This is a genomic window from Variovorax rhizosphaerae (assembly GCF_037889975.1).
Taxonomy (GTDB): Bacteria; Pseudomonadota; Gammaproteobacteria; order Burkholderiales; family Burkholderiaceae_C; genus Variovorax; species Variovorax rhizosphaerae.
Genome location: NZ_JBBKZT010000003.1, coordinates 57,672 through 170,166, shown reverse-complemented (window position 1 = coordinate 170,166; position 112,495 = coordinate 57,672). Strand labels below are relative to the sequence as shown.

General features: G+C 65.1%; 112 protein-coding genes and 1 tRNA gene (1 of these 113 running past the window's edge). 75 read left to right on the top strand and 38 right to left on the bottom strand.

From position 1 onward, the window contains the following. Positions 1-677, top strand: the 3' portion of a protein-coding gene (gene serA, locus WKW82_RS07375) for a phosphoglycerate dehydrogenase (RefSeq protein WP_340341622.1). It extends 553 nt beyond the left edge of the window; only the last 677 of its 1,230 coding nucleotides appear in the window; the start codon falls outside the window, past its left edge; the stop codon is at positions 675-677. A gap of 784 nt (positions 678-1,461) precedes the next feature. After that, positions 1,462-5,445, top strand: a complete 3,984-nt coding sequence (locus tag WKW82_RS07370; RefSeq protein ID WP_340341621.1) for a DUF3683 domain-containing protein — start codon at positions 1,462-1,464, stop codon at positions 5,443-5,445. Between the two features lie 40 nt (positions 5,446-5,485). Here the strand turns inward: WKW82_RS07370 and WKW82_RS07365 are convergent, their stop codons facing one another. After that, a complete protein-coding gene (locus tag WKW82_RS07365; RefSeq protein WP_340341620.1) occupies positions 5,486-6,205 on the bottom strand; it encodes a hypothetical protein in 720 nt (239 codons plus the stop codon). Positions 6,206-6,315: 110 nt separating this feature from the next. On the opposite strand from WKW82_RS07365, the gene WKW82_RS07360 reads away from it, so the two are divergent. The 18 genes from WKW82_RS07360 (at position 6,316) to WKW82_RS07275 (ending at position 20,944) form a co-directional block, all read left to right on the top strand. After that, positions 6,316-6,729, top strand: a complete 414-nt coding sequence (locus tag WKW82_RS07360; RefSeq protein WP_340341619.1) for a gamma-butyrobetaine hydroxylase family protein — start codon at positions 6,316-6,318, stop codon at positions 6,727-6,729. An 87-nt stretch (positions 6,730-6,816) separates the two neighbouring features. Beyond that, on the top strand, positions 6,817-7,548 hold the full coding sequence (ubiE, locus tag WKW82_RS07355) for a bifunctional demethylmenaquinone methyltransferase/2-methoxy-6-polyprenyl-1,4-benzoquinol methylase UbiE (protein WP_340341618.1): 732 nt from the start codon (positions 6,817-6,819) through the stop codon (positions 7,546-7,548). A gap of 38 nt (positions 7,549-7,586) precedes the next feature. Further along, complete coding sequence (locus WKW82_RS07350; protein ID WP_340341617.1) at positions 7,587-8,603, top strand: Tim44 domain-containing protein; 1,017 nt, start codon at positions 7,587-7,589, stop codon at positions 8,601-8,603. Between the two features lie 108 nt (positions 8,604-8,711). Further along, positions 8,712-9,266 (top strand): hypothetical protein, encoded by a 555-nt coding sequence (locus WKW82_RS07345; protein WP_340341616.1) that lies wholly within the window; start codon positions 8,712-8,714, stop codon positions 9,264-9,266. Beyond that, positions 9,263-10,828: a ubiquinone biosynthesis regulatory protein kinase UbiB gene (ubiB, locus tag WKW82_RS07340; protein ID WP_340341615.1), complete on the top strand. Its 1,566-nt coding sequence runs from the start codon at positions 9,263-9,265 to the stop codon at positions 10,826-10,828. Before WKW82_RS07345 ends, ubiB begins: the two co-directional genes overlap by 4 nt. A 36-nt stretch (positions 10,829-10,864) precedes the next feature. Continuing rightward, on the top strand, positions 10,865-12,313 hold the full coding sequence (locus WKW82_RS07335; protein WP_340341614.1) for a high affinity choline transporter 1: 1,449 nt from the start codon (positions 10,865-10,867) through the stop codon (positions 12,311-12,313). Between the two features lie 186 nt (positions 12,314-12,499). Next, positions 12,500-12,862, top strand: a complete 363-nt coding sequence (locus WKW82_RS07330; RefSeq protein WP_340341613.1) for an FmdB family zinc ribbon protein — start codon at positions 12,500-12,502, stop codon at positions 12,860-12,862. A 10-nt stretch (positions 12,863-12,872) separates the two neighbouring features. Continuing rightward, entirely contained in the window at positions 12,873-13,493 is a 621-nt protein-coding gene (locus WKW82_RS07325) for a DUF502 domain-containing protein (protein ID WP_340341612.1), read from the top strand. A gap of 34 nt (positions 13,494-13,527) precedes the next feature. Next, complete coding sequence (gene aspS, locus WKW82_RS07320) at positions 13,528-15,333, top strand: aspartate--tRNA ligase (protein WP_340341611.1); 1,806 nt, start codon at positions 13,528-13,530, stop codon at positions 15,331-15,333. Positions 15,334-15,426: 93 nt separating this feature from the next. Next, positions 15,427-15,600 carry a hypothetical protein gene (locus tag WKW82_RS07315; protein WP_340341610.1) on the top strand — a complete coding sequence of 58 codons (174 nt, stop codon included), beginning with the start codon at positions 15,427-15,429 and terminating at the stop codon, positions 15,598-15,600. Then, positions 15,600-16,061, top strand: coding sequence for a dihydroneopterin triphosphate diphosphatase (gene nudB / locus WKW82_RS07310; protein ID WP_340341609.1), 462 nt, complete (start codon positions 15,600-15,602; stop codon positions 16,059-16,061). Before WKW82_RS07315 ends, nudB begins: the two co-directional genes overlap by 1 nt. Then, complete coding sequence (locus WKW82_RS07305; RefSeq protein ID WP_340341608.1) at positions 16,058-16,810, top strand: endonuclease/exonuclease/phosphatase family protein; 753 nt, start codon at positions 16,058-16,060, stop codon at positions 16,808-16,810. The genes nudB and WKW82_RS07305 overlap by 4 nt, the downstream gene beginning before the upstream one ends. A gap of 40 nt (positions 16,811-16,850) precedes the next feature. Further along, complete coding sequence (gene folE / locus WKW82_RS07300; protein WP_340341607.1) at positions 16,851-17,585, top strand: GTP cyclohydrolase I; 735 nt, start codon at positions 16,851-16,853, stop codon at positions 17,583-17,585. Positions 17,586-17,758: 173 nt separating this feature from the next. Further along, on the top strand, positions 17,759-18,181 hold the full coding sequence (locus tag WKW82_RS07295; protein WP_340341606.1) for a BLUF domain-containing protein: 423 nt from the start codon (positions 17,759-17,761) through the stop codon (positions 18,179-18,181). Between the two features lie 169 nt (positions 18,182-18,350). Next, the gene (locus tag WKW82_RS07290; RefSeq protein WP_340341605.1) at positions 18,351-19,232 is read left to right on the top strand and encodes an EamA family transporter; all 882 of its coding nucleotides are present in this window, start codon (positions 18,351-18,353) and stop codon (positions 19,230-19,232) included. A gap of 6 nt (positions 19,233-19,238) precedes the next feature. Continuing rightward, positions 19,239-20,060 carry a DUF429 domain-containing protein gene (locus tag WKW82_RS07285; RefSeq protein WP_340341604.1) on the top strand — a complete coding sequence of 274 codons (822 nt, stop codon included), beginning with the start codon at positions 19,239-19,241 and terminating at the stop codon, positions 20,058-20,060. A 117-nt stretch (positions 20,061-20,177) separates the two neighbouring features. After that, positions 20,178-20,375, top strand: a complete 198-nt coding sequence (locus tag WKW82_RS07280; protein WP_340341603.1) for a CsbD family protein — start codon at positions 20,178-20,180, stop codon at positions 20,373-20,375. An 80-nt stretch (positions 20,376-20,455) separates the two neighbouring features. Further along, positions 20,456-20,944, top strand: coding sequence for a BON domain-containing protein (locus WKW82_RS07275; RefSeq protein WP_340341602.1), 489 nt, complete (start codon positions 20,456-20,458; stop codon positions 20,942-20,944). A 65-nt stretch (positions 20,945-21,009) separates the two neighbouring features. On the opposite strand, the gene WKW82_RS07270 is transcribed toward WKW82_RS07275, so the two are convergent. From WKW82_RS07270 to WKW82_RS07245, 6 genes are all read right to left on the bottom strand, one after another. After that, positions 21,010-21,558: a ferritin-like domain-containing protein gene (locus WKW82_RS07270; RefSeq protein WP_340341601.1), complete on the bottom strand. Its 549-nt coding sequence runs from the start codon at positions 21,556-21,558 to the stop codon at positions 21,010-21,012. Further along, the gene (locus WKW82_RS07265) at positions 21,555-22,016 is read right to left on the bottom strand and encodes a hypothetical protein (protein WP_340341600.1); all 462 of its coding nucleotides are present in this window, start codon (positions 22,014-22,016) and stop codon (positions 21,555-21,557) included. Before WKW82_RS07265 ends, WKW82_RS07270 begins: the two co-directional genes overlap by 4 nt. Next, positions 22,006-22,389 (bottom strand): hypothetical protein, encoded by a 384-nt coding sequence (locus WKW82_RS07260; RefSeq protein ID WP_340341599.1) that lies wholly within the window; start codon positions 22,387-22,389, stop codon positions 22,006-22,008. The genes WKW82_RS07265 and WKW82_RS07260 overlap by 11 nt, the downstream gene beginning before the upstream one ends. Positions 22,390-22,448: 59 nt before the next feature. Further along, complete coding sequence (locus WKW82_RS07255; RefSeq protein ID WP_340341598.1) at positions 22,449-22,820, bottom strand: hypothetical protein; 372 nt, start codon at positions 22,818-22,820, stop codon at positions 22,449-22,451. Positions 22,821-22,883: 63 nt separating this feature from the next. Next, positions 22,884-23,048, bottom strand: a complete 165-nt coding sequence (locus tag WKW82_RS07250) for a DUF1328 domain-containing protein (protein WP_340341597.1) — start codon at positions 23,046-23,048, stop codon at positions 22,884-22,886. Positions 23,049-23,208: 160 nt separating this feature from the next. Continuing rightward, positions 23,209-24,549, bottom strand: a complete 1,341-nt coding sequence (locus tag WKW82_RS07245; RefSeq protein ID WP_340341596.1) for a CHASE3 domain-containing protein — start codon at positions 24,547-24,549, stop codon at positions 23,209-23,211. A gap of 107 nt (positions 24,550-24,656) precedes the next feature. Here WKW82_RS07245 and WKW82_RS07240 point away from each other — a divergent pair, with 107 nt between their 5' ends. Further along, positions 24,657-25,289: a response regulator gene (locus WKW82_RS07240; protein ID WP_019656595.1), complete on the top strand. Its 633-nt coding sequence runs from the start codon at positions 24,657-24,659 to the stop codon at positions 25,287-25,289. Positions 25,290-25,296: 7 nt separating this feature from the next. Here WKW82_RS07240 and WKW82_RS07235 read toward each other — a convergent pair whose 3' ends face one another. Next, positions 25,297-25,695: a response regulator gene (locus WKW82_RS07235; RefSeq protein ID WP_340341595.1), complete on the bottom strand. Its 399-nt coding sequence runs from the start codon at positions 25,693-25,695 to the stop codon at positions 25,297-25,299. A gap of 163 nt (positions 25,696-25,858) precedes the next feature. Between WKW82_RS07235 and WKW82_RS07230 the strand changes: the two genes are divergently transcribed. Continuing rightward, positions 25,859-27,898 carry an AsmA family protein gene (locus tag WKW82_RS07230; protein ID WP_340341594.1) on the top strand — a complete coding sequence of 680 codons (2,040 nt, stop codon included), beginning with the start codon at positions 25,859-25,861 and terminating at the stop codon, positions 27,896-27,898. Between the two features lie 177 nt (positions 27,899-28,075). On the opposite strand, the gene WKW82_RS07225 is transcribed toward WKW82_RS07230, so the two are convergent. From WKW82_RS07225 to gpmA, 3 genes are all read right to left on the bottom strand, one after another. After that, positions 28,076-28,828 (bottom strand): HesA/MoeB/ThiF family protein, encoded by a 753-nt coding sequence (locus tag WKW82_RS07225; RefSeq protein ID WP_340341593.1) that lies wholly within the window; start codon positions 28,826-28,828, stop codon positions 28,076-28,078. Positions 28,829-28,979: 151 nt separating this feature from the next. Beyond that, positions 28,980-30,422, bottom strand: coding sequence for a S41 family peptidase (locus WKW82_RS07220; RefSeq protein ID WP_340341592.1), 1,443 nt, complete (start codon positions 30,420-30,422; stop codon positions 28,980-28,982). A gap of 110 nt (positions 30,423-30,532) precedes the next feature. Further along, a complete protein-coding gene (gpmA, locus tag WKW82_RS07215; RefSeq protein ID WP_340341591.1) occupies positions 30,533-31,276 on the bottom strand; it encodes a 2,3-diphosphoglycerate-dependent phosphoglycerate mutase in 744 nt (247 codons plus the stop codon). Positions 31,277-31,369: 93 nt separating this feature from the next. Here gpmA and WKW82_RS07210 point away from each other — a divergent pair, with 93 nt between their 5' ends. The 5 genes from WKW82_RS07210 (at position 31,370) to WKW82_RS07190 (ending at position 34,421) form a co-directional block, all read left to right on the top strand. Beyond that, positions 31,370-31,777: a rhodanese-like domain-containing protein gene (locus tag WKW82_RS07210; protein ID WP_340341590.1), complete on the top strand. Its 408-nt coding sequence runs from the start codon at positions 31,370-31,372 to the stop codon at positions 31,775-31,777. A gap of 8 nt (positions 31,778-31,785) precedes the next feature. Then, positions 31,786-32,046, top strand: coding sequence for a glutaredoxin 3 (gene grxC, locus WKW82_RS07205; RefSeq protein ID WP_340341589.1), 261 nt, complete (start codon positions 31,786-31,788; stop codon positions 32,044-32,046). A 113-nt stretch (positions 32,047-32,159) separates the two neighbouring features. Then, entirely contained in the window at positions 32,160-32,615 is a 456-nt protein-coding gene (secB, locus tag WKW82_RS07200; protein ID WP_340341588.1) for a protein-export chaperone SecB, read from the top strand. 39 nt (positions 32,616-32,654) lie between these two features. Next, a complete protein-coding gene (locus tag WKW82_RS07195) occupies positions 32,655-33,656 on the top strand; it encodes an NAD(P)H-dependent glycerol-3-phosphate dehydrogenase (RefSeq protein ID WP_340341587.1) in 1,002 nt (333 codons plus the stop codon). A 99-nt stretch (positions 33,657-33,755) separates the two neighbouring features. Continuing rightward, on the top strand, positions 33,756-34,421 hold the full coding sequence (locus WKW82_RS07190; RefSeq protein WP_340341586.1) for a hypothetical protein: 666 nt from the start codon (positions 33,756-33,758) through the stop codon (positions 34,419-34,421). A 203-nt stretch (positions 34,422-34,624) separates the two neighbouring features. Here WKW82_RS07190 and WKW82_RS07185 read toward each other — a convergent pair whose 3' ends face one another. Beyond that, on the bottom strand, positions 34,625-35,470 hold the full coding sequence (locus tag WKW82_RS07185; protein ID WP_340341585.1) for a segregation and condensation protein A: 846 nt from the start codon (positions 35,468-35,470) through the stop codon (positions 34,625-34,627). A 62-nt stretch (positions 35,471-35,532) separates the two neighbouring features. After that, a complete protein-coding gene (locus WKW82_RS07180) occupies positions 35,533-35,739 on the bottom strand; it encodes a DUF3460 family protein (RefSeq protein WP_340341584.1) in 207 nt (68 codons plus the stop codon). 89 nt (positions 35,740-35,828) lie between these two features. Here WKW82_RS07180 and WKW82_RS07175 point away from each other — a divergent pair, with 89 nt between their 5' ends. After that, positions 35,829-36,302, top strand: coding sequence for an outer membrane protein assembly factor BamE (locus tag WKW82_RS07175; RefSeq protein WP_340341975.1), 474 nt, complete (start codon positions 35,829-35,831; stop codon positions 36,300-36,302). A 313-nt stretch (positions 36,303-36,615) separates the two neighbouring features. Here the strand turns inward: WKW82_RS07175 and WKW82_RS07170 are convergent, their stop codons facing one another. From WKW82_RS07170 to metG, 3 genes are all read right to left on the bottom strand, one after another. Further along, positions 36,616-38,313, bottom strand: coding sequence for a SulP family inorganic anion transporter (locus WKW82_RS07170; RefSeq protein ID WP_340341583.1), 1,698 nt, complete (start codon positions 38,311-38,313; stop codon positions 36,616-36,618). 85 nt (positions 38,314-38,398) lie between these two features. Then, entirely contained in the window at positions 38,399-38,614 is a 216-nt protein-coding gene (locus tag WKW82_RS07165) for a hypothetical protein (protein ID WP_340341582.1), read from the bottom strand. 16 nt (positions 38,615-38,630) lie between these two features. Then, entirely contained in the window at positions 38,631-40,769 is a 2,139-nt protein-coding gene (gene metG / locus WKW82_RS07160) for a methionine--tRNA ligase (RefSeq protein WP_340341581.1), read from the bottom strand. A gap of 170 nt (positions 40,770-40,939) precedes the next feature. On the opposite strand from metG, the gene WKW82_RS07155 reads away from it, so the two are divergent. From WKW82_RS07155 to WKW82_RS07140, 4 genes are read left to right on the top strand one after another with little or no spacing between them, the layout of a single operon-like run. Further along, positions 40,940-41,500: a hypothetical protein gene (locus tag WKW82_RS07155; protein ID WP_340341580.1), complete on the top strand. Its 561-nt coding sequence runs from the start codon at positions 40,940-40,942 to the stop codon at positions 41,498-41,500. Next, the gene (locus tag WKW82_RS07150) at positions 41,497-42,531 is read left to right on the top strand and encodes an isocitrate/isopropylmalate dehydrogenase family protein (RefSeq protein ID WP_340341579.1); all 1,035 of its coding nucleotides are present in this window, start codon (positions 41,497-41,499) and stop codon (positions 42,529-42,531) included. Before WKW82_RS07155 ends, WKW82_RS07150 begins: the two co-directional genes overlap by 4 nt. A gap of 7 nt (positions 42,532-42,538) precedes the next feature. Next, the gene (locus tag WKW82_RS07145; protein WP_340341578.1) at positions 42,539-43,213 is read left to right on the top strand and encodes a YceH family protein; all 675 of its coding nucleotides are present in this window, start codon (positions 42,539-42,541) and stop codon (positions 43,211-43,213) included. After that, entirely contained in the window at positions 43,210-43,629 is a 420-nt protein-coding gene (locus tag WKW82_RS07140; protein ID WP_340341577.1) for a nuclear transport factor 2 family protein, read from the top strand. Before WKW82_RS07145 ends, WKW82_RS07140 begins: the two co-directional genes overlap by 4 nt. A 10-nt stretch (positions 43,630-43,639) precedes the next feature. Here WKW82_RS07140 and WKW82_RS07135 read toward each other — a convergent pair whose 3' ends face one another. Next, positions 43,640-45,130: an extracellular catalytic domain type 2 short-chain-length polyhydroxyalkanoate depolymerase gene (locus tag WKW82_RS07135; RefSeq protein ID WP_340341576.1), complete on the bottom strand. Its 1,491-nt coding sequence runs from the start codon at positions 45,128-45,130 to the stop codon at positions 43,640-43,642. A gap of 146 nt (positions 45,131-45,276) precedes the next feature. Between WKW82_RS07135 and WKW82_RS07130 the strand changes: the two genes are divergently transcribed. Next, positions 45,277-45,705 carry a hypothetical protein gene (locus tag WKW82_RS07130; RefSeq protein ID WP_340341575.1) on the top strand — a complete coding sequence of 143 codons (429 nt, stop codon included), beginning with the start codon at positions 45,277-45,279 and terminating at the stop codon, positions 45,703-45,705. A gap of 12 nt (positions 45,706-45,717) precedes the next feature. Here WKW82_RS07130 and WKW82_RS07125 read toward each other — a convergent pair whose 3' ends face one another. The 3 genes from WKW82_RS07125 to WKW82_RS07115 form a co-directional block, all read right to left on the bottom strand. Beyond that, positions 45,718-46,515 (bottom strand): SDR family NAD(P)-dependent oxidoreductase, encoded by a 798-nt coding sequence (locus tag WKW82_RS07125; RefSeq protein WP_340341574.1) that lies wholly within the window; start codon positions 46,513-46,515, stop codon positions 45,718-45,720. A gap of 19 nt (positions 46,516-46,534) precedes the next feature. After that, positions 46,535-46,954 (bottom strand): VOC family protein, encoded by a 420-nt coding sequence (locus WKW82_RS07120; protein ID WP_340341573.1) that lies wholly within the window; start codon positions 46,952-46,954, stop codon positions 46,535-46,537. A 142-nt stretch (positions 46,955-47,096) separates the two neighbouring features. Then, positions 47,097-47,495: a VOC family protein gene (locus WKW82_RS07115; RefSeq protein ID WP_340341572.1), complete on the bottom strand. Its 399-nt coding sequence runs from the start codon at positions 47,493-47,495 to the stop codon at positions 47,097-47,099. Between the two features lie 89 nt (positions 47,496-47,584). On the opposite strand from WKW82_RS07115, the gene WKW82_RS07110 reads away from it, so the two are divergent. Further along, entirely contained in the window at positions 47,585-48,238 is a 654-nt protein-coding gene (locus tag WKW82_RS07110) for a TetR/AcrR family transcriptional regulator (RefSeq protein ID WP_340341571.1), read from the top strand. A 144-nt stretch (positions 48,239-48,382) separates the two neighbouring features. Here WKW82_RS07110 and WKW82_RS07105 read toward each other — a convergent pair whose 3' ends face one another. Next, the gene (locus tag WKW82_RS07105) at positions 48,383-56,605 is read right to left on the bottom strand and encodes a glycoside hydrolase family 94 protein (RefSeq protein WP_340341570.1); all 8,223 of its coding nucleotides are present in this window, start codon (positions 56,603-56,605) and stop codon (positions 48,383-48,385) included. 415 nt (positions 56,606-57,020) lie between these two features. Next, entirely contained in the window at positions 57,021-59,843 is a 2,823-nt protein-coding gene (ppc, locus tag WKW82_RS07100; protein ID WP_340341569.1) for a phosphoenolpyruvate carboxylase, read from the bottom strand. A 96-nt stretch (positions 59,844-59,939) separates the two neighbouring features. Between ppc and hemC the strand changes: the two genes are divergently transcribed. From hemC to greB, 8 genes are all read left to right on the top strand, one after another. Further along, on the top strand, positions 59,940-60,845 hold the full coding sequence (hemC, locus tag WKW82_RS07095) for a hydroxymethylbilane synthase (protein ID WP_340341568.1): 906 nt from the start codon (positions 59,940-59,942) through the stop codon (positions 60,843-60,845). A gap of 11 nt (positions 60,846-60,856) precedes the next feature. After that, the gene (locus WKW82_RS07090) at positions 60,857-61,633 is read left to right on the top strand and encodes a uroporphyrinogen-III synthase (RefSeq protein ID WP_340341567.1); all 777 of its coding nucleotides are present in this window, start codon (positions 60,857-60,859) and stop codon (positions 61,631-61,633) included. Then, complete coding sequence (locus WKW82_RS07085) at positions 61,630-62,706, top strand: uroporphyrinogen-III C-methyltransferase (protein ID WP_340341566.1); 1,077 nt, start codon at positions 61,630-61,632, stop codon at positions 62,704-62,706. Before WKW82_RS07090 ends, WKW82_RS07085 begins: the two co-directional genes overlap by 4 nt. Before the next feature lie 2 nt (positions 62,707-62,708). Then, complete coding sequence (locus WKW82_RS07080) at positions 62,709-63,992, top strand: heme biosynthesis protein HemY (RefSeq protein WP_340341565.1); 1,284 nt, start codon at positions 62,709-62,711, stop codon at positions 63,990-63,992. 229 nt (positions 63,993-64,221) lie between these two features. Then, a complete protein-coding gene (locus tag WKW82_RS07075) occupies positions 64,222-65,376 on the top strand; it encodes a polysaccharide biosynthesis/export family protein (protein WP_340341564.1) in 1,155 nt (384 codons plus the stop codon). A gap of 12 nt (positions 65,377-65,388) precedes the next feature. Next, complete coding sequence (locus WKW82_RS07070; RefSeq protein WP_340341974.1) at positions 65,389-65,829, top strand: low molecular weight protein-tyrosine-phosphatase; 441 nt, start codon at positions 65,389-65,391, stop codon at positions 65,827-65,829. A 38-nt stretch (positions 65,830-65,867) separates the two neighbouring features. Continuing rightward, positions 65,868-68,090, top strand: coding sequence for a polysaccharide biosynthesis tyrosine autokinase (locus WKW82_RS07065; protein ID WP_340341563.1), 2,223 nt, complete (start codon positions 65,868-65,870; stop codon positions 68,088-68,090). Between the two features lie 373 nt (positions 68,091-68,463). Beyond that, positions 68,464-69,045 (top strand): transcription elongation factor GreB, encoded by a 582-nt coding sequence (greB, locus tag WKW82_RS07060; protein ID WP_340341562.1) that lies wholly within the window; start codon positions 68,464-68,466, stop codon positions 69,043-69,045. Here greB and WKW82_RS07055 read toward each other — a convergent pair. From WKW82_RS07055 to WKW82_RS07040, 4 genes are all read right to left on the bottom strand, one after another. Further along, positions 69,009-71,297 (bottom strand): RelA/SpoT family protein, encoded by a 2,289-nt coding sequence (locus WKW82_RS07055; protein WP_340341561.1) that lies wholly within the window; start codon positions 71,295-71,297, stop codon positions 69,009-69,011. The two genes, greB and WKW82_RS07055, sit on opposite strands and share 37 nt — an antisense overlap. A gap of 94 nt (positions 71,298-71,391) precedes the next feature. Further along, positions 71,392-71,595, bottom strand: coding sequence for a DNA-directed RNA polymerase subunit omega (rpoZ, locus tag WKW82_RS07050; RefSeq protein ID WP_213955086.1), 204 nt, complete (start codon positions 71,593-71,595; stop codon positions 71,392-71,394). Between the two features lie 22 nt (positions 71,596-71,617). Next, on the bottom strand, positions 71,618-72,238 hold the full coding sequence (gene gmk, locus WKW82_RS07045; RefSeq protein ID WP_340341560.1) for a guanylate kinase: 621 nt from the start codon (positions 72,236-72,238) through the stop codon (positions 71,618-71,620). A 5-nt stretch (positions 72,239-72,243) separates the two neighbouring features. Beyond that, positions 72,244-73,158: a YicC/YloC family endoribonuclease gene (locus WKW82_RS07040; protein ID WP_340341559.1), complete on the bottom strand. Its 915-nt coding sequence runs from the start codon at positions 73,156-73,158 to the stop codon at positions 72,244-72,246. A 91-nt stretch (positions 73,159-73,249) separates the two neighbouring features. Between WKW82_RS07040 and WKW82_RS07035 the strand changes: the two genes are divergently transcribed. The 8 genes from WKW82_RS07035 (at position 73,250) to WKW82_RS07000 (ending at position 80,374) form a co-directional block, all read left to right on the top strand. Continuing rightward, the gene (locus WKW82_RS07035) at positions 73,250-74,257 is read left to right on the top strand and encodes a serine/threonine protein kinase (protein WP_340341558.1); all 1,008 of its coding nucleotides are present in this window, start codon (positions 73,250-73,252) and stop codon (positions 74,255-74,257) included. A gap of 73 nt (positions 74,258-74,330) precedes the next feature. Then, the gene (locus tag WKW82_RS07030; RefSeq protein WP_340341557.1) at positions 74,331-75,233 is read left to right on the top strand and encodes a PP2C family protein-serine/threonine phosphatase; all 903 of its coding nucleotides are present in this window, start codon (positions 74,331-74,333) and stop codon (positions 75,231-75,233) included. A gap of 233 nt (positions 75,234-75,466) precedes the next feature. Further along, the gene (rph, locus tag WKW82_RS07025) at positions 75,467-76,195 is read left to right on the top strand and encodes a ribonuclease PH (RefSeq protein ID WP_340341556.1); all 729 of its coding nucleotides are present in this window, start codon (positions 75,467-75,469) and stop codon (positions 76,193-76,195) included. Positions 76,196-76,238: 43 nt separating this feature from the next. Then, complete coding sequence (rdgB, locus tag WKW82_RS07020; RefSeq protein WP_340341555.1) at positions 76,239-76,841, top strand: RdgB/HAM1 family non-canonical purine NTP pyrophosphatase; 603 nt, start codon at positions 76,239-76,241, stop codon at positions 76,839-76,841. Next, on the top strand, positions 76,838-78,088 hold the full coding sequence (gene hemW, locus WKW82_RS07015; RefSeq protein WP_340341554.1) for a radical SAM family heme chaperone HemW: 1,251 nt from the start codon (positions 76,838-76,840) through the stop codon (positions 78,086-78,088). The genes rdgB and hemW overlap by 4 nt, the downstream gene beginning before the upstream one ends. Beyond that, positions 78,085-78,840 carry a TetR/AcrR family transcriptional regulator gene (locus tag WKW82_RS07010; RefSeq protein WP_340341553.1) on the top strand — a complete coding sequence of 252 codons (756 nt, stop codon included), beginning with the start codon at positions 78,085-78,087 and terminating at the stop codon, positions 78,838-78,840. Before hemW ends, WKW82_RS07010 begins: the two co-directional genes overlap by 4 nt. A gap of 53 nt (positions 78,841-78,893) precedes the next feature. Then, a tRNA-Ser gene (locus WKW82_RS07005) sits at positions 78,894-78,981 on the top strand. A gap of 142 nt (positions 78,982-79,123) precedes the next feature. Beyond that, entirely contained in the window at positions 79,124-80,374 is a 1,251-nt protein-coding gene (locus WKW82_RS07000) for a tyrosine-type recombinase/integrase (protein ID WP_340341552.1), read from the top strand. 1 nt (position 80,375) lies between these two features. Here the strand turns inward: WKW82_RS07000 and WKW82_RS06995 are convergent, their stop codons facing one another. Both WKW82_RS06995 and WKW82_RS06990 read right to left on the bottom strand, forming a co-directional pair. Beyond that, on the bottom strand, positions 80,376-80,696 hold the full coding sequence (locus WKW82_RS06995) for a hypothetical protein (protein ID WP_340341551.1): 321 nt from the start codon (positions 80,694-80,696) through the stop codon (positions 80,376-80,378). Next, positions 80,632-81,183 carry an HNH endonuclease signature motif containing protein gene (locus WKW82_RS06990; protein ID WP_340341550.1) on the bottom strand — a complete coding sequence of 184 codons (552 nt, stop codon included), beginning with the start codon at positions 81,181-81,183 and terminating at the stop codon, positions 80,632-80,634. The genes WKW82_RS06995 and WKW82_RS06990 overlap by 65 nt, the downstream gene beginning before the upstream one ends. 281 nt (positions 81,184-81,464) lie before the next feature. On the opposite strand from WKW82_RS06990, the gene WKW82_RS06985 reads away from it, so the two are divergent. The 8 genes from WKW82_RS06985 (at position 81,465) to WKW82_RS06950 (ending at position 86,395) form a co-directional block, all read left to right on the top strand. Then, complete coding sequence (locus tag WKW82_RS06985) at positions 81,465-81,644, top strand: hypothetical protein (protein ID WP_340341549.1); 180 nt, start codon at positions 81,465-81,467, stop codon at positions 81,642-81,644. 290 nt (positions 81,645-81,934) lie between these two features. After that, the gene (locus WKW82_RS06980; protein WP_340341548.1) at positions 81,935-82,252 is read left to right on the top strand and encodes a hypothetical protein; all 318 of its coding nucleotides are present in this window, start codon (positions 81,935-81,937) and stop codon (positions 82,250-82,252) included. Next, complete coding sequence (locus WKW82_RS06975; RefSeq protein ID WP_340341547.1) at positions 82,249-82,863, top strand: hypothetical protein; 615 nt, start codon at positions 82,249-82,251, stop codon at positions 82,861-82,863. The genes WKW82_RS06980 and WKW82_RS06975 overlap by 4 nt, the downstream gene beginning before the upstream one ends. A gap of 287 nt (positions 82,864-83,150) precedes the next feature. Then, positions 83,151-83,555: a hypothetical protein gene (locus WKW82_RS06970; RefSeq protein ID WP_340341546.1), complete on the top strand. Its 405-nt coding sequence runs from the start codon at positions 83,151-83,153 to the stop codon at positions 83,553-83,555. A 125-nt stretch (positions 83,556-83,680) separates the two neighbouring features. Further along, positions 83,681-83,890 carry a helix-turn-helix transcriptional regulator gene (locus tag WKW82_RS06965; protein WP_340341545.1) on the top strand — a complete coding sequence of 70 codons (210 nt, stop codon included), beginning with the start codon at positions 83,681-83,683 and terminating at the stop codon, positions 83,888-83,890. Further along, positions 83,890-84,150, top strand: a complete 261-nt coding sequence (locus tag WKW82_RS06960) for a hypothetical protein (protein WP_340341544.1) — start codon at positions 83,890-83,892, stop codon at positions 84,148-84,150. The genes WKW82_RS06965 and WKW82_RS06960 overlap by 1 nt, the downstream gene beginning before the upstream one ends. A gap of 77 nt (positions 84,151-84,227) precedes the next feature. Continuing rightward, positions 84,228-84,977 (top strand): toprim domain-containing protein, encoded by a 750-nt coding sequence (locus tag WKW82_RS06955; protein ID WP_340341973.1) that lies wholly within the window; start codon positions 84,228-84,230, stop codon positions 84,975-84,977. Beyond that, positions 84,974-86,395, top strand: coding sequence for a YfjI family protein (locus tag WKW82_RS06950; protein WP_340341543.1), 1,422 nt, complete (start codon positions 84,974-84,976; stop codon positions 86,393-86,395). Before WKW82_RS06955 ends, WKW82_RS06950 begins: the two co-directional genes overlap by 4 nt. Before the next feature lie 209 nt (positions 86,396-86,604). On the opposite strand, the gene WKW82_RS06945 is transcribed toward WKW82_RS06950, so the two are convergent. Next, complete coding sequence (locus WKW82_RS06945) at positions 86,605-87,036, bottom strand: hypothetical protein (protein ID WP_340341542.1); 432 nt, start codon at positions 87,034-87,036, stop codon at positions 86,605-86,607. Positions 87,037-87,140: 104 nt separating this feature from the next. Between WKW82_RS06945 and WKW82_RS06940 the strand changes: the two genes are divergently transcribed. The 9 genes from WKW82_RS06940 (at position 87,141) to WKW82_RS06900 (ending at position 94,103) form a co-directional block, all read left to right on the top strand. Continuing rightward, complete coding sequence (locus tag WKW82_RS06940) at positions 87,141-88,196, top strand: phage major capsid protein (protein WP_340341541.1); 1,056 nt, start codon at positions 87,141-87,143, stop codon at positions 88,194-88,196. 12 nt (positions 88,197-88,208) lie between these two features. Next, positions 88,209-88,595, top strand: coding sequence for a hypothetical protein (locus tag WKW82_RS06935; protein ID WP_340341540.1), 387 nt, complete (start codon positions 88,209-88,211; stop codon positions 88,593-88,595). A gap of 4 nt (positions 88,596-88,599) precedes the next feature. Further along, the gene (locus WKW82_RS06930) at positions 88,600-88,980 is read left to right on the top strand and encodes a hypothetical protein (RefSeq protein WP_340341539.1); all 381 of its coding nucleotides are present in this window, start codon (positions 88,600-88,602) and stop codon (positions 88,978-88,980) included. Further along, the gene (locus WKW82_RS06925) at positions 88,977-89,186 is read left to right on the top strand and encodes a hypothetical protein (RefSeq protein WP_340341538.1); all 210 of its coding nucleotides are present in this window, start codon (positions 88,977-88,979) and stop codon (positions 89,184-89,186) included. Before WKW82_RS06930 ends, WKW82_RS06925 begins: the two co-directional genes overlap by 4 nt. Continuing rightward, a complete protein-coding gene (locus WKW82_RS06920) occupies positions 89,186-89,365 on the top strand; it encodes a hypothetical protein (RefSeq protein WP_340341537.1) in 180 nt (59 codons plus the stop codon). Before WKW82_RS06925 ends, WKW82_RS06920 begins: the two co-directional genes overlap by 1 nt. 96 nt (positions 89,366-89,461) lie before the next feature. Then, positions 89,462-89,920, top strand: a complete 459-nt coding sequence (locus WKW82_RS06915) for a hypothetical protein (protein ID WP_340341536.1) — start codon at positions 89,462-89,464, stop codon at positions 89,918-89,920. A 3-nt stretch (positions 89,921-89,923) separates the two neighbouring features. Further along, positions 89,924-92,671 (top strand): phage tail protein, encoded by a 2,748-nt coding sequence (locus WKW82_RS06910; protein WP_340341535.1) that lies wholly within the window; start codon positions 89,924-89,926, stop codon positions 92,669-92,671. A 59-nt stretch (positions 92,672-92,730) separates the two neighbouring features. Next, on the top strand, positions 92,731-93,408 hold the full coding sequence (locus WKW82_RS06905; protein ID WP_340341534.1) for a DUF2793 domain-containing protein: 678 nt from the start codon (positions 92,731-92,733) through the stop codon (positions 93,406-93,408). Further along, a complete protein-coding gene (locus tag WKW82_RS06900; RefSeq protein ID WP_340341533.1) occupies positions 93,405-94,103 on the top strand; it encodes a hypothetical protein in 699 nt (232 codons plus the stop codon). The genes WKW82_RS06905 and WKW82_RS06900 overlap by 4 nt, the downstream gene beginning before the upstream one ends. A 45-nt stretch (positions 94,104-94,148) precedes the next feature. Here WKW82_RS06900 and WKW82_RS06895 read toward each other — a convergent pair whose 3' ends face one another. Then, entirely contained in the window at positions 94,149-94,421 is a 273-nt protein-coding gene (locus WKW82_RS06895) for a hypothetical protein (protein WP_340341532.1), read from the bottom strand. Positions 94,422-94,541: 120 nt separating this feature from the next. After that, positions 94,542-94,721 carry a hypothetical protein gene (locus tag WKW82_RS06890; protein WP_340341531.1) on the bottom strand — a complete coding sequence of 60 codons (180 nt, stop codon included), beginning with the start codon at positions 94,719-94,721 and terminating at the stop codon, positions 94,542-94,544. Between the two features lie 250 nt (positions 94,722-94,971). On the opposite strand from WKW82_RS06890, the gene WKW82_RS06885 reads away from it, so the two are divergent. Further along, positions 94,972-95,478 (top strand): hypothetical protein, encoded by a 507-nt coding sequence (locus WKW82_RS06885; RefSeq protein WP_340341530.1) that lies wholly within the window; start codon positions 94,972-94,974, stop codon positions 95,476-95,478. Between the two features lie 18 nt (positions 95,479-95,496). Here WKW82_RS06885 and WKW82_RS06880 read toward each other — a convergent pair whose 3' ends face one another. After that, positions 95,497-95,907, bottom strand: a complete 411-nt coding sequence (locus WKW82_RS06880; protein ID WP_340341529.1) for a hypothetical protein — start codon at positions 95,905-95,907, stop codon at positions 95,497-95,499. 701 nt (positions 95,908-96,608) lie between these two features. Here WKW82_RS06880 and WKW82_RS06875 point away from each other — a divergent pair. Next, positions 96,609-99,119: a patatin-like phospholipase family protein gene (locus WKW82_RS06875; protein WP_340341528.1), complete on the top strand. Its 2,511-nt coding sequence runs from the start codon at positions 96,609-96,611 to the stop codon at positions 99,117-99,119. Positions 99,120-99,297: 178 nt separating this feature from the next. Here WKW82_RS06875 and WKW82_RS06870 read toward each other — a convergent pair whose 3' ends face one another. The 6 genes from WKW82_RS06870 to WKW82_RS06845 all read right to left on the bottom strand — a co-directional run bounded on the left by WKW82_RS06870 (position 99,298) and on the right by WKW82_RS06845 (position 105,195). Then, positions 99,298-100,845, bottom strand: a complete 1,548-nt coding sequence (locus WKW82_RS06870; RefSeq protein ID WP_340341972.1) for an acetolactate synthase large subunit — start codon at positions 100,843-100,845, stop codon at positions 99,298-99,300. 39 nt (positions 100,846-100,884) lie between these two features. Next, positions 100,885-101,994, bottom strand: a complete 1,110-nt coding sequence (locus WKW82_RS06865; RefSeq protein WP_340341527.1) for an enolase C-terminal domain-like protein — start codon at positions 101,992-101,994, stop codon at positions 100,885-100,887. Between the two features lie 39 nt (positions 101,995-102,033). Then, positions 102,034-102,918 (bottom strand): bile acid:sodium symporter family protein, encoded by an 885-nt coding sequence (locus WKW82_RS06860; protein ID WP_340341526.1) that lies wholly within the window; start codon positions 102,916-102,918, stop codon positions 102,034-102,036. Positions 102,919-103,150: 232 nt separating this feature from the next. Then, on the bottom strand, positions 103,151-103,483 hold the full coding sequence (locus WKW82_RS06855; RefSeq protein WP_340341525.1) for a hypothetical protein: 333 nt from the start codon (positions 103,481-103,483) through the stop codon (positions 103,151-103,153). Positions 103,484-103,652: 169 nt separating this feature from the next. Further along, a complete protein-coding gene (locus WKW82_RS06850; protein ID WP_340341524.1) occupies positions 103,653-104,354 on the bottom strand; it encodes a Crp/Fnr family transcriptional regulator in 702 nt (233 codons plus the stop codon). A 43-nt stretch (positions 104,355-104,397) separates the two neighbouring features. Beyond that, on the bottom strand, positions 104,398-105,195 hold the full coding sequence (locus WKW82_RS06845) for a Crp/Fnr family transcriptional regulator (RefSeq protein WP_340341523.1): 798 nt from the start codon (positions 105,193-105,195) through the stop codon (positions 104,398-104,400). Positions 105,196-105,318: 123 nt separating this feature from the next. Here WKW82_RS06845 and WKW82_RS06840 point away from each other — a divergent pair, with 123 nt between their 5' ends. From WKW82_RS06840 to WKW82_RS06815, 6 genes are all read left to right on the top strand, one after another. Next, positions 105,319-106,656, top strand: a complete 1,338-nt coding sequence (locus tag WKW82_RS06840) for a DUF1254 domain-containing protein (protein WP_340341522.1) — start codon at positions 105,319-105,321, stop codon at positions 106,654-106,656. Between the two features lie 34 nt (positions 106,657-106,690). Next, positions 106,691-107,968 carry an MFS transporter gene (locus tag WKW82_RS06835; RefSeq protein WP_340341521.1) on the top strand — a complete coding sequence of 426 codons (1,278 nt, stop codon included), beginning with the start codon at positions 106,691-106,693 and terminating at the stop codon, positions 107,966-107,968. A gap of 26 nt (positions 107,969-107,994) precedes the next feature. Next, positions 107,995-109,707, top strand: coding sequence for an alkyl sulfatase dimerization domain-containing protein (locus tag WKW82_RS06830; protein ID WP_340341520.1), 1,713 nt, complete (start codon positions 107,995-107,997; stop codon positions 109,705-109,707). 73 nt (positions 109,708-109,780) lie between these two features. Beyond that, a complete protein-coding gene (locus WKW82_RS06825; protein ID WP_340341519.1) occupies positions 109,781-110,767 on the top strand; it encodes a tripartite tricarboxylate transporter substrate binding protein in 987 nt (328 codons plus the stop codon). Between the two features lie 217 nt (positions 110,768-110,984). After that, the gene (locus WKW82_RS06820; RefSeq protein WP_340341518.1) at positions 110,985-111,854 is read left to right on the top strand and encodes a DUF2092 domain-containing protein; all 870 of its coding nucleotides are present in this window, start codon (positions 110,985-110,987) and stop codon (positions 111,852-111,854) included. Positions 111,855-111,899: 45 nt separating this feature from the next. Next, a complete protein-coding gene (locus tag WKW82_RS06815) occupies positions 111,900-112,433 on the top strand; it encodes a hypothetical protein (RefSeq protein ID WP_340341517.1) in 534 nt (177 codons plus the stop codon). Positions 112,434-112,495: the final 62 nt, after the last annotated feature.

The following is a 112,495-nucleotide window of genomic DNA, read 5'->3' as shown; positions in this document are numbered from 1 at the left end:
AGCTGCCGCTGGGCAACGCGCGCCAGGTCGCCGATCTGCATGAGCTGCTGGGCCAGAGCGACGTGGTGACGTTGCATGTGCCGGAGCTGCCGTCGACGAAGTGGATGATCGGCGCGGCGGAGATCGCCGCGATGAAGCCGGCCAGCGTGCTGATCAACGCGGCGCGCGGCTCGGTGGTGGTGATCGAGGCGCTGGCCGAGGCGATCAAGGCGAAGAAGCTGCGCGGCGCGGCGATCGACGTGTTCCCGGTCGAGCCGGGCAGCAACAACGAGGAGTTCCAGTCGCCGTTGCGCGGGCTGGACAACGTGATCCTGACGCCGCACGTCGGCGGCTCGACGGCGGAGGCGCAGGCCAACATCGGGCTGGAAGTGGCCGAGAAGCTGGTGAAGTACAGCGACAACGGGACCTCGACGTCTTCCGTCAACTTCCCCGAAGTCGCGCTGCCGGCGCATCCGGGCAAGCATCGGCTGCTGCACATCCATGCGAACGTGCCGGGCGTGCTGTCGGCGATCAACCAGGTGTTTGCGGACAACCAGATCAACATTTCCTCGCAGTATCTGCAGACGAACGAGAAGGTGGGGTATGTGGTGATCGACATCGATGCGGAGTCGTCGGATCTGGCGTTGGAGAAGCTCGCGCAGGTTCCGGGGACGATTCGGAGTCGCGTGCTGTTCTAAGCGTTTTGGGGTCTGAGGTGCGCCGGCGGTCGGCATGCGGTACGGGCCGGCCGACCCTACTGCGCAGGTCGCTTCGCGACTCCCCTGCAGTGCTCGCGTTCGGCGGGGTCCACATGAACTCGCTTCGCTCAAACAGCATGTGGCCCTGATCCGCCAAACGCTGCGCGCTTCGGCTGCGCAGAAGGGATCGACCAACCCGCACCGCATACCGCCCGCCGCCGTGGACACGCGAGTGGTCGTCGTGCCAACGCCATTCGTCGCCGGAGACGGCTGTGGGTCGTCCTCCAAACATCACCGCGGCAGTCAGGCTGTCGGTCTTCTTCAACCGTCCACCGCAGCAGACGACCTGTTGGACTCCTCCAAACATCCGCTGCAGCAAGCAGGCTCTTGGTCTTCCTCCCTCTCCCTCTGGGAGAGGGCCGGGGTGAGGGCAGCCACCCTCCCACAGGGGGCGAGGGCGACCACCCACCCCCAAGCCCGGTACGCGGTGCGGGTCGGGCGATCCCTTCTGCGCCGCCGAGCAGCGCAGCGTTTCGCGGATCAGGGCTGGCGATTGTCTGAGCGAAGCGAGTTCGAGCCAGACCCCGCGAGACGCGAGCAGCGCAGGGCAGCCCCGCAGGGGCCGGCGCAGTAGGGTCGGTCGGCCCGTACCGCGTACCGGGCGCTCTCCGCAGCGGAGAAAAGCACCTTAAACCACCCCAGCCGCAAAGCCCAAGCCCCCTGACCTAAAATCATCGGCCCCCTGGTTGGTGGGCGCGCTGCGCCCGACCGAGGCACCTCCCCGATGAATGCTCCGACCGCGTTGACCGCGTTGTTGTCGCAGGCCGAAGAGCCCGTGCGACTCCGCGAGATCCCGTACAACTACACCAGTTTTTCCGACCGCGAAATCGTGATCCGCCTGCTCGGCGCGCGCGGCTGGGAATTGCTGCAAGTCCTCCGCAGCGAGCGCCGCACCGGTCGCTCGGCCCGCATGCTCTATGAAGTGCTGGGCGACATCTGGGTCGTGCAGCGCAATCCTTACCTCGTCGACGACCTGCTCGACAATCCGCGCCGGCGCGGTCAGCTGGTCGACGCGCTGAACCATCGGCTCACCGAAGTCGGCAAGCGCCGCACGCCCGATGTCGATGCGCAGCGCGATGCGTTGGTCGGCGAACTGGCCGGCCTTGTCTCGCAGGCCATTGCCACTTTCGACCTCATGTTCCGCGACGTCGCCGCGCTGCGCCGCAAGGCCACGCGCGCCTTCCGCCGGCTCACAGCCAAGGACAACATCAAGTTCGACGGGCTGTCGCGCGTGTCCCACGTCACCGATGCCACCGACTGGCGCGTGGAATACCCCTTCGTCGTGCTGTGCCCCGACACCGAGGCCGAGATGGCCTTGCTGGTCAAGGGCTGCATCGAGCTGGGCCTGACCATCATCCCGCGCGGCGGCGGCACCGGCTACACCGGCGGCGCGATCCCGCTGACCTGGAACAGCGCGGTCATCAACACCGAAAAGCTCGAGGCCATGACCGAGGTCGAGATGGTCTCGCTGCCGGGTCTCGATCAGCCCGTGCCGACGATCTGGTCCGAGGCCGGCGTCGTCACCCAGCGCGTCGCCGATGCAGCCGAGCGTGCAGGCTTCGTCTTCGCGGTCGACCCGACCTCGGCGGAAGCCTCTTGCGTCGGCGGCAATGTCGCCATGAACGCCGGCGGCAAGAAGGCCGTGCTGTGGGGCACTGCGCTCGACAACCTTGCCTCCTGGCGCATGGTCACGCCGCAGGCCGAATGGCTCGAAGTCACGCGCATTGGCCACAACCTCGGCAAGATCCACGACGCCGAAAGCGCTGTCTTCGAACTGCAGTACTTCGCCGCCGACGGCAAGACGAAGCTGCGCACCGAGCGCCTGGAAATCGCCGGCAAGACCTTCCGCAAGGAAGGCCTCGGCAAGGACGTGACGGACAAGTTCCTCTCTGGCCTGCCGGGCATCCAGAAGGAGGGCTGCGACGGCCTCATCACGAGCTGCCGCTGGGTCGTGCACCGCATGCCGGCGCACACGCGCACCGTGTGCCTGGAGTTCTTCGGCAATGCCAAGGACGCGGTGCCGAGCATCGTCGAGATCAAGGACTTCATGTTCGCCGAGCAGAAGCGCTCGGGCGTGCTGCTGGCCGGCCTGGAGCATTTGGACGACCGCTACCTGAAGGCGGTCGGTTACGCCACCAAGTCGAAGAAGCACGGTGGCGGCCTGCCGAAGATGGTGCTGTTCGGCGACATCGCTGGCGACAACGCCGACGACGTGGCGCGCGTCACCTCGGAAGTGGTGCGCATCGCCAATTCGCGCAGCGGCGAAGGCTTCATCGCGATCAGCCCGGAGGCGCGCAAGAAGTTCTGGCTCGACCGCAAGCGCACCGCCGCCATCAGCCGCCACACCAACGCCTTCAAGATCAACGAAGACGTGGTGATCCCGCTGCCGCGCATGGCCGAGTACACCGACGGCATCGAGCGCATCAACATCGAGCTGAGCCTGCAGAACAAGCTGGCCTTTGCGGAGGCGCTGGAAGCCTTCTTCGAGCGAGGCAACCTGCCACTCGGCAAGACCGACGATGCCAACGACATTCCCTCGGCCGAACTGTTGGAGGACCGCGTGGCGCAGGCGACCGCGCTGGTGCAGGAGGTGCGTTCGTTGTGGGCGGAGTGGCTGCGCGATGTCGACACGCTGTTCCCGCAACTGCAGGACCACACGCTGCGCGCCAGCTGGAAGACGCAGATCCGCACGCCGCTGCAGCAGATCTTCGCGGGCGCCGAATTCGCGCCGATCCTGGACGAGGTCAACGCCATTCACCAGCGCGTGCTGAAGGGCCGCGTCTGGGTCGCGCTGCACATGCATGCGGGCGACGGCAACGTGCACACCAACATCCCGGTCAACAGCGACAACTACGAGATGCTGCAAACCGCCCATGCGGCGGTCGTGCGGATCATGGCGCTGGCGAGGTCGTTGGACGGGGTGATTTCGGGCGAGCACGGCATTGGGATCACGAAGCTGGAGTTCCTGAGCGATGAGGAACTGCAGCCGTTCATGGACTACAAGAAGAAGGTCGATCCTGAGGGCCGGTTCAACAAGGGAAAGCTCCAGCGCAGCCCCTCACCCCAACCCTCTCCCGCAGGCGGGAGAGGGAGTGACTTGTCCCCCACCATCAGCGGGAGAGGCAGTGACTCACTCCCTCTCCCGCTCGCGGGAGAGGGCAGGGGTGAGGGCGCCTTGCTACACGCCGACCTCACCAACGCCTATACCCCCAGCTTCGGCCTCATGGGCCATGAGTCGCTGATCATGCAGCAGAGCGACATCGGCGCCATCGCCGACAGCGTCAAGGACTGCCTGCGCTGCGGCAAGTGCAAACCGGTGTGTGCGACGCATGTGCCACGCGCCAACCTGCTCTATTCACCGCGCAACAAGATCCTCGCGACCTCGCTGCTGGTCGAGGCCTTCCTCTACGAAGAGCAGACGCGCCGCGGCATCAGCATCAAGCACTGGGAAGAGTTCGAGGACGTGGCCGACCACTGCACCGTGTGCCACAAGTGCCTCACGCCGTGTCCGGTCAAGATCGACTTCGGCGACGTGTCGATGAACATGCGCAACCTGCTGCGCAAGATGGGCCAGAAGTCCTTCCGCCCCGGCAATGCGGCGGCGATGCTGTTCCTCAACGCGACCAACCCGCAGACCATCAAGGCCATGCGAACCGGCATGGTCGACATCGGCTTCAAGGCGCAGCGCCTGGCCAATGACCTGCTGCGCGGTCTCGCGAAGAAACAGACCGCCGCGCCGCCCGCCACGCTGGGCCCCGCGCCGATCAAGGAACAGGTCATCCACTTCATCAACAAGAAGATGCCGGGTGGTCTGCCGAAGAAGACGGCGCGCGCGCTGCTGGACATCGAGGATGCCGACTACGTGCCGATCATCCGCAACCCGAAGGCGACCACGGCCGAGACCGAGGCCGTCTTCTACTTCCCCGGTTGCGGCTCCGAGCGCCTGTTCTCGCAGGTCGGCCTGGCGACGCAAGCCATGCTCTGGCATGCCGGCGTGCAAACCGTGCTGCCCCCGGGCTACCTCTGCTGCGGCTACCCACAGCGCGGCAGCGGCCAATTCGACAAGGCCGAGAAGATGATCACCGACAACCGCGTGCTCTTCCACCGCGTCGCCAACACGCTGAACTACCTGGACATCAAGACGGTGGTGGTGAGCTGTGGCACCTGCTACGACCAGTTGCAGGGCTACCAGTTCGACAAGATCTTCCCGGGCTGCCGGATCATCGACATCCACGAGTACCTGCTCGAAAAGGGCATCATGCTGGACGCGTCCCAAGGCGCGGGCTACCTGTACCACGACCCCTGCCACAGCCCGATGAAGCTGCAGGACCCGATGAAGACGGTGAAGGCGCTGGTCGGCGACAACGTGCTCAAGAACGACCGCTGCTGCGGCGAATCCGGCACGCTGGGCGTCACGCGGCCCGACATCTCGACCCAGATCCGCTTCCGCAAGGAAGAAGAACTGAAGAAGGGCGAAGCCGCCTTGCGCGACACCGGCAAGGTCGGCGCGAAGGACAACGTGAAGATCCTCACCAGCTGCCCGAGCTGCCTGCAAGGCCTGAGCCGCTACGGCAACGACCTGAACAACGGCCTGCTCGAAGCCGACTACATCGTGGTCGAGATGGCCAACAAGATCCTGGGCGACAACTGGCTGCCGGAGTACGTCGCCGCCGCCAACCACGGCGGCATCGAGCGGGTGCTGGTGTAACGCAGGCAACAGGCCGCGCGCCGCTCCGGCGGGACGCGGCTCAGCGCTGAGCCTGTTGCTGTGACCGTGTCCCGCAGAGCTTTAGGAATTCCGCACTGAACCGGACCTGCGCGGTGATACGGTTTCCGGCCGGCGCGCCTGGCGTGCAGATCGCGTCGAGTTCACGTTGCGCTTCGCGATGTCCGCCGCTGGCTGCGTGCGCCAGCAGACGAACGGCCTCGAAAGGTACTCCGCCGGACGTTGGCACGGCGGTGGCCGCGGTGGCGCCGGCGGGTGCGGGCGTCGATGGCTTCTCGTTCAGGGTCCGGCCGGTGCCCGAGCTGCTCGGCGCGCGTTCAAGGGCTGTGAAATCGCCCGTGCGACCGGCCCGTTCGACCATCCGCTGGTAGTCGCTCATCATCGCCGCCGTGTCTCGCGGGGTCAGGTCCCTGGCGGGCTTGTTCAAGTAGGCCGCGACCTCGGGCGGCAATGCCGCATTCACGGCGCTGTATTCCCCGGCGGTTCGGGCGCCGGTACGCGCCACATCGTCGGCCAGACCCGCCGTGGTGCCCGCGCCGCGCGCCGCAACCTGGGCCGCGCCCTCGGCCCCGACAACGCCGACGGCCGCACCCTTGCCGACGGTGCCCGCGGCCTTGCCGGCACTGCCAAGCTTGGCCAGTGCGCCCCAGAAGGCATGGGCCGGGGCGGGCAAGGCGAGGGCGCCCGCGAGTGCAAGCGCAGCCAGCGGGGCGCGTTGGCGGAAGCGGTGAAGAAGATTCATTGTTCAATGTTAAGAAGGCTTGTTGTGTTCGCGCATGGGCCTGTTCCATGCCGGAATTGACAACCGCGGCATACTGCGCAGGCCCTTCACTTTCGACAAACGACCCATCCATGGCAGGCCTGCAATCCGGCGCACCGACGCCGCAATCGATCACCGTGCATGGCGCGTCGCGCGTGCTGGAAATCGGCTTCTCCGACGGCGCGACCTTCCGCATCCCCTTCGAACTGATGCGCATCAACTCGCCATCCGCCGAGGTGAAAGGTCACGGTCCCGGGCAGGAAGTGCTGCAGACCGGCAAGCGCGACGTGACCCTGGTGGAACTGGAGCCGGTCGGCAACTACGCAGTCAAGCCGGTCTTCAGCGATGGTCACGACACCGGCATCTACTCGTGGGACCTGCTCTATGAACTGGGCTCGAAACAGTCGCAGTTGTGGGCCGACTACGAAGCGCGCTTGAAGGCGGCCGGCGTCGACCGCGACGCCCCGATGGTCGAAAAGGGCGGCCACGGATGCGCTTCACATTGAGACTTCAGGGTCATCGCCAGAGCTAATTCCCGCCGGCTGGGCGGGTCGTTGGCTTGATATGGGCACTTACGCCCTAACATCGGGCGCATGAGTACAACCCATTTCGGCTTTGAATCGGTCGAAGAGAAAGACAAGGCTACGCGCGTTCGCGGCGTGTTCGACTCGGTCGCATCCCGCTATGACGTCATGAACGACCTCATGTCGGCGGGCCTGCATCGCGCCTGGAAGGCCTACACGGTCATGGTCGCCAACGTGGGCGAAGGCTCCAAGGTCCTGGACATCGCTGGCGGCACGGGTGACCTTGCGCTGGCGTTTGCCAAGAAGGTGGGCGCCAGCGGCCAGGTGGTGCACACCGACATCAACGAAGCCATGCTGCGCACCGGCCGTGACCGCCTGCTCGATGCCGGCGTGGCACTGCCGACGATGGTCTGCGATGCCGAGAAGCTCCCCTTCCCCGACAACCACTTCGACGTGGTCACGGTCGCCTTCGGCCTGCGCAACATGACCCACAAGGACGTGGCGCTCAAGGAAATGAACCGCGTGCTCAAGCCCCGCGGCAAGCTGCTGGTGCTGGAATTCTCGAAGGTTGCCAAGCCGCTGGCCAAGGCCTACGACTGGTATTCGTTCAATGTGCTGCCGCGGCTCGGCAAGCTGGTGGCGGGCGACGACGCAAGCTACCGCTACCTGGCCGAATCGATCCGCATGCATCCGGGGCAGGAGCAGTTGAAGTCCCTCATGAAAGAGGGCGGTTTCGGTCATGTGGACTATCACAACATGACGGGCGGCGTGGCCGCCCTGCATGTTGGAATCAAGTGTTGAAGCATCAGCCGTTGATCGGCATTTACAGAGGAGACGTCATGAAAAGATTTGGAGCGGTCTTGCTGGTTTGCGCGATGGCGCTGGTCAGCGTGCAGGCCGAAGCAGCCCGCATGGGTGGTGGCAAGTCGGTGGGTCGCCAGTCCAACAATGTCACGCAACGCGAGGCTGCGGCACCGGCTGCGCCAGCGCAGAACGTGACCAACAACGCCTCCGCGGCGAAGCCGGCAACGCCTGCAGCGACGCCACCCGCCGCGGCGCCCAAGCGTCCCTGGATGGGCATGTTGGGTGGCTTGGCTGCCGGCCTTGGCCTTGCATGGCTGGCAAGTTCATTGGGTCTGGGCGCCGCCTTCGGCAACATCCTGCTGATTGGCCTGCTGATTCTGGCGGCAGTCGTCGTGTGGCGCATCTTCGCGGCACGTTCGCGATCCGGGGCTGCGCGTTCAGGTGGCTTGGCCTTCGAAGGGGCAGGCGGTCCCGGCAATGTCGGCGCGCCGGTGCAGTACAAGCCTGCGAATGTCGGCAACGATGCCTCGGCACGTCCGTGGGAACAGCCGCAGGGCGCGACGTTCGACGCCACGCCGACGCATGGCTCCTCGATGGCCGGCGCGGCGGGTGCGGCGGGCGGCAGCATGATCGGGTCGGCGCTCGCTGGCTCGCAGAACTGGGGCATCCCGGACGGCTTCGACACCGAAGGATTCCTTGTCGCGGCCAAGCGCAATTTCGTGACGCTGCAGGACGCCTGGGATCGGAATGACCTCGGCATGCTGCGCTCGATGATGACGGACACCATGCTCGGCGAAATTCGCATGCAACTGGCCGAGCGCGAAACCCACACGGGCGGCCAGCCGAACAAGACCGAAGTCGTCATGCTCGACGCCAAGCTCCTCGGCATCGAAGAAATGCCGGACGTGTACCTCGCCAGCGTCGAGTTCTCGGGGATGATCCGCGAGGACGCTTCCGCCGGTCCGAGCCCGTTCCGCGAAGTGTGGAACATGAGCAAGCCCACGAGCGGCCAGGGCGGCTGGCTGGTGGCTGGCGTGCAAGCGCTGCAATAAGCGCCCACCTGCCGGCTTCGGCGCCGGCAGAACCAATCAATCGCCGGCTTGAACGCCGGCATCCGACCAATCGCCGGCTAACACGCCGGCTCAACCGATAATGGGGACATGGCCACACCATCGTCCCCATTTGCCTTTCTCGGCGACCTGTTCAACCGCGTTGGCGAGCGTCTGCAGCCGCCGCCGTGGGTGGTTCACGAAATCCAGCACCGGGCAGTGCTCTTCCTCAACCACGTGCTGCAGCAGGAGCCGGAAGCCCAGCAGCGGCTGATCCGCCAGCAGGGCAACGTGGTGCGCTTCCAGTGGCGCTTCATCACCATGCAACTGGTCGCCACGCCGGCCGGCCTGCTCGACCTGGCCCCCGAAGGCGCGACGGCCGACCTCACGCTGACCGTCATGCAGGATTCCCCGCTCGACATCGTGCGCAGCGGCTTGCGCGGCGACAAGCCGGAGGTGCAGATCGTCGGCGACGTGCAGTTGGCGGCGGAGGTCAACTGGCTGGTCGACCACGTGCGCTGGGACGTCGAGGATGACCTGGCTCGCCTGATCGGCGACGTGCCAGCCCATGCCATCGGCAATGGCGCACGTCGCGTGGTGGGCGCATTGCGCCAGTTCGTCGGTGACCGCGCCGGTCGCGCCGCGTCATCGGCGGGCCGCGAATGAGGCGTTTTTATCGCGGCATCTACATCGTCTGGGTCGCGCTTCGCTACGGCCTGGATGAACTGGTACTGACCAGCTTCGACAAGCCCTGGCTCGTCCGCGTCGCGCGCCTGCTGGCGGTGGGCAGGAACCTTGAGGCGCCACGCGGGCAGCGCCTGCGCGAGGCACTGGAGGGCCTGGGCCCCATCTTCGTGAAGTTCGGCCAGGTGCTGTCCACCCGGCGCGACCTGCTGCCACCCGACATCGCCGACGAACTCGCGCGCCTGCAGGACCAGGTGCCGCCGTTCCCCTCCAGCGTGGCTATCGCGACCATCGAGCGCGCCTTCCGCCGACCGGTCGGCGAGGTGTTCGTGCAGTTCGAGGAAGAGCCGGTCGCCAGCGCCTCCATTGCCCAAGTGCACTTCGCCATTCTGCGCACGCGTGCGGGTGAGTTGCGCGACGTGGCGGTGAAGGTGCTGCGGCCCAACATGCGCGGTGTGATCGAGAAGGACCTGGCGCTGATGGCCATGATGGCCGGCTGGGTCGAGAAGCTGTCGCCGGACGGCAAGCGCCTGAAGCCACGCGAGGTCGTCGCGGAGTTCGACAAGTACCTGCACGACGAGCTCGACCTGGTGCGCGAAGCAGCCAATGCCGCCCAACTGCGCCGCAACATGGCCGAGCTGGACCTGGTGCTCATCCCCGAGATCTTCTGGGACTTCTGCCATCCGGACGTGATGGTGATGGAGCGCATGCGGGGCGTGCCGATCGCGCAGATCGAACGCCTGCGCGCCGGCGGCGTGGACGTGCCAAAGCTCGCGCGCGACGGCGTCACGATCTTCTTCACGCAGGTGTTCCGCGACGGCTTCTTCCATGCCGACATGCACCCCGGCAACATCCAGGTGAGCCTGGATGCAGCGACCTTCGGACGCTACATCTCGCTGGACTTCGGCATCATCGGCACGCTCACCGAGGTCGACAAGGAATACCTCGCGCAGAACTTCGCGGCCTTCTTCCGGCGCGACTACAAGCGCGTCGCCGAGTTGCATGTGGAAAGCGGCTGGGTGCCCGTGACGACACGCGTCGACGAACTGGAAGCCGCCATCCGCACGGTGTGCGAGCCCTACTTCGACCGTCCGCTGAAGGAAATCTCGCTGGGTATGGTGTTGCTGCGCCTGTTCCAGACTTCGCGCCGCTTCCAGGTGGAGATCCAGCCGCAACTGGTGCTGCTGCAGAAGACTCTTCTCAATATCGAGGGCCTCGGTCGCCAACTCGACCCAGAGCTGGACCTCTGGGCCACGGCCAAGCCCTTCCTCGAGAAGTGGATGGTCGACCAGATCGGGCCCAAGCGGCTCTTTGCGCAGTTGCGCGCCGAGGCGCCGCGCTACGCCAAGCTGCTGCCGCAACTGCCGCGCCTGCTGCATGATTTCCTGGAGAATCGCCCCGCCGACCACCGGCGGGAACTGCTCGAATTGCTGGCTGCTCAGAAACGCACCAACAAGCTGCTGCAGGCCATCATCTACGGTGGCATAGGTTTTGTATTGGGTCTGCTTGCTTTCCAGTTCATCCTGCGCATTCGCCTTTTCTAGTTTTTCGCAACCCTCATCGCTTTCAGGAGAGCCGCCGTGTTGCTGACCCTGGTCATCGTCTATCTGCTGATCACCATCGCGATCGGGCTGATCGCAGCCCGCCACGTCAAGAACACCACCGACTTCGCCATCGCCGGGCGGCACCTGCCGCTCTACATGATCGTGACCACCACCTTCGCGACCTGGTTCGGGTCGGAAACGGTGCTGGGCATCCCGGCCAAGTTCATCGGGGGCGGGCTCAACGGCGTGGTGGAAGACCCGTTCGGCGCGGGCACTTGCCTGATCCTGGTCGGCCTGTTCTTCGCCGGCAAGCTGTACCGCATGACATTGCTGACCATCAGCGACTACTACCGCGAGCGCTATGGCCGCGCGATCGAAGTGGCGTGCTCGCTGATCATCATGCTGAGCTACCTGGGCTGGGTGTCGGCGCAGGTTACTGCGCTGGGGCTGGTGTTCAACCTGTTGTCGGCTGGTGTCATCAGCATCCCGCTGGGTATGACCATCGGCGTGGTTTCGATCCTGGCCTATACGCTGTTCGGCGGCATGTGGTCGGTGGCGGTGACCGATTTCATCCAGATGATCATCCTCGTGGTGGGGCTCGCGGTGATTGCCGTGTTTGCGGGCAACATGGCTGGTGGCGCCGACAAGGTGATCGAGCTGGCCGTCAGCAAGGACCTGTTCAAGTTCTGGCCCGAGCCGAGCTTCCACGACATCGTCTTCTTCATGGCCGCGGCCATCACGATGATGCTGGGTTCGATCCCGCAGCAGGACGTGTTCCAGCGCGTGATGTCGGCCAACAGCGTCAAGTCGGCCACGCGCGGCCCGGTGATCGGCGGCGTGGCGTACATCCTGTTTGCTTTCGTGCCCATGTTCCTGGTGGCCAGCGCGCTGCTGATCATGCCGGAGCAGACCGCGACGCTGCTGAAGGAAGATCCGCAGAAGGTGCTGCCAACGCTGGTGCTCGAGAAGATGCCCTTCGTGATGCAGGTGCTGTTCTTCGGCGCGCTGCTGTCGGCCATCAAGTCGACCGCCTCGGCGACCCTGCTGGCCCCGAGCGTGACCTTCACCGAGAACATCTGGCGCCAGTTCCGGCCCGCCGGCACCGACCGCGAGAACCTGCTGACCATGCGGATCACGGTGCTGCTCTTCAGCGCCGCCGTGCTGGGCTACGCCATCCGCATGCAGGGCACGTCGATCTACGAAATGGTCTCCGGCGCCTACCAGGTGCCGCTGGTGGGCGCCTTCGTACCGCTGGTGGCGGGCCTGTACTGGAACCGGGCCAGCACGCAGGGCGCGGTGCTGGCCGTGGTGCTGGGCATCGGCGTCTGGCTGCTGTTCATGGTCATGCCCTGGGGCGAGGTGTTCCCGGGGCAACTGGCCGGCGTGCTGTCGTCGGCGTTCGGCATGGTGGCCGGCTCGCTGGCACCGCAGTGGGTGGTCAACCAGCGGACGCCGCACCGGCCGCTGGCCACCGCTTCGGCCTGATACGGCTTTGCCTTCAAGCGCATGACTGCGTTGAAGCGCCTTGCCGTGCTGTAGCACGGTCTGCGGCGCTCCGCCACGTCCTGCGCTCGAAGGCAAAGCCGTATCAGGGTGGCCTCGCAGGGGCGGGCTCTATAATCGAGGGCTTTGCGAGCGGCCAAGCTGGCGCTCGATTCGACCCCCAATTCCATGCCCATCTACGCCTACAAGTGCAGCGCCTGCGGCTTTGCCAAGGACGTGCTGCAGAAAATGTCTGACGCGCCCCTCTCGGTGTGCCCAAGCTGCAGCGCCAGCGCGTTCTCAAAGCAGCTCACCGCGGCCGGCTTCCAGCTCAAGGGCTCTGGCTGGTATGTGACCGATTTCCGCGACGGCGGCAAGAAGCCCGGTGATGGCAAGGCCGCGCCAGCGGCCAATGGCGATGCGGCCACGCCTGCGGGCGACACCGCAGCCGCCGCACCGGCGACGGCTGCACCGGCTGCAACCACCGCGCCCGCCGCTGTACCGGCACCCGCTGCGAGCCCGGCACCCGCTGCCGCCACCAAGAGCGACTGAGGCCCGTCGAATGCACGCCTTGCGCAAATGGCTGCTGTCCGGCTTGCTGGTCATCGTGCCGCTGTTCATCACGCTGGCGGTGCTCAAGTGGATCATCGATACGCTGGACCAGACGCTGGTCGTGCTGCCGGGCACCTGGAACACCTGGCTCAGCAATCACAACATTCGAGGCTTGGGCGTGCTGCTCACGCTGGCCATCCTGCTGGTGGTCGGCGCCGTTGCCAGCAATTTCATCGGCAAGCGCCTGCTGGGCTGGGGCGATGCCGTGGTGCGTCGCATTCCGGTGGTGCGCTCGATCTATTCGAGCGTCAAGCAGGTGTCGGACACCCTGTTCTCCGAGAACGGCAATGCCTTCCGCACGGCGGTTCTCGTGCAATGGCCGCGTGAAAACGTCTGGACCATTGCCTTCGTCACCGGTGCGCCGGGAGGCGAGGTCATGGGGCACCTGGGCGGCGAGGAATACCTCAGCGTCTACGTGCCCACCACGCCGAACCCGACCGGCGGTTACTTCGTGATGCTCAAGCGCAGCGACTGCATCGAACTCAGGATGAGCGTGGACGAAGCGCTCAAGTACATCGTCTCGATGGGCGTGGTCGCTCCCAGCGCTGCCGCCCTCCCGACGACCCGATAACAACATGCGCCACCAGGCGCAACGGAACATTCATATGGCCATGCGTACTCACTATTGCGGTCTCGTGACCGAAGCCCTCATGGGCGAAACCGTCACCTTGTGCGGCTGGGTCAACCGTCGCCGCGATCACGGCGGCGTGATCTTCATCGACGTGCGCGACCGCGAAGGCTATGTGCAGGTGGTGTGCGACCCCGATCGCGCCAGCACCTTCGCCGTTGCCGAGGGCCTGCGCAACGAGTTCTGCGTGCAGGTCAAGGGCCTCGTGCGCGCACGCCCCGAAGGCACAACGAACGAGAACCTCAAGAGCGGCAAGATCGAAGTGCTGTGCCATGAACTCAAGGTGCTGAACCCGTCGGTGACGCCTCCGTTCCTGCTCGACGACGACAGCCTCAGCGAGACCACGCGCCTCACGCACCGCGTGCTCGACCTGCGCCGCCCGGTGATGCAGAAGAACATGATGCTGCGCTACAAGGTCACGATGGAAACGCGCAAGTTCCTCGATGCCAACGGCTTCATCGACATCGAGACGCCGATGCTCGGCAAGTCCACGCCCGAAGGCGCGCGCGACTACCTGGTGCCCAGCCGCGTGCACGACGGCAGCTTCTTCGCGCTGCCGCAATCGCCGCAGTTGTTCAAGCAGTTGCTGATGGTGGCCGGCTACGACCGCTACTACCAGATCGTCAAGTGCTTCCGCGACGAAGACCTGCGCGCCGACCGCCAGCCTGAATTCACGCAGATCGACATCGAGACCTCCTTCCTCGCCGAGGAAGAAATCCGCGAGATGTTCGAAGGCATGATCCGCACCGTGTTCCGCAACGCGGCCGGCATCGACCTGCCCGTGTTCCAGACCATGTCATACGGTGATGCGATGTTCAAGTACGGCTCGGACAAGCCCGACCTGCGCGTCAAGCTCGAACTCACCGAACTCACCGAGATCATGAAGCGCGTCGAGTTCAAGGTGTTCTCGAACGCCGCCACGATGAAAGGCGGCCGTGTGGTTGCGCTGCGCGTGCCGGGCGGCGGTGCCGAAGGCGGCCTCTCGCGCGGCGAGATCGATGCGTACCAGGAGTTCGTGAAGATCTACGGCGCCAAGGGCCTGGCCTACATCAAGGTCAACGACGCGGCCGCCGGCCGCGAAGGCCTGCAAAGCCCGATCGTCAAGAACCTCGACGACGCCGCGCTCGCCGAGATCATCGCCCGCACCGGCGCCCGCAACGGCGACATCCTGTTCTTCGGTGCCGACAAGGAAAAGGTCGTCAACGACGCCATCGGCGCTCTGCGCGTGAAGATCGGCCACAGCGCCTTCGGCAAGAAGGCGGGCCTGTTCGACGACCGTTGGGCACCGCTGTGGGTGGTCGACTTCCCGATGTTCGAGTTCGACGAGGAAGGCCAGCGCTGGTCGGCCGTGCACCATCCGTTCACGGCGCCCAAGGACGGTCATGAGGACCTCATGGACACCGCACCCGAGAAGTGCATCGCCAAGGCCTACGACATGGTGCTCAACGGCATCGAGATGGGCGGCGGTTCGGTGCGTATCCACCGCGAGGAAGTGCAGAGCAAGGTGTTCCGCGCGCTGAAGATCAGCGCGGAAGACGCGCAACTCAAGTTCGGCTTCCTGCTGGACGCGCTGCAATACGGCGCGCCCCCGCATGGCGGCATCGCCATCGGCCTCGACCGCCTGGTCATGCTGATGACCGGCGCCGAGTCGATCCGCGACGTGATCGCCTTCCCCAAGACCCAGCGCGCGCAGGACCTGCTGACGCAGGCGCCGAGCCCGGTCGACGAGAAGCAGCTGCGCGAACTGCACATTCGCTTGCGGAACGTGCAGCAGCCGGCCTGATCGAGCGGAACAGGCAGAATCAAGGGCGCCTTTCATGGCGCCCTTTTTTGTATCGCCGAGCCGTTGTTCCCGGCGTATTGCCAAGGCCAGATGATGCGAATCCTCCACTACCCCCAGGATCGGGCAGCGATCGAAGACAGGTTGGATTTCTGCGACACCGAGCCAGTGAAGGTCGTCGCGCAGGACGGCACGGAGGTCGTCCTGCTGTCTTTCGCCCGGTACCAGCAATTGCTTGCAGTCGAGGCCGACGGGCTGCCTCCTGGGTAATGCTTCGATACAAGATCCCCGAGTCGGTGCTGGTCGTGATCCACACGCCGGCCCTCGACGTGCTGCTCATCCAGCGCGCCGACGCGGACAACTTCTGGCAGTCCGTCACCGGCAGCAAGGACATGGCGGACGAGCCGCTGGCGCTGACAGCCGCGCGCGAGGTGGCCGAGGAAACGGGCATCCAGTGCGGCGAGGGCAGTGCGCTCGCCTCGCAGCTCGTCGACTGGCGCCTGCAAAACATCTATGAGATCTACCCCCGCTGGCGCGCCCGCTATGCCCCGGGTGTGACGCACAACACCGAGCACCTCTTCGGCCTGTGTGTGCCTGACTGCGTCGAGCCGCGGCTCAGTCCGCACGAGCACACCGCCTGGCAATGGCTGCCGTACCGGCAAGCCGCCGACGCCTGCTTTTCGCCGTCGAATGCAGAAGCCATCCTGTTGCTGCCACAATTTGCGGCATGAGCATGAACCTGCGGGTTGCGACCTACAACATCCACAAGGGCGTGCAAGGCATCGGGCCCGCCCGGCGCCTGGAGATTCACAACCTTGGTCATGCCGTCGAGCAACTCGACGCCGACATCATCTGCCTGCAGGAAGTGCGCAAGATGAACCGCCAGGCGGCTGCGCGCTTCACCCGCTGGCCCGCGATGCCGCAGGCCGATTTCCTCGCACCCGAAGGCTACACCGCGGTCTACGAAACCAATGCGATCACGCGGCATGGCGAGCACGGCAATGCCTTGCTCACGCGCTGGCCGGTGCTGAGCCAGGGGCATCAGGACATTTCTGACCACCGCTTCGAGCAGCGCGGCCTGCTGCACGTGGTCATCGACGTGGAGGGCAAGCCGGTGCACGCCATCGTGGTGCACCTGGGCCTGATCAAGGGGAGCCGGGTGCGGCAGGTGGCGCAGCTCAATGAGTTCATCGCGCGCGAGGTGCCGCAGGGTGAACCGGTGATCGTCGCGGGCGACTTCAACGATTGGGGCGCGCGCATGCGCTCGGCCATGAACGCGATGGGCATGCGGGATTCGCACGACCTGCCCGGCCCCCGCATCCTGACGTATCCGTCGCGACTGCCGGTGACGCAGCTCGACTTCATCTATGGTCGCCACTTGTCGCCGGTGGCTTGTCACGTGCCGCGCGGGCCGATCTGGGCGCGCATGTCGGACCACCTGCCGCTGGTCACCGACTTTTCGCTAGCGCTATCGAATTGATGGCATTCGGCGCCACATGTGGCGCGGTTAGGATGGGCAGATGCTGAAGAAAATCGACGCTCTAGAGCGCCCCGCAGGCGGGGAAGACGAGGACGAAGGGACACCGGTCTCCGTCAAGATCCGCGAGCGGATCCTGGCGGCGCGCAAGCGCTTCCACGCCAACGACAACATCGCCGAGTTCATCGAGCCGGGGGAGCTCGAGACGCTGCTCGACGAGGTCGAGGTCAAGATGAAGGCCGTGCTCGAGAGCCTGGTCATCGACATCGAGAACGACCACAACACCGACAACACGGCGCGTCGCGTGGCCAAGATGTACCTCAACGAGGTGTTCAGGGGCCGCTACGTGCACCCGCCGTCGCTGACCGAATTCCCCAATGCCGAGCACCTGAACGAGCTGATGATCGTCGGCCCGATCACCGTGCGCAGTGCGTGCTCCCACCACTTCTGCCCGATCATCGGCAAGCTGTGGATCGGCGTGATGCCGAACGAGCACACGAACGTGATCGGCCTGTCCAAGTACGCGCGCCTGGCCGAATGGACGATGGGCCGGCCGCAGATCCAGGAAGAAGCCGTGGTGCAACTGGCCGACCTGATCCAGGAGAAGACCCAGCCCGACGGCCTGGCCCTTGTCATGGAGGCCGAGCATTTCTGCATGCAATGGCGGGGTGTGAAGGAGATGGACAGCAAGATGATCAACTCGGTCATGCGCGGCGTGTTCCTGAAGGACTCGTCGCTGCGGCGCGAATTCCTTTCGCTCCTTCCTCGGAAAGGCTAAGAACATGACCCCCACGCTCCGTCACTCCGTGTACTCGCTGCCCCCCGAGGGGGCGCAGGCCCCCCTTGGGGCGGCCCGGCGGCGGCTGACCCCCACGCTCCGTCACTCCGTGTACTCGCTGCCCCCCGAGGGGGCGCAAGCCTCCCTTGGGGCGGCCCGGCGGGAGGCCTGACATGCTCGTGCGCCTCCTCTACGCCAGCCGCGCCGCCGACAGCAGCGCGCCCGCGGTCGACGCGATCCTCGCGCAATCGCGCGTGCACAACACCTCCTGCGGCATCACCGGCATCCTTTGCTATGGTGCCGGCATCTTCCTGCAGGCGATCGAGGGCGGTCGGATGCAGGTCAGCGAACTCTATGGCCACATCCAGCGTGACCCGCGACACAAGGATGTGATGCTGCTGGGCTTCGAGGAAATCGGTGAGCGCCGATTCGGTGGCTGGACCATGGGCCAGGTCCAGCTCAGCAAGGTGCACCAGGCGACCTTGTTGCGCTACTTCGAGAAGCCAGAGCTGGATCCCTATGCCGTCTCCGGCAAGGCATCCATGGCGCTGATCGAAGAGTTGCTGGCCACTGCCGCCATCGTCGGCCGACCCTGAGGCTGGGGAGACTCTCATCAAGTCCTCCGCGGATCGCGCGTCCTCCGCACGGGCGGTCTGCGGCGTTGCGAATCCTCGCCATGGCTTCCGCCATGACCGTGGTTTGCGCCGTGCATCCCATCCCGCGCCGAGGCGCGCGCCCTTGCGGCGGACTTGATCAGAGTCTTCATTGCCACTCTCCGCCTTCGGCCTGATCCTGCTGGCCGGCGTGATCCACGCCAGCTGGAACATCGCGGCCAAGAAGGCCAACGGCGATGCGCGCTTTGCCCTGCAGAGCGGCGTGTTCCTGATGATGGTCTGGGCCCCGCTCGGCATCGCGGTGGGCTGGGATGTGGTTCCAACGTGGGGTTGGACCGAATGGGGCTTCGTCACTGCCAGCGGCGCCCTGCACGTCGTCTATTACGTCACCTTGCTGCGCGGCTACCGCAAGAGCGACCTTACCGTGGTGTACCCCTTGGCACGCGGCTCGGGTCCCTTGCTTTCGTCGCTGTTCGCGATCCTGTTCCTCGGTGAAAGCATCAGCCTCACCGGGCTGGCGGGGATTGTCGGCGTGGTCGGTGGCGTGTTCCTGGTCGCGGGTGGCCCCCAACTCTGGCGCGCAACGCAGGACCCGGCGCGTCGCGAACGCGTGCACAAGGGGCTGCGCTACGGCGTGCTGACGGGCGCCTTCATCGCCGCGTACACCGTGACCGACAGCTATGCGGTCAAGGTGCTTGCCATGTCACCGATCCTGGTCGACTACATGGGCGGCTTCGTGCGCGTGGTGTTGCTGTTGCCGGCGGCGCTGCGCGATCGGGCGGAGGCGGCTCGGCTGTGGCGGCTGCAGTGGAAGTACGCGCTGCTGGTGGCGGTGATCAGCCCGGTGTCGTATGTGCTGGTGCTGTACGCGGTGCAGCAGGCGCCGATCTCCCATGTTGCCCCGGCACGCGAGGTGTCGATGCTGTTCGCTGCGCTTATTGGCGGGCATCTGCTGCGCGAGGGCGATCGGCTACTGCGGTTGATCGGCGCGGCGTTCATTGCCGCGGGCGTGATCGCGCTGGCGCTCGGTTGAACGGCGATGGTCCTGCTCCTGGGCTGCGACTTCTCGAGCGCGCCGACGCAGCGCAAACCCATCGTCATCGCGCAAGGCACGCTGGACGGCAAGGTGATGAGGTTGGCGCAACTTCATACCTTCGCCACGCTCGATGCATGGGGCGATTGGCTCGCACGAACAAGGGTGTGGGTGGGAGGCTTCGACTTCCCGTTCGGCCTGCCGCGCGAGCTCATCGTGCAATTGGGCTGGCCGGTGCATTGGCCCCTGTCGATGACGCACTACGCGGGCTTGAGTCGCGCTGCGATCCGAGCCGAGTTCGCCGCCTTCTGTGCAGCCCGGCCAGTCGGCGGGAAGTTCGCGCATCGGGCAACGGATGGCCCAGCGGGTTCCAGCCCGTCGATGAAATGGGTCAATCCGCCGGTGGCATTCATGCTCCACGCGGGCGTCCCGCGCTTGCTGGCGGCGGGGGCGTTCTTTCCGGCGCATGATGAACCTTGGGCCGGCAGGAGAGCCGAGCGGATCGCGCTCGAGGCCTATCCCGGCTTGCTGGCGCGCGAACTGATCGGGCGGCGTAGCTACAAGGCCGACGACCGGGCGAGGCAGACGCCCGAGCGCCGGGCCGCGCGCGCCGACTTGCTCGATACGCTCTGCGCCGCGGGCAGCGAACGCCTGGGCATTCGCCTGGCGCTGGATGCGCCCCAGCGGGTCGATCTGCTCGCTGACGCGCAGGGCGACCGGCTCGACGCCGTGCTCTGCCTGGCGCAGGCGGCATGGGCCGCCTCGCGGCCGGGCTGGGGCCTGCCTCCCAAGGTCGACTCGCTCGAAGGCTGGATCATCAGCGCCTGAACCGTCCTACAGGAGATCGGGCGAAGTGCTCCTCCTGCGCGAACTCCAGGGGTCTAGATTGAATTCGTGGTCCAAGCCGGGCCATGGATCAAGTTGAAACCATCGGAAGGAAACGCCATGAACAAGGACCAAGTTGCAGGACGCGTCGAGGACGCCAAGGGCAAGATCAAGGAAGCAGCCGGCAAGGTGACTGGCAGCGAAAAACTGAAGTCGGAAGGTCTTGCGGACCAGGCCGCCGGCAAGGTGCAGAGCAGCTACGGTGACGCCAAGGAAAAGGTCAAGGACGCCATCAAGACGGGCGCCGACAAGCTCTGAGGCACCGGCCGAGAGCGTCGCAGCGCGCATGCGGCTGCGACGCCGTCGGCATTGACAGTCGAATCCCTGGAGGTATCACCATGAACATTTCGAACCAGCAAAAGGTGCGAACCCGCACCGTGTTGGCCATGCTCGTCGCCGGTTGCGCGCTCGCCTTGGGCGGCTGCGACAACAAGGCGCCCAAGACAACCGTCGGCGAGAAGGTCGACTCGGCCGTCGCCAGCACGAAGGACGCCGCCGCCGACGCCAAGGCCAAGACCGAGTCCGCTGCGGCTTCGGCAGGCGCCAGCATGAAGGAAGGCGCAGCGGACGCTACCCAAGCCGCGAAGAACGCGGGCTCTACAGTAGCAGCCAAGGTCGATGACGCGGCCATCACGGCATCGGTTTCCGCAGGCCTGGCCAAGGATCCCGACCTGAGCGCCATCAAGATCAATGTCGACACCAAGGGCGGCATGGTCACGCTCAACGGCCCCGCACCCAGCGCTGCCGCCAAGGCCCGTGCCGAAGCGATTGCCAAGGGCGTGGAAGGCGTGAGTTCGGTCGACAACAAGCTCGAAGTGAAGATGTGAGGCTTGTTGCCATGCGCAATGAAAAAAGCCCGGTTGATGCCGGGCTTTTTCATTGGGAGTGGCAGTCAGTGCCCGAGCCAGTCCTTCAACTCATCGGCGTGCTCTTCTTCCTGCGCAAGGATTCCCTCGAGCATGCGCCTCGTCGTCGGATCCTTGTCGCCGATCAACACAATCATCTGGCGATAGGCTTCGATCGCGATGCGCTCCGCAATCAGGTTCGCGCGAACCATCGCCTGCAGGTCCTTCGAGTCGTCGTACTGCGCGTGGCTGCGACCCTGCAAGGAGGCCGGGTTGAAGTCCGGCTCCCCGCCCAACTGCACGATCCGCTCGGCGATCTTGTCGGCATGCGCCGATTCTTCGTTGGCGTGCACCAGGAATTCTTCGGCAATCGCCGGAGACTGCACGCCATCGGCGGTGAAGTAGTGGCGCTTGTAGCGCAGAACGCAGACGAGTTCGGTTGCCAGCGCGTCGTTCAGGAGCTTGACGATATCGTCGCGCCAGGGTCCGTAGCTCGGCGTCAGGACACCGTCGTCGAGGCTGTGCGATGCGGCCTTCAGCGCCGTCTCGTCGAGCAACAGGCGTTCGGTGGGGGCTTCCAGGGTAGCTGCAGTCATTGATCGTCCTTTCGTGGGAGTGACGAGTTTTTCTGCATCAGCGTCGTGACCATGTCAGCAATATCAGACGACTTCAGTAGGGCAGTGACCACGGCTGTGACCGACAGCAGCCGCCAGGGCTTGACGAGCACGATCAGCGCGCCGCTCGTCGCTGCAATTGCCACCAGCTTGACCGGTTGCTCCTTCGCATAGCGGTCGAGGAAGGGCCTCGCCAGCTGGGTCGCGGCGTTGGCCGGATGGCGCCGCCACCAGCGCTCCACGACCTTGCGTCCGACCTTGGCCCAGGCGAAATGCTCGAGGAACCCGGTGCCACCCTCAGGCGCGGCGGCATTGAGTGCGCGTGCCCGCGAAGTCGAAGGAAGTTCCGGCGCCGCCCCGCCATTCATCTCCCGGACCAGCGCGCGCCGCGAAACGGCGAGCCGCTGCTGCGCCGTGAGCGCGTTGCGATCAATGGTCACGGCGTTCTCCAGCCAGGTGGAGGGCGCGTACGTCGGCATCGAGTTGCGCACGCACCTCCTCGAAGGCTTGCGAGGATGGCGAGCCGCGCCCCGCATACAGTGCGGCGATCACCGCAACGGCAACGGCGACGGCCGGCACCACCGCCAGCACCCAATGGAAGCTGCCATGCAGCACGCCCAGCATCACGGCAGTGCCGATCAGACCGAGTGCCAGCATGGCGCTGACGGCGGCCAGCACACCGGCCACAAGCCGCCCGACCATTGCGCGGCCTGCAACGGCGCCTTCCTCTCGCACCAGCGCAGCGTAGTTCGCCAGATGGTTTGCAACGAGTTCGGGGTGCCCGAGCACCGTGGAGAAAATCGGATGGAGCATGGTGCTGCGGGATGGGTCGAAGTTTCCGGACGGTGGCGTGTCACCTCAATGAGAAGGAATCAATCGTCGCGACGGCGGCTTGCCAGCACGATCAGGGCCGTGATGGCGGCGCCGGCGGCGGCAGCCAGCAGCACCGAGCGCACCGGCTGGTCCGCGATGTAGCGGCCGGTCACATCGGCAGCCTGGTCCAGTTGCCGCTGTGCGCGAGCGCTTGTCTTGGAGGCCGACTCGAGTCCGCGCTGCACAGCCTGCTGCACGCGGTTGGCGAGTTGCTCGACCGCAGGCTCCACCGAACCGCGCAGGTCACGCACCTTCTCGCCAGCCGCGTTGACGGCATTCTGGGCATAGGCGCGGGTCGTTTCCACCGCATCGTTCGCGGTCTGGCGGGCGTCTTCAGCGAGTTGTGAGGGGGTCTTGGCAGTTGCATTCATGGCAGTTTCCTATTCCTGGAGAGTGATAGTTTTCGAGAAGCAAGATTTTGAATCGTAGCGGTGCTAACCCCTGCGTATCAAGCCAGCGATCATGCTCGCAAGCGCCAGCACCAGGAAGACAACGAAAAGTATCTTCGCGATGCCGACCGCGCTGGCGGCAATCCCGCCGAAGCCGAACAAGGCGGCGACCAAGGCGATCACCAGAAATACAACGGCATAGTGCAACATGCTGAACTCCTGACCGAGGCTGTGACCTCGAAGTTGCGATGAGGACGTTCAAGGAAGCCTTGAACGGGCGAGCGATGAGCGTAGGTTGCAGCCGTGGCCACACCTGTCAGCAGCGGCGGGCGGGAAGCGTAGGAGAGCTGCCACCGCCGCGCAGCCACTCTCAGCGCCGCGGCGAGGGCAGCATCGCGCTGAGGCGCGTGCCTTCGCCGACCTTCGATGCCACCATGAGTTTCCCGTTGGCCGCCTGCACCCGATGCCGCATGCCGGCGAGGCCATGCGTCGAAGGGCGGACACTGTTCACGTCGAAGCCCTGGCCGTTGTCGCTGACCTCCACGATCACGTGGTTGTCGTAGTTCTTGAGGACGATGGTCGCTTCGCTGGCCTGCGCGTACTTGCTGATGTTGGTCAGGCACTCCTGCACCATTCGGTAGATCGTGAGCTGCCGCGATTCGTCCAGCGTCACCGGCTCCAGCGCCATCTCGACCGCAATGCCGGACCGCTCGGCAAACTCGCGCCCCAGGATCTCCAGCGACGCCACCAGCCCGAGGTTGGAAAGCGAGGAAGGGCGCAAGTCCTCGATGATGCGCCGCTTCAGCGCAATGCCGCTGTTGAGCAGTTCTGTCAGATGCTGCAGGCGCTGTGAAGCGTCCGGCGAGTCGGCCAGGCGCGACTTGAGGCGGGCGACGTCCAGCTTGGCGGCGGTCAGCAGCGAGCCGAGCTCGTCGTGCAGCTCGCGTGCCAGGAAGCCGCGTTCGGTCTCCCGCACGTTCTGGAGATGGGTGGCGAGCTCGGCCAGCGTCGCGGTGCGCTCGCTGACCTCCGCCTCGAGCGCATTGCGCTCGTGCTGCAGCGCCTCCTGCTGCCTTTCGCCGGCCAGGCGCAGCGCATGGGTTTGCCGCAGGTACAGCCAGAAAGCGAAAAGCCCCGCCAATGCCACGAGCGCGATACCCAGCCGTGCCAACCCCAGCGATTTGGAGATCTGCGTCTGGCTCACCATCAGTGAGCGGTTGCTGATGGCGATGAGCTCGTTGGCCTCGGTGCGGATTGCGTTCATTTCCTCGCGCCCAACGTCGGTGGTCAGAACGAACTTCCAGGCATCCTCGCTACCGCGTTCGCGCAGGCGGATGCTGACGTCCATCTCGGCCAGCTTGCGCGCGACATGGTCGGCAAGTCGTTCGGCGCGCGCGCGCTCGTCGGGACGCGCGGCATAGAGCTCGCGCAGGTTGGCCAGGTTGCCGCCGACTTCGGTGACGGCCTTGTCATAGGGCTCGCGGTAGCGGACCTCGCCGGTCAGCAAATAGCCACGCTGGCCAGTTTCGGCGTCGACAACGTCCTGCAACAATTCGTTCAGCGCCAGTCGTGCACGCTGCGCCTCGCTGATGTCTTCCAGGGCCCGGCTCGACTCGCGATATCCGGCCTCGTTGATGCCGATCAGCACCAGCGCAGCCAAGGCCGCCAGCGCCAGGCCGAGCGCGATCTTCGGAAGCGCTATCCAACGCATGGGGTCTCCGCGAATCGGGATGGCTTCAAATTCGGGAATAATCGACGCCGACCGGGGAGCGGCGAATGGCGGCGGGCAAGACCGCCAGAGAACCTCGAAAGTAAATGATGATCAAGATTGGCATCGTGGACGACCACGCCATCGTGCGTTCCGGGCTGCGGCAGTTCTTTTCCGAACACGTTGATTTGCGTGTGGCGGGTGAGGCGGCCAGCGGCCGCGAGGCGATTGAACTTGTGCGCACCACCGAGCTCGACGTCCTGGTGATGGACCTTTCCATGCCCGGCCAGAGCGGCATCGACGCGCTCGCCATGATCCGCGCCAAGGCGCCCGACGTCGGCATCCTGATCCTCAGCGGCTATCCGGAAGAGCACTACGCGATGAACCTGATCCGCCAGGGCGCGAGCGGCTACCTCAACAAGGAATGCGACCCGATCGAGATCGTCAACGCCATCCGCACCATCGCGCTGGGCCGCCGCTACATCACCCCGGCCGTGGCCGAACTGCTCGCCCGCCAGCTCGACCGCAAGGACGACGCCGCACCGCATGAACAACTGTCCGAACGCGAGTTCCAGGTGTTCCTGAAGCTGGCCAAGGGGGAGACGGCCGGCGACATCGCCAAGACCCTGTCGCTCTCGGTCAAGACGGTCAGCACCTACCGCACGCGGCTGATGGAGAAGATGAACCTGTCGTCCAACAGCGACCTCACGTACTACGCGCTGAAGAACAAGCTGATCGATTGAGTTCAGATCAACCACCTGGGGGGTTGATCCGCGCGCTTTGCGCAATGCAGTAGTCGACCAGGGCATCGATTTCATTGGATTTGTCGAAAACGGCGTCCACGCCAAGATCGGCGCAGCGCCTGCGTACTTCAGCGGTGGCGTAGTTGCTCAACACCACCACCTGCTGCCAGGCCTGGCGCACCAGGATTTCCTGCAACACGCCAAGGCCGCTGCCCTGCTTCAGGAAAAGGTCGACGATGGCCAGGTGCCATTGGTCGCGGTTCTCGCGCAACCACGAGCGCGCCTCGTTCTCGGTTGCGGCATGTCCGACGGCTGTGACCGCGGCCAGTTCCTCGAGCGTGCCCGCCAGGTTTTCACGGATCGTCTCGTTGTCTTCGACGATGAAAGTCTTCAATTTTTGGGCCATGGCGGCGTTGCGGGTCCCGCTGGTGGACATTCACATCATGCAAGTTGGCGGCGAATCGGGCTGTAGGACCATTCCGACCATCGCGCAACCGTAGGCATCGCCCCACACTGTCTGCGGCTACGGGCCGACCCATTCGGGCCCATGTGACGGCCTAAGCTGCAGCATGGTCGCCACTTCCCAGCCCTCACTGTCAACGCCCAAGTCGATCTGGCCTCGGTTGGCTGTTGCGATCGGGGTGCTGCTGGCGGTTCTCGTGCTGGTGCTGCTGTTCTTTCCGTGGGACCTCCTGCGGATGCCCCTGAATCGCTACGTCAGCGAGAAGACCGGGCGCCAGTTCGAGATCACCCGGCACCTGGACGTTCGTCCGGGCTGGCGTGGCGCCACCATCGTGTTCGACGGCGTCGACTTCGCCAATCCGCCGTGGGCGCGAGAGCCTTACCTGGTGCGGGCCAAGCGGGCGGAGTTCGAGATCCGGCTCTGGCCCTTGCTCTCGGGCCAGGTCGTCATTCCCAGGCTGGCCATGGTCTCTCCCACCATGGGCTTGCAGATGGAAGAAGACGGCCGGCGTACCTGGGCGCTCGGCAAGGACACGGGAGACACCTCCACCGTCCCGACCATCGGCTTGCTGCAGGTCGATGGTGGCGGCGTCAATTTCCTGGCCGAGCACCTGGGCGTCGACATCCATGCGGACTTCAGCTACGACACGACCCGCGGCGACCTGCCGCTCGACTTCCGGGTCAAGGGCAAGTACCAGCGCCAGCCGCTGACTGCAGAGGGTCGCACCGGCAACGTGCTGCAGCTCACGTCGGCAGGCCAGCCGCCATTCCCGCTCGAAATCAAGGCCGCCGCCGGCAAGACCCAGCTGTCGGCGCAGGGCACGGTCGCCGCGCTGGCCGACTTGGACGGCATCGACGCCCAGTTCCAGGTCAAGGGCCAGACCCTCGGGGATCTCTATCCATTGCTGGGCATTGCGCTGCCGCAAACCTCGCCGTACTCGCTGGACGGCAAGCTCGGCAAGCGCGGCAAGCTGTGGGAAGTGAAGGACATGCAGGGCCGACTCGGCCTGTCGGATATCGCCGGCGACATGCGTTTCGACCAGGCACCCAAGACACCGCGGCTCGAAGGAACGCTGCGTTCCAAGGTCATGGACATGGACGACCTCGGCCCGCTCATCGGCCTGCCACCGACCGAGCGCTCCGCCAAGGCCATCGAAGGGGTCGAGGCGCCGCCCACCATCGCCCAGGTCAAACGCGCGCGCGGCGAGCCCGCACGCAAGGTGCTGCCGACCGCCACGCTCGACTTCGAACGCCTGCGCGCCATGAATGCCGAGGTGCAATACACCGCCGACAAGATCCGCAACGTGCGCGATGTGCCGCTGGACCGAGGCAGCGTCCGCGTGAAACTGCTGGACAGCGTGCTGACGCTGGACCCGCTCGATCTCGGCGTGGCCAATGGCAAGGTGGCCGGCGCCATCCGCATCGACGCGCGGCAGGACCCGGCGGACATCCGCGCTTCGCTCGACATACGCAATATGCAGATCAACCGGCTGATTCCGAAGGTGGACACGCTCAAGACCAGCTTCGGCAAGCTCGACGGGCGCATCAACCTGTCGGGCCGCGGCAAGTCGGTCGCAAGTTGGCTCGGCGGGGCGTCGGGTGACGTGGCGGCCGTCACCGGGCATGGCGAGTTCAGCAACCTGCTGCTCGAGTTCGCGGGGCTTGATGGCGGGGAGGTGATCAAGTTCATCCTGCGCGGCGACAAGACCGTCACGTTGCGCTGCGCCGCCGTGGCCTTCGATGTCAACAGGGGCGTCGCGCAGGGCCGCGGCCTGGTGTTCGACACTACAGACACGGTGTTCAACGCCACGGGGCAAGCCAACTTCGCCAACGAGACGATGCGCTTCGTCATCGATCAGAAGCCGAAGGACATGAGCATTCTGTCCGTGCGCACGCCGTTGATCGTGGGGGGCACATTCGGCTCGCCGACATTCGGCGTCGAGCCGGGGCCGCTGGCTGCGCGCGGGTTGACGGCTTTGGCGCTCGGCGCGATTTCTCCGCTGCTGTCGCTGGCCGCCACCTTCGAATCCGGTCCGGGCGTGGATGCGGATTGCAAGGCGGTGCTGGCCGAGGCCAGCAAGCCGACCACCGCCGAAGCCGCCAAGGGCGCTGCCAAGGCGACTGGCGCCCGCCAGCCGCAAAACTGAAGGCGCGAATCTTTCTACTGCGGACGCCGATCTCGGGCCTGCGGTGTTGGTTCCGGCGTAACAAGCGCGTTCGCGCAGTTGTCAGCCGTTGCCGCAACTTCGTTGGCGCCGCACAAGAGTGCGGCTGCACGAACCGGCCTTCCGGCAGGCGCCCCTCGCTACGAAATCTTCCCGCCTTCAGGGCCTTTGGGCACAGACGCTGCACGCGGGATCGCGCGCGGTCCGGAGGGTGTCGAACTGGGTGGTGCGACCGTCGAACATCAACAGCCGGCCGGCGAGCGAACCGCCAATACCGGCCAGCAGCTTGAGGGCTTCATGCGCCTGCAAGGTGCCGATGGTGCCGACCACGGGAGCGAACACCCCGAGCACGGCGCAGCGCGTTTCCTCGAACTCGGCGTCCGGCGGGAACAGGCAGGCGTAGCAGGGCGAGGCCGGATCGCGCACGTCATACACGCTGAGCTGGCCGTCGAACCGGATGGCGGCACCCGCGACCAGCGGCTTGCGATGCGCCACGCAGGCGCGGTTGACGGCCTGGCGCGTCGCGAAATTGTCGCTGCAGTCGAGCACCACGTCGGCGCTGGCCACCAGCCGTGACAGGGCATCGGCGTCGGCCCGCTGGGCCAGGGCTTCTACCACGATCGTGGGATTGATCGCCAGCATCGCCTCGGCCGCCGAAGCCACCTTGTCCTGGCCTTCGCGCGCTGTCGTGTGCGCGATCTGGCGCTGCAGGTTGGTCAGGTCGACCGTGTCGTCGTCGACCAGCGTGATCTTGCCGACGCCTGCGGCCGCCAAGTACAGCGCCGCCGGCGATCCCAGCCCGCCCGCGCCGATCACCAGCGCATGCGCCGCCGACACTCGCGCCTGGCCGTCGATTCCGAATTCTTCCAGCAGGATGTGGCGCGAATAGCGCAGCAGGTCGTGGTCTTCCATGCGCCTGGTCGGTAGAAGCAGTCAAGAAGCAGGCACCCAAGAAACATCGGCTGGGCTCTGCACCCCCAGGGCCGAATACGGCGCGCCCCCCGAGAGGGATCAAGTCGAGATGTCAAAGCCACATCGACATGGGAGGCCGATGGCTGGGAGATCAGTTCTCCTTCTTCTCTTCCTTGTTCTCGACGATGGTCTGCGTCTTGCTGACCACCACGGCCTGGCCCCTGAGCTGGTTCAGGGCCTGCATCAACGGGAAGTCCTTGTCGGAGCCGAACTCAGGCACCTTGCGGTCCTGCGGGGGCTTCTTGGCTTCTTCCTCGAGGCGCTTGCGGGCTTCATCGCGGGCCTTCTCGCGTTCGGGGCTCTTGTCTTCCGGGCCCTGGCCGCTGTTCAGGTGCTTGTCGAGGTCGGCCTCGCGCATGCGCAGCGCGGCAAACGGGCTGCCTTCGGCGCTTTCGTCGACCAGCACGTTCGGCACGATGCCCTTGGCCTGGATCGAGGTGCCGCTCGGCGTGTAGTAGCGCGCGGTGGTGATCTTCAGGCCGGTGTCCGGGCCGAGTGGGCGCACCGTCTGCACCGAGCCCTTGCCGAAGGTCTGGCTGCCCATGACCGTGGCGCGCTTGTGGTCCTGCAGCGCGCCGGCCACGATCTCGCTGGCCGAGGCCGAGCCTTCGTTCACCAGCACCACCAGCGGCACCGTCTTCACGGCGGCAGGCAGGCTGCGCAGCGGGTCGCTGCCGGCACGGCGCTGATAGAACTCGGGCGCCGCCTTGTAGATGGACTTGCTTTCGGCCAACTGCCCGTCGGTGGAAACCACCGTCACGTTCTGCGGCAGGAAGGCGGCAGACACGGCCACCGCCGCGTCCAGCAATCCGCCCGGATCGTTGCGCAGGTCCAGCACGATGCCCTTGAGGTTCGGGTCCTGCTTGTAGATCTCGTCGACCTTCTTCACGAAGTCATCGACCGTGCGTTCCTGGAACTGCGACAGGCGGATCCATGCATAGCCCGGCTCGACGATCTTGCCGCGCACCGACTGCGTGCGGATTTCCTCGCGCGTGATCGTGACCGGGAAGGTGCGGTTCTCATCCTTGCGGTAGATGGTGAGCAGCACCTTGGTGTTGGCCTCGCCGCGCATGCGCTTGACAGCCTCGTTGAGGCTCAGGCCGCGCACTGCCGTGTCGTCGATCTTGGTGATCAGGTCGTTGGGCTTGAGGCCGGCGCGGAATGCGGGCGAGCCCTCGATCGGCGACACCACCTTGATGAGCCCGTCTTCCTGCGAGATCTCGATGCCGACACCGACGAAGCGGCCGCTGGTGCCTTCCTTGAATTCCTTGAAGGACTTCTTGTCGAAATACTGCGAGTGCGGATCGAGCCCGGACACCATGCCGGAAATGGCATCGGAGATGAGCTTCTTCTCGTCGACCGGCTCGACATAGTCGGACTTGACCATGCCGAAGACAGCCGCGAGTTGCTGGAGTTCTTCCAGCGGCAACGGGGCCAGCGAACCGCGCGCGACGGTCTGCAATGAAACGGTGGTGAGAACGCCGGCGACGACGCCTGCTGCAACCCAACCGGTGGTCTTGAGTTTTTGGCCCATGTGGAGCTTCCTGAGAATGGCGGCGTTGAGTGCCGATCCAATATACACACCTTCGAACAAGATTGCCGGGGGTGGTTCCGCGCAACTGTCAACGGATGTGGCTTTATGCCTTAACCCTTTCCTTGGGCCGCCACCGCCGCTGCGGCCTTGGCGGCTGCCTCCGCGTCGCCGAGGTAGTAGCTGCGCAGGGGTTTCAGTTCGTCGTCGAGCTCATAGACCAGCGGAATGCCGTTGGGAATGTTGAGGCCGACGATGTCGCTGTCGGAGACGCCGTCGAGGTACTTCACCAGCGCCCGGATCGAGTTGCCGTGCGCCGCCACCACGATGCGGCGGCCGCTGCGGATGGCCGGGGCCATCGACTCGTTCCAGAAAGGTAAAACTCTTGCTACCGTATCTTTGAGGCATTCGGTCAGCGGCACCTGGTCAGGCGAGAGCTTGGCGTAACGAACGTCGCCGCGCTCGCTGCGCGGATCGTCGGCGGCGAGCACCGGCGGCGGCGTGTCGTAGCTGCGGCGCCAGACCAGCACCTGTGCGTCGCCGTACTTCTTGGCGGTTTCGGCCTTGTTGAGCCCTTGCAGGCCGCCGTAGTGGCGCTCGTTCAGGCGCCAGGAATGCACGACCGGCAGCCAGGTGCGATCGAGTTCGTCGAGTGTGTGCCAGAGGGTGCGGGTGGCGCGCTTGAGAACGCTGGTGTAGGCCACGTCGAACTCATAACCCTCTGCCTTGAGCAGCCGGCCGGCCTGCTTGGCCTGCTCGACGCCGGTTTCGGTCAGGTCGACGTCGGTCCAGCCGGTGAAACGATTTTCGAGATTCCAGGTCGATTCACCATGGCGAATCAGTACCAGCTTGTGCATGTGGGAGGGCCTTTGGCGTAGGGATGCGGGGTGGGCGTAACCCGACATTCTAAAATCCCAGGCTTTGCCAAATCCAATCTCCCAAGGAACATCGTGAAATTCATCGTCGACAACTGGATGCTGCTGCTGATCATGCTCAGCTCGGGCGGCATGCTGGCCTGGCCCATGCTGCGTGGCGCCAACACCGGCACGCTGACGGCGCAAGGGGCGGTGCAACTGATCAATCGCTCACGTGCGCAGGTGGTGGACGTGCGCGAGCCGGAAGAGTTCGCGGCCGGCCATGTCACCGGCTCGAAGAACGTGCCGCTCAACCTGCTTGAGGAAAAGCTCCCGGGTGCCGTCAAGAACAAGGCCGTGCCGCTGATCCTGGTGTGCGCTACCGGTGCCCGCGCCAACAAGGCCGTGGCCGCGGCCAAGAAGCTGGGCTACGAGCAGGCCCAAGCCATCGCCGGCGGGCTCAAGGGCTGGAAAGACGCTAACCTGCCCATCGAAAGGGCCTGAATCCGCACATGCAAACCGTCAAGATGTACACCACCGCCGTTTGCCCCTATTGCATTCGCGCGAAGCAGATCCTGAAGTCCAAGGGCGTCGCCCAGATCGAGGAAATCCGGATCGACATGGACCCCGCCGCACGCGCAACCATGATGGAAGTCACGCAACGCCGCACCGTGCCGCAGATCTTCATCGGCGACACGCATGTGGGCGGCTGCGACGACCTCATCGCGCTGGACGGCAGAGGCGGACTAATACCTCTTTTGCAGTCTTCCTGACCGTTCGGCGGGCCTGATCGCCGCAACCGGCAGGCCATAATCCTTCGCTCTTACAAGCAAGCCCGCAGGGGGATTTCCGCGGCGGGCACCCATTTGAAAATCGAAAGCTCAGCATGGCCGACAACACACAAGATCCCGTATTCCAGATCCAACGCGTCTACCTCAAGGACCTGTCCCTGGAACAACCCAATTCGCCAGCCATCCTGCTCGAAGCCGAACAACCGACCGTGGACATCCAGCTGGGCGTCGACGCCCAGCCCGTGGCCGACGGCATCTATGAAGTGACCGTGTCCGCCACCGTGCAGACCAAGGTCAAGGACAAGACCGTGTTCCTCGTCGAAGCCAAGCAAGCCGGCATCTTCGAACTGCGCAACCTGCCGCAAGACCAGATGGGCCCGATCCTCGGCATCGCCTGCCCGCAAATCGTCTACCCGTACCTGCGCGGCAACGTGGCCGACGTGATCCAGCGCGGCGGCTTCCCGCCCGTGCACCTGGCGGAGATCAACTTCCAGGCGATGTACGAGCAGCAGCAGGCCGCCGCCCAAGGTGCGCCTGCCGTTACGCAGTAACCCGGTAACGCAGTCACGCGAAGCCGGCCCCGTCGCCCCATGAAGATTTGCGTCCTCGGCGCAGGGGCCTGGGGCACCGCGCTTGCGGTGAATGCGGGTGCGCGCCACGACGTCACGCTGTGGGCGCGCGATGCGGCGCAAGCCACTCCAATGAATGCTGCGCGTGTGAACGCGCGCTACCTGCCCGGCGCAATCTTCCCGGAGAGGCTGTCGGTGCAAGCCGGCGACGCCGCACAGGCGTACGCAGGCGCCAACCTCGTCATCATCGCCACTCCCATGGCCGCCTTGCGCGGCCAATTGCACTTGTTGCGCGGTTTCAAAGCGCCGGTGGCCTGGCTGTCCAAGGGCGTGGAGCCGGTCGTCGACGAGTCCCAGCCCTTTGGACTGCTTGCCCACGAAATCCGGGCGGAAGTCGCGCCTGATCTCATGGCAGGTGTTCTCAGTGGTCCGAGCTTTGCGCAAGAGGTGGCGCAAGGTCGACCCACCGCGCTGGTGGCTGCCAGCGCGCATGCGCAGGTGCGCGATCTCCTGGTCGAGGCCTTTCATGGGCCGGCGCTGCGGGTCTACGGCAACGACGACATCGTGGGCGTGGAGGTCGGCGGGGCCGTCAAGAACGTGCTGGCGATTGCCACGGGCTTGTGTGACGGGCTGGCGCTGGGGCTCAATGCCCGCGCCGCGCTCATCACGCGTGGGCTGGCGGAGATGACGCGCTTCGGGCTTGCGCTGGGGGCGCGCGCGGACACCTTCATGGGCCTGTCGGGCCTGGGGGACCTGGTGCTCACCGCCACCGGCGACCTGTCGCGCAACCGGAAGGTCGGACTGTTGCTGGCGCAGGGGCGCACGCTGGCCCAAGCCGTTGATTCGCTGGGCCATGTCGCCGAGGGCGTGTATTGCGCGCGCACCGTGGTGCAGCGGGCGCGCCTGCTCGGCATCGAGATGCCCATTGCCGAAGGCGTGGTCGCGCTGCTCGACGGCAAGTCCAGCCCAGCCCAGGCGCTTGCGAACCTGATGGGACGCGAACCTTCGGCTGACCCGGGTTGAAAATAATCTGCGGAAGTCAGGTTGTAGTCGGGTGATGGCGGATTGAAGCGGCCACCGGCTTCGGTTAGCGTGGTCGCCTTATTCCCTAAGGAGACCACAATGGCTCGTCGGCACACACTTTCGCTCGTACTTTCTCTGGCTGCCGTTGCGGCGCTCGCGGGTTGCGGCTCCGGGGGGCCGATGGCCTCGTCGGGCACAAAGCCCATGACGTTCTTCCTCACCAGCGTCAATCCCGGCCAGGGTGCCAACTTCGGCGGCCTGGCGGGCGCCGACAAGTATTGCCAGGATCTGGCTGCGAAGGCGGGGGCGGGTGGCCGCACCTGGCGCGCTTACCTGAGCACCACCGGCAGTGGCGGTGTGAATGCGCGCGATCGCATCGGCAAGGGCCCCTGGTACAACGCCAAGGGCGTGATGGTGGCGGCCAATCTCGACGAACTGCATGGCGCCAACATGCTGAACAAGCAATCGGTCCTGACTGAAACCGGGCAGACGATCATGGGTCGCGGCGACGCCACCAACATGCACGACATCCTGACCGGCTCGTCGCCCGATGGCCGTGCCATGCCGGGCGACAAGGACACCACCTGCGGCAACTGGACAAAGAGCGGCGACGGATCGGCCATCGTCGGCCACCACGACCGCACCGGACTGGATGAATCGGCGGCGGCCAAGTCGTGGAACTCGTCGCACGGCACGCAGGGTTGCGGCATGGATGCGCTCAAGAAGACGGGCGGCGCGGGGTTGATGTACTGCTTCGCGCAGTAAAGATCGAGGGCGCCCTGGTTCGATCCGGGGTGGGCAATGTCTGTTCGTGGGCACCCGCGGAACCGGCTTTGCCGGGCCGCTGGGTGCGCCCCCTTGAGGGGCTGAGGGCCGCGGCTCCAAGCCTGCCCGCGCAGGCTTGGACGGCCCGCAAGAGCAGCCGCCTCTGGCGGCCGCCCGGGCGCCGACGGCGCTTCGGGGGTGGGTCAAGGTCCCGAGTAGGCCAGCCGCACGTAGATCGGGGCAAAGGCCTCGGCCTGTGTGATCTCGATCAGCGTTTCCTTGCCCAGTTCGAGCATGGCGATGAAGGTCACGATCAGCACCGGCACGCCACGGTCGACGTCGAACAGGTTCTCGAATTCGATGAACTGGCGTCCTTGCAGTTTGCGCAGCACGATGCTCATGTGCTCGCGCACGCTGAGTTCCTCGCGCGAGATCTTGTGGTGCTGCACCAGCTTGGCGCGCTTGAGGATGTCGGTCCAGGCATCACGCAGATCAACCACGTTCACGTCGGGGAAGCGCGGCTTGAGCGACTGCTCGATGTAGACCTGACCCTTCCAGAAGTCGCGGCCCTGCTGCGGCAGGGCGCTGATGGCGGCGGCCTGCATCTTGGTCTGCTCGTATTCGAGCAGGCGACGCACCAGTTCGGCACGCGGGTCTTCAGCCTCTTCGCCCTCGGGTGTCTTGCGCGGCGGCAGCAGCATGCGTGACTTGATCTCGATCAGCATGGCCGCCATCAGCAGGTATTCGGCCGCAAGCTCCAGGTTGGTGCGGCGCACCTCCTCGACATAGGTCAGGTACTGGCGAGTGAGGCCAGCCATCGGGATGTCGAGGATGTTGAAGTTCTGCTTGCGGATCAGATAGAGCAGCAGGTCGAGCGGACCCTCGAAGGCCTCGAGGAAGACCTGCAACGCCTCGGGCGGAATGTAGAGGTCGTTCGGCAGGGCGAACAGCGGCTCGCCATAGAGGCGTGCGAGCGCGACCTGGTCGACCACCTCAGGCATGCTGGCGACCAGCGTGGCGCCCTCGTCGTCGGCGATCTCGCTGTTCATGGATGGCGTCTGGAAGCGACAGCGCGCCGCACGGGCATGGCGGCGCCACGGGCCGGATCGGCTTACTTGACCTGCGTCTGGTAGACGTAGGGTTGCTGGGGTACTTCGCCTTCGGCGTATTCGTCCTGCAGGCTGCGGTCGATGTGCTTGTCCCACAGGAGGGCGCGTCCGGCGCGCTGCTCTGCCTCGAGGTTGGGCTTTTGCCGCTTCAACTCATCGATGAAGTTGGTGACGTCGGAGCGGTAGTGGGGGCGATTGAAGATGGACATAGACTGGGCCTTTGGACGCGAATTTTACCGGGGACGGCATGGCACAGGTGACTCAACGCATTTTCTTCAAGGGCGGGCGGGCGCGCCTGATGGCCGTTGCGCTGGGCGCGTTGCTCGCGCTGGTGGCCTGCGACAACAAGAACATCAGTGAGTTGGAGGAGGGCGTCGCCACCGAATCCGATGTGCGCGCGAGGTTCGGTCAGCCGGAAAACATCTGGGACGGCCCGGCCGGTGGCCGCATCTTCGAATACAACCGCCAGCCCGCCGGCCAGAAGAACTACATGATCACCATCGGTACCGACGGCAAGATGAGCGCGCTGCGCCAGGTGCTGACGCCGGAGAACTTCGCCAAGGTGCAGGCGGGCATGTCGATGGAGAACCTGCGCAAGATGCTCGGCAAGCCGGCGAAGGTGACACCGTATCCGCTGAAGAACGAATACGAGTGGGAATGGCGATGGATGCAGCCACCGAACTCGCCGATGGTGTTCACGGCGGTGCTCAACAGCGACCAGCGTGTGGTGCGCAGCGGGTCTTCAAGCGATCGGGGTGTGGAGAAGCAGTAGGTCTCGACGGGGAATGCGGAATCGGGATCGGACAGCCGTACGCAGAGGACGCGAAGGTTCCGCGAAGGTCGCGAAAGGAATGCCAAAGAAATTTTGAAATGGTTCATCGGTCATTGCCCACCGGGGGTTGACATTGCCCATTGCCCATTGCCCATTGCCCATTGCCCATTGCCCATTGCCCATCGCTCGTTGCTCGTTGCTCGTTGGCGCTCGCGGCTCGCCGCCCCTGTGGCCACCAGCCCTTCTCTTTTGCTTTTGTCTTCTTTCGCGTCTTCGCGGAACCTTCGCACCCTCTGCGTCCGGAAGTGCGGATTCAACGGCCTTCATCCACTGGTGTGGCCCGCAGCGGCTCGACCCGCGCCGCTGCCAGTTCCGCGGCAAAGCCCGAGCGCTCGAACTCTTCGCGCGGTTGCGGTTGCAGCGATTCGATGCGCAGCAAGCCGTCGCGCGAGAGCACGGCCTTGTGCAGCTGGCGCAAGGCGTCGAGACCGGTGGCATCGATGGAGATGAGGTGTGTTGCGTCCAGCACCACGGTCATGCCGCGGGGCGTGCGCTCCACCGAACTGATGGTTTCATCGAGCCGAGCCGCGGCGCCGAAGAACAGCGCGCCGTAGAGCCTGTAGGTGATGACCGGGGGCTGCATCGAGACCAGTTCGACCGAGAACAGCGCGTTCATGCGCCGGATGAACAGCGCGCAGGCCAGCACCACGCCGGCCTGCACGGCCACCGTGAGGTCGAACACGACCGTGAGGAAGAAAGTGCCGAGCATCAGCAGGCGGTAGTGGCGGCTGAAATGGCGCAGGCGGTAGGGCGTGAACTCGCGCCATTCGCCCATGTTCCAGGCCACGAACAGCAGGATGCCGGCCAGCACTGACAGCGGCACATGCACGGCCAGTGGCGCGAGCAGCAGCACCACGGCCAGCAGCGTGAGGGCATGCACGATGCCTGCAATGGGTGAGCTGGCGCCGGAGCGCACGTTGGTCACGGTGCGCGCGATGGTGCCGGTGGCCGGCATGCCGCCGAAGAAAGGCGCGACGACGTTGGCGATGCCTTGCGCCATCAGTTCCTGGTTGGGATCGTGGCGCGGCTGGCTGCTGATCTGGTCGGCCACGCGCGCGCACAGCAGTGACTCGATGGCGCCCAGCAAGGCGATGGTCAGGGTCGGCGTGACGAGCTGCTTGACGGTCTCCCAGCTGAAGGCGGGCAACTCGAAAGCCGGTAGTCCTTGCGGAATGCCGCCGAAGCGCGTGCCGATGGTCTCGACCGGAAATTCGAATGCCCACGCGGCCAGAGTCAGCGTGACGAGCGCGACGATGGGGCCTGGCATGCGCGCGCCCAACTGGACGGCGCGCGCTTCGAGCACGCGGCCGAACACCCGGTGCACGCGCTGGCTCAGCTTCGATTCACCGCGCAACAGCAGAGGCCAGGCGAACAGGCCGACGAGGCACACGATGCCAAGCCCCAGGGCATGAGGGTTGACCGTGTGGGCATGCTCGGCCAAGGTCTTCAACTGCGAGAACATGTCCGCCGGCATCTTGTCGATGCGCAAGCCGAACCAGTCCCGCAGTTGCGAGATCAGGATCAACATGGCGATGCCGTTGGTGAAGCCGACCACGATCGACACCGGCACGTAGCGCACCAGCGTGCCGAGCTTGAACAGTCCGAGCAGGAACAGCAGCACGCCCGCGCAGGCGGTGGCGATCAGCAGGTTTGCGAGCCCGTAGCGCTCGAGGATGCCGTAGACGATGACGATGAACGCGCCGGCCGGCCCGCCGATCTGTACCGCCGAGCCACCGAGCAAGGAGATGAGGAAGCCCGCGATGATGGCGGTCCAGAGGCCGGCTTCGGGCTTGAGGCCGGAGGCGATGGCGAAGGCCATGGCGAGTGGCAAGGCCACGATGCCGACGGTTGCGCCGGCGCCGATGTCCTTGAGAAAGCGCTCCCGGTTGTAGTCCGCGAGCGCGTCGAACAGCCGCGGTCTGAAGCGGGCGATCGGTGGGCGGGAGGACATGCGCCTATTGTGTGCGCGAGCCTCGCTGTCGCCGAGGCAAAAGCACTTGGCATACGGCCGAGTGCGCTTTTTTCCAGCGTCCGGACTACTTGCTGTCCGGCAACACGGCATCGGCCGCGGCGCCGATGACCTTGCCACCGATCCTGGCGGTTCCGATGGCCGCATCGGCGGCGAGACCGACGGCGCCAGCACCCACGCTGACCGCAGTGCTGGCGACGGTGACGACGGCGCAGCCGCCCTGCAGGCAAATGAGTACCGCGGACAGGGCCGCGATGAGAAAGCGTTGGGCTTGACGCGTCATGGCCGGATTCTGAACTTCAACGCACGCGCATGCCAGGGGTCGCGCCGGGCCATGGTTCGAGCACGTGGATGCCGGGGTTGGCCTTCTCGTCGGCATGGCTGGCGGCCAGCACCATGCCTTCGCTGATACCGAACTTCATCTTCCGCGGCGCGAGGTTGGCGACCAGCACGGTGAGCTTGCCGACCAGTTGCTCGGGCTCGTAGGCCGAGGCGATGCCGCTGAAGACGTTGCGGGTCTGCGGCTCGCCGGCATCCAGCGTCAGGCGCAGCAGCTTGGTCGAGCCATCGACCTTTTCGCAGGCCAGGATCTTCGCTATGCGCAGGTCGATCTTGGCGAAGTCGAGGATGTCGATGCTGGGGGCAAGGGCTTCGCCGCCGGGCGCGTTCGGGTCGCTGGCGGGGGCGGCTGCTGCCTTCGCTGCCTTTTTGGCGGGCGCGGCTGCGGGTGCTGCTGCAGCAGGCTCGTCGGACTCGAACAGCTTGTCCAGCAAGGCGGGATCGACGCGCTGCATCAGGTGCTTGTAGTCGTTGATGGCGTGGCCGGCGCCGAGCGCGTTCATGGCATCAGGCCATTGCAGCGACTCGATCTTCAGGAAAGCCTCGACGCTCGCAGCCAGCGCGGGCAGCACCGGCTTGAGGTACAGCGCGAGCAGGCGGAAGGCCTCGATGCAGACCGTGCAGACGTCATGCAGCCGCGCTTCCATGTCCGGCTTCTTCGCCAGCTCCCAAGGCTTGTTGGCATCGACGTATTCGTTCACGCGATCGGCCAGCGCCATCGTGTCGCGCAGGGCGCGGGCGTAGTCGCGGCCGTCGTAGAGCGCGCGAATGTTGTCGGCTTCGGCGCGCAGCGTGGCCAGCAGCGCTTCGCCATCGGCCGTCACCGTGCCCAGCTTGCCGCCGAAGCGCTTGCCGATGAAGCCGGCGCTGCGGCTCGCGATGTTGATGAACTTGCCGACCAGGTCGCTGTTGACGCGCGCGACGAAGTCATCGGGGTTGAAGTCGATGTCCTCGTTGCGGCCGCTGAGCTTGGCGGCGATGTAGTAGCGCAGGTGCTCGGGGTTCAGGCCCACCGAGAGGTAGCGCAGCGGGTCGATGCCGGTGCCGCGGCTCTTGCTCATCTTCTCGCCGCTCACGGTGAGGTGGCCGTGCACGAAGATGTGGTCGGGCGCCTTGCGGCCGCTGAAATGCAGCATCGCCGGCCAGAATAGCGTGTGGAAGGTGATGATGTCCTTGCCGATGAAATGGACCTGCTCCAGGTCCGGGTCGGCCATGTATTCGGTGTAGCTGATGCCGTCGCCGTCCAACTCGACGCAGCGCGCGTCGAGCAGGTTCTTGAGCGAGGCGAGGTAGCCGACGGGCGCGTCGAGCCAGACGTAGAAGTACTTGCCGGGCGCATCGGGAATCTCGATGCCGAAGTAGGGCGCGTCGCGGCTGATGTCCCAGTCGCCGAGGCCGCCCTTGCCTTCGTCGTCCTTGTAGAGCCATTCGCGGATCTTGTTCTGCACCTCGGGCTGCACGTGGCCGGGCGCGGCGGTCCATTCCTTCAGGTAGGCCTCGCAGCGCGGGTCGGACAGCTTGAAGAAGAAGTGCTCGGAGCTGCGCAGTTCGGGCTTGGCGCCGGAGAGGGCCGAGTAGGGCTCGATGAGTTCGGTCGGTGCGTAGACGGCGCCGCAGACTTCGCAGTTGTCGCCGTACTGGTCCTTCGCGTGGCAGTTGGGGCACTCGCCCTTGATGAAGCGGTCCGCGAGGAACATCTTCTTCTCGGGGTCGTAGAACTGCTCGACGCTCTTGCTGGTGATGAGGCCGGACTTGTCGCGCAGGTCGCGGTAGATCTGCTGGGCGAGTTCGTGGTTCTCGGGCGCGTCGGTCGAGTGCCAGTTGTCGAAGGCGATGTGAAAGCCATCGAGGTACTGCTTGCGGCCAGCCGCGATGGTGGCGACGAACTGCTGCGGCGTGACGCCGGCCTTGTCGGCCGCGATGGTGATGGCCGCGCCATGGGCGTCGTCGGCGCAGACGAAGTTGACCTCGGCACCGTTCATCCGCTGGAACCGCACCCAGATGTCGGCCTGGATGTACTCCATCATGTGGCCGATGTGGAACTTGCCGTTGGCGTAGGGCAGGGCGGTGGTGACGAAGAGCTTGCGCGGGGCGGACATCGGGGAGCGCTTTCTGGGGAGTGGAGGAGCCGCGTGGCCGCGTGGACGGGCGGCGTCGGCGAAGGGGGCATTTTAAATGGCGAGTGCACGGGTAGTTCGAACACGGCGCGACGGCTCCGCATCGCTGGCGCGTAAAGTGCCCGCCTTACCTCTTACAGGAAACCGCCAGCATGACTTCTCCGGCCGCCGCTTCGCCCCCCATTTCACGAAGTCGATGGAGTACCTGGCGCAAGTTTAGGACCCTGACCGTCGTGGTGTTGTTGGCGGGTTCTGCGCTGCTCAATGTTCTTACCTTAGTCAGCGAGAGCGTCCATGCTGCTGCCTTTGGTGCCGTGAAAGCAGTTACCAGCCTGGTTGTTGGCGAGGCCAGGGCCACGCAGGTGCTTGGCGAAACCGCCATGGGGAAGTTCACCTTGGCAAATGTCAAGCGAGCGGACGCGGTGAAGACTGTCACCAGTCGGGTAGGGCGACGATTGCTCATGAATTCGGTCCGGAATGTCACGTCCGTCGCCGCAGAGGTCGTTCCCTTTGCAGGTGCGGCGATAGTCGTCGCGGTGACCGCTTGGGACGTCTACGACAACTGCCAGACTCTCAAGGACCTGAATGAGCTCAATGTCGTCTTCGGCCATGAGAGCCGAGAGGAAAAGACGATCGGCGGCATAAAGGTGCCCCAGTGCGGCGGCGGTCCGCCACCCGAAATGAACAAACAAGGAATAGAGTCAAAGCCATGACCATCACTCCCATTCCCGCAACCCTCATCCCCGGCGACGGGATCGGCCCCGAGATCGTTGACGCCACGCTGGCGGCGCTCGATGCACTGAAGGCCCCCTTCGTCTGGGACCGCCAGATCGCCGGCCTCGGCGGCGTGCAGACCTCGGGCGATCCGCTGCCCAAGGCCACGCTGGACAGCATCCGCCAAACGCGCCTTGCGCTGAAGGGGCCGCTGGAGACGCCATCGGGCGGCGGCTATCGCTCGTCGAACGTGCGGCTGCGCGAGGAGTTCGAGCTCTATGCCAACCTGCGGCCGGCGCTCACCATCGTCCCGGGCGGTCGCTTCGACAAGATCGACCTGGTCGTGGTGCGCGAGAACCTGGAAGGCCTCTACATCGGCCATGAACACTACGTGCCGATCGATGGCGACCCGCATGCCGTGGCCATGGCGACCGGCATCAACACGCGCCAGGGCAGCCGGCGCCTGCTCGAATACGCCTTTGAAACCGCTGTCGCGACCGGCCGCAACAAGGTCACGATCGTGCACAAGGCCAACATCATGAAGGCGCTGACCGGCATCTTCCTGGAGACCGGGCTCGACCTCTACGAGAAGAAGTACAAGGGCCAGTTCGAGCTCGACACGGTGATCATCGACGCCTGCGCGATGAAGCTGGTGCTGAACCCCTGGCAGTTCGACATGCTGGTGACGACCAACCTGTTCGGCGACATCCTGTCGGACCTGGTGGCAGGGCTGGTGGGTGGTCTTGGCATGGCGCCGGGCGCGAACATCGGCGCGAACGCAGCGATCTTCGAAGCGGTGCACGGCTCGGCGCCGGACATCGCGGGCAAGGGCATCGCGAATCCGACGGCGTTGTTGCTTGCGGCTGCGTTGATGCTCGACCATGTCAAGCTGCCCGACCTGGCGACGCGCCTGCGCAAGGCGATCGACGACACGCTCAACATCGACAAGGTGCGCACCGGCGACCTCGGCGGCAGCGCCGGCACGGCCGAGTTCACGAAGGCGCTGGTGAGCCGCATTACGGGGGGTTGAAGCCGCCATGTCGACCACCTTGCCCGTTCTTTCGCTGATCGAAACCCGCGTGCTCGGCGTGCTGGCCGAGAAGCAACGTACCGTGCCCGACAGCTATCCGCTGACCGTCAATGCGGTGGTCTCCGGCTGCAACCAGAAGACCAGTCGCAATCCGGTGCTGGAGGTGACCGACACCCAGGCGCAGGCGGCGCTCGACAGCCTCAAGGGCTACAGCCTGGTCTCGGAATCCAGCGGCGGTCGCGCCTTCCGCTATGCCCACAACGCGGACCGCGTGCTGCGGGTGCCGTCGCAGTCGATCGCGCTGCTGACGGTGCTGATGCTGCGCGGACCGCAGACGCCGGGTGAGTTGCGCATCGCCTGCGACCGGATGCACAACTTCGCCGACATCTCGTCGGTCGAGGCCTTCCTGGACGAACTGGCTGAACGACCGGCCGGAGCGCTGGTGGTCAAATTGGCGCGCCTGCCCGGGTCGCGAGAGAACCGCTGGGCGCATCTGCTGAGCGGTCCGCCGTCGGAAGAAGCGGCGGGCGCTGAGCCTGCGATTGCGGAGGCTTCGCTTGGCGAGGTGGCCGCGCTCAAGGCCAACGTCGCCCGGCTGGAATCGGAACTGGCCGACCTCAAGGCGTTGGTGGCACGCGTCTGCAATGAACTTGGAATCGAAGGAACATCGTCATCATCATGAGCAACAACACGAGCGGTATCGGCACTGAAGTCCTGGCCACGTGGCACCAACTGGTGCGTGAGCGCAATTCCAAGGGCCTGGAAGCCTTGCTGGCCAACGATGCGGTCTTTCATTCGCCGGTGGTGCACACGCCGCAGGTGGGCAAGGCGGTGACGCAGCAGTACCTGACGGCTGCCTTCCATGTGTTTTTCAACCCGAGCTTTCGCTACCTGCGCGAGACGGTGGCGTCCGACCATGCGGTGCTGGAATTCCAGGTCGAGATGGACGGCATCACCGTGAACGGCGTCGACATGATCACCTGGAACGACGTGGGTCAGATCGTCGAGTTCAAGGTCATGCTGCGCCCGCTCAAGGCCATCAACCTGATTCACCAGAAGATGGGGGCGATGCTGCAGGCGGGGCGCCAGCAGCAGTGAGTGATCGCGGCTACGGGCAACTGCCGACCACGTAGTAGCCCGGGCCAGTCTGCTTCAGCGTCGTCGTGAAGAAGATGTTCCACAGGCCCATGTATTGGTTGGAGCCGTTGGCATAGGCGAGCCACATGGCGACGTAAGCACGGCCGGCGCTGACGTGGGCGTAGTTCGACGAGGTGAAGCACACGGCGGTACTTCCGCCGGTCGTGCTGCCGGTGACTGGCGCCGACGGCGTGCCTTCCAGCCCGCTTCCGTCCAGGGCCGCAACGGTCCATGAATAGGACGTTCCTTGTGCAAGGCCGGTGTCGGTGAAAGTCGTCGTGGCGACGGGTGATGCGTTCGCCTTGCTGCCATTTCGATAGACGTTGTAGCTGCTGGCGCCAGCCACCGCGCTCCAGCTGATGGTCATGCTGCTCGACGTCGCCGCTGACAACGTGACGCCGGTCGGTGCGGGCAGCGTGCCCGGTCCCGCGCTGCCCGACGCGAGCTGGTCGACCATCGCCCTGATGGCGGCTTGCTGCGTGCCGGCGCGCTGGGCGAAGTTGCTGCCGTACCAGCCGATCCAGTCCCAGCACCCGTTCCCGTTGGGCAGTGATCCGCTGGCCGACGTGGCGCGTTGCGTGCTGTCGACGCGGGTCTGCGGGAACAGCACGACGATGCGGTTGGTGTCGGCCCAGCGGGTGTAGCCGGTGTTCTTGATGAACTTGTCGCCGATCGTGGCGTAGTTCTGCTGGCAGCCGTGCAAGGCCACATGCACCCGGCAGGCGGTGGCGCCATCTGCGCAGGCCGAGGGCACGTAGACCCATCCGGTCGGCGCCATGCCGGGATTGCTGGTGAATGCGGTCTGGTCGAACTCGATGTAGTTCGCCGCGGCCGGCGTGTTGTTGCGCGCAGCGAGCGGGCCGTAGAGACGGGTCAGCACCGCCTTGGCCCCGTCGTAGCCGCAATTGCTGATGTAGGGCGATGAGGCCGAGTTGCAGCTGTTGTTGCCGGTGCCGTCAAAATCGGTCGGAAAGGTGTGCGCCGTGCTGGCGCGCTTGACGTACTCGAGGTTGCCCGCGGGCACGCCGTTGGCCGTGTACTGCGTCTGCACGGCGTTCATCGGGTTCGGGCCGACGGTGCTGTCGCTGTTGCCGACGAACATGTAGATCTTCTGCTGCGCCACATTGGCCTTGTCATCGATGGCCGTGCTGCTCCAGTTGTTGATGTCGGCCTGCATCGTGTTCAGCATCTGGGTGCTGATCGACGCGTTGTACATGCAGGCCGTGTAGTTGCTGTGACCCCCGCACATGTAGGGCCCACCAGCAAAGACGCCGACGCCGCGGAAGGTGGCCGAGTAGGCATAGCCAAGCTGGTTGGCCATGAAACCGCCGGCCGACAGCCCTGACACGGTCGTCTGGCTGGCGTCGATGTTCAATCGGGGCAGCGCGACTGCGGCGTGTACCGCAAGACCGGGGAGCAGCATCGCCGTGACGGCGGCGAGAACGACGATTCGCTTGCGCATCGAGTGGTCTCCTTGGGGCACGGTGCAGGGTGCACGGAACGCGGGGCTGGGGGCGTGCAGTGTAGCGAGAGGGTGAGGCTGTTCAAAGCGCGGCGCTTCGACGAACATGCGCGCTCCCCGTGTGCCGACTTCGCAGGAGCGAGCCCATGACCACCCATGCCATCCCCTTCGGTAACTGGAATCCCACGGACGCCTGGCGCCAATGGCTTCAGCTGGCGCCGAATTCGCTGGTCCAGCCGATATTGCCGGTGACGTTCAATATCAACAGCAACAACTCCACCGCGCCGCAGACCGAGGCCAATGTGGTCGCAGTGCACAGCTATGGTCGCCAGATCGGGCGCATCTCGGATGCGCTGCGCGCCGTGATCCTCACGGAGCATCCCGAGCCGCCTGCGACCGGGCCGTTCGCCGAATTCCTGGCGATGTGGGATGAGATCGAGCAGGTGAAGGCGGACAGCGCGACCGCGAGGCTCGAGCAGATCGCGTCGGACCTCGCGTTGCTGAAAAAGAAGGACAGAGCGGAGTACGGCCGGCTGCGCCAGGCTTTGGGTCAAGCGCTGAAGCGGACGGAGTAAGCGGCCTGCGCTTCAGTCCAGTACCGCGCCGCAGCTCAGGTTGGCCACGGTGCCGGTCATCGCGGCGGCATGGTCCGAGGCCAGGAACACCGCCGTCTGCGCGATCTGCTGCAAAGTGGGAAGCCTCTTCAGCGGCGTACCTTCCGCCGCGCCGGCGAGCATTTGCGCGACCGTGACGCCGCCGGCCTCGGCCATCGGCCGGAACACCTCCTGTGAATGCGAGCCCTGCGCCGATGCCTCTGGCGTGGCATGCGGTCGCAGGCACAGCACGCGGATGCCTTCCGGCCCGAGTTCGGCGGCGAGCACGCGCGTGAACACTTCCACCGCGGCGCAGGTCATGCAATAGCCGACGATCCCCGGCGCGGCCATGCGCGAACCCGGCGTGGACATCGTGAGGATCACGCCCGAGCGTTCCTTCACCATCTGCGCCGCGATCGATTTGGCGGTGATGAAGTTGCAGCGCGCATAGCTGTCGATGGGATGCATGTAGTCGGCCAGCGCGAGTTGCAGCACCGGCGTGCCCTGCACGTGCGCGAAGCCCACCGCATTGAGCGCGATATCGATGCGGCCCGCTTCGGCGACCACCGAGGCGGTGTGAGTCTCAACGGCTTCGGTGTCCAGCGCATCGACGACGGCCGTGGACGCGGCGCCGCCCATTGCGCGGATCTCCGTCGCGACGGCATCGAGCTTTGCCGCCGTGCGGCCGGCCAGGTAGACACGCGCACCCTCGCGCGCAAACGCGCGGGCCACCGCGCCACCCATGGCGCCGCCACCGCCGTGAATCACGGCCACCTTGTTCGCGAGCAGCATGGTGCTGTCCTGCGTTCGATCAGCTTTCGGTGATCACCATCCACGGCATGCCGAAGCGGTCGGCGACCATGCCGAAGGAAGAGGCGAAGAAGGTCTTGCCCAGCGGCATCTGCACTGTGCCGCCCTTGGACAGTGCGTCGAAGATGCGCTTTGTCTCGGAGTCGTCCTTGGTGCTGATCGACTGGCAGAAGCCCTTGAACTCCGGCTTGCCGTTCGCGTAGCCGTCCGAGGCCATCAGCAGTGATTCACCGATGGTGAACTCGGCATGCATGATGTTGTTCTCGTTGCCCGCTCCACAGCCGGGGGCGCCGGCTTGCGCTGGTTCAGGGTTGTCCTTGAAGCGCATCACCATGCCGAGCTTCGCGCCGAGGGCGGAGCGGTAGAACTCGAGCGCCTCTTCACAGCGGCCGTCGAAGAAGAGATAGGGCTGGACTTTCATGATGTTTCTCCTTGTGAACGATTCATAGGGGTTACTCGGGTACGACAAGACCCTTCGGGAGCACCCGCGGAACCGGCTTCGCCGGGCCGCTGGGTGCGCCCCCTCGAAGGGGGAGGCGCCGCAGGCGCATCGGGGGTGGGCTTCATGCTGCGGACATGTCCATCCACGCAAGCTCCCAGAGATGGCCGTCCAGGTCCTGGAAGCCATGCTGGTACATGAAACCGTGGTCGTTGGCCTTGTTGGGCGTGGTGCCGCCAGCGGCCACGGCCTTGGCGACCATCTCGTCGACTTCGCCGCGGCTCTCGCACGACAGGCACACCAGCACCTCGGTGCTCTTGTGCGCATCGCTGATCGGCTTGGGCGTGAAGGTCTTGAAGAAGGGCTCGACCAGCAGCATCACGAAGGCCTCTTCGCTGACGATCATGCAGGTCGCGTTCTTGTCGGTGAACTGGGGGTTGAACTTGAAGCCGAGGGCGGTGAAGAAGGCCACCGACTTGTCGAGGTCCTTGACGGGGAGGTTGACGAAGATCTTGGTGCTCATGCAGTTCCTTTCGGAGGAAATAGGATGGTTTGTGTACGCCGTCCACAAAAGATAGCAGACATAATGGACAGCGTCCACATTGGAAACAAATGCGCACACAACCGCCGCCACAGCCACCCGCCCGCAGCAGCTACCGGCATGGGGATTTGCGGCGTGCGTTGCTGGAAGCGGGCATCGAGCTGGCGCGTGGCGGCGGGCCCGAGGCCGTGGTGCTGCGCGAGGCGACGCGCCGGGCGGGCGTCGTACCCAACGCGGCCTACAGACACTTTGCGAGCCGGCTCGATCTGCTGCGGGAAGTTCGGGCTGCGGCGCTGTCGGCTGTGGCTGCGGCCATGGAGAAGGAACTGGCGGCGGTGCCGGCCAAAGGCAAGGCGGGTGATGTCGCACGCGCCGGCTTGCGCGCTGTCGGCACCGGCTACCTGCGCTTCGCGCGCGCGGAGACGGGACTGTTTCGCACCGCGTTTTTTGCCGAGCCTGAAGTCCTGGGGGCGTTGGCGGCCGGACCGGCCGCTGCAGGGCCGGGCGGGTTGGATCCGTTCCAGTTGCTCGGCGCTGCCTTAAACCGCATGGTCGCCGCGCGAGTGTTGCCCACGGCGCGGCGGCCAGGTGCCGAATTCCTGGCGTGGGCCGCGGTTCACGGCCTTGCGTTGCTCACGATCGATGGGCCCTTGCGTGGCGCGCCGGACAGCGTCGTCGAGCCATTGGGGCAAAGGTTGCTGGACATGGTCGAGGCGGGGATCTAGATCGCCGTCAGGGAGGGCCTGAACCCGCCACATGGCGCGTCGGGCGCGGTGCAATCGGGTGCAAAGCACTTTCAACTCGGCGGCGAACGTGATCGAAGGCAGAAGTTTCAGGCTCCATGCTGCTTTTCCAACGGGTGAGCGCGGTCAACTGCTTTTTCCAGGGTCACTTCGCATCACCCGCAGAACGGCGGTCGCGGGCAATGCATGCCAGTCGAGCCACGCGCCGGCCTCTAGTGGGAGGTCGGCCGCATCCGAGCCCGCGCTGTCACCGTAGCGCAGCGTGAGTTCGCGCCCGTCAAGGCGCAGCACGATCTCGAAGCCCGGCCAGTGCGCAGGCACACGCGGCGTCATGCGCAACTGCCGGCCGCGCAACTCGAGTCCGAGTAGTGTCTCGACCGCAGCGCGATGCATCCACGCCGCCGACCCGGTGTACCAACTCCAACCCCCACGCCCGACATAGGGCGTTGTGCCGTAGGTGTCGCCGGGCATCACATAGGGCTCGATCTCGTACACCGCACCGCGCTCGGGATGCCTGGCCCGATGCGCAGGGCTCAGGCCCTCGAAGCTGCGCCACGCAGCCTCGTGGTCGCCCTGCAGCGCCTGTGCCATCAGGGCCCACACGGCGCCGTGCGAATACTGCCCGCCGTTCTCGCGCACGCCCGGGGGATAGGCCTGGATGTAGCCGGGGCTGTTGACCGAGTGTTCGAAGGGCGGCGTCAACAGGTGCAGCAAGCCGGCCTTCTCGTCGAAGAGGTGCTGCTTCAGCGCTGCCATCGCCTTGTCGGTATAGGCCGGCGTGGAGGCGCCGGACAACACCGACCACGCCTGCGCGATCAGGTCGATGCGGCATTCGCTGTTGGCCGACGAGCCGAGCGGCGCGCCGTTGTCGAAGAAGGCGCGCCGGAACCATGCGCCATCCCAGCCGGCATCGTGCAGTGCGCCGATCCACCCGTCGCGCGCCGCACGCCATTTCGACGCACGCTCATGGTCCCCGCGGGCATCGGCCAGGGGCGCGTAGCGTTCGACCACCGCGCACAGGAACCAGGCGAGCCACACCGATTCACCCTTGCCTTCGCTGCCCACGCGGTTCATGCCGTCGTTCCAGTCGCCAGTGCCCATCAGCGGCAGTCCGTGCGCTCCTTTCGTAAGGCTGCGGTCGATGGCGCGCGCGCCGTGCTCGTAGACCGTGGCGGACAGGTTGCTGGTCTGCGGCACGTAGTAGGCGTCCTCGGCACCAGGCGGAATCGGTGCGCCTTCGATGAACGGCACTTGCTGGTCGAGCAGACTGATGTCGGCAGTGACCTCGACATGGTGCGCGAGGGCGAAGGGCAGCCACAGGAGGTCGTCGGAAAAATGCGTGCGCACGCCGGCGCCGCCCGGCATGTGCCACCAGTGCTGCACGTCGCCTTCGGGGAACTGGCGTGCGGCGTTGGTGAGGATCTGGTTGCGCAGGCGCGCGGGGTCGATGGCGGCGAAGGCCATCGCGTCCTGCAGTTGATCGCGAAAGCCGAAGGCGCCGCCAGCCTGGTAGAAGCCGGCGCGTGACCACAGCCGGCATGCGAGCGTCTGGTAGAGCAGCCAGCGGTTGACCAGCACGTCGAACAGCGGATCGGGCGTGCGCACCTGGACGCGGCCCAGCAACTCGTCCCAGAAACCCCGCGCTTGCGCCAGGGCGGCGGGCACGTCGCGTTGCTGCCATTGCGTGGCGAGCTGTGCGGCGGCCGTCGCATCGGCCGCGTAGCCCAGCGCGAAAGTGAAGCGCATCGTCTGCCCTGGTGCCAGCGTGAAGTCGCCGCCGATGGCCGCGCAGGCATCCAGACCACTGCCCGCGCGCCGACCGAATGCGCTCGGAATCTCGACCCCGCCACGACCGAAGAACTCGTTGCGGTCGCAGGTCCAGTGCGCCGCGTCCTGCAAACCCGCGAGCAGCAGGAAGGCCGTGCCGCCACCAAAGCCGGTGCTCGATTCGCGCTGCTGCCCGAACACGGCCGGCACACCGTCGGGCTTCCAGCAGTGCACCGTGCGCCGCGCGCCGCGCGCAGGGCCGAGTTGCCATTCGACCATCGCGAGGGCACGCAGCCTGCGTGGTCGCGTCCCCTCATGCCGGACCTCGACATGCACGAGCTTCACGCTGTCGTCGCGGTCGGCGAAGAAGGTGGTCGCCAGCACCAGGTCGCGATGCGTGCACTCGAACACGGTATAGCCCTGCCCGTGCCGCACGCGATGCACCGCGTCGCCATCGGCGCTTCGCACCGCAGGGGTGAGCGGAATCAATTCGCGCGAGTCCAGGTCCTGCAACAGGTAGTGCTCGAAGGCGGGGTCCTGCACCGGGTCGTTCGACCAGGGTGTGAGCTGGTGCATCTGGCTGTTGACGGCCCATGTGTAGCCCGCGCCCGCCTCCGAGATCTGGAAGCCGAAACCGGCATTCGCGATGACGTTGATCCAGGGGCGCGCGGGCCGGTGCTGCGCGTCCACTTCGAAGCGGAATTCGCCGCTGGTTCCTTCGAAGTCGCCGACGGGCGCCCGTGGGGCCTCGGCCGAAGTGCCAGAGCTTCGACGGGGCGCGCGCAAGGGCACGCTGGCCGTCGCCATGGCTACGCCTGAAGACGGCGAGATCGGCACGATCGGCACGGGCTCGCGCAGCGCAGCCACCTGCAGCTCCAAGGTCCGTCCATCGGCGGTGAACACCACGCGCGCCAGGCTCGACAAGGCCGCCTTCTCCGACGTTGCCACATCCTCGTCGCGCAACAGATAGAAGCCGGCCGAGTCGTTGCGCGGAAAGCTGTTCTGCGTCTGGTGGCTGATGCGGTCACGCAGCGCCTCGATCTCGCGCTGCAGCGGCATCTGGTATGAGGCGGCCTCCGCATTGAGTACGACGAGGTCGCAGGCCACGCCGCCAAAGCCCCACCAGGGCTGCGCGCGCAGCAGCGTGTTGATCAGGCCCATGCCGATGCTGGAATGAATGTGGACCAGCACGATCGGCTTGTCGCCCGAGATGCCGAAGCGCCAGATCTGCCGCAGGTCGAAGAGGCCGCGGTCGCTCATGAGCCGCGGCGTGGTGTAGGTGAGGATGGTGGTCAGGTCCTGCAGCGCGAGGTTCTGCGCCGGCCCGATGTCGAGGTCGCGCAGCCGCACCTGCGCCAGCGTGGCGGCCATGCGGGCGGCGCGCTCCACCAGCGTGAACTGCAGGTAGCGGTCGATCACGGGAATCAAGGCGTCCGTGCTGTCGGCGGCCGCCGTCGCGAAGGTCACGCGCGCCGTCGCGCCGGGCTTGATCGACAGCCGCACGCGCAGGCAGGCGATCGGGTCGAGGCCGTTGATCGGCGCGCCCTCGGGCGTCGTCGGCTGCGCATCCAGGGCGGGCATCGACAAGCGGCCGTTGCGTCCGATGAAGGCGCGGCGGTCCGCCATGCATTCGACCGAGAGCATGTGCGCATCGACCGCCGCGACAAAGTGCGCCGCGGCCACGACAGGATCGCCTTGCAGCCGCGGCTTGCGCGTCATCAGCAGCGCGCGCCAGATCGGCTCCCAGCGGGTCTCGACGAAGAGGTTGGTGAACGCGGGATGCGCCTCGTCCGCCTTGGGCAGCGACAGCACCGGTTCGAAGCAGGAGATCAGCTCCAGCTCGCGGGTTTCGTCGCTGGTGTTGTGCAGCGTCACGGTACGCAGCTCGGTGTCGTCCTCGGGGCTGATCAACACGGTGGTGCGCGCCTGCAGGCCGGGGCCCTTGGCATCGAACTGCACCTGGTCGGCGAGGAAGCGCGTGCGGTAGCGCCAATCCGGGCCCGGCGCCGGCAAGGCCGTGAGCGAGGTGAGGCTTTCGGCATCGCGCACATAGAAGAAGGTGCCATACCCATCGCGCAACGGATCGTCGCGCCAGCGGCTCACGCTGAAGGCATGCCACCGGCTCACGCCCGCGCCGTTGGGCCGCAGCGCGACGGTGTAGCGGCCGTTGGAAAGCAGGTGCGTCGGCTGGAAGCCCGGCACCATCGGGTCGACGGTGCGTGGCTGGAACACCGGCGCGGACTCGCTGCTCGCAGGTTCGGGCGGCGTGCGTGGGTCGGCGCTGCCGATGACCTGGCGCGGCGTGCGCTCCTGCAGCAGCGCCGAGTAGGCCTCGGCCAATGCCGTCCCGCCGAACCAGCGTCGCGGCGCCTCGGCGCAGAGCAGGTTGCACAGCGCCACCAGGGACATGCCCTGGTGGTGGGCCATGTGGTTGCGCACCACGCTGAAGGCCTGGCCCTCGGCCTGGCGCGACACGGTGAAGTCGATGGCGTCGCAGAAGCCGAGTTCGCCTCGCGCGCCGAGCGACTCCAGCAAGCGGAGGTTGATCGCCGCATCGTGCGGCGCGAGTTGTGCGGCCATCAGGGTGGCATAGGGCGCGACGACCCGGTCCGTGAGCGGCGTGCGCCGCAATGCCAGCCGCGGCACGCCGAAGGGCGAGTACTGGTAGGCCAGCGAATGGTCCCGCGCGTAGTACGCGGACTCCGACACGCCCCACGGCAACTGCTGCGCCGCGCCAAAGGCCTGCTGCTCGCGAATGGCAGCGATGCTGGCCACTTGCAGCAAGCCGTCGTCGGGCTCCGGCATCACCAGGCCGGGCATGAGGTATTCGAACATCGAGCCGGACCACGACTTCAGTCCCGGCTGGATGCCGACGGTGACATACGGCCGCCCGAGCGCGCTCCAGTTGCGGCGCGGTATGTCGCCCTTGGCAATGGCGATGAAGCTCAGCAGCCGTGACTCGGACGCCAGCAGGTCGTAGTAGCTCGCATCGAGCACGTGCTCGTCCACCCGCAGGCCGATGTGGAACAGGTTGCGCTTGGCGTCGTACAGGCCGCTGAAATCCATCGCGTCGGCGAGCGCGTCGCAGCGCCGGGCGATGGACTCGAGTGCTGCGAAGGAAGAGTCACCGCCATCCAGCGCATGAACCCTGCAGGCCTGCGCCACGGCCATCAGGTGGCCCGCCATGTTGCCGCTGTCCACGCTCGACACATAGGCCGGCCGCAGCACCTCCAGCGAGCGCGTCTCGTACCAATTGAAGAGATGACCGTCGTGTTTGGGCAAGCGCTCCACGCTGTCGAGCGTGGCGCCGAGGCGCGCGGCCAATTCGGCGTTGTCGATCCAGCCGAACTCGCGTGCGCAGCAGGTGGAGAGCAGGTACACGCCGATGTTGGTCGGCGAGGTGCGGTGGGCGACGGTGACTTCGGGTTCGAGTTGCAGGTTGTCCGGCGGCAGGTGGTTGTCTTCGGCGCCGACCACCTGCTCGAAGAAGCGCCACGTGTCGCGCGCGACCGTCGCGAGGTAGTCGCGTTCGTCGGCGGGCAACTGGGCCTCCGGGCCTGCCTTCGAGGGCAGCCGGCTGCTCCACCAGGCCACCAGCGGCGCGCAGGACCACATCGCGAACAGCAGTGCGCCACTCCATGGATGCGGACTGTCCAGCGCCAGCAGGGCCAATGCGACGCAGGCGACGCTCGGCCATGCGCCGGCACGCAGGAAGGCCGCTGGCGAATGGCGCGCCTGCGCCTCGGCCTGCTCGGCCGTGGTCCATTCGAGCAGGTGGCGACGGCTCACCAGCAGGCGCCACGCGGCGCGCAGGCTCGCGTTCATCAGCAGCCAAGCCTGCGCCCACAGCTGGCTGAACTGCCAGGCCGCGCCCGCCAGCGCCCGCAGCAGGTCGCCAGATCCCACATCGAAGAAGTGGCGCATCTCAATGCGCCGCCGTGTCGGCACGAGCCCCGCCAACGCGCCCAGCAGCGGCCCCAGCACAAGCGCGGCTGCCACGGCGGCGAGCGCCAAGGCGATGGGCACGGCATCCGTGAAGAGGCCCAGTCCCAGCAGCGCAGCCGATGCTGGCAGCACCATCGCGCGGCGCAGGTTGTCGGTCATCTTCCAGAGGCCCAGACCATCGATGCCGAAGCGCTCGGCGCGGCCCATCAGAGGCAACAGTTGCCAGTCCCCGCGCGTCCAGCGGTGCATGCGCGAGGCGGCCACACCGGCATGCTGCGGATGGTCCTCCAGCAACACCACGTCGCTCAGCAAGGCGCAGCGTGCCACGGTGCCTTCGAGCAGGTCATGGCTCAGCACGGCGCCCTCAGGCATGCGGCCATCGAGCACGGCGTGCATCGCATGCACGTTGAGCAGGCCCTTGCCGGTGAAGGAGCCGGTGCCGAACAGGTCCTGGTAGATGTCGGAGGCGCCGCTGCTGTAGGGGTCGATGCCGCACGTGCCGGCAAACAGCCAGTGAAATAACGAACGCTTCGAGCGCGTCGGAAAAGGCGTCACGATGCGCGGCTGCAGGATGCCGTAGCCCGCCACCACGCGGCGTGTCCGGTCGTCGATCTGCGGCGCGTTCAGCGGATGCGCGGCCACCGCCACCAGCTCACGCAAGGTGCCGGGCGGCAGCGTGGTGTCCGCGTCGAGCGTGACCATGTAGGGAATGCGCGCCGCGAACAAGCTCCCGGCGCCATCGGGCAGGAAGTCGCTGGTCTCGCCGGTGACCAGCAGCCGCAGCACCATCTCCAGCTTGCCGCGCTTGCGCTCCCAGCCCATCCAGCGTTGCTCCGTCTCGCTCCAGACGCGCGGCCGCTGCAGCAACAGGAAGCGGGCCAGCCTTTCGGGCTTGCGGGGATAGCGCGCGTTGAGCGCCGCGATGCGGCGGCGCGCATCGTGCAGCAGCAGGGTGTCTTCGGGCAAACTCTCCGTGTCCGCATCGGCCCAGTCGCCGAGCAGTGCGAACTGGGCTTCGTCTTCCCGGTTCGCCAGCCAGTGCAGCTCCAGCTGGCGGACCAGGCGGGCGTTGCCTTCGACCGAAGTCAGCAGCGTCGGAATGACGACCAGCACCCGATGCGCTGCAGGGATCCCGCTGGAGAAATCAAGCCGGGGCAGGGGCTCGATGCGCGTCGACTCGGCCACGATGCGATGCACCAGCGCGACCACGCCTTCCGACATCGGCAGTGCCATCAGCAGCAGGCAGAGGCTTGTCAGCCATCCGCCATGGCCGACGATTGGCCAGCCGATGTGCTTGAGGTGATGCGCCACGGCGAGCATCAGCAGCACGGTGCTGCCGAGGATCGCGACCAGGTACAACGGCAGGCGCCACGAATGGAACGGCGGCTGCCAGTCCGTCGGCTCGGTGGACGGCTGCGCATCCCTGTTGCGCAGCGCTTCCAGCAATGCTTCGCGCCCCGGGCCGAGCAGGTGGAAGCCTGCCGTGCGCTCGGCCCGCGCGTGAAGGTCGATGGCCGGTTCATCCACGGTGCTGCCGGCGTACTCCATGCGCGCCCGCCGCACGACCATCTGCGCCACCCGCAGCTCCGACTTTCCGCTCTGGCGCGCCAACTGTTCCATGGCATGCGTGATCTGCTGGCGCGTGAGTTCGCTTTCGCGCGCGAAGCTCGGCAGCTCGCGCAGGGTGCGCAGCGAATGGCTCAGCGGTTCGATCAGTTCCGACCAGACGATCTGGCCGATCACGCGCAGCGTCGTGATGATGTTGCCCACCGTGATGTTGGCCGCCACAGCCTCGGTCTGCGCGTCGTTGATGAGCGCGGGGCCGTTCGGGCAATGTGCATCCGTCCAGCGCACCAGCGCAGGCGCCTTGTCGCCGCGTTCGACGGGCAGCCGCTGCCACAGTTGCAGCAGGTAGCTGTCGCTGAACGCCATGCGGCTTGCCAGCTCGCCCAGTTCATCGAGTTCCGCCATCGTCAGTTTGTCCGCGGCGTCCCAGGCCGCATGCGCCAGCTCGCGCGCCACCTTGTTGCGGGCAATGCGTTCGGCGACCCGGCGCAGGTTCTCCAGCAGCACCACGCGCAAGGTGGTCGGCAGGGCCCAGAGTTCACCGAGCGTGAGGTCGTCCACCTCCTGGTAGGCGTTGATGAAGGCGGTGAACAGTTCCGCGTTGAGCACGCTGTCGGTATGCGCCACGTAGGCCCAGGCGATGCCGTAGACACGCGGCAGTCCGGCCAGTGGTTGCGCCGCGAGCTTGGGCAGGTGCGCGTAGTAGCGGCGCGGCACGCCCTCGCGAATCTGCTGCAGCTGGTCTTCGATCAGGTGGAAGTTGTCGAGCAGCCATTCGGCAGCGGGCGACACATAGCGCCCGCTGCGCGAGGTCAGCGCGATGTAGTCGAAGGCCTCTCGCAGCGATGCGAGGTTTTCGTCGACGCGCGGAAAGAAAGGCGGGCTGCGCGACGGCACCGACGGGTCCGACACCACCTGTGCGCGCGCCAGGCTGCGCCCATGCACTTCGAAGCGCTGGATGCCGAACAGGTCGGATCGAATCGCGGGTTCGATGTGCTCGCGCGGGGCCCGCAGGTAGTGGCGAGCTTCCTCGCTCAGCGTGGGCAGCCGGTCGAGGATGTCGGCGGTCACGCCATCAGGCGACTGCGAGCGTCGCGATCACGATCCCGAATCCGATGCACGCCACCGTGACGATGCGGCTGGCGGCCGCGGACTGGCCTGCCTGGAGAAAGGATCGGAGGCCGAACATCGGACCTCGGGATCGGGCGCAATGCTGCATGTGGGCAGCGAGGGCGAGCAGGTCCCCATGGACCAGATCGACGTGAACTGAGCTTGCAGCCCCGGCAGACGCGGGGGGCAGGAGGGTCGAGAAAGACATGGCAGCGCTTCCCGTGGCGTGTCCTTGATGGAGAGCAACATGCCTTCCATTCGGACCTTGGGGTCAGGCTACGCAGGAGCAGCGGGCGTCACCGCAGGGATGCGCGGATTGGGATGTAGGAGGGTGCCCCAACAGGCGCCCGTCCATGGTGCACCTTAACCGCTATCTCTACCCCGTGTTGCGCAATCCTGCTGCGACCCCATTGATCGAGATGTGAATGCCACGCTGCAAACGTTCGCCGCCTTCGCCGGCCCGATAGCGCCGCATCAGCTCCACCTGCAGGTGATGCAAGGGATCGATGTACGGGAAGCGATGCTGCACCGAGCGTTGCATGTCCGCATTGCCCTCCAGCCGCTGCTTGGCGCCCGTGATGAGCGTCAATGCCTCGGAGGTGCGGTGCCATTCGCTCTCGATCATCGAGAACACCTTCTGGCGCAGCTTGCGGTCGGCCACCAGTTCGGCATAGCGCGAGGCCAGTGCCAGGTCGCTCTTGGCCAGCACCATGTCCATGTTCGACAGCAGCGTGCGGAAGAAGGGCCACTGTGCATACATGCGCTGCAGCAGCGCCTGCCGCTCCTTGCGCACGGCCGCGTTCTTGGCCGTGCCGATGAACTGCTCGATCGCCGAGCCGAAGCCATACCAGCCCGGCAGCGTCAGCCGGCATTGCCCCCAGCTGAAGCTCCAGGGCACGGCGCGCAGGTCCTCGATCTTGTGGCTGGGGTTGCGCGAGGCCGGGCGCGAGCCGATGTTGAGTTCGGCGATCTCGCGCAAGGGCGTGGCCGCGAAGAAATAGTCGCCGAAGTTCGGTGTCTCGTAGACCAGCTTGCGGTAGGCCGCCATGCTGGATGCGGAGAGCGCATTGGCCGCCTCCATGAACGACGCCGGGGCCGCCTTGGCCGGTGGCAGCAGCGTGGCTTCCAGCGTGGCCGCGACCAGCGTCTCCAGGTTGCGCCGGCCGATCTCGCGGTTGGCGTACTTCGAGCCGATCACCTCGCCTTGCTCGGTCAGCCGGATCTGTCCGCGTACCGTGCCCGGCGGCTGCGCCAGGATGGCTTGGTAGCTCGGGCCGCCGCCGCGCCCCACGGTGCCGCCGCGGCCATGGAACATGCGCAGACGAATGCCGAGATCCAGTTCGTCGAACAGCGCCGCCAGCGCCGTCCCGGTGCGATACAGCTCCCAGTTGCTCGTGAAGATGCCGCCGTCCTTGTTGCTGTCGCTGTAGCCCAGCATCACGTCCTGCTCGGCGCCGGAGCGCTGGACCAGCGCCGCGATGCCGGGCAAGGCGTAGTAGGCCCGCACGATCGGCGCCGCGTTGCGCAAGTCCTCGATGGTCTCGAACAACGGCACCACGATCAGGTCGACGACCGCATCCGTGCCCAGCGTGCCGCGCAGCAGGCCGACTTCCTTCTGCAGCACCAGCGCTTCCAGCAGGTCGCTCACCGTTTCGGTGTGGCTGATGATGTAGTGGCGGATGGCGGCGTTGCCGTAGGTTGCACGCATGGTGCGGCCGGCCGCGAAGATCGCCAGTTCCTTGGTCGTCAGCGGGTCGTAGCTGGCATCGGGCACACGCAGCGGCCGGGCGTCGTCGAGCAACTGGAGCAGCAGCGACTGCTTGGACTCTTCGTCGAGCGACGAATAGTCACCTTCGATGCGTGCGACCTTCAGCAGGTCGGCGACCACGGCCTCGTGCTTGTCCGAACTCTGGCGAAGATCGACCGTGGCCAGGTGGAAACCAAATACCTCCACCGCGCGGATCAACGGCCCCAGGCGCTGCTCGATCAGCACCGCGCCATGCTTCTCGCGCAGCGAATCGGCGACCGTGCGCAGGTCGGCCAGGAATTCCTCGGCATTGGGATACGGGTTCTGCGGCGGCACCGCATGGCGCGCCGCATCGCCGCCGGTCAGCTTCTTCAGCGTGGCAGCCAGGCGCGAATACACGCCGGTCAGTGCGCGCCGGTAGGGCTCGTCGACACGGTGCTCGTTCGAATCGGGCGAGCGCTCGGCCAACGCGTTCATCTCGACCGACACATCCACCAGCGTGGCCGACAGCGACAGCTCACCACCCAGGTAATGCACCTCCGTCAGGTAGTGGCGCAGCGCCAGTTCGCACTGCCGCTTGAGCGCGTACTCCAGCGTCTGCGCCGTCACGTTCGGGTTGCCGTCGCGGTCGCCGCCGATCCACTGGCCCATGCGCAGGAAAGGCGCGATGCCTTCCTTGCCGAGCGACTTCTCCAGTTCGGCATAGACCCTCGGAATCTCGCGCAGGAAGGTCGCTTCGTAGTAACTCAGCGCGTTCTCGATCTCGTCGGCCACGGTGAGCTTGGAAAAGCGCAGCAGCCGGGTCTGCCAGATCTGCGTCACGCGGGTGCGGATCTGGTGCTCGTTCTCGGCCAGTTCGATGGGCGTCAATGCATCCTTCTGGCCCGCGAAGAACTGCTGCCGCTGCAGGATCCCGTCGCGCACGGTGATCAGCTGGGCGATGCCGCGTTCCGCATCCAGGATGCTCTTGCGTTGCACTTCGGTCGGGTGCGCGGTGAGCACCGGCGACACGTAGCTGTGGGCGAGGCTCTCGACCACCGCGGACGGTGTGATGCCCGCCTTGCGGACACGCGCCAGCGCCGTCTCCAGGCTGCCCTCGACGCTCTCGCCGGCCCGGTCGATCTCGGTGCGGCGGCGGATCTGGTGCCGGTCCTCCGCCAGGTTGGCCAGGTGGCTGAAGTAGGTGAAGGCGCGGATCACGCGCACCGTCTCGGCGGCGCTCAAGCCCTTGAGCAGGTTCTTCAGCGCGCGCTCCGCACTGTGGTCCGCGTCGCGCCGGAAGGCCACCGACATCGTCCGGATCTTCTCGACCAGGTCGTAAGTCGCCTCACCTTCCTGCTCGCGGATCACGTCGCCGAGAATGCGGCCAAGCAGCCGGATGTCGTCGATCAAGGGCTGGTCATCGTTCTGGCGGCGCTTGGACGCGGACGACTTTCTCTCGGCGGATTTCACTTCGACTTATCTCCTCTGGATGGCGGCTTTGAAGGGCGTTGCTGCAGTGCAACATGCTAGCATTCCCGCGGCCTTTTTGATGATCGGAATAGAGCTTTGACCCATATCGTGATCGCCACGCGCGAAAGTCGGCTGGCCATGTGGCAGGCGCAACACGTCCAGGCACTGTTGCAAGAACGGGGCCACGTCGTCGAACTGCTTGGCATGACCACCCGCGGCGACCAGATTCTCGACCGCTCGCTGAGCAAGGTCGGCGGCAAGGGTTTGTTCGTGAAAGAGCTCGAACTCGCGCTGGAAGAAGGCCACGCCGACATCGCCGTGCATTCGCTCAAGGACGTGCCGATGGACCTGCCCGACGGCTTCACGCTGGCCTGCGTGCTGGAGCGCGAAGACCCGCGCGACGCGCTCGTCTCCCCTCGCCATGCCTCGCTCGACGACCTGCCCGAGGGCGCGGTGGTCGGCACCTCCAGCCTGCGCCGCGTGGTGATGCTGCAGGAACTGCGGCCCGACCTGCGCATCGAGCCCCTGCGCGGCAACCTCGACACGCGCCTGCGCAAGCTCGACGAAGGCCAGTACGACGCGATCGTGCTGGCGGCCGCGGGCCTGAAGCGCCTCGGCCTGGAAAGCCGCATCCGCACCACCTTCGACCCCGATGTGATGCTGCCTGCGGCCGGGCAGGGGGCGCTCGGCATCGAGGTGCGGGCCGACCGCGCCGACCTGATCGAATGCCTCGCCCCGCTCGCGCACAACGCCGACACGCTGGCCACCGCCGCCGAACGTGCGGTGAGTCGCACCATGGGCGGCAGTTGCTCGATGCCGCTTGCGGCCCATGCACGCTGGCAGGCCGACGGCAAATTGCGCATCGATGCGGCATGGGGTGACGCCGCCGGCATCGCGGAACTGCTTCGCGCACAGCATGAGGCGGACGTCACCAGCGCCGCGCAAGCCGAGGCGCTGGGCCGCCAGGCCGCCGAGACGCTGCGCCGGGCCGGCGCGCGCTAAGCGCATCGCGCATGCCCGCGCGCCGCGTGATCGTGACCCGTCCAGCGCGAGAGGCGCAGCGCTGGGTCGACGCACTGCGCGCGGCCGGGCTGGATGCCGTGGCGCTGCCCCTGATCGTCATCGATGCCTTGCCGCAAGCGGCGCAGCAGCCTGCGGCGGGCATGCCGCTCGATCGCCATGACGCTCTGATGTTCGTCAGCGCCGCCGCCGTCGAGCACTTCTTCGCCTCGCATGCGGATGCTGTCCATCCGATGGCAATGCCCCGCTGCTGGGCCACCGGCCCGGGCACCACGCGCGCACTGCTGGAGGCCGGCATCCCCGCCGCCGCCATCGACGCACCGCCAGAACACTCCGCCCAATTCGACTCCGAAGCCCTGTGGGCGCGGGTGCACTCGCAGGTCCGCCCGGGCGCGCGCGTGCTGATCGTGCGCGGTGCCGATGCGGCCGGTCATGCCTCAGGCCGCGACTGGCTTGCGCGACAGGTCGAGGCCGGTGGCGGCGTCGTTGATACGCAAGTCGCCTACCGACGCCTCCCCCCCACCTTCGATGTCGACGACACCGGAATCGCGTTGGAAGGCGCGCGCGGCGAGGCCACTTGGCTCTTCAGCAGTTCCGAAGCCATTGCCAACTTGTGCCATGCGCTGCCCGACACCCCATGGCGCGCAGCCCGCGCAGTCGCCACCCATGCGCGCATCGCACAGGCGGCGGAAGCGGCCGGCTTCGGCATCGTACGCACGGCGGCACCCACCGTGGCCGCCGTGGTCGCGTCGATAGAATTCACCGGATGAGCAACACAGCCCTGCCCGCTGAACCGACGCCCGAAGCCGTCGCGCCGGCCGTCGCGCCGGTGACGCGGTCCGTGTCGCCGGCCGAGGCTGCGTTGCTCCTGTCGCGCATCGGCTTCGGCCTCCTGGCATTGGTTGCGGTCGTCGCCCTGGTGATGGCGTTCAACCTGGGACAAAAGGTCGACAGCATGCAGGAGCAACTGGCGCGCCAGAGCGCCGATGCCCTGGCGCAGGCGACCGAGGCTCGTGCCCTCGCACGCCAGGCGCAGGAGACGGTCCGCGACACGGCCGCCCGCCTCGCGCTCGCAGAAACCCGCATCGCCGAAGTCGCGCTGCAGCGTTCGCAACTTGAAGAACTGATGCAGAGCCTGTCCCGCTCGCGCGACGAGAACCTTGTCGTCGACATTGATTCGGCGGTCCGCCTTGCATTGCAGCAGGCCGAGGTCACCGGCAACGTGGAACCCCTGCTCGCCGCATTGAAGGCCGGCGACCAGCGCATCGCACGCGCCGCGCAGCCCCGTCTTGCGCCCTTGCAGCGCGCCATGCAGCGCGACGCCGACCGCATCCGCACCATCGCCAGCGGTGACAACGGCGAAGCGCTGCAAAAGCTCGACGAGTTGATGCGCGGCGTCGACGACCTGCCCACCCTCAATGCGGTCGCCGTGCGTGGCCTCAGAGCGAACACGGCGTCGACTGCCATCCCGGCCGATGCGCCCTGGTGGGAGCGTGCGCTGCTGACGGTGCGCCAGGAAGCCGAATCCTTGCTGCGCGTCAGCCGGATCGACCGTCCCGAGGCCGTGCTCGTCGCACCCGAGCAGACCTTCTTCCTGCGCGAGAACCTCAAGCTCAAGTTGCTCAGTGTTCGCCTGGCGATGCTCTCGCGGCAGGTGGATACGACGCGCACCGAGCTGGCCTCGGTCGCCGCCACCCTCAACAAGTACTTCGATCCCACCTCCCGCCGCACCCAGGCCGCCGCCACCCTGCTCCAGCAATTGCAGGCACAGGTCAAGTCGACGTCGCCGCCGCGCGTGGACGACACGCTGGCAGCGCTCGCGACGGCGGCAGCCGGACGCTAGGCATGCGCGCAGCTCTCTGGCTCCTGGGGCTGTTCGCCATTGCTGCGGCGACCGCGCTGTTTGCCGGCAACAACCAGGGCACCGTCACCGTGTATTGGCCGCCGTGGCGGATCGACCTGTCGCTGAACCTCGTCCTGATGTTGCTGGCGGGCGCCTTCATGCTGCTGCACGTGGCCTTGCGTGCGCTGGCCGCGCTGTTCCAGCTCCCGGTCCAGGCGCGTCAATGGCGCTTGCAGCAGAAGGAAAGGGCATTGCACGCGGCCCTGCTCGATTCGATCTCCCAGTTGCTGGCCGGCCGCTTCTCTCGCTCGCGCAAGGCGGCCCTGGCCGCCTTGGCGCAGGAACGCACGCTGGACGCGCTCGATGCCCAACTGCCGCAGGCCCAGCAGATCAAGGTGCTGTCGCACCTGCTGGCAGCCGAGAGTGCCCAGTCGCTGCAGGATCGCGCAGCGCGTGACGCACATTTGCAACTGGCGCTCAACGAAAGCGCGGAGCGCGGAACGCCCGCGGCCCTGGAAACCCGCGAGGGCGTGCAATTGCGAGCCGCCCGCTGGGCGCTGGAGGACCGCGACGCCCCCGGCGCGCTGGCGCGGCTGGAGGAATTGCCCGTGGGCGCCCAGCGCCGGACCTTTGCGTTGAGACTTCGCCTGAAGGCTGCTCGCCTCGATCACCGCACGCTCGAAGCGCTGGAAACCGCCCGCCTGCTGGCGAAGCACCGCGCCTTTTCAATCGCCGCAGCGCAAAGCATCGTGCGCGGGCTTGCCACCGAACTCATCTCAAACGCCCACGATCCGGCGCAATTGATTGGCGCGTGGGCGGAACTCGAGCAGGGCGAGCGCGAGATGCCTGAGGTCGCCATTCATTCCGCACAGCGCATGGTGCTGTTGCAAGGCGACTTCGCACTCGCGCGGGCCTGGCTGCTGCCCGCATGGGAGCGTATGGTCGCGGCGCCTGACGGCCTGGGCGACGCACTGCGCGTGAAACTCGTGCGCGCGCTCGAGGCGGGGCTGGATTCGGTCGATGCAGACTGGCTGTCACGCATCGAACTGGCGCAGCGCAACAATCCGCGCGACCCCAACCTGCAATACATTGCGGGCATGGCCTGCATGCGACGCCAGCTCTGGGGCAAAGCGCAGCAGTTGCTGACGCAGGCCGCGCTCGGTCTCCGCGATGAGGACCTGCACCGTCGAACGTGGCTGGTGCTGGCGCGCTTGGCCGAGGCGCGGGACGATGCTGAACAAGCCTTGATGGCCTGGAAGAAGTCGGCGCAAGTGGAAGACCCTTGAGAATTTCGGTCCATCGCCAAGGACCGCTGAGCCGCCTTTGTTGACAGTTACACGCGGGCGATCCATGTTTGTTAGAAAATGTGTCTATAGTAAGCGGGACTTTTCCTCATCTCCGCCTCTGCCAGAAGCCCTATACCGGACAATCCGTTGAGATTTCCGTTGCGATTGCGGTACATTGGGTAACTGTTAGCAAAAGTATTCATTTGAGTTACGCCGTTGGAGCCTGGTTTTGAAACGTTTCTTCTTTTATGCAGTCCTGTTCACTTCCGTGGGTGGGCTGCTGGCTGGCTGCTCGATCGCACCGAGCTTCGATTCGATGCGGTATGGCGAGAACCGTCCGGTCAATACGGATCTGAAGCTCGGTTCGGGCCCGGACGGCGACCAGCCGCCTGACGGATTTCTCACGGAAATCACGCCCGACCTGATCCGCGTCCAGAACAAGGCCCGCGTCACGGCGGTGCCTGCCGACGTCCAGGCCCTGATCGGCGGCGCGCCCGAGCCCTACCGCGTCGGCCCCGGCGATGTGATTTCCATCACGCTTTTCGATCACCCGGAACTGGTCTTCAGCGGCCAACCCGCCCTTATCGGCGGCGGGCAGGATGCAAGCAGCGTTGCGCCTGCACCTGGTTTCGTCGTCAACGATGCAGGCAATCTCAGCTACCCCTATGCGGGCTTGCTGAAGGCGTCGGGCATGACGATTGACGAACTGGAAAACGTCTTGACGCAACGCCTGTCAAAGGTCTTCAAGCTGCCGCAAGTCAGCGTTCGCGTTGCCTCATTCCGGAGCAAGCGGGCCTACATTGACGGCGAGGTGAAGAACCCGGGACTGCAGGTCTTCACGGACATCGCGATGACGCTGCCGGAAGCCATCAACCGGGCGGGCGGCCTTGCCACCACCGGTGATCGCTCCCACATCACGCTGACGCGCAACGGCCGCACCACACGCATCGACATGAACATCCTGACGGACGCCGGCGTCGATCCGTCGCGCATCCTGCTTCGCAACGGCGACATGCTCACAGTGCGCGCCCGGGAAGAAAGCAAGGTCACGGTGATGGGTGAAGTGAACACGCAGGGCGGTGTGCTCATGCGCAATGGTCGCCTCACGCTGAACGACGCGCTCACGGAGAGCGGCGGGCTCAACCTGGGTACTTCGGCTCCGCGGCAGATCTATGTGATCCGTGGCTTGCCTGACGGCGGCCAGACCGTGTTCCATCTCGATGCCCGGACCGCTTCCGCGATCCAGATGGCGGATGGTTTTTCGCTCAAGGCCAAGGATGTGGTCTTCGTCGATCCAGTGCCGCTGGTGGTGTTCAGCCGCGTTGCCAATCTGCTCCTGGTGTCGGCGAACACGGCAACGGCGATCCGCGCCCTGCCGAAGTGAGCAGCCATGGTGATCCAACACGTCCTCACACTGTGCATAGGAAACATCTGTCGCAGTCCGATGGCAGAGGGGCTTCTTGCGCAAGCCCTGCCGGACTGCAATGTTTCCTCCGCCGGACTCGGCGCGCTGACCGGCCATGCAGCCGACCCCATCGCCTGCGAGTTGATGAAGGATCGCGGCATCAGCATCGAACAGCATCGTGCGCGCCAGGTCAGCCTCGACCTTTGCCAGCGCGCAGACCTGATCCTCGTCATGGACCTCGAACAGCGTCGCGATCTCGAGCGGCGCTATCCATTCGTCAGTGGCAAGGTGTTTCGACTGTGCGAGCAAGACAAGCGCGACGTACCTGACCCCTACAAAGCGGGACGCACTGCGTTCCAGACCTCGCTGGCGCTGATCGAAGAAGGCGTAAAGCAGTGGGCCAACCGAATTTCCAGAGTGTCCAGCCGATGAATTCCCCAGTTTTGCAATCTCCCAACCCGCAGGCCGTCATGGCCGCTTCAGCATCTGACGACGACCAGCTCGACTTCGGGCACTACTTCGAGGCGCTCGTCGCGCAGAAGTGGCTGATCGCAGCAATCACGGTGCTGGTGCTCGCGCTGGGCGTGGCCTTTGCGGTGTTGCAACGGCCCACCTACGAGTCCAACCTGTTGATCCAGGTCGAGGACAGCGAGGGTGGTGCGGCCAAGTCGTTCCTGGCTGAAGCAAGCAGCGTCTTCAATGTGAAGACGCCGTCCACTGCCGAGATGGAAATCATTCGCTCGCGCACCGTGATTTCCCAGGCGATCGATGCCACCAACCTCGACGTCGTGGCGGCTCCGCGCTATGTCCCTCTCGTTGGTGGCTGGATGGCGCGGCGCGCCACGGGCCTGTCCGACCCGGGATTCATGGGTTTCAGCGGCTATGTTTCGGGCACCGAGCAGATTGCTGTCGACAAGTTCACCGTTCCCACGAAACTCGAGGCAACTGAATTCATCGTCGTCGCCAAGGGCGCTGGGCAATATGCGTTGCAGCACCCGGCATTGCCGCAGCCGGCGACTGGCACGGTGGGTAAACCATTGAAGGCAGAAACCCAGTTCGGCCCCATCGAGCTGACGATTGCTTCGCTCGCGGGCAAGCCCGGCGCCGAGTTCAACCTCTCCAAGCGCTCGAAGCTCGCGACCATCGAAGGCCTCCAGGGCGCGTTGACGCTGACGGAACGCGGCAAGCAATCCGGCATCATCAATGTGCAGATGCAGGCCCCCAACCCGTATCAGTTGGCCCGTGTGCTCAATGCGGTGGGTGCGCAGTACGTGCGCCAGAACATTGAACGCAAGGCGGCTGAGGCCCAGAAGACGCTGGCGTTCCTGGATGTCCAGTTGCCGCTGTTCAAGCGTCAACTTGAACAATCGGAAGAGGTATACAACCGCTACCGCAACCAGAAGGGCACTGTCGCGTTCACCGAGGAAGCGAACCTGATCCTCAACACCGCGGTGGATCGCCAGACAAAGCTGCTCGAAGCGCAGCAACGCCGGCGTGAACTCGAATCCCGTTTCACGGCCAACCATCCGAGCGTGCAAACCCTGGACGCGCAGATTGCCGCCTTGCAGCGTGACATCGGCGATGTCCAGGCACGCATCAAGGGATTGCCGGCACTGCAACAGGAAGCCGTGCGCATGGAGCGCGATGTCAAGGTGAACACCGAGCTCTATCAATCGCTGCTCAACAATGCGATGCAGCTGCGTCTGGTCAAGGAAGGCAAGGTCGGCAATGTCCGTGTCCTGGACGAGGCCAACGTAGCCGAGATTCCGGTCAAGCCGCAACGCTCGACAATCGTTGCCATCTCGCTGCTGCTGGGCCTGTTCCTCGGCGTGGTGGCTGCGTTGATTCGCAATGCGCTCATCGAGCAACGCATCAAGGACCCGTATGAGGTCGAGTCGCAAACGGCACTGCCTGTGTTCTCGACCATTCCGGTGAGTCCTGCGCAAGCCGCGATCAGCCAGCGTCGCTTGACCGGCGCAACGGGCGTGCGTTTGTTGGCCATCGAGCATCCGGATGATCTTGCGATCGAAAGTCTGCGAAGCTTGCGGACCGCGATGCAGTTCGCGATGCTGGAAGCGCAGAACAACCGCGTCATGATCACTGGCGCGACGCCTGGCGTCGGCAAGAGCTTCGTGACATCGAATTTCGCCGCCCTGATGGCAGCCGCTGGAAAGCGCACCCTTTTGATCGACGCTGACTTGCGCCGCGGCCATTTGCATCAGTACCTCGGCCTGCAGCGACATGGCGGCCTCTCGGAATTGATTGCAGGCAGCCTGACGGCCCAGCAGACAGTTCACCGTCAGGTTGTGCCGAACCTGGACTTCCTGGCAACCGGACAGTTGCCGCCCAATCCGGCGGAACTGCTGACCTCCGAGTCCTTCACGTCGACGCTCGAGCGTCTGTCAGAGCAGTACGACATGGTGGTGATTGACACACCACCGGTGCTGGTTGCCTCCGACACCGCCGCGATCGCAACGCACGCCGGCACCGTGTTGCTGGTGGCGCGCGCCAACCTGTCGAGCATGGGCGAACTTCGCGAAAGCACGCGGCGCCTGGCGCTGGGCGGCAAGGCGGCGACAGGTGTGCTGTTGAACGCGATGGACGCGAAGCGTCGTGCGTACGGCGGCTACAAGTACGGTCGCTATCGCTACACCAACTACAACTACGAAAGCATCCTGCCGGACGAGCAATGATGCGAGATGTCATTGGCGGAGAGCCGAGGAGATAACTCAGCACAGCCGCAGGCGGGAGCGCAGTTTCCCGGATGATTCAAGGGGCCCTGAAGAGGGCCCCTTTTGCATGGGTGCGGCCGGCGTTGGTGCAAGTCCTGTAGCCCTTGATCGAGCCACTTCAGCGAACACGTCCACGGGTTTCAAGCCGGCCGACGGGCGCACGATCCGGTCAAGTCAAGGTCTCGCCGGGGTACGTTCAAGCGGGCAAGCGCGTGGTGGTGGACGTGAGGCCGATCAGCGATGATTGGCCCTGCCCCGATGGCGAGGTGTATCGGGCCTCGATGTCGGTTTTCACATCGATCGCAGGGCCAAGGCTTTTCCTTAGCATCGAGGCATGAGCAAAGCATTCACCAAAGAGTCAGACACCGAAGAAGACGATGACGGCGCAGATGGCGGGTTGCCACCGCTGCCGCCCGGCAGCAAGAACTACATCACGCCGCAAGGCTACGCACGCCTGCGCGACGAACTGCTCAACCTGATGGACGATGAGCGGCCAAAGGTGGTCGAGGCGGTGCATTGGGCGGCCAAGAACGGCGATCGGTCCGAGAACGGCGACTACCTCTACGGCAAGAAGCGCTTGCGCGAAATCGACCGGCGCATCCGCTTCCTGACCAAGCGGCTCGAAGTGGCCGAGGTGACGGACCCCTCGGTGCATCACGGCAGCGACCAGGTCTTCTTCGGGGCGACGGTGGAGTACGCCGACGCTGCAGGCGAGGAGCGCAGCGTCACGATCCTCGGCATCGACGAAGCCCAGAGCCAGCATGCGCAGGTGAGCTGGATCTCGCCGATTGCCCGCGCGCTGTTGAAGGCGCGCGAAGGCGATGTGGTGAAGCTCGTGACGCCGCGTGGCGCGCAGGAGATCGAGGTGCTGTCGGTGCGCTACCCGGCCCCGGGTGCGGTCGGGTCGGCCGAGTAGGGCGCAGGCACGACTCGGTTCGCCGACAACACCGACGGCGTGCGCTTCGCGGCGCGTAACACAAGGTCCAGATGCGCGCGGTCGCGCACCGCGATCACGAAGCGCAAGTCGGTCGAGTCCTGCGGGGTTTCATCGGCCATCTCGACGTGCGTGATGTCGGCTTCAGCTTCAGCAAGCGTGGCGGCGACTCGGGCCAGCACGCCCTTGTCATTGCGCACGGTCACGACCACACCGGTCTCGAAGGTGCGGACCGGTTCCTCGGCCCATTCGACTGCGAAGAACCGTTCGCTGTCGCGATGTCGAAGGCGTTGGCCGACGCCGCATTCATTGGTGTGCACGACCAGCCCTTCGCCGTGGCCCAGGTAGCCGACGATTTGATCGCCTGGAATGGGTCGACAGCAGAGCGCAAACCGCACCGACGAGTTCTCGCTGCCATCGAGCGTGACGCCGCCTTGCGACACAGTCTCGTGTGCGGTGAAGCGCTCGCGCGTGAGCAGCAGGGCATCAGGCTTCTCGCCACGCTCGGCCAGCAGGAACATGAGGCGCTTGGCCACGATGCTCGCGATGCGGCGGCCCAGCCCGATGTCGGTCATCAACTCAGAGCGCGAGCGGTTGGCGGTGAAGCGCAGCAGCTTTTCCCAGATGGCCTGGTATTCGCCATCGTCCGGCGGCACCTTGTTGCGCCCTTCGGCACGCAGCGCCTGGGCCAGAAGCTTTTCGCCGAGGCCTTCCGATTCGGCATGGGCAAGGGTCTTGAGGTAGTGGCGGATCTTCGATCGCGCGCGGCCGGTGCGCACGAAGCCCAGCCACGCCGGATTCGGCGTCGAGACGGGCGCGGTGATGACTTCCACCACGTCGCCGTTCTTGAGCTCGGTGCGCAGCGGAACCTGGTCACCGTTGATGCGTGCCGCCGAGGTGTGGTCGCCGATGTTGCTGTGGATGGCGTAGGCGAAGTCGATGACCGTGGCCCCGCGCGGCAGGGCGAGGATCTGGCTCTTGGGCGTGAACACGTAGACCGCATCCGGGAACAGGTCCACCTTGACGTGGTCCCAGAATTCCGCGGCATCGCGCGTCTCGTCCTGGATGTCGAGCAGGGACTGCAGCCACTTCGCGCCGAGCCGCTCGCGCGACGGCGAGGCGTTGTCGGTCGCCTTGTAGAGCCAGTGCGCCGCGACGCCGGATTCGGCCACCACGTGCATGGCCTCGGTGCGCAACTGGAACTCGACGTTGACGCCCGACGGCCCCACCAGCGTGGTGTGCAGCGACTGGTAGCCGTTGAGTTTGGCAATCGCGATGTGGTCCTTGAACTTGCCCGGCAGCGGCTTGTACATCTGGTGCAGGATGCCCAGGCCGGTGTAGCAGGCGATGACGTTCGGCACGATCAGGCGGAAGCCGTAGATGTCTGTGACCTGCGCGAAGCTGAGGTGCTTCTCGTCCATCTTGCGATAGATCGAATAGAGCGTCTTCTCGCGGCCCGCGATGCGCACGCTGATGCCGGCTGCGGCGAAGGCGGTTTCGAGTTCGCGCTGGACCTTCTGGATCAGGTCGCGCCGGCGGCTGCGGGCTTTCGCGACGGCCTTTGACAGGATCGCGTAACGCCAGGGCTTCAGGTGGCGGAAGGAGAGTTCCTGCAGTTCGCGATAGGTCTGGTTCAGACCCAAGCGATGCGCGATGGGCGCGTAGATCTCCAGCGTCTCGCCGGCAATGCGGCCCCACTTCTCGCGTGGCGCATCGTCCAGCGTGCGCATGTTGTGGGTGCGGTCAGCCAGCTTGACGAGGATCACGCGCACGTCGCGCGCCATCGCCAGCAGCATCTTGCGGAAGGACTCGGCCTGGTTCTCTTCGCGGGTGTTGAACTGGAGCTTGTCGAGCTTGGTGAGGCCGTCCACCAATTCCGCGACAGGTGCGCCGAAGCGCTCGATCAGTTCGGGCTTGGTGACGCCACAGTCCTCGATCGCGTCATGCAAGAGCGCCGCCATGAGGGCCTGTGCATCGAGCTTCCACTCGGCGCATTGGGCTGCGACCGCGATCGGATGGGTGATGTAGGGCTCGCCGCTGTTGCGCAACTGCCCCAGGTGGGCCTCGTCTGCGAAGCGGTAGGCGCGGCGTACCAGTTCGGTGTCTTCGGCGCTGAGGTAGTCGAGCCGGGCGGTCAGGGCCGCGAAGCTGGCCGCGGCGGCGTTGAGGGCGGCAGGGCTGGGCCGAGCAGCACCCCGCGGGGCATTGGGCTCGGGTTTGGCGACTGCGCTCATAGCCCTCGACTTTAGCGTGCCATTCGGGCGCTGGGGTTCGCCCACAAAAAAGGCACCGCAAGCGGTGCCTCTATAGAGGAGTGCAGGCGAATGATCAGCCCGGCACCTTCTTGAGCATTTCCAGGCCGATCTTGCCTTCGGCGATTTCGCGCAGCGCGGTCACGCCGGGCTTGTTCTTGCTCTCGATCTTGGGCGCGTGGCCCTGGCTCAGCATGCGGGCGCGGTACGTTGCGGCCAGCACGAGTTGGAAGCGGTTCGGGATCTGAAGCAGGCAGTCTTCGACGGTGATGCGGGCCATGATGAGCTTTCGGTGGTCGGTGTCAGGGGATGTTCAATGCGGCGAAGGTGTCGGCCCGCGCTCGGCGCTGGGCGGAATAACGCAGCCGCTGGGCGTGAACAATGGCTTTCAGGTCGAAAAGCGCACGCTCGAATAACTCGTTGATTATAACGAAATCGAATTCCCCCGCCCGGGCCATCTCCGTGGCCGCATTGCGCAGGCGCAATTCGATCACGTCGGGGCGGTCTTCGCCGCGGCGTTCCAGCCGGGAGCGCAGCTCTTCCCAGCTCGGCGGCAGGATGAAGATGAGCACCGCGTTGGCGAAGGTCTTGCGGATCTGGATGGCACCCTGGAAGTCGATTTCCAGCACCACATCGGCGCCCTGCGCCACGCGTTCTTCGATCGCCCGCTTTGACGTGCCATAGCGGCATCCGTGCACATGGGCCCATTCGACGAAGCCGTCGGCCGCGACCATGGCGTCGAACTCGCCGTCGGAGGTGAAGAAGTATTCGCGGCCATGCTTCTCCTGGCCGCGCGGGGCGCGGGTGGTGTGCGACACCGAGGGCTGCACGGCCGAATCGAGTTCCATCAGCGCCTTCACGAGGCTCGACTTGCCGGCGCCGCTGGGCGCGGCCACCACGAAGATATTCCCTGGGTAATCCATTTGACTTATTCGATGTTCTGCACTTGCTCGCGCATCTGTTCGATCAGCACCTTCATGTCGACGCCGATGCGCGTGAGTTCGAGGGCCGCGGACTTGGAGCCCAGCGTGTTGGCTTCTCGATGGAGTTCCTGGATGAGGAAGTCGAGCCGCTTGCCGATCTCGCCGCCCTTGGCGATGAGACGTTCGATCTCGTCGAGGTGGGAACTGAGGCGGGTGAGTTCCTCGGCAACGTCGATGCGGATGGCGAATGCGGTGGCCTCGGTCAGGGCGCGGTCCTGCGCGGCTTCGGGCAGGGTGCCACCGACGAGGCCCATGGCGTCCTGCCAGCGTTCGAGGAAGCGGTTGCGTTGCTGCTCGACCAGTTGGGGCACCAGCGGGCCGGCCTGCTCGGCGAGCTTGCGCAACTCGCCGAGGTTGTCACTGAGCATGGTGGCGAGGCGGGCGCCCTCGCGGGCGCGGGCTTCCATCATGGCGGTGAGTGCCTTGCCGCTGACCTCCAGCAGATCCGGGCCCCAGTCGCCGCGCTGGCTGCCATCGCCGCTGGCCAAGCGCAGGATGTCGGCCACGCTGAGTTCGCGGGCGCTGGGCAGCCAGGCCTTGATGCTGTCCTGCACGCCGTTCAGGCGTTGAAGCAGCCGGGTGGAAGGCTCGGTCACGCCCGACGCGGCGCTGTTCTCGAAGTTGGCACGCAACTCGACCTTGCCGCGCTTGAGGCTGCGCGTGAGCAGTTCGCGCAGGGCGGGTTCGTGCTGCCGAAGCTCTTCCGGCAGCTTGAAAGTCAGGTCGAGGAATCGGCTGTTGACCGAGCGGATTTCAACGCCAAGACGGCCTGCGGCCGCAGGGCGCGAGTCCGCGTCAGCGTGGCCTCCACCGGGGGTGTTCTGGCCACTCGCGTAGCCGGTCATGCTGTAAACTGGCATTGCGCCTCACTGTGAATTTGTTTGTTCGCACCATGGCTCCGGCACAGCGTTCGCTTGCCGCACACTCGCCTTCGGGTGAAACTCCCGGATTATGTCAAAGGTCAAACCGTCGCCCCTGCTGCCCGATACAGTGATCGGCGGATACCGCGTGATTCGCCGGATATCCGCAGGCGGATTCGGCGTCGTCTATCTTGCCGTCGACCCTTCCGGCCAGCAGGTCGCGATCAAGGAATACCTGCCTTCTTCATTGGCGACGCGTGGCGTTGGCGAGTTGGCGCCGCAGGTGGCGCCGGAGAAGCTGTCGCTGTACCGGCTCGGCCTCAAGAGCTTCTTTGAAGAAGGGCGTTCGCTCGCGCAGATCTCGCACGCTTCGGTGGTGAGCGTGCTCAATTTCTTCCGCGAGAACGAGACGGTCTACATGGTGATGAACAACCTGGAAGGCGCCACGCTCCAGGATTTCATCGTCACCGCACGCGACCTGAAGAAGCAGAAAGTATTCAGGGAGTCGACGATTCGTTCCCTGTTCGACGAGATCCTGCGCGGCCTGCGCATCGTGCATCAGCACAAGATGCTGCACCTGGACATCAAGCCGGCCAACATCTTCGTGACCGACGATGACCGGGCCGTGATGATCGACTTCGGCGCGGCGCGCGAGGTGCTGTCGAAGGAAGGCAACTTCATCCGCCCGATGTACACGCCCGGCTTCGCCGCGCCTGAGATGTACCGGCGCGATTCGTCGATGGGTCCGTGGACCGACATCTATGCGATCGGCGCCTGCATCTATGCCTGCATGCAGGGCTACCCGCCCAACGACGCGCCGCAGCGCATCGAGAAGGACCGGTTGAGCCTCTCTCTGTCGCGATTGCGTGGCATCTACTCGGACAACCTGATCGAGGTGGTCGAATGGTGCATGTCCCTCGATGCGATGTCGCGTCCGCAATCGGTGTTCGCGCTGCAGAAGGAACTGAGCCGCGAAGGCGAGCGTCGCTATACGAAGCTCAGCGTCAGCGAGAAGGTGCGCCTGTCGATCGACAACATGCGCTCTCCCGACAAGAAGGGGCTGCCCAAGGCGGCCGCCCCCACAACCAGACCGGCATGAACTCCCAAGTTCTCCAGTATTTGCTGCCTCCCGAGTGGGCTTTTGCGCCCTTCGGGCTGCCATGCGGGCGCTCATGAAATTTTCTGTATTCCAGGTCAGCCGCAAAGGCGGCCGTGTCAAGAACGAAGACCGCATGGGCTATTGCTACACGCGGGAGTCCGGACTGTTCGTGCTGGCGGACGGCATGGGTGGGCACCCCGAGGGCGAAGTTGCGGCGCAGATGGCGCTGCAGACCATTGCCGCGCTCTACCAGCGCGAAGCCCGACCGGTGGTAAAGGACGTGCGCGCCTTCCTGACCTCGTCGGCCTTGTCGGCCCACCAGCAGATCATGCGGTACGCGGGCAACAAGGCGATGCTCGACACGCCGCGTACCACGCTCGTGGCGGCGGTGTTGCAAGGCACGACCGCCACCTGGGTGCACTGCGGCGACTCGCGCCTGTACGTGGTGCGTGGCGGCCGGTTGCTGATGCGCACGCGCGACCATTCGCATGCCGAGCGGCCGCGGCTCGACGGGGGCAATGAGCCGGTCAATCGCAACTTGCTGCTGACCTGCCTCGGCTCGCCGTCCACGCCCACGCTGGACGTTTCGGCGCCGCTGACCCTGCAACAGGGCGACCGCATCATGCTGTGCTCGGATGGCGTATGGGGCGTGCTGGAAGATGAGCAGATCGTGCGGACGCTTTCGAACAGGCCGGTGTCGGATGCAGCGCCGGAGCTGGCGGAAGCGGCCTTGCGCAACGGTGGCACGCACAGCGACAACGTGACGCTGATCGCGCTCGAATGGGAAACGCCTGACGTGCCTGGCAATGAGCGGGGCGTGTCGACGGATGCCATCAGCGAAGGCGTGTTCGCCTCGACGATCCAGGCCGGCATGCCCTCGGACGGCGAGGCCGACGACCTGGACGAAGATGCGATCGAGAGGTCGATCGCGGAAATCAACGAAGCCATTCGACGCTCGGCGGCCCGCAAGGGCTAGAGGGCGGGGATCATCTGCGGCGGACGCCGATCTCGGGCTCGCGGTGCAGGCGCCGCCATGACAAGCGCTTGGCGCATTTGTTAGCCTATGCCGCAACTCGGTTGTCAGCTTACTGGCGTACTGGATCCGCTCGGCGGATCGGCATCCTGGCTGATGTTCTCGCTACGAAATCTTCCTTTCCTCAGCGCTCCCGTGAGGTGGGCGGCCTCATCAATTCAATGTCAATTCAATCAATGACTACCTTCACCCGAAACGGCGGCCGCGCAGCCGACCAATTGCGATCCGTGCGCATCACGCGCGGCTTCACCATCCATGCCGAGGGCTCGGTGCTGATCGAGTTTGGCGATACGCGCGTGCTCTGCACGGCTTCGGTTGAAGAGAAGGTGCCGCCGCACAAGCGGGGCAGCGGTGAGGGCTGGGTCACCGCGGAATACGGCATGCTGCCGCGCGCCACTCACACCCGGAGTGACCGCGAGGCCGCACGTGGCAAGCAGAGTGGCCGTACGCAGGAAATCCAGCGCCTGATCGGCCGTTCGATGCGCGCCGTGTTCGACTTGAAGGCCCTGGGCGAGCGCACCATCCACCTGGATTGCGACGTGCTGCAGGCTGACGGCGGCACCCGCACGGCTGCCATCACGGGCGCGTTCGTCGCGGCGCAGGATGCCGTCGACAAGCTGCTGGCCGCGGGGACCATCCCTGCTTCGCCGATCCTCGGGCCGGTGGCTGCGATCTCCGTGGGCATCGTGCAGGGCACGCCGCTGCTGGACCTCGAATACACCGAAGACTCGGCCTGCGATACCGACATGAATGTCGTGATGACCGGCGCCGGCCATTTCGTCGAAGTGCAGGGCACGGCCGAAGGCGCTGCCTTTACGCGTGCCGAGATGGACCTGTTGCTGGGCCTGGCCGACAAGGGCATCCAGGAACTGGTCGTGCTGCAACAGCAGGCGCTTTCCAAATAAGTACAAATACTGCCGGCGCCTTTCTTGCGGGTGCTCATCGCTCATGAAACTGGTCCTCGCATCCAACAACGCCGGCAAGCTTGCCGAATTGCAACTGTTGCTCGCTCCACTGGATGTCACTCTCGTGCGCCAGTCGGAACTGGGTGTGGGCGAGGCGGAGGAACCGTTTCGCACCTTCGTGGAGAACGCACTGGCCAAGGCGCGGCACGCCGCCGCTGCGACCGGCCTGGCGGCCATTGCCGATGACGCGGGCCTGTGCGTCGAGGCCTTCGGCGGCTTGCCCGGCGTGGATACGGCCTACTACGCGACCCGATTTGGCTACGAGAAGGGCGACGCGAACAACGTGCGCGCACTGCTCGAACAGATGGCCGGCATCGACGACCGCCGCGCCGCGCTGGTCAGCACGCTGGTGGCGCTGCGCAGTGCCGAAGACCCGGAGCCGCTGATCGCGGTCGGACGTGCCCCTGGGCAGATCACGCGCGAGCCCATCGGCGAGAACGGTTTCGGTTTCGATCCGGTGATGTTCCTGCCGGCGTTCGGCAAGACCTTCGCCCAGCTACCGCCCGAAGTAAAGAACAAGAACAGTCACCGCGGCCAGGCCGCACGCACGATGCTGGCGCTGATGCGCGAGCGTTGGTTCCCATGAGCACGATCGTCCCGATCGCAGCTGCGGTGCAGGCCGGCGCGCCGGACGCCAACGACGTGCTGCACATGATGCGGCCCGGGCCCTTGCAACTGGCCGCGCTGCCACCGCTGTCGCTGTATGTGCACCTGCCCTGGTGCCTGCGCAAATGCCCGTACTGCGACTTCAATTCGCATGAATGGTCCGACGGAAAGGGCGAGGCGTTGCCGGAGCAGCGCTATCTCGACGCGCTGGTGGCGGACCTCGACGCGGCGCTGCCCTTGATCTGGGGCCGCACCATTCACACCGTGTTCATTGGCGGCGGGACGCCGAGCCTGTTCTCGCCCGAGGCGATCGACCGCCTCATCAGCGACGTGCGTGCGCGGGTCAAGCTGGCGCCGGACTGCGAGATCACTCTGGAGGCCAACCCGGGTACTTTCGAACGCGATCGCTTCAGGGCTTTTCGAAGCGCGGGCGTGACGCGCCTGTCCGTCGGGGTCCAGAGCTTCAACGACGAGCACCTGAAGGCGCTGGGGCGCGTGCACGACCGGGCGCAGGCCCTCGCCGCAGTCGAGGAGGCGGCGAGTGCGTTCGACACTTTCAACCTCGACCTGATGTATGCGCTACCAGGGCAATCGCCGGCGCAACTGGAGGCGGACCTGACGCAGGCATTGGCGCTGGCGCCACCGCACCTGTCGGTGTACCACCTGACCATCGAGCCCAACACGTATTTCGCCAAGTTTCCGCCCAAGGTGCCGGAGGACGACGATGCCTACGCCATGCTCGACCGCATCATCGAGCGCACGGCGACCGCGGGGCTCTCACGCTATGAAATTTCGGCCTTTGCGCGCGAAGGCCACCAATGCCAGCACAACCTGAACTACTGGCAGTTCGGCGACTACCTCGGTATTGGCGCCGGCGCGCACAGCAAGCTCAGTTTTGCCCACCGAATCGTGCGGCAGGTGCGCTTCCGGGAGCCCCAGCGCTACATGGACCAGGCGTTGGCGGGGGTAGCGGTATCACAGAGCGATGACGTGGCGTTGGCAGAGTTGCCGTTCGAATACATGCTGAACGTCTTGCGGCTGAAGGAAGGGTTCACTCTGTCGCAATATGGCGAACGGACTGGGCTTTCGATGACCGCAATTCAACGCGGACTGGCGCAAGCGGAGCAAAATGGGTTACTTTCGCGCGACCTTAGACACGTTTGGCCTACAGCAAAGGGACTCGATTTCCTGAGCGACCTCCAGACACTGTTCCTACCAGATTCATGACCATCACACTGCTCGATTCCATGACCGAACTTCCCCCAGCAGCGGAAGCCACTGAACCGAAGCGCCGTGCGCGGGGCCGTCCCAGCGTCGTGCAGGCGGCCGAATTGCGCGAGTCCTTCCTGGATGCCGCGACGCAGTCGTTCCTGGAAAAGGGCTACGCGGGCACCAGCATTGAGGCTGTTGCGCGGGATGCGGGCGTGGCCAAGATCACGATCTATCGCCAGTTCGAGAACAAGCAGGCGCTGTTCCACGAGGTGATCCACCGGGCGGTCGAGAAGGCGCGCACCGACATGCACGCGGCGCTGAAGGGCGAACAGACCAACACCGAGGAACGCCTGCTCGAGTTGATCGAAGGCATGTACCTGGGCGCCACCGAGCCGCGCACGCTGGGCCTGTTGCGCCTGGTGATTGCCGAGGCCACGCGTTTCCCTGAACTGGCGAAACTGGTCTACACGGAGAACAGCTGGGTGCTCGGCCCGGTCGTTGCCTATCTGGAAGAGGCGCACCGCTCCGGCCAGTTGCATGTGCCGCATCCGGAACTCACCGCCGTGCAGATCTCGAACCTGGCATTTGGCGGGGTTCGGTTCTTCATCTCCAGGCCGCTCGCCGGACCCGCCGAGCGCCGCGAATGGGCGCAGGGCGTGCTGGACCTGGTGCTGGGCGGCCTGGCGCCGCGCACGGCGCAGCAGCAGCCCGACGCGCCCGACGCGAGCACTGCGCCTGCGCAGCGCTCTGAAGACAGCACGGTCTAGAATCTCGCCTCTTGCCTGCCGCTCCACCGGGGCGGGCAGTGCATGTCTTCAACGGAGAGTTGGGTGAGTGGTTTAAACCAGCAGTCTTGAAAACTGCCGACGGGCGACCGTCCGTGAGTTCGAATCTCACACTCTCCGCCAGTTCAGCGTCCCGACGCGACCCCTTCGGACCCGTTTTGCCGGTTTCTCCCAATGGAGAGGGTTAAGCAGTCGTTCCGAACGGTTCCACTCAATCCCGCATAATGCCAACATCTTTGGTGGCAAGGTTGATGGAAAGGACGATATGCCCAAGAAAGCGGTCGAGCTCGGCGCGTTGCAGGTCAGCAGGCTGACGAAGCCTGGCGCACACGCCGTTGGCGGGGTCGCGGGGCTGCAGCTCAAGATCAATGACGCCGGGGCGCGATCCTGGGTGCTTCGCGCCATGGTGGCCGGCAAGCGTCGGGACATGGGGCTCGGCGGCTTCCCCGACGTGACCTTGGCCCAGGCGAAGGAGCGCGCTCGCGCTGCCCGGGACCAGATCCACGCTGGCGCCGACCCCATCCAGACGCGCCAGGAGGCCCGCAGCGCCGCCGCCGCGGCCAGCGCCAAGGCCAAGACGTTCGACCAGTGCGTCGACGCCTTCATGAAGGCTAAATCCGGCGAATGGAAAAACGCCAAGCACCGGGCGCAGTGGCAAAGCACCCTCGACGCCTACGCCAAACCTGTGTTCGGCAATGTGCTTGTGCATGACGTCGACCTCGCCCAGGTGCTTACCGTCCTTGAGCCGATCTGGCCTGTCAAAACAGAGACGGCATCTCGCCTGCGCGGTCGAATCGAAACGATCCTCGATTGGGCGACGGCGCGCGGCTACCGCACGGGCGACAACCCGGCGCGCTGGCGCGGCCACCTTGACCAACTGCTCGCCAAGCCTCGGAAGATCAGCAAGGTAGTGCACCACGCCGCAGTGAAGGTTGACGACGCCGCGGCATTTCTCACTGGCCTGCGCAGCATCGAGGGCCTGAGTGCCAGGGCCTTGGAGTTTGCAATCCTGACCGCCGGCCGATCGGGTGAAGTGCGCGGCGCGCGCTGGCCGGAGATTGACCTGCAGGCGAAAGTCTGGACCGTGCCGGCCGAGCGAATGAAGGCCAAGAAGGAACACCGCGTGCCGCTTTCCAAGCAGGCGTTGAAGTTGCTCGAGCAGCTGCCGCGGATCGAAGGAACTGACGTGATCTTCCCGGGCCGCAAGGGCCAGCCGCTCTCCGACATGTCGCTGACGGCGTGCATGCGACGCATGAAGGTTGACGCGGTGCCCCACGGGTTTAGAAGCACCTTCCGCGACTGGGCATCGGAGCGGACCAACTATCCGCGTGAGATTGCAGAGATGGCGCTGGCGCACACCATCGAAAGCGCGGTCGAGGCCGCTTATCGGCGCGGTGATCTACTCACCAAGCGCGCCTCCATGATGCAGGCGTGGTCGGACTTTTGTGAACGCCCGGCAGAAGCCGCGGCGGTCATCCCAATGGAGGGACGCAAGCCGCGACGACGCGTCGAGTGAGCTACCGACCGATGCGGTGCACTCGCTGGCCGCGCCAGGGATGCTCTGCGCCCGGGCCTTTGACCAACGGGTCAACGAAAGAAGCGGGCGCTGCCTCTGTCGGCTCCGGCGCCTCTGCTGGCTCGTCCAGAAACCTCATTTCGCCATCGCCATTCACGACACGTAAATAGTCGACTTGCACACGCACGGTGTTGACCATGACTTGCGCAACTTCGCAGCTCGCACGCATGCGCTGGTAGTCCGGTTCCTTGGTGCCGTCACTCAGCTGGTCCAACAACTTGAAGAGGTGGTCTCGCACGTCGGCGATGGTTTTCGTGCTCACGGATCGTCTTCCTTACTTCGTTGAGTAGGCGAATCGTCTCCTGCAGGGCAGGCGGATAACTTCGCAGTTGGTTCATCCGACGCGCTGCGTCCACATCGTCGATCAACTCGAGGTTGTCGATGCTGCAGTTGCGGCGGTCGCCATCCTTGAACAGGAGCCGTGTTCCTTTGGGCGGCGGTGCACCGTGAACGGCTTGCCAGACGAGGTGATGCTTTCGCACCCACGCCTTGGCGCCGGTCTCGTCGACCACCTTGACCATCACATAAGAATTTTGACCGCGACGGAGGACTTCAGTGCCTGACGGCGATGGGCAGCCGCGGCCGTTGAAATACTTGCCGCTGAGTCCCCGTGCGATCGCCATGTGCTTGATGGCTTGCCTGCTGCGCGACAGTCGAGAAGCAAGCTCGTCGATGTCGCCGGTGGGGTACAGCAGATCCAGCAATACAAACTCGGCCTCACACCACCGCGATTTCGACTTTTTGTGCAACTTCGGTCCAACCTGTTCAAGGCCGCAGAGTGTTGCCCAGAGCCCCCCTCTTGCCGATGGTGGCAAGCACTGATGGCGTCCGGAATCGTCATCTGAGATCCAAGCGCGCACGCGCGCGCGTTTACCCATTCAGCAAGCTTTGTCCATTGACAAGTTTTGTCACGGAAACGGGGGGGTGCTGCGCCACATCAAGCCGGACCCGCAGCGTCCTCAGGATTCGCGCTAGTAAACGGCGACAAAACATCCTTGCGGCACGTGAGATTAACGGCTACGATAAGCACATGTCGCGCACAACCACCAAAAATATGAGAAAGCCAGGCCGCCCGCCGCTCCAAGACGGGCTGCAAACGACTTCGGTGTCGTTGCGCCTCACTGTCCCGCAGCGGGAAAAGCTGGAGAAACTGGGCGGCCCGCCGTGGGTGCGTGAGCGTATCGACAAGGCGAAGTTGCCGAAGGAATGACGCCGCGTCTCAGGGCGGCATGGCTCATTTCTGAGCCATGGATCTGAGGCAAAAAAGGCGACGGCCGCGGAGGTACGAACTCCGCAGCCGTCTCACCACAACGTGCACATACCTTGGAAGGAACGCACATCATGGCTGAGTCGATTATCGCGCCGTCGAGCGCCGCAGCATCCCCCCAAAGAGGGGCAGCTTCACCGAACTGCAGAGCGCCCTCAACGAGGCCGGATATCAAGACACTGTGCGAGGTGCTCGAACACCACGTCGCCGCTGAACGCGGGGGTGCAATCGTGATGGCCGCCACTACTCCCGCCGCGCGGGCTGCCATCACCCTCGCGCCCATGTCGGCCACCGCGGCCGCCGATGCCGTGGCGCCGGCAGAGGGCACGATCCTGCTGTCACCACCGGCGGCTTGCGATCTCTACTTCGCCGACGACACGTCGTGCGCGGCCTACTACTCCGGCGGCTGCCGGACTAGCCTCTACCACCATCACGGCCGCGCCTACTGGACTGGCGACGAGTCGCGTACGGACGGCGACGGCCGCCGGTGGGAGCGGCGCATCAGGGCCGTGGTCGACGACTTCGGTGCACTGGTTGAGGTGCAATCATGAGCACCGCCATCAAGCCCAAGCAGGCCCTTGCCTGCGCCTTCAGCGCCATCGCCCAAGCCCTGCACGCCGCCCACGCGGCCGACGATGCGGATCAGTCCTCAGGCGACTCCAATCGCCTGCTGGAGACCGCAGCAAACATGGCCGACTGCTACCGCGACAACCCGCCTTCGGAAGAACACGTCGTTGAGCGCGTTGGTTTCGATATTGCGGCGCTCATCAAGGCTTCCCGACTGGTGCCGGGCGATGTCGAGTCGACCGAGCGAGCGAAACTGATCGAGAAGGCGAAACCGCATCTCGTCTGGCTGACCGATGCTGCAACTTGCTTGGACTCGGATGAGAGGCTTCTTGATCGCTTCGATCTCCAAGACTTCGCCAACGAAGCGATGTCGCTCAACGTCTTCGTTGAGTGGGCCATCAGCGCACGCGACCTACTGCAGAGCGTTCGCGTCTGTGCGGAGATTGACGAGAACCTCGCTGGCGCCCTTCGCGCACACGACATTCGGCACAACGCGGCCGACTGGCATGCGAATACTGTCGGCGATGGGCTGTCGTACGTCATGAGCCGCCAGCACCGCTTGCTCAAGCAGATCGTCGGAGTGTCCGAGCAGTGATCGAGCGCACCGTTTGGCGTCCCCGCCATGATCAGCGCGCTGATCTGGCTACGCGCTCCACTGAATCACTCCTTTCGCCGCGCCTAGGCTGATCCCCGAAAACCCGTTTTACCTGGGCGGGCTGGCGCGGCACCTTTCCACAGGTGCGTGAGGTACGCATGGCTGCAAACGTAGAACGTCATTTTCGGAAGGACCCGGCTGAGGTGATCAAGCGAATGCGGGGGGTGGGGCGTAGCAGTTACTCCAAGTCTCTCGAAAATCGCTGGGAAGTAGAGCGTGCAACGCGCATGTTTGAAACCTACATTTCCGCAGGCATCAACAAACACCATGCCGCTCTCGACGCGGAGCAAGAGGCCAAGCGCATTGACGCAGAAATTGCAAGATATCTCGACCACCGAACGCTCCCGATTTTTGTCGAGTTGATCTTGCATTACTACGAGGTCGTGCAGCAGGCCGAGCGGCGAGCGACATGGCATGCCACAGATCCCAAGCAGGCAGCTAAAGCCGAAGTCAAGGCGTGCTGGGAGCTTTGGAAAGCAGAACCCACCCGGTACAAGAACCGCACGAAGTTCGCCAAGGACATGCTCGAAAAGTTTCCTGGCCTCCTCGAGAGCGAAAGAGTGATTGCCGCCAAGTGGGTTCCCACGTGGGAGGCTGAGGCGGAAGGCATTCCACCGGACGACGACGATTGAACACCGCTCCGGACGGATGTACACCCGTCCGGTGTGATGTACACCGCTCCGGACGGGTGCTATAGATTTGATAGCACTGCTGCTTCCTAATCCAGTTCATCCCACGGCAATCCGCAGGGGTTTATATGGAGCAGGAAATGGCGAAAGTCTCTTCGTCGCTTCGACCGCCTCAGGTCAGAGCGTTTCTCGGCGGCATCGGCAACACCACGCTATGGCGCTGGGTTAACGAGCGACCTGACTTTCCGCGGCCGATCAAGCTCGGCCCGAGAGTCACGGTCTTCAGGCTCGATGAGTTGATCGCCTGGCGCGACAAGCAAGCCGAGGTGGCGCACTAATGGCGGCGCCAGAAAAGCAAACGCCCGGCGGGGGCCAGGCGAGTGCAAATTCAAATTCAGACAGCGTAGCGATTATCGGCGCCGACGTTCACGCCGGCAAGCGCGTTGCCAACCTCAAGGCCGCGCTTGCACTGCGCGGCTTCCAAGTCCACGACAGCACGACCGGCGGCTGGCTGGTGGCCCGGTGGGACCTCTCGCATTACTGCGCGCGCATCGAAGACCTTGAGGCGTTCCTGCGCCGCGTGGGAGGTGCATCTTGATCACCTGGACAGACTTCCCCATCGGCGACCATCGCATCATGTGCCCTGCCTGCGGCAGGAAGCCGAGCGTGAAGGACATGGGCGTCACGATCCTCGACGACTCGCACGGCGTGGCGCACTGCTTCAAGTGCCACGTCGTCGTGAATCGCCGCGAAGATCGCGAACTGACGCCGGCCGAGCGCAAGGCGTTTGCCCGCCGCATGGATGCACTGCGCCACCAGCATGATGCCGAACAGCGCGAGCGCCAGGCGCAATCTGCAGCAGCGTCGGCGATCCGTTGGGCATCTGCTCATGCCGTCGACTCACATCCATACCTGACAGCGAAGGGCGTGCGGGCCCATGGCATTCGTATCGAAGCAGGTCACACCCTCCTCGTTCCAGTGCGCGATGCGGGCGGGCATTTGCACAGCCTCCAAGGCATCGCCCCAGACGGATCCAAGCGGTTCATGCCGAGCGGCCGCACCAAGGGCTGTTATCACGCCATCGGTCGGCCTGCCGATCGCCTGGTGATCTGCGAGGGATACGCAACTGGCGCCACTATTTATGAGGACGCTGGCCAGGCGGTGGCCGTCGCGTTCAACAGCGGAAACTTGCTGCACGTCGCCAAGGCCTTGCGCGCGAAGTTTCCGTCCATCACCTTGGTGATTGCGGCCGACGACGACTGGAAGACCGAAGGCAACCCCGGCATGGCGGCGGCGACAGAAGCTGCCCGCACCGTCGGCGGACTGCTGGCGGTGCCGGACTTCAAAGACCTCCCGCGCGGAGACAAGGACACCGACTTCAACGACCTGCATCGAGTGGCCAGGACTGCCGAGGTACACCAATGAGTGCCGTACTTGCAGACCCGGTGAATGCCGCGCTCAACGCTGCGCTGCCCGTTGCGGGCGGCTGGCCGTTGCTCAATCCGATGCCCGACGATGAACCGATCACGCCGGATGCTTTTCCGTTTCATGCGTTGGGCCCGATCCTCGGAGCCGCGGCGCGAGCGATCGCGCATGACGTGCAGGCACCTGACAGCTTGGCCGGAGGCAGCGTGCTGGCAGCAGCCGGATTAGCCAGTTCGCCATTAGCCAACGTGTATCTGCCGCACGGCCAGCGTGCTCCTTTGAGCCTGTTCGTCGTGACGGGGGCAGGCTCCGGAGATCGCAAGAGCGCTGTCGATGCCGTGGCTTGCCACGAGATCGAGGAAACCCGAAAGCAGCAGGCGCGCGACTACTCGAAGCAGTTGCAAGACTACGAACAGGATATGGCGGCCCGCAAGGGCCCAAAGGAGTCCGAGCCGACCAAGCCGGCGCCGAAGAGCATCACGACTGGCAACGCGACCATCGAAGGCATCAGCAAGTTGCTGAAGTTCCAAGCGAGCATCGGCGTGTTCAGCGCTGAAGGCGGCGAGATGCTCGGCGGCCACTCGATGCGCGACGAACGCCGGCAGTCCGGCCTGGCGTTCTACCTCAAGGGATGGAGTGGGGAATCGTTGGACTCGTTGCGCGGAGGAGAGGGGCTCACGGTGTTGCTCGGTCGGCGCATCTCCATGCACGTTCTGGTGCAGCCGGTGTTGCTCCGTCAACTCCTGACCGACCCACTGGCGCAAGGGCAAGGCTTGCTCGCTCGATGCCTGATTGCCGAGCCTGACACGCTGGCAGGAACCCGGCTGTATCGCCATGTCAATCCGCACGAGAACCGTGATGTCATCGCCTACAACGAGCGCATCCGTCGCTTGCTCGAAACTCCACCGAACTTCTGGCCCGACGGCGACGGGCACGAACTGAAGCCCCGGGATCTTCGCTTGAACGCAGAAGCCCAGGCTATCTGGGTCGCCTTCCACAACCAAGTCGAAGTTCAGCAGAAAAATGGCGACGAGTTGGAAGGTGCGCGCCCGTTCGCATCCAAGGCTGCTGAGCATGCGGCGCGCATCGCCGGCGTCATCACCATGATCGACGAGCCGTATGCGGTGCAGATCGGCGCTGAGGCCATGGAAGGCGCCATCGAGATCACCGCGTTCTACCTCAACGAGCACCTTCGTCTGACGGGCGCCGGCCGCCAAGAACGCCAGGCGGGCAACCTTCGTGAATTGCATGCTTGGATGCAGCGCGTCGGGCCTATGGTGCTTAAGAAGGACGTGCTGCAAAAGTCACCGCGCCGCATAGGGCGCAAGGCTTCAAGCCTGAACCCGCTGCTCAAGGAGTTGGCTGATCGGGGCTACATCCGCGAGGTCGGCGGCGAATGGGAGGTCCGCGATGTTTAAGTTGGACATGCAGGCCTTGCGCGAATCGGCAGGCACTCGCTGGCTAATGGCTAATCCGGCTAACGCGGCTAACGATGCCGCTCCGGAAGCATCGACACCCGGTGCCGATCCTGAAATTAGCCAGAAACAGCCCGAATTAGCCACGATAGCCACATTAGCCATTAGCCATGACGTTAGCCAGCAGTCCGCAGAACTGTTGACGGCCCCGGCTAATTGCGGCGGCGATGCGTCGTTGCGATCAGTTCGGGGACAGCGAAGCAGCCCGCGCCGAGATGCGCGCCGACTGCCTGGCGCTGCCCCCGCACCTTCAGGCCGATCTCCTCGACTACTTCCGCGGCAAGCGAACGAACCCCAGCAAGGGAGCGGCGGCATGAGCAACTTGTCCATCTTGCGCGTGCTACTCGCCTGAGTTCGGGGCGATGCTTCACGATCCCTTCAACCGTGTTCGGCAGCCAAGTGACTTCTCCCGCGAGGGTCGCGTACGGCTTCTTGGCGAGGCTTTCCAAGCTTTGATGCAGGGCCGGATGCCCAGTGATGAAGCGCGCATCTTTCTGGCGGCCGGAGGTGTGGCTTGGCTCGAGCGCGGCGGCGATCTTCTCGGCGACCTCTGGAAGGTGCGCGGCGCGCAGGGCAGCACGCACACGCCGGCAGTGATCTGGAACGCGCTGCAGAGCTCTTCGGGAAGAGCGACAGCCGACGACGAACCCGCGAGCATCGACCCATCAGATTCCGAAAGGTCGATCACATGAGTTCCCTGGATGCCCGCGGCTTGGCCGCTGCCCGATACGCGAAGTCGCTCTTCAACGGCAGAGAAAGCCCGAATGCTGCGCTTGCGTACGCCGAGAGCCAGGACTGGATGCACACGCCGCATGTCACCTCAGTTCTGCGTGCGGCGGTCAGTGCGCAGACGACGATCAACAGCCCGGCGCTGCTCGGCGAGGTCGGCACCGACTTCAGCCAGTATGTGCGGCCGTTGACGCTCCTCGGAAAGATTACCGGCTTCCGCCGCGTGCCAATGCGCGTGCGCCTGCTCACCGGAAGCGGCGGCTCGACTTCCTATTTCGTTGGTGAAGCGAACCCCAAGCCAATCTCGCGAGCAGCGTTTGCGAACCTGCAGCTTGACCCGCTCAAGACGGCCGGGATCGTTGTCGTCACTCAAGAACTTCTGCGTTTCAGCACGCCGCAGGCTGACCTGACCCTGAAAGACGACCTGGCCGCTGCTGCAATCGAATCGATTGATCGGGCCTTCATCGATCCGCTGAACTCTGGCATCGCCAACGTCAAGCCCGCCAGCGTCACGAACGGCGTCACGCCGCTGGTGAGCACCGGTTCGACGATCGCGCAGATCGACTCAGACCTCAAGGCGATGGTCGCTCAATTGATCGCGGCCGGCAGCACACTCGAAAGCGCCTACTGGATCGTGAGTCCGGGCACGGCCGTCTCGCTGAGCCTCAAGCGCGGCACTGGCGGCAATCTCGCCTACCCAGGCGTCAATGCACGTGGCGGCGAGTTGCTGGGGCTGCCGGTGGCTACGTCGGCTCACATGTCGGGCGACAGCAGCGGCGCCTTCATCGCGCTTCTCGATGCGTCGGCGGTGGCCCTGGCTGACGAAGACGAAGCCCAGATCAGCGTCATGACGCAAGGCAGCCTGCAACTCGCGGACAACCCTTCGATCGATGCGTCTTCGGTGCAGGTGTCGCTGTGGCAGACCAACACGGCGGCGATCCGCGTGGAGCGCTACGTCGACTGGCGCCTTCGTCGGCAGGGTTTCGTGTCTGTGCTGAGCGACGTTTCCTACTGAGGCTCCCCACCCATGGCAAACATCGAAGGCACTGGAAGCAGCGACCTGCGTGCGCTGCGCATCGAAATGGGCACGCGGCTGGCTCGCGCCGACGGCGCAAGGCGGGCCGAGCTCAAGCCGCTGGCCCTTCAGGTAAACGCCATTGCGTCTGCGCTGGAGAAGCTCAAGCAAGCAGGTGCGGCCGCTCCAATCGCGCGCGATCTCAGCGCTGCTGAGAGGGCAGAAATCGATGCGCTTGAGACGGAGCTCACCGCTTTGGTTGCGCGAGTCGAGGCTCTGGAAAAGCGGCCACCCGTTTTCTTCGGTGGTGTCGGCGGTGCCCCAGGCCCGGCCGGTCCTGCAGGCCCTCCTGGTCCGCCGGCAATCCCGGCCTTCAGCTACTTCCCGATGGGGTTCTAACGCCATGAGCGAAACAGCCAAGTCCGCGCCTGTGACCATGTCAATCATGAAGGCGGTCCTTCAGGGCTTCTCCGAAATGATCAAGGAACGCCTGTCCCTTGATCGCAAAGAGAACGAGCAAAAGCAAGCGCAGATCCTGGAGCTCTTGGAAGGCCTCGATCGGCGCTGCGCGGAGCTTGAGGCCCGCGAGCCGATGGAGTACTTGGGGACCTTCGACGCCGCCAAGACGTACAGGCGTAACGCCTGCGTGACCTGGGGGGGTTCGATCTGGGCTTGCAAGGTCGCATCTACCTCCGAGAAGCCAGAGCCTGGCTGCCAAGACTGGCAGCTTGCCTGCAAGAAAGGTCGGGACGGCAAGGACGGCAAGGACTGGGACGCGCGATGACACCGATGACTGCTGAGCAAGTAGTTGCCGACACACGGGCTCGCAACCTCGAAGAGTTGGCTCGCGGCCGTCAGAAGCTCGTCGAGCTCGGTGAGTCGCCAGCTGTCATTGGCCTCGTCATGTGGCGCGCCGAGACCATGCTGGCCGAGCAGGTCGCGTGTATCGAGCGTCGTCTCGGTCTTGCTGACGCGGTGGTGGTGCACTGATGGCCGCACAGATCATCACGATCGCCGAGCTCGAGTACCTGGCCAGCCTTGCTCGGCTCAATGTCGTCAAGGAACCAAGCGCCTACCTGGTGAAGCGCGGGCAGCAGGTGCTGTATCGATCCGCGGACCCGGCGGACGTGCACGGCTGGCTGGCCGCCTGGGTGGCTCACGTCAGGTGATGGGGGGGTGGTCGGAGGCTTTGAGATCGACCTCTTGGAAACCGCGCCCTCAGTCTCTTTTTCACACGCTCGCTTCAAAGATTTGGATTCTTTTCGATGCCCAACCCTGGCAAGCCTCTCGCTCTGAAACAGATCTCCGGTAGTCGACGGGTGGCCAAGGCCTTCGCAACGGTGACGCTTCCCGCGCTGCAGGAAGTCCCATCCGCGCCGGAGTGGCTGCTGAACGACCACGCGCGTGCTGAGTGGAGTCGTCTGGCGCGGATCCTGACCAATTCGAGGATTCTGACGGTCGGTGCGCTTGTGCCCCTGGCGCATGTTTGCAACCTTCACGGTGTCATCGCCCGGCAGCTGACGGCGGGCGGGCAGCCAAAGGCCGCGATGGTGGGGCTGTACCGGCTGATGCTGAATGACTTCGGGCTCACGCCTGCCTTTCAGGGCAAGGTGACTCCAGCGCCGGCCGGCGCCAGCGCCAACAGATTCAGTGATCGCGGCTGCCCGCCCGGCTTGAGGAGAAACACCATCGCTTCCACCCCTTCAACCCTTGCGGAGAGATAAGCCATGGGCCGCACAGCATGGACGTTTGCCGGCGCTGTTGTCGGCTATTACTTCGGCGTCCCTCAACTCGGTGCCGCGGTCGGTGGCGCGATCGGCGGCGCAGTCGAAGGCCCGACCCGAGTCCAAGGCCCGACCATCAACGAAACCGGTGTTCAGACCTCGCAGGAGGGCGCACCGCGTGCGATCGTGTACGGCACCGCGCATGTGACCGGCAACATCATCTACACGAGCCAAGTCTTTCGCTTCTATTACGACGTGGAAAACGGGGGAGAAGGCAAGGGCGGTGGCGGCACGGTGCAGCAGCAGACGATGTTGCTGCGGACGTTCGCTATACGCATTTGCGAAGGGCCGATCGCTGGCGTCCTGCGGGTGTGGGAGGACAACAAGCTCGTGTACGACGTGCGGCCGGGCTCGGGCGTGGTGGGGCAGTCGCAGCAGTGGGCGGCGGGCACGATTTTCTACCTCGGCACCGAAGATCAATTGCCGGATGTGCTTTCTACGCTGGTGATCAATCCGGATATGCCAGCGTATCGAGGGACGGCGTACATGCTGCGCAGCAATGCGGACCTCACGGATCGGCGAGGGTCAATTCCGCAATACCGCTTCGAGGTGGCGCAGAGCGTCACGGAAAACATCGTGGAACTGCCAGTCGTCGAGCCTCGGATGGTGGAGTTGATCACGGCCGGCGGTGTGTTCAACGACTACGAGCTGGTTCCTTACGCAATGGACAGTCCAGGGAGTTGCTGGCTTGTTTATTTTGATTTCAACTCAGTCGATGTCGGCACCACGCTCACCCTTTACGTCAAGGTTGCCGGCGGTGTGGTTTGGTCCCGTGCCATCGTGCTTCCACCACACTTCGCTAACCGTAACATCTACATGGTTCAAATCAACCATGTGCCCGACGGCTCGACGATCACCGGAGGCTTTGAGGGCCACTATGAAGGGCAATTTGCCATCAATACGCGAGGGCTGACCGAGGACTATATGGCTCGCGGGGATGGTGGGCCAGTTTACGAATCGGACAATCCTAATTTCGGAGTGTTGGTCAACAGTGACGGCGACCTGGCATCGGCCGGCCACGATTTAGCGTTCACTTCGCCCTATGTCTGGGGTCCGGAATTCCTCGAAGAGGGTTTGACAGGGGACACCATTTCGCTCAGCGAGATCGTTGCCGACATCCACGCGCGATGCCGCATCCCGGCCGACAAGTTCGACGTGACCGAACTGGACGATGCCGTCACAGGGCTGGTGCTGGCCGGTGACTACTCGGGCGCGGACGCCATCAACACCCTGCGCGTGCCGTACTTCTTCGACAAGTGCGAGCACGATAAGAAGCTGCACTACGTCAAGCGCGGCGCCGCGGTGGCCTACACGGTCACGGTCGATGATCTGGTGGAAGAGCCTGACGACTCAATGCGCAACCAGGCCAGCGAGTACGCCAAGAAACTTCACCTGTTCTACCAGCACGCGAACAGCGGCTACGCGGCGGTCAAGGCCACCAGCGCACGCAGCAGCCCAGATGCTCGGGTGACGGGTGAGGCAACGATCAGCGTGCCGGTGGTGCTAAGCGAGGACCAGGCCGCACAGACGGCCGCCAAGCTGCATAAGCTGTCGTGGACGGAAGCAGAGGGAGAAATCACGATCGCCCTGCCGGAGAGTTTCCTGTGGCTCACGCCCAGCGACGTTCTCGGCGTGAACCTTCACGGGCGAGTCAACCGAACCCGCGTCGAGTCCATGAACTACGCGGCCGGCGTGATCCAGTTGACGCTAAAGCACGATCGACAAAGCGCATACACGTCGGAGCTCACTGGCGTCCCTGTCGCTCCGCCGTCCTTGCCGCCGTCGAACATCGTGGGTGCGACTACGTTCGCGGTGCTGGACATCTCTGCGCGCAGTGACAGCGAGGACGATCTTCACTACCTCGTCGCGGGGACCGGTGCAGAACCTGGCTGGCCCGGCTGGCAGTATCAGCGAAGCCTCGACGCTGGCGCCAACTACACAGCCGTCGCCAACTACACCCGCGCTCCGGTGATGGGCGTGCTGGTGGATGCCGTGCCCACCGCGGCGGAGTGCTTCACCGACACCACCAACACGGTGCGCATCCAACTCTATCGAGACGGGCAAAGCATCGACAGCATCACGGATGCTCAGTTCTTGAGCGAGGGTGGAGCGTTCGTGCTGGTGGATGCTGCCGGCGTCTGCGAAGTGCTCCAGTACCTCGACGCCGACGATGAAGGAGATGGAGTCTTTGCGCTCACGACCCTGCACCGCGGGCAACTCAACAGCGGTGCTCGCGCGCACGCATCGGGCGAAACCTTCGTGATGTTCCGGGATGCCTCGCACGTCGACGCGCAGTCGGCATGGATCGGGCAGATCCTGACGAGTCGGGGAGTGAGCCTGGGCGCGGCGGCGGAGACGGGCGCGGTCAAGACGCTTGCCTATGCCGGCATGTCGCAGGTCGAGTGGTCGGTTGACTTCCTCACGCTGGCGCGCGACGGCTCCGACGTCATCACGGGATCCTTCATTCCGCGCTACCGCTTCGGATCGGACGCGAATCCCCTGAACTCTGTGAATGCCAGAGGCTACCGAATCACTCTGGACGACGGCGTGTTGCCCGCGGTTGTGCTGTCGGATCAGGCCACTACCACTTTCACCTATGACGCATCGGCGCTCGGCGCACCGTTGACCGTCAGCGTCCAACCCATCAACCGCATCACGGGCGCAGGCCCTGCGACATCAGGATCGATATGAGCACTCCCTTTCTCCCGCCTGCGATTTGGTCCGAAGGGCTGTCACAGCCTCGCTTGCCTGTGAACGACAACGCGCTGCGGTGGCAAATCTCGCAGAGCAACGTCAACAACGCAACGACCGCGCAGCCTGGCAGCCCTACCGAGGGGGCTTGCTACATCATCCAGTCGACGCACACGGGCGCGCAGTGGTCGACGTTCACGCCGAAGGACTTGGCCATCTATCGTGGCGGCACCTGGTACGCCTATGCACCGGTGGAGGGCAACCGGGTCAGCGTGAGCGGGGAAATCTATCTCTACACGTCGGGCGCGTGGACCTCCGTCGCGGGAGGTGCGGCTGCCGAGGATGTCAGCTACGACAACGCGACGAGTGGCCTGTCCGCAACCGATGTGCAAGGGGCCATCGATGAGATTGCAGCGGCCGGAGTTGGAGCGCCTCCCATCGTGACCGCGAGCGGCACAAGCCTCGATGCCGACGACACCAACGCCGGCAACTACACCCGATTCACCAACGCCAGCGCGAAGACCTACACCTTCGACGATGCCGAGACATTCACGGCAGGCGACGAGTATCACGGGCGCAATGTGGGCGCTGGCGACCTCACGCTAACCGAAGGCGGCAGCTTCACGCTGAACCCGCCAGCGGGTGGAACACTGGTTGTTCCGCAGGGCGGCACATTCACAGTGAAGATCGTCGCTCCTGACGAAGCCGACGTGATCGGCGTGACGGTGGCCGCGTGATTCCGGGAATCGTGGCGGGTACGGTCTTGGGCGGGAGCGGGCCAAGCGACCCGGACTTCTCCTATGTGCAGTGGTTGCTCCACATGGACGGTACGGACCTCGGTACTGTCATCACCGACAGCAGTTCGATTGCGAGGACGACCGTCGCATCGGGGGCGACTGGCGTCACGTCGAGTGCGCAGGCCAAGTTCGGACCGACTTCGTTCCGCAGCAGTCACGATTCCGACTTCGCTGCCACCACCGACTTTACGGGCCTGTCGTTCGGCACTGGAGATTTCGCGGTCGAGCTTTCTTTTTACGCGGTGGATGCCGGCTCGTTCGGCGTGATGCTGCAAACCGAAGGTTCGCATACCGGCCGCTGGTACATGGGGCATTACCCTGGAACCCGACAGATCTACGTTCAATTCAATGGCGCGGACGCCCACTTCACGCCAACCAACAGCCTGGCGCTCAACGCATGGAACCAGATCGAATGGTCGCGCGAATCGGGGGTGAGTTACTTCTTCGTCGGCGGCACGCTGGTGTATTCAGCCGCGGACACCAATGACTACCAGGTCGGGGCGGACCGATTCCACGCCGGTGGCGGCATCGGCGGCATCTACCCGCAATACGTCGACGAGGTACGCATCACGGTCGGCAAGGCTCGGCACACGGCGAACTTCACGGCGGCGACAGCCGCATTCCCCGACTCCTGAAAGCAAGCGCCGCGGGCATTGCCCTGCGATGCACCCCAAGCTCTTTCAGTGCCGAGCCGGGTTCTCGGTTCGAAGCTGCACTTCGCCTCCGATGATCGCCAGTCGCACGCGCTCATGCTTTTCGAATAGCTCGAGATACCGGCGCTTATTCTCAGGGCTGTGGTCACGGTCGCCCGCCACTCGACGGCGGCCATGGTTCACGTAGAAGTCGGTCTCCTCTTCCGTGAGCCCGACCAGCACGCGGTCTCCTCGCGCGTCCGTGCCAAGGGCGCGCATTTCGGTCAGGTAGGCTACCTCGTCTTCACTCAACGTCGACATGCATCCTCCTCTTTGGGGTCCTATGACAACACGATTATCCGGCGGCACTCTTGTGGTCGAACCTGTTCACTGAGTGGCTGGAGCAGGGAGGCGCGGCTGTCTCGTGTCTCGCCGCGCGCGTCAACGTGGTAGCGCCTGAGCCGCCTCACGGATCGCCTTGGCTCGATCTACCTGGTCCTGCAGCAGCTTGTTGGTCTTCTTCTGCTCGGCCAGCAACTCGCGCAACAAAGGCTTCGTGCCGAAGATCGCGAACGGCATGCAGATCCACAAGATCGCCAACACGATCAGGAAAAGCCACATGACCACGCCGAATCCAACCAGTCCATCCATCTGAGCACTCCTCGGTGATTGTTCCTCGGGATGGTACAGGGGGGCCGACAGCGCCGATCACGCGCTTTGCAGCCCATGCACAAGGCGAAGCAGGGTGTTTAGCTGTTGCGGATCGCTGGCCATCGGCTTGCATCGGAGGCCCCACCTTGTCAAGCCTGCTCCGAGTCGGACGCACGATGCGAGACTAAAGTGGCGTTCCAAACAACAAACGAGGTAGCCCATGGACTTGCAACGGATGATGACCGACGACGCGTTTGTCGAAGATGGAGCCGGCCAGTCGTCCGGCCCCTACAAGACCAAGTTCGGCGACCCCACTCTTGTTTTTTATGACCAAGACATCGTGGTCAATGAGGGCGACTTCATCATCCAGAAGTTGCCGGGAGACCGAACGCGCCGGCATAGGGTTGTCGATGTGCAACACAGCTCCGGCTTGGGATCTATACCACCTCACTTCACAGTGAAGATCGGCGCTGCAGTGACTGCCGCCGCGGCCCCCGCTTCAAATACGTACAACATCCATGCGACGAACGTGCAGGTGGGTAATCACAATGCGCAGCACATCACCGCGTCGTTCCAGACGCTTGTCAGCGACATCGACAAGTCAAGTTCCAGCGCGGCAGAAAAACAAGAGGCCAAGAGTCGCTTACTGCGCGTACTAGAAAGCCCTGCAGTGGTTGCAGTTCTGGGTGGGGCCGCTGGAGGGTTGATCAAGCTCCTAGGACAGTAGGCGGGCGCAGGGCAATGGTCACATTGCCCTGCGAGATTTCGATGCAAACTGCGCTGCCTTCTCGTCGGCTGCTCTGCGCGATACCGGATCGGCTGGCAGCTGCAGGGGCACCATGAACCGGATCCGGCTATAGGTCTGCTCGCTCGCGTGTTCATCAAACTTGGTCGACGTAGAGGCCATGGCGACAACGCTAAGCTTCTCACCTGCCTCTTTTGCGGAGCCGGTCGTAGTCGTCAGCGCCACGTCGAAATCCACCGAGAAAACCGGCTCACCCGAACCCTTAGTCGAGCCGAGCAGCCTAGTAGTCCCTTCCCTGTTGTGGAAGACTGGCGACACGGCCCCGCCGAGTTCGGCAATTTCGCCTGAACTCTCAACCACACCTTTAACGATTTGCAGTAGTGACTCCGCGACGAAAGTTTTCAGTTCCACGTTCCATTCCTCTCATTGTTGTCATGCATCGTAGCCGCGCTCAGTTTGATGGCAGAGATGATGGAAGCAATGAAAGATGTTCTCAAACCCCGCATGAAACCTAGATAGTCGGCGGACACACTCTCCGCCAGATGTCGATGTCTTTCATCGAAACTGGGTCAGTTCGATATCCTTACCCATCCACGTACCCATCCGTTTGCAGTGCGACTGGGTGAGACGTTCTGCGCTGCGGCGAACGGGCAATCGCACCATGGTGCTGACGGAGTTTGGGCCGAAGACAAGGACCGGCAAGGAACGCGCGGCGCGGAAATGGGGAGAAGGGTGGCCTTCAGCCATGACGGCTCAGTTTGTCGTCTCGCTGCACACCTGCTCGTCAAAGCCAGGAACGACATCCGGAACCGCGACTGCGAATCGGAGTCGAGGGTGGCCTGAACTTTTAACGCACGCACTTTTTACGCTCTCGTTCACTGCGGTGGATCGCGGCGACGGCGCCTGCTTGAGACGGCATCGGCCGCAGGAAATGCGGCGCTCGCGCCTCCTCAGGACTTGGGATGACGGCAGCGCCTGTTGCGACAAGGATCGCGTCAGAGCGCTGGTTCGCACGGACCTTTGCGAACAAGTATTCGTGGGGCAGGAATCGGGCGCCGGCGCTCGGATATCGGCAGGAAGCAGACTCGAAGAACGACAGATTGGAGGTCGGTATGCGTGTTGCGTTCCCCATTGTGACCGTGCTCGTCCTTGCCCTGTGCGGGTGTCAAGTCGTCAGCTATCAACCTTCCGCCAGCTCGCGGGGGGTGGACTTTCCACTCAAGCCTTGCGACGAGAAACTGCTTGCGGATGCAAGGGAAGCGCTTCTGCGCGGTGAGTCGTTGAAGTACGAAGAAGGATGGGTTTGCGTGACAAAGCCTATGGGAGATGCTCAGATTTCTGCGAAGGCAGCTGCCACGATACGAGCGGTCCCTGGTGAACTGGATGCGCACGATACACGCGAGCCTGCAATTCAGCGCGCAAAAAGCGAAGCTATCGCATTCGAGTCTCCGGGAGAGAAACAATTGCGGGAACTCGTGGAAACCACATTCTTGCAGCCCGATCTGGGCACGGCACGACCGAAGCTTGGCGTTTCGTTGGCTGGCGGCGGAAGCAAGGCGGGCGCGTTTGGAATTGGCGTCCTCGCCGGCTTGGCAGATATGGAGCTGCTGGACCATGCAGACTATATAAGCTCGGTTTCTGGCGGCTCATACGCAGCCTATTTTTACTACACCCATCGCATCTTGCCACTGGAACGCGAGGGGCCGCGAATCAAAAACGTGACCACGAAAGAGCTATTTTGGGATTGCGTCCAAATTCCTGACGTCGATCGCCTCGGGCCTGGCATTCCCGACGAAATCTACGCACGAGGCGGTTGCAAAGACAATGCCTTGTTGCCCACCAATACAGGCTTTCCGTCCAATTACTATCAGGCGTTCCTGCGCTGCCAACAAGACATTTTCAACCCGGGAAAATGCTCGACGACTGTCCGTCGAGGCGACTACTTCAAGAGCATTGCGCCCGAAACGCTTGCCGGAAACATAGCCTTGACCCCCGCAAGCTGGCTCGCCAATATTCTCTTCGACTGGGGCCTCAATGCCTCTCAAGCGGCAAGGACTTACCGGCGAGGTATTGGCATGGCATACGGAACGACGCTTACGCGCTCTTCGGCACTTGAACATGCAGGATCCGCGGCGGACCTTCAGGTTCCCTGCTCGCCGGATGCTCCCGCAGCGACGCAAGGCTTTGCATTGGATTGTGAGCGAGGTCAGTTCCTTGTTGCCCCGGAAGGCATGACATATCAAGAGCTTCGCAACGGCCTCCTCAGGGCGCGCGGCACATCTCGGCCTTTGCCGTTCTGGATCATCAACGCGACCGCGCCGCTTCGCCGCAGCGCGTTTGGATGGTGGTCGCCAGCCGTCAAGGACATCACGAACAAGGATATGTTCGAGATGACTGCCATGTCTCATGGATCTGGCCGATTCGGGTACGTGCCTGCTCCCATGTCGTTGCATGGAATGAACGTGCTTGATTCGGTCGCTGCGTCCGCGGCGTTCCTTGATTCAACTCAAATTGCGTTGACAAATGTGCTTGCGAAAGGGACGCTGGGCGTGACGTTGCGCGTGACAAATTTTGATTGGGGAAGTGACATCTCGAACTACAACGTGAGTGATGTCCAGCGCGGATTGCACAAGTTGCTGCCGATTCCGTTCTACTGGGCAGATAGCGGAATTGCGCGACATCTCGCGCCCGGCGCCAAGGTCGAGGATGTGCATGGGAAGCAAGAAGAGGACGAACGCAAACATGGTCCTTACATCCGTCTGATCGATGGTGGAAACGCCGAAAATCTTGGCGTTTTTCCTTTGATGAAACGGCATGTGAAGACTATTGTCATTGCCGATTCTGCAAGTGACAGAGAAGGCCTTTTTGCAGATTTGTGTGCATTTCGTCATAGAATCAGCGCTGCTCCTGAGAGCTTTCCCCGCCTCTTCTACGTTCCGGGTTTGAAAGACTTTGACCACCACTGCGAAGACCTGCTTCAGTCGGGTATCAAACGCGGATATCCGATTCAGGAGTGGAGCTTCAAGATGCCTCTGCTGATTGGATGCCTGCGTACTCAGCTGCCGAGAAAACCAGAGGAGCCGTGCACTGACCTGGATGAGAACGTCGATTCCAGAGTCCTGATTGTGAAACCGGCCATCAATGTCGATAACCTGATCCAGCGTCAAGTCCGGAACGACGCCCCAAACGTACCAATGCCGAGACGCATCATTACAAAGTGCCTGTTGCCAGGTGACATCCCGCCCCCGGAGGAGACGCCACTGCTGAACTGCGACTCGCTTCAATACTTGCTCGCTCGCTGGGATGTGGAAAAAGGAAGCTGCCAGAGCTTCCCTCAGCACGGAACCATGACGATGACGCTGGATTCATCCGTGTTCCTGTTTACCGCTTATCGCGAGCTCGGGCGTCAGTATCTCCTCCAGGCACAGCACCTCTTGCACGGGCTGTGGAGAGGCGACAAAGCAGGCATCGACCAGTTCGAGCAGCTTGGGAGAGATCAAGGCTCGGAGAGTCAACGCCTGGACGACAAGTTCAGGCCAGGGGGCATGCCACGAGAGCTACGCTGTGACAACATGCGCGAGGGCCCGTGGCAACCCTACGACTTCAAGGCGGCCGGCAGATGAGAAGCTATCGCCGGTTCGGCCGAGATCGTCGACCAACGGGCTTCGATCACACATGGGTCTGGCGACGGAGCGCGCATGAAGCCGGGCTGATGCCTCCGCTGTCGGAGCCGGCTGAACTTTCGACGGGTGTTGTTGCAAATCGCGCCTCCGGTAGGCTGCGGCCTTTATGAAGGGCCAATCAGATCATGACTTCGATCAGGCGCGGCCCGCGTTGCTTCATGGCCGATGCGTACTGGTCGGCGAACTCTTCGCAGGTGGTGGCGCGGGTGGCTTCGACGCCGAGGCCCTGCGCGATCTTGGTCCAGTTCATTTCCGGGTTGTGCAGGTCGAGCATCGACAGCGCCTTTGGTCCCGCATTCAAGGCACCGACGCGCTGCAGCTCGATGTTGAGGATCGCGTAGGAGCGGTTGGCGTAGATCACCGTGGTGATGTCGAGGTTCTCGCGCGCCATGGTCCACAGGGCCTGCATGGTGTAGGCGGCGCCGCCGTCGCCGTGCGGACAGACCACCTTGCGATCGGGTGCGGCCATCGCGGCGCCGACGGCCAAGGGCAGGCCCTGGCCGATGGAGCCGCCCGTGAGCGGCAAGTGGACGTGCGGACGTGCGCGGCCCAGGTTCGCCAGCAGCGGGAAACTGGAGGTTGCCGATTCGTCGGCGTAGATGGCATGGTCCGGCGTCAGCGCGGCAATGATCTGCGCGACGTTCGCGGCGTTCAGCGCGCCGCTGGTGGGCATCGTGGGCAGTTGCAGCGGCACGCGGATCGGCGAACTCGCCGGCGCGCCGAGGCTGTCCGCAACGGCAGCCAGTGCGCCGGCGCCATCTTCATGCGGATGGGCCAGCGTGCTGAACAGGCAGCCCTCGGGCGCGCACCAGCTCGGCTTGCCGGGGTAGGCGAAGAAGGACACCGGCGGCTTGCTGCCGACCAGGATGATCTGCTCGATGCCCGTCAGGAAAGCGACGATCTGCTCGGCGAAGTAGGGGATGCGCTCGACCGGCACGCGGCCAGCGCCCATCTCGACCATCGGCGCGAAGGTGTCGCACAACAGGCGCGCGCCGGTCTTGGCGTGGATGCGTCCGGCCGCTTCCAGGCCGGCGCCGTGGAGCGCGGCGCCGCGCAGGATGAAGGCGGTCTTCTTGCCGTTGGTGAGCAGCTTGGCGACGTCGTCGACGGCGGTGCTGCTGACCGTGGCCGCCGCGATGTCGGGCAGCGGGGAAGCAGGGCGCTCCGCCGGATTCCAGGCGGTATCGGCCGGGAGGATCAGCGTGGCGATGCCGCCGGGCGCGGCGCGGGCGGCCTGCACGGCGCGTGCCGCATCGGTGGCCACGGATTGGGCGCGCTTCGATTCATGGATCCAGGAAGACACGGGGCGGGCGAAGCCGACGATGTCCGAGGTGAGCAGGGCGTCGTATTGCAGGTGATACGTCGCATGGTCACCGACCACGTTGACGATCGGCGTGCTGGCGCGACGTGCGTTGTGCAGGTTGGCCAGGCCGTTGGCCAGCCCCGGGCCGAGGTGCAGCAGTGTTGCGGCGGGCTTGCCGGCAATGCGGCCATAGCCGTCGGCCGCGCCGGTGACCACGCCCTCGAACAGGCACAGCACCGGCCGGATGCCCTCGATGGAATCGAGTGCGGCGACGAAGTGCATCTCCGAGGTGCCGGGGTTCGCAAAGCAGACCTCGACCCCGCAATTGACCAGGGTCTGGACCAGCGACTGCGCGCCATTCATTTCTGTGCTCATCTCTTGCCTCTCGTTGGGTTGGTGTTCTTACAGTTCGATCGATGCGCTGCGGACGAAGTCCTCGTCCCATTTCATGCCCAGGCCCGGCGCGTCGGGGATCACGACCTGGCCGTTCTTGACTTCATAGGGCTTCTGCAGCACTGGGTTCACCCAGTCGATCCATTCCAGCCAGTGCGCGGACTCGGTCACGCGCATGACGTGCGCGCCGACCTCGGGATAGAAATGCGTGGACATCGGAACGCCGGCCGTACCGGCGATGCCGGCGGCGCGCATCCAGCCGGTCACGCCGCCGATGCGCATGAAGTCGGGCATGACCAGGTCGCAGGCCTTGTGTTGCAGGGCGCGGTGCAGGTCCAGCGGGCCGTAGAAGTTCTCGCCCAGTTGCAGCGGCGTGCGCAGGTCGTTGGCGAGCTTGGCGTAGCCGTCGAAGTTGTCGTAGAGCAGCGGTTCCTCGATCCACTCGAAGCCCAGGTCGTCGACCACGCGCAGGCGCAGCATGGCGTCGGCGATGTGCAGGGACTGGTTGAAATCGACCATCAGGCGCATGTCCTCGCCCACGCCCTTGCGGACCGCTTCCAAGGTGCGCAGGTCGTCGCGCAGGTGCTCGCGGCCCATGCGCATCTTGATGGCGCTGAAGTTGCCCTCGTCGCGCAGTTCGATCGCTTCCTGTTCCGCGGACTCCGGCGGCACGAGCCACAGGCCGTTGCTGTTGTAGGCATTGACCGGGCCGACCGAGCCGCCGAGGAAGGTGCACAGCGGCATGTTCGCGGCCTTGGCCAGCGCATCCCAGGCCGCCATGTCCAGGCCGGCCACGGCGATGGTCGAGAGGCCCTGGTAGCCCACGAGGTGCAGCGACTTGCGCGCCACGTTGTAGACCTCGGTCGGCGCGACCTGTCGGCCCTTGAGCGCAACGCTGAGGTCATTCAGCATCGCGATCAGGTACTTCATCGAGCTGAGCACATAGGGCTCGAGGTAGCTCTTGCCGACGATGCCCTCGTTGGTGTGCAGGTCGATCAGGATCACCGGAAAGTCGGTGACGCTGCCGATGCGGGCCTGGATCGGCCGCTTCAGCTTGATCACGACGGGCCGCGCCTCGATGCGATTGAAGGTCAGGGTCGCGGGCCTTGATGCCGTCATCGTTGTCTCCCTCGGGGCCGTGCTTCTTGTTGCAGGAACTTATGGCGCCAGCACAGGCACCGGGGCCGGGGCCGCGCGACGGGACACCCACCAGCCGAAGGCAGCGGCGGTGAAGAACATGATCAGGCCATAGATGGCGGGCGCGATGGACATGGCGCCGTCCTTCAGCACGACGAGGGCGAGGTAGATCGCCAGCGTGCTGTTGTGCAGGCCGATCTCGAAGGCGATCGCGCGGTTCTGGCCTTCCGTCAGGCGGGTCAGCTTGCCGGCGAAGTAGCCGACCAGCATGCTGAGGACATTGAACAGCAGCGCGGCGGTGCCGACGACCTGGAAGTTGCTCATGAGCACGGTCCACTGGCTGATGACGACCAGCACGATCAGCAGCGTCAGGATCAACGACGAAGCGATCTTCACCGGCTTGTCCATCTTGGCCGAGAAGCGCGGGAACTTGGCGTGGATGATCATGCCGATCACGACCGGCGTCAGCACCATCACGATGACTTCCAGCGTCTTCTGGAACTGCAGCGGGATGTAGGCCTGGCTGCCCATGAAGCTTTCCAGCGCGAAGTTGACGATGATCGGGATGCTGATGATGGACAGCACGCTGTTGATGGCGGTGAGCGAGATGTTCAGCGCAACATCGCCCTTGAACAGGTGCGAATACAGGTTGGCGGTGATGCCGCCGGGCGAAGCGGCCAGCAGCATCATGCCGACGGCCAGTTCAGCCGGCAGGCCGAGCGACTTGCAGAGGAAATAGCACAGGATGGGCAGCAGCACGGCCTGGGCCAGCAGGCCGATCAGGATGGCCTTGGGTTGCACCAGGATGCGCTTGAAGTCGTCGATGCGCAGGTGAAGGCCGAGGCCCAGCATGATGATGGCCAGGGCCAATGGCAGCCCTATGGTTGTCAGCGCGGTGGCTTGCATATCTCTCTCCTCGAACCGGCAAGGCTCGTCTTGTGGGTGGGGTGGGGGTGCGACGACCGTGAAAGCCAGTGGAATGGCCTGGGACTGCGGCTCGCGTCGTTCGACTGTAGGAGGGGTGGCGCGGGGCCGACTGTCCAAAATTGACGATCTAGGGTTTCTACTAGGTTTGATCGTGTCGGGCGGCCGCAGGCGTTGTAAGGCGGGCACAACGTCCCGGGCGAACTTGACGCCCTCACCCCTTGCAGGCATGTCGCACATTCGGCTTGATCTTGCGCGACGGTCGAGGTCGAGTTGTGCCCTCGACAAGGCGCAGCGTGTCGACCGCCAGCAATCGCAGCACCTGCGCGATTTGCGTGATCCGATCGCCCGTGCCCGGCAGCAAGCGCGTCAACACACAGACCGGCTCTATGAGTTGGGGCTTCTCGACGACCGACCGTACAAGAGCGTCCATCTCTTCCTGACGCGGCTGACCACAACGGACTACGACATCTCCCTCTGCGATTGCACGAGCCTGTTTCGTCATCGAGTCACTCGGGCGCTGACCCCGGAAGTCGACGACTTCCAATGGATGGACCTTCGTGAAGTCGCAAGCTACTGTCGCAACAGCCTCACCAAGGTGCTCAAACGGATCTTCGTGCGCGCGAGATCAGCGGCGCGTCTGCCAAGCGGCGCGTCTGCGGCTTGCAGCCGCACCGTGGGGCCGGGGGCGCTGGATGTCCTCTTCGGGCTTCTCTTCATTCCGGCGAGTTGCCGCAAGTGCCCTCTGCCTTCTGTTGCAGCAGTTCCAGGTCGCGAATCTCGATATGCCCGTAGCCCAGGGCGATGGCGCCGAGCTTCACCAGTGCCTGCAGTTCCCGGTTGAGCGTGGGTCGGCTGATGCTGAGCATCATGGCCAGCGTGTCCTGCGACGTGGTGATGATGCTGCGCTCGGCGGTGCTTTCGGTCATGTCGCCGCGTGCCAGCAGCAGCAGGCGGCGCGCGACGCGCTCCAGGGTGCTTTGCAGGGCCGAGTCGGTCATCAGGCCATAGGTCATCCGCAAGCGGCCCGCGACCAGCTTGGCGATGGCATGCGCGAAGGGCGCGCGCTCCATCAGTTCGTTGAACCTGGCGGCAGTCACCGCCAGCAGCCGCGTCTCCACCGGCGCGACCGCCGTATGCGCGCGCCGCATGCCATCCAGCAGCGCCACCTCGCCGACCCAGTTCCCCGGCTCGGTGAGCGTGAGGATCGCCTCGTTGCCATCGGGATGCAGGATGCACAGCTTCAGCATCCCGCTCGCCACGCCGAAGAACGCCGCCTGCAAGGGTTGGATCAGGTCGCCCTGGCGGTACAGGAATTCACCGGGAGCCAGTTGCTTCGAGGTGGCGGCGGCCAGCAGCGCGGTGGCTTCGGCGGGGGGCAGGCTCTGGAACCACGGGTTCTCGGCGAAGACATTCATGACCAGACCGTGCTCGTGAAATACCTGATGGGATGCAACGGCCTCACCGCTCGGCGGGCGCTTGCGGCACTGTATCGGCGACCGGGTCCGGCCCGGCGGCGCGGTCGATCGACTCGACCTCCCCACGCGGTCCGCGGGCACGCAAGGCGACCAGGTCGAGCACCGTGATGCGCGACCGGGCCACCCGGACCAGCCCTTCCCGCTCCAGTCGCCGCAATGCCTCGTTGACGCTCTGGCGCGTGGCGCCGAGCAGGTCGGCCAGGTCGGATTGCGGCGTGTCCAGGTCGATGTGCCATTCAAGCCCCGACTGGCGGCCATGGCTGCCGACCAGGGTGTCCAGGAGCTTGGCCAGGCGCTGGTGCATCGGCAGCATCAGGCTTTCGGTCAGGCTGTCGTAGAGGCGCCGGATGCGGTCCGCGAACTGGATCTCGAAAGCTTGGCGTATCGACACGTCGATCTGCCGCCGCTTGCGCACCGCATCGACCGGCATCAGCAGCAGGACGCTGGCCACATGGGCAACGGCCTCATGCGGGATCGGCCCCCCGTCGACGCAGGGAAGGAAGCCGAGCACCATGCCCGGATAGGTGAAGGCCACCAGGTGGCGCCGTCCCGCGCCAAGCCGGCGACCGACTTCCAGCACGCCGTCGACGACCATGATGAGGTCTTCCAGCGGCACGTCGTACTGATGCACCCTGGTGCCGCGCGTGACGCTCACCAACCTCGCGCTCTCCATGAGGGCATCGATGGAATCCGCGCCGCACCGGTCGAAACCGGGCTCGCGCATCAGCAACGACCGCGCGAGCGGCCAATAAGCGTCCGGACCCTTGCGAACTGTCGTCATGCCGACAGAACTCTAGCGAGACCTTGTGTCGTTGGGTAGGTGGAAACCTAGCATTCAGGCTTCGCAAGAAAGTTGGCGCCGAGCAACCGGCTGGCGCCATTCCACCACTGGAGACAAGACCCCATGATCACCCACGACGGCGCCATCGACTGGCGCGAAGACCACGCCTACCTCCTCGGGATGCAAGCCTATGCCTACGGCTTTCCCGCCATGCACTATGCCAAGCTGCGCTTCGGCATGGTGATGCGTCCCCAGGGCTCGGTGGACATGCCGCTGAACACCTTCTTCCACATCCCCGTGCTGGCGGACCACACGCTGCAGTACGGCGGTTCGCCTTATCGCGACGGGCTCTACTCCATCGCCTGGGTCGATCTCTCGCATGAGCCCGTGGTGCTCGCCGCACCCGCCTGTGGCGACCGCTACGTGACGATCCAGCTGGCCGAGTTCTATTCGGACCTGCTGGGCTATGTGGGCGGCAACGTCAACGACGGCAAGGCGCAGACCTGCCTGATCGTGGCACCGGGCTGGCAAGGCGAGAAGCCCGCCGGCATCGACATCATCGTGCGCTCGACCACACCGGGTGTGTTCGCCGTCGCCCGTGTCTCCACGCCCGGCGGCGATGACCTGGCCGCGGCGCGCGCCATCCAGGCGCAATGCAAGCTGACGCCGCTGTCCAACTGGCTGGCCGGCACCGAACCGGAAGCCCGGCGCGAAGTGCTCGTGCCCACGCCACCGGAGCAAGCGCTGGGCGACTTCCACACCATGCATGCCGCGATGTGCGAGAACCCGCCGCCGGCCAGCCACGACGTGCTGATGCGCCAGTTCGGCCGCATCGGCGTGGGGCCGTATGCACGGGCACCGCTGAACGAGCTCGACGAAGCCACGCAACGCGGCCTGGCGCGCGCACTGCAGGACGGCCCGGCGCTGCTGGCCAAGGTGGCCAAGGCCGGTGGCGACACGCCCGTGGTCAACACCTGGTTCTGGGGCGACAAGAACTGGGGTCGCATGGGCAACGTCGGCGACTACGTGGGCCGCGCCTCGCCGCAGGCCTACTCGGGCATCGTCGAGCACTGGGTCGAGCAGTCCACCAAGCTGCGCACCTTCACCGATGCGAGCGGGCAGGAACTGAATGGCGAGAACCGCTACCTGCTGCGCTTCGAACGCGACCAGATCCCGAAGGCGAAGGCCTTCTGGTCGATCACGCTGTACGACGACCGCTTCTGCCTGGTGGACAACCCGATCGGCCGCTATTCCATCGCCAGCAACACCGAAGGCCTCAAGTACGGCCCCGATGGTTCGCTGGAAATCCTGATGCAGAACGAGGCGCCCGCCGACGAAGGCAACGCCAACTGGCTGCCCACGCCGCGCACCGGGTTCAACCTGTTCCTGCGCACCTACCTGCCGGGGCCGGACATGCTGGACCAGAGCTACGCGCCGCCCGCCGTCCAGCGACTGACCTGATCGGGTCGCGGCGCAAGAGATCGGAGACAAAAAAATGACTGCTCAAGAAAAATATCGCCCCGCGCGCGCATGGAGCATCGCGGGCATGCTGACGGTGTTCATCCTGGTGAACTTCGCCGACAAGATCGTGCTGGGCCTCGTGGCCGTGCCGATGATGGAGGACCTGAAGCTCACGCCCAGCCAGTTCGGCCTGATCGGCAGCAGCTTCTTCTGGCTGTTCGCTGTCTCGGGCATCGTGGGCGGATTTCTCGCGGACCGGCTGCCGACCAAGTGGATGCTGTGCGTGATGGCACTGTCCTGGTCGTTGTTCCAGTTGCCGATCGCGCTGAGTTCGTCGCTGGGGATCATCATCGCTGCCCGCGTGATGCTGGGCGCCGGCGAAGGCCCGGCCTGGCCGGTCGCCATCCATGCGGCCTACAAATGGTTCCCTGACAACAAGCGCAACCTGCCGGTGGCTTTCTTCTCGCAGGGCGGCGCGGTCGGCCTGCTGGTGGCCGGCATGACGGTGCCGCTGATCACTGCCCACTATGGCTGGCGCATGAGCTTCTACGTGCTGGCCGCCGTGGGCGTGGCCTGGGCTTTGGTGTGGATGGTGGTGGGCGCCGAGGGCAAGCTCGACGTGAAGGACCCCGCGGCCCAGGCCCGGGCCAAGGCCACCGAGGCACCCCTGGGTCGCGTGCTCAAGGACCCCACGGTGTATGGCAACTTCCTGCTGCACTTCGTCGGCTACTGGGGGCTGTCGGCATCGCTGACCTGGCTGCCAGCCTATTTCCAGAAGGGCCTGGGCTATGACAACGTCGCGGCCGGCCGGCTCTACGGCATCGTCGTGGCCGTCAGCATTCCGCTGGTGATCGCGATCTCGATGTGGTCGCAGAAGATGCTGGACAAGGGCTGGAGTTCACGCAATGCACGTGGCCGCTTTGCCAGCATCACGCTCATCGTGGCTGGCACCCTGATGGCCATGATGATGCTGGAAGCGCCCAGCAACGGCATGCGCATCGGCCTCTTCGCCGTGGCCTTCGGCCTCACCACCGCGATCTATTCGCTCGGCCCGGCGATGCTGGCGCAGGTCACGCCGGGGTCGCGCCGCGGCGCCGTGCTGGCCATCGACAACTCCATCGCTTCATTGGCCGGCGTGCTGGCGCCCGCCGTGTCGGGCGCGCTGATCCAGGCCGCGGCCGGCGCGGCCGGCTTCCAGCACGGCTTCGGCCTCACCGGCGCATTGATGGTCGTTGGCGGCCTCGTCGGCTTCTTCATCGTGAACCCCGAGGGCTCGGCCAACAGGCTGCTTCGCCCAACCCCTGCTTACTGAAATCAAGAACTCAAGGACAAGACATCATGAACGCAACACTCTCCCCCTACATGGGTGCCCCGGTCGACGTGGTCACCGGCGCCCGCGGCGCAGTCGTCAACGCCAGCTTCGCCAAGCATGCCGAGCAGTTCGGCCGCAAGGCCCACCAAGTCGCCGAAGGCGTCTGGTGCCACGTCGGCGCATGCCTCGGCAACAGCACGATGATCGAAGGCAAGACCGGCGTCATCGTCGTCGACACCGGCGACTGCATCGAGCAGTCCGTCATGCAGAAGGAAGACCTGATGGCCGTCTGCAACAAGCCGCTCAGCGCGCTGGTCTACACGCACGGCCACTACGTCTTCGGCTCGCGCACCTGGCTGCCACTGGAGCAGGAAGGCAAGGTGCCCGTGTGGGCCCACCCGGACATGATGCGCAACATGAGCCGCATGATCGGCGACCTGTCGCCCTTCATGATGCGCCGCGTGGCGATCCAGTTCGGCCTGCACCTGCCGGTGGACGGTCCCGACTCGATGCCGCACATGGGCCTGGGCCCGTTCTTCTACGAGATGGACAAGTACAAGCCGACCACCGGCTTCGTGCGCCCCACCCACACCACGACCGATGGCATGGCCACCGAGATCGACGGCGTCAAGTTCGAGTTCTTCCACACCTGGGGCGACACCGACGACACGGTCCTGATCTGGTTGCCCGAGACCCGCACAGTGATCAACAACATCGCCTGGCCGGCCATGTTCAACATCTACACGCTGCGCGGCGAACTGTTCCGCAACCCGATCGAGCTGCTGCGCGGCCTGGACAAGATCCTGGAGCTGCAGCCCGAGCACCTGATCGGCGTGCACGGCGTGCCGATCAGCGGCCGCGAGGAAGTGGCCAAGGCCATCACCGAATACCGCGACACCATCCAGTACATCTACGACCAGACCATCCGCGGAATCAACGCCGGCCTGTCGCCCGATGAACTGGCGCAGACGATCCGCCTGCCGGCCTCGCTGACCAACGGCCGCCTCACGGGCGAGCACTACGGCGAGCTGCCCTTCCACGTGCGCCAGGTGTATGCCGGCATGGTGGGCTGGTTCGGCAAGGACACGGCCAAGCTGCACCCGGTCACCGGGACGGACGAGGCGCACCGTATCGTCGCGCTGGCCGGTGGCGAGGATGCCTTCCTGATGGCCTCGCGTGCTGCGGCGGACAAGCGCGAATTCGCATGGGTCGCGCAGATGGCGACCTGGGGCATGCAGAACGCCGGCCCGCGTCTCGCCGAGTTCCGGCAGCTCAAGGCCGATGCCTTGCGTGGCATGGCGCAAGTCACCACCGCGGCCAACACGCGCAGCTGGTACCTCACGCAGGCGCGTGAACTCGAAGGGCACTGCAACACCGACGTCACGCCCTTCAAGATCATCAACCCGGCCATGGTCAAGCAGATGCCGCCGATCACCTATGTGAACGGCCTGCGCTTCAGCCTGCCGGCCTCGCTGAGCGCCGACGGCATCAAGGTCCTGCACCTGCACTTCTCGCAGCCCGACAACGACTACACGCTGGTCCTGCGCAACGGCGTGGTCGTCATCAGCAACGGCGCGCCGGCAGCCGGCACCCAGGTCGACGCGACGATCGACATGAGCTTCGACGCATGGGCCCGCCTCATCGGCCGCGAAGCCAGCGGGCGCGATCTCCAGGCCAGCGGCGACGTCAAGGCATCGGGCAACAAGGCGATCGTCGGCGCTGTGCTTGGCACGGCCTGATCCTGCGCACGCGGGCGCCCCGGCGGGATCGACGGGAGCGCTCGGCCTTTTCCAGAAAAACAGAGACAAGCGCATGAACCAACCCACTCGAATCCACCGCCGCACCCTGCTCCAGGCCGCCATCGGCCTCGGCGCAAGCCTGTCGCTTCCGGCCGTCGTCAACGCACAAGGCGATGCGGCGCGCGGCCCGCTCAAGATCATCGTTCCGCTGCCCGCCGGCGGCGCCGCGGACGCCACCGTCCGCGCCATTGTCCAGGCGTACGAGAAGCAGACCCGCCAGGTCGCCATCGTCGACAACCGTCCGGGTGGCGTGTTCCAGATCGCCATGCAGGGCTTGCTCGCGGCACCGCCGGACGGCCAGACGCTGATCCACCTGAACACCGGCATGGTCGCGGCGCAGGTGGTGCAGAAGCGCTTCGACCTGACGCGTCAACTCGCGCCGCTGACGCTGGCTGGCGAGACTTCGTTCATGGTGGTCGCGGCGCCCGACTCGCCCTTCAAGACCTTGAAGGAAATGATCGAGTACGGCCGTGCGAACCCGGGCAAGCTGAGCTTCGCGACGCCCGGACCCGGCAGTGGCGAGCACCTGAAGATCGCGCAACTGGAAAAGGCGGCCGGCTTCACAGGCCTGGCCGTGACCTACAAGGGCGGGCCGGACATGATCAAGGCCGTGGTCGGGGGCGAGGTCTCGTTCGCCATCATTCCGCCGGTGCTGGCCATGCAGTTCGCGCCCAAGGGCCAGGTCAAGGTGCTGGCCACGCTCGACGGCGCCCGCGTGACCCCGCAGTTCCCGGACGCACCGACGATGGCCGAGTTGGGAATCCCGATGGCCCCGACGCGCTTCTGGGGTGGCTTTGCCGCGCATGCCGACACGCCCGCGCCCATCGTGCAAAGGCTCTCGCAGGACCTGGGCGCGGCGGTCGTGGCGCCGTCGGTCGTCGAGCGCATGGCGACCATGGGCCTGACCATGCAGGCCAGCAAGCCGGAAGAATTCCGCAAGGTCATCCTCGGCGACGTCGCCTGGATGACCGAGGCGGCCAAGGGACTGAAGTTCGAGTGACCCGGATACGGCGGCCCCGGCCGCCGCGCCAGCGCTCTGCCTTGACCTGCAGAGCGCGCTAAAACGACCCTTCCTGATCGATATTGCAGGCCAGCGCCCGCCTGGGCGACGGCGGTTGCCGATCCGTCGAAACTGCCCCAGGGGGCAATTGCGCCTGCCTGCCGCGGATCGTATGGTGGCCCTTCAGTCGTCGATTGATCAACTGAAGGGAACTTCCATGTTTCGCACTTTCGAGTCCTTGAAACTGCCGGTCCTGGGTGCCTCGGCCTGCATCCTGCTGGCTTCCTGCGCGCAGCAACCCGCTGCGCCCTCTGCCTCGGCCAAACCCGCGGCGTCACCGTCCCAGGCCAGCGCAGGCGGCGCTGCACCGGCTGCGACTGCGGCTGCGCCCGCCGCCGATGCGGTCGACCCCGAGGTGCTCAAGGCGCTCGACAAGATGGCCGCCTACCTGCGCACGCTCAAGTCCTTCCAGGTCGACACCTATTCGCTGACGGACGATGCGCTCGACAACGGCCAGCTGGCCCAGTTGGGTCGCACTTCGAGATTGAAGGTGCGCCGTCCGGATGGCCTGCAGGTCGACATGAACAACGATCGCGGCGACCGCAACATCCTCTACTACAACGGCAAGACGGCGAGCATCTACAGCCCGCGCACCAAGTACTACGCCACCGTGCAGGCGCCGCCCACGTTGAAGGAAGTGGTGAGCGTGCTGAATGACAAGTACGACATCGACGTGCCCGCCGCCGACCTGTTCTCATGGGACAGCGGATCGCTGGACCGTTCGGTGATCAAGGGGGCGAGCTATCTGGGCGTGTCCGCCGTCGACGGCAACCTGACCGACCAGTTCGCCATCCGGCAGGACGATGTCGACTGGCAGATCTGGATCCAGCGCGGAAGCACGCCGCTGCCGCGCAAGCTGGTGATCATCACCACCTCGGACCCGGCCATGCCCCAGCACACGGTGGTGATGCGCTGGAAGACGGCAGCGACCTTCCCGGCCGGCGATTTCGACTTCAAGGCGCCTGCCGGCAGCCATCGCATTGCGATCAAGAAGTCCGATGGAACGGTCGAGAACCCAGGCAAGTAGGCCCGGCCCCATGGACCCGATCAACATTCATTGCAAGGACGCGCCATGACTCAGCCAACAAGTTCCCCACGCCGCCTTTTCTCGTTCACTGCATGCAGCGCCCTGTCCGTGGCCGTCGCATGCGTCGGCCTCGGCGCAGCGGGCGATGTCGATGCGCGCGCGGGCGGTGGCCATGGCGGTGGCCATGGCGGTGCCCGCACTTCCGTCAACCACGGGGGCGGCGGCGGCAACATCAACCGAGGTGGCAACGCCAACGCCAACGTCAACCGCAATGCCAACGTGAACCGCAATGCGAACGTCAACGTCAATCGCAATGCGAACGTCAACGTGAACCGCAACGTGAATGTGGTCGGCGGTCACGGCGGGCACTACGACAACTACCACCCGATCGCCACCGCTGCGGCGGTGACAGCCACGGTCGCGGTGACCGCTGCGGTGGTCGGGTCGGTGGTGCGCACGCTGCCGCCATCGTGCTCGGCGGTGGTGATGAACGGCATCACGTACCAGCAGTGCGGCGGCGCGTACTACCAGCCCCAATACGTCGGCTCCGAAGTCAACTACGTGGTGGTCAACCCCTAGCAGCGGGCTTCGTGCGGCACGCCGCCTCTTCTGCGACCGGGGTCTTGTGGCGCCATGGCAAT

Bases quoted from the DNA above. Each gene is read 5' to 3' on its own strand.
- rph (WP_340341556.1), top strand. From the start codon at position 75,467: ATGACTACCTTCACCCGAAACGGCGGCCGCGCAGCCGACCAATTGCGA.
- WKW82_RS07175 (WP_340341975.1), top strand. From the start codon at position 35,829: ATGGCCGTTGCGCTGGGCGCGTTGCTCGCGCTGGTGGCCTGCGACAAC.
- metG (WP_340341581.1), bottom strand. From the start codon at position 40,769: ATGTCCGCCCCGCGCAAGCTCTTCGTCACCACCGCCCTGCCCTACGCC.
- WKW82_RS06965 (WP_340341545.1), top strand. From the start codon at position 83,681: ATGGAGCAGGAAATGGCGAAAGTCTCTTCGTCGCTTCGACCGCCTCAG.
- WKW82_RS07155 (WP_340341580.1), top strand. From the start codon at position 40,940: ATGACTTCTCCGGCCGCCGCTTCGCCCCCCATTTCACGAAGTCGATGG.
- WKW82_RS07145 (WP_340341578.1), top strand. From the start codon at position 42,539: ATGTCGACCACCTTGCCCGTTCTTTCGCTGATCGAAACCCGCGTGCTC.
- WKW82_RS07360 (WP_340341619.1), top strand. From the start codon at position 6,316: ATGGCAGGCCTGCAATCCGGCGCACCGACGCCGCAATCGATCACCGTG.
- WKW82_RS07330 (WP_340341613.1), top strand. From the start codon at position 12,500: ATGCCCATCTACGCCTACAAGTGCAGCGCCTGCGGCTTTGCCAAGGAC.
- WKW82_RS06910 (WP_340341535.1), top strand. From the start codon at position 89,924: ATGGGCCGCACAGCATGGACGTTTGCCGGCGCTGTTGTCGGCTATTAC.
- WKW82_RS06885 (WP_340341530.1), top strand. From the start codon at position 94,972: ATGGACTTGCAACGGATGATGACCGACGACGCGTTTGTCGAAGATGGA.
- WKW82_RS06985 (WP_340341549.1), top strand. From the start codon at position 81,465: ATGTCGCGCACAACCACCAAAAATATGAGAAAGCCAGGCCGCCCGCCG.
- WKW82_RS07230 (WP_340341594.1), top strand. From the start codon at position 25,859: ATGGTCGCCACTTCCCAGCCCTCACTGTCAACGCCCAAGTCGATCTGG.
- gpmA (WP_340341591.1), bottom strand. From the start codon at position 31,276: ATGCACAAGCTGGTACTGATTCGCCATGGTGAATCGACCTGGAATCTC.
- WKW82_RS07315 (WP_340341610.1), top strand. From the start codon at position 15,427: ATGCGAATCCTCCACTACCCCCAGGATCGGGCAGCGATCGAAGACAGG.
- WKW82_RS06940 (WP_340341541.1), top strand. From the start codon at position 87,141: ATGAGTTCCCTGGATGCCCGCGGCTTGGCCGCTGCCCGATACGCGAAG.
- WKW82_RS07165 (WP_340341582.1), bottom strand. From the start codon at position 38,614: ATGACGCGTCAAGCCCAACGCTTTCTCATCGCGGCCCTGTCCGCGGTA.
- WKW82_RS07090 (WP_340341567.1), top strand. From the start codon at position 60,857: ATGCCCGCGCGCCGCGTGATCGTGACCCGTCCAGCGCGAGAGGCGCAG.
- WKW82_RS07125 (WP_340341574.1), bottom strand. From the start codon at position 46,515: ATGCTGCTCGCGAACAAGGTGGCCGTGATTCACGGCGGTGGCGGCGCC.
- WKW82_RS06930 (WP_340341539.1), top strand. From the start codon at position 88,600: ATGAGCGAAACAGCCAAGTCCGCGCCTGTGACCATGTCAATCATGAAG.
- WKW82_RS07010 (WP_340341553.1), top strand. From the start codon at position 78,085: ATGACCATCACACTGCTCGATTCCATGACCGAACTTCCCCCAGCAGCG.
- WKW82_RS06860 (WP_340341526.1), bottom strand. From the start codon at position 102,918: ATGCAAGCCACCGCGCTGACAACCATAGGGCTGCCATTGGCCCTGGCC.
- WKW82_RS07030 (WP_340341557.1), top strand. From the start codon at position 74,331: ATGAAATTTTCTGTATTCCAGGTCAGCCGCAAAGGCGGCCGTGTCAAG.
- WKW82_RS06980 (WP_340341548.1), top strand. From the start codon at position 81,935: ATGGCCGCCACTACTCCCGCCGCGCGGGCTGCCATCACCCTCGCGCCC.
- WKW82_RS06895 (WP_340341532.1), bottom strand. From the start codon at position 94,421: ATGTCGACGTTGAGTGAAGACGAGGTAGCCTACCTGACCGAAATGCGC.
- WKW82_RS07235 (WP_340341595.1), bottom strand. From the start codon at position 25,695: ATGGCCCAAAAATTGAAGACTTTCATCGTCGAAGACAACGAGACGATC.
- WKW82_RS07245 (WP_340341596.1), bottom strand. From the start codon at position 24,549: ATGCGTTGGATAGCGCTTCCGAAGATCGCGCTCGGCCTGGCGCTGGCG.
- WKW82_RS07270 (WP_340341601.1), bottom strand. From the start codon at position 21,558: ATGACTGCAGCTACCCTGGAAGCCCCCACCGAACGCCTGTTGCTCGAC.
- nudB (WP_340341609.1), top strand. From the start codon at position 15,600: ATGCTTCGATACAAGATCCCCGAGTCGGTGCTGGTCGTGATCCACACG.
- WKW82_RS07135 (WP_340341576.1), bottom strand. From the start codon at position 45,130: ATGCGCAAGCGAATCGTCGTTCTCGCCGCCGTCACGGCGATGCTGCTC.
- WKW82_RS06920 (WP_340341537.1), top strand. From the start codon at position 89,186: ATGGCCGCACAGATCATCACGATCGCCGAGCTCGAGTACCTGGCCAGC.
- WKW82_RS07305 (WP_340341608.1), top strand. From the start codon at position 16,058: ATGAGCATGAACCTGCGGGTTGCGACCTACAACATCCACAAGGGCGTG.
- WKW82_RS06825 (WP_340341519.1), top strand. From the start codon at position 109,781: ATGAACCAACCCACTCGAATCCACCGCCGCACCCTGCTCCAGGCCGCC.
- WKW82_RS07220 (WP_340341592.1), bottom strand. From the start codon at position 30,422: ATGGGCCAAAAACTCAAGACCACCGGTTGGGTTGCAGCAGGCGTCGTC.
- WKW82_RS06950 (WP_340341543.1), top strand. From the start codon at position 84,974: ATGAGTGCCGTACTTGCAGACCCGGTGAATGCCGCGCTCAACGCTGCG.
- WKW82_RS06835 (WP_340341521.1), top strand. From the start codon at position 106,691: ATGACTGCTCAAGAAAAATATCGCCCCGCGCGCGCATGGAGCATCGCG.
- WKW82_RS07325 (WP_340341612.1), top strand. From the start codon at position 12,873: ATGCACGCCTTGCGCAAATGGCTGCTGTCCGGCTTGCTGGTCATCGTG.
- WKW82_RS07190 (WP_340341586.1), top strand. From the start codon at position 33,756: ATGGCTCGTCGGCACACACTTTCGCTCGTACTTTCTCTGGCTGCCGTT.
- folE (WP_340341607.1), top strand. From the start codon at position 16,851: ATGCTGAAGAAAATCGACGCTCTAGAGCGCCCCGCAGGCGGGGAAGAC.
- WKW82_RS07345 (WP_340341616.1), top strand. From the start codon at position 8,712: ATGGCCACACCATCGTCCCCATTTGCCTTTCTCGGCGACCTGTTCAAC.
- WKW82_RS06975 (WP_340341547.1), top strand. From the start codon at position 82,249: ATGAGCACCGCCATCAAGCCCAAGCAGGCCCTTGCCTGCGCCTTCAGC.
- WKW82_RS07365 (WP_340341620.1), bottom strand. From the start codon at position 6,205: ATGAATCTTCTTCACCGCTTCCGCCAACGCGCCCCGCTGGCTGCGCTT.
- greB (WP_340341562.1), top strand. From the start codon at position 68,464: ATGAGCAAAGCATTCACCAAAGAGTCAGACACCGAAGAAGACGATGAC.
- WKW82_RS06935 (WP_340341540.1), top strand. From the start codon at position 88,209: ATGGCAAACATCGAAGGCACTGGAAGCAGCGACCTGCGTGCGCTGCGC.
- WKW82_RS06955 (WP_340341973.1), top strand. From the start codon at position 84,228: ATGGGCGTCACGATCCTCGACGACTCGCACGGCGTGGCGCACTGCTTC.
- WKW82_RS07250 (WP_340341597.1), bottom strand. From the start codon at position 23,048: ATGTTGCACTATGCCGTTGTATTTCTGGTGATCGCCTTGGTCGCCGCC.
- WKW82_RS07035 (WP_340341558.1), top strand. From the start codon at position 73,250: ATGTCAAAGGTCAAACCGTCGCCCCTGCTGCCCGATACAGTGATCGGC.
- WKW82_RS06840 (WP_340341522.1), top strand. From the start codon at position 105,319: ATGATCACCCACGACGGCGCCATCGACTGGCGCGAAGACCACGCCTAC.
- WKW82_RS07180 (WP_340341584.1), bottom strand. From the start codon at position 35,739: ATGTCCATCTTCAATCGCCCCCACTACCGCTCCGACGTCACCAACTTC.
- WKW82_RS07150 (WP_340341579.1), top strand. From the start codon at position 41,497: ATGACCATCACTCCCATTCCCGCAACCCTCATCCCCGGCGACGGGATC.
- WKW82_RS07285 (WP_340341604.1), top strand. From the start codon at position 19,239: ATGGTCCTGCTCCTGGGCTGCGACTTCTCGAGCGCGCCGACGCAGCGC.
- WKW82_RS06865 (WP_340341527.1), bottom strand. From the start codon at position 101,994: ATGACGGCATCAAGGCCCGCGACCCTGACCTTCAATCGCATCGAGGCG.
- aspS (WP_340341611.1), top strand. From the start codon at position 13,528: ATGGCCATGCGTACTCACTATTGCGGTCTCGTGACCGAAGCCCTCATG.
- rdgB (WP_340341555.1), top strand. From the start codon at position 76,239: ATGAAACTGGTCCTCGCATCCAACAACGCCGGCAAGCTTGCCGAATTG.
- WKW82_RS06890 (WP_340341531.1), bottom strand. From the start codon at position 94,721: ATGTGGCTTTTCCTGATCGTGTTGGCGATCTTGTGGATCTGCATGCCG.
- WKW82_RS07000 (WP_340341552.1), top strand. From the start codon at position 79,124: ATGCCCAAGAAAGCGGTCGAGCTCGGCGCGTTGCAGGTCAGCAGGCTG.
- WKW82_RS07240 (WP_019656595.1), top strand. From the start codon at position 24,657: ATGATCAAGATTGGCATCGTGGACGACCACGCCATCGTGCGTTCCGGG.
- WKW82_RS07080 (WP_340341565.1), top strand. From the start codon at position 62,709: ATGCGCGCAGCTCTCTGGCTCCTGGGGCTGTTCGCCATTGCTGCGGCG.
- WKW82_RS07275 (WP_340341602.1), top strand. From the start codon at position 20,456: ATGAACATTTCGAACCAGCAAAAGGTGCGAACCCGCACCGTGTTGGCC.
- gmk (WP_340341560.1), bottom strand. From the start codon at position 72,238: ATGGATTACCCAGGGAATATCTTCGTGGTGGCCGCGCCCAGCGGCGCC.
- WKW82_RS07255 (WP_340341598.1), bottom strand. From the start codon at position 22,820: ATGAATGCAACTGCCAAGACCCCCTCACAACTCGCTGAAGACGCCCGC.
- WKW82_RS06870 (WP_340341972.1), bottom strand. From the start codon at position 100,845: ATGAATGGCGCGCAGTCGCTGGTCCAGACCCTGGTCAATTGCGGGGTC.
- WKW82_RS07295 (WP_340341606.1), top strand. From the start codon at position 17,759: ATGCTCGTGCGCCTCCTCTACGCCAGCCGCGCCGCCGACAGCAGCGCG.
- WKW82_RS07120 (WP_340341573.1), bottom strand. From the start codon at position 46,954: ATGAAAGTCCAGCCCTATCTCTTCTTCGACGGCCGCTGTGAAGAGGCG.
- WKW82_RS06915 (WP_340341536.1), top strand. From the start codon at position 89,462: ATGCCCAACCCTGGCAAGCCTCTCGCTCTGAAACAGATCTCCGGTAGT.
- grxC (WP_340341589.1), top strand. From the start codon at position 31,786: ATGCAAACCGTCAAGATGTACACCACCGCCGTTTGCCCCTATTGCATT.
- rpoZ (WP_213955086.1), bottom strand. From the start codon at position 71,595: ATGGCCCGCATCACCGTCGAAGACTGCCTGCTTCAGATCCCGAACCGC.
- WKW82_RS06830 (WP_340341520.1), top strand. From the start codon at position 107,995: ATGAACGCAACACTCTCCCCCTACATGGGTGCCCCGGTCGACGTGGTC.
- WKW82_RS07260 (WP_340341599.1), bottom strand. From the start codon at position 22,389: ATGCTCCATCCGATTTTCTCCACGGTGCTCGGGCACCCCGAACTCGTT.
- WKW82_RS06820 (WP_340341518.1), top strand. From the start codon at position 110,985: ATGTTTCGCACTTTCGAGTCCTTGAAACTGCCGGTCCTGGGTGCCTCG.
- WKW82_RS07055 (WP_340341561.1), bottom strand. From the start codon at position 71,297: ATGAGCGCAGTCGCCAAACCCGAGCCCAATGCCCCGCGGGGTGCTGCT.
- WKW82_RS07040 (WP_340341559.1), bottom strand. From the start codon at position 73,158: ATGCCAGTTTACAGCATGACCGGCTACGCGAGTGGCCAGAACACCCCC.
- WKW82_RS07085 (WP_340341566.1), top strand. From the start codon at position 61,630: ATGAGCAACACAGCCCTGCCCGCTGAACCGACGCCCGAAGCCGTCGCG.
- WKW82_RS07065 (WP_340341563.1), top strand. From the start codon at position 65,868: ATGGCCGCTTCAGCATCTGACGACGACCAGCTCGACTTCGGGCACTAC.
- WKW82_RS07185 (WP_340341585.1), bottom strand. From the start codon at position 35,470: ATGAACAGCGAGATCGCCGACGACGAGGGCGCCACGCTGGTCGCCAGC.
- WKW82_RS06815 (WP_340341517.1), top strand. From the start codon at position 111,900: ATGACTCAGCCAACAAGTTCCCCACGCCGCCTTTTCTCGTTCACTGCA.
- WKW82_RS06925 (WP_340341538.1), top strand. From the start codon at position 88,977: ATGACACCGATGACTGCTGAGCAAGTAGTTGCCGACACACGGGCTCGC.
- WKW82_RS06875 (WP_340341528.1), top strand. From the start codon at position 96,609: ATGCGTGTTGCGTTCCCCATTGTGACCGTGCTCGTCCTTGCCCTGTGC.
- WKW82_RS07110 (WP_340341571.1), top strand. From the start codon at position 47,585: ATGCGCACACAACCGCCGCCACAGCCACCCGCCCGCAGCAGCTACCGG.
- WKW82_RS07140 (WP_340341577.1), top strand. From the start codon at position 43,210: ATGAGCAACAACACGAGCGGTATCGGCACTGAAGTCCTGGCCACGTGG.
- WKW82_RS07350 (WP_340341617.1), top strand. From the start codon at position 7,587: ATGAAAAGATTTGGAGCGGTCTTGCTGGTTTGCGCGATGGCGCTGGTC.
- WKW82_RS07115 (WP_340341572.1), bottom strand. From the start codon at position 47,495: ATGAGCACCAAGATCTTCGTCAACCTCCCCGTCAAGGACCTCGACAAG.
- ubiE (WP_340341618.1), top strand. From the start codon at position 6,817: ATGAGTACAACCCATTTCGGCTTTGAATCGGTCGAAGAGAAAGACAAG.
- WKW82_RS07130 (WP_340341575.1), top strand. From the start codon at position 45,277: ATGACCACCCATGCCATCCCCTTCGGTAACTGGAATCCCACGGACGCC.
- WKW82_RS06845 (WP_340341523.1), bottom strand. From the start codon at position 105,195: ATGACGACAGTTCGCAAGGGTCCGGACGCTTATTGGCCGCTCGCGCGG.
- WKW82_RS07370 (WP_340341621.1), top strand. From the start codon at position 1,462: ATGAATGCTCCGACCGCGTTGACCGCGTTGTTGTCGCAGGCCGAAGAG.
- WKW82_RS07170 (WP_340341583.1), bottom strand. From the start codon at position 38,313: ATGTCCTCCCGCCCACCGATCGCCCGCTTCAGACCGCGGCTGTTCGAC.
- WKW82_RS07280 (WP_340341603.1), top strand. From the start codon at position 20,178: ATGAACAAGGACCAAGTTGCAGGACGCGTCGAGGACGCCAAGGGCAAG.
- hemW (WP_340341554.1), top strand. From the start codon at position 76,838: ATGAGCACGATCGTCCCGATCGCAGCTGCGGTGCAGGCCGGCGCGCCG.
- WKW82_RS07195 (WP_340341587.1), top strand. From the start codon at position 32,655: ATGAAGATTTGCGTCCTCGGCGCAGGGGCCTGGGGCACCGCGCTTGCG.
- WKW82_RS06970 (WP_340341546.1), top strand. From the start codon at position 83,151: ATGTTTGAAACCTACATTTCCGCAGGCATCAACAAACACCATGCCGCT.
- WKW82_RS06960 (WP_340341544.1), top strand. From the start codon at position 83,890: ATGGCGGCGCCAGAAAAGCAAACGCCCGGCGGGGGCCAGGCGAGTGCA.
- secB (WP_340341588.1), top strand. From the start codon at position 32,160: ATGGCCGACAACACACAAGATCCCGTATTCCAGATCCAACGCGTCTAC.
- WKW82_RS06850 (WP_340341524.1), bottom strand. From the start codon at position 104,354: ATGAATGTCTTCGCCGAGAACCCGTGGTTCCAGAGCCTGCCCCCCGCC.
- WKW82_RS07225 (WP_340341593.1), bottom strand. From the start codon at position 28,828: ATGGAAGACCACGACCTGCTGCGCTATTCGCGCCACATCCTGCTGGAA.
- ubiB (WP_340341615.1), top strand. From the start codon at position 9,263: ATGAGGCGTTTTTATCGCGGCATCTACATCGTCTGGGTCGCGCTTCGC.